Here is a 112958-nt window from a genome sequence, read left to right on the forward strand (position 1 = left end):
TGCAGGGCGTCCCGGCCGCCGACTCGGCCCGGGCGGGGCACTCCCTGGGCGAGGCCTACGAGGTCGCGGCGCGGCTCGGCGGTTCGGCCGGGGAGACCCTGCGCCGCACCGCGCGGGACTGCTTCGTGCACGGTCTGCATGTGACGCTGCTGGTCAGCGCGGGTCTGCTGCTGCTCGGCGCGGTGATGGCGCTGCGGCTGCCGCGGGCCATGAGCTGCGAGCCGATGACGGTCGAGGTGCCCGCGCCCCGGGAAGTCGCGGAGTCCCGGGTCTCCGCCTGAGCCGGCGCCCGGGGTACTGGACGTGCGCGACACTGCACCCGTAACGTCGGCCGGAGAGTCGTGACTAGCGCTGCTAGTTTTCAGTTGCCGGAGGGTGCCCCATGTCCGCGTCCGCGAAGCTGCCCCCGTTCGATCCGGCCGATCCGCTCGGCATCGACGACCTGCTGGACCCGGAGGACCTCGCCGTCCGGGACACCGTGCGGTCCTGGGCGGCCGACCGGGTCCTGCCGTACGTCGCCGAGTGGTACGAGAGCGGCGAGCTGCCCGGCATCCGGGAACTCGCCCGGGAGCTCGGCGCGATCGGGGCGCTCGGGATGTCGCTCGACGGATACGGGTGCGCCGGGGCCAGCGCCGTGCAGTACGGGCTCGCCTGTCTGGAGCTGGAGGCCGCCGACTCCGGGATCCGGTCCCTCGTCTCCGTGCAGGGCTCCCTCGCCATGTACGCCATCCACCGCTTCGGCTCCGAGGAGCAGAAGCAGAACTGGCTGCCGCGCATGGCGGCCGGTGAGGTCATCGGGTGCTTCGGGCTGACCGAGCCCGACCACGGGTCCGACCCCGCCTCCATGCGGACGTACGCCAAGAAGGACGGCACCGACTGGGTCCTCAATGGGCGCAAGATGTGGATCACCAACGGGTCCGTCGCCGGGGTCGCCGTGGTGTGGGCGCAGACCGACGACGGCATCCGCGGGTTCGTCGTACCGACCGACGCGGCCGGGTTCTCGGCACCGGAGATCAAGCACAAGTGGTCGCTGCGTGCCTCGGTGACGAGCGAACTCGTCCTGGACGACGTGCGGTTGCCGGCGGACGCGGTGCTGCCGGAGGTCGTCGGGCTCAAGGGTCCGCTGAGCTGTCTGTCGCACGCCCGGTACGGGATCGTCTGGGGGGCGATGGGGGCGGCGCGGTCCTGTCTGGAGGCGGCCGTGGACTACGCGAAGTCCCGGGAGCAGTTCGGGCGGCCCATCGGCGGCTTCCAGCTCACCCAGGCCAAGCTCGCCGACATGGCGGTCGAACTGCACAAGGGGATCCTGCTCGCCCACCACCTCGGGCGGCGGATGGACGCCGGGCGGCTGCGTCCGGAGCAGGTCAGCTTCGGCAAGCTGAACAACGTACGGGAGGCGATCGAGATCTGCCGGACCTCGCGCACCATCCTCGGTGCCAACGGGATCTCCCTGGAGTACCCCGTCATGCGGCACGCGACGAATCTCGAGTCGGTGCTCACCTACGAGGGCACCGTCGAGATGCATCAACTGGTCCTGGGCAAGGCGCTCACCGGACTCGACGCGTTCCGGTAAAGCCTCTCGGTGAACCCTGCGCGGGGGCAGGGCCGGTGAGCGGCCCTGCCTCAGCTCTGGTTGAAGAAGCCGTCCGTGCGGTGCGCGGCGGGTGCGCCGTTCACGATCTCGGTGTGGGCGGGGGTCAGCAGGAAGACGCGTGTGGACACGCGCTCGATGGAACCGCGCAGGCCGAAGATCAGGCCGGCTGCGAAGTCGACGACGCGCTTGGCGTCGGTCGCCTCCATCGCGGTCAGGTTCATGATGACGGGGACCCCGTCCCGGAAGAGCTCGCCGATGGCGCGCGCGTCCCGGAAGCTGTCGGGGGTGACCGTGCCGATGCGACGGCCCTTCTCCTCGGCGACGTCCGAGGCCACCTTGACCCGCGGGTCGGTGACCCAGGCATCCCCGGGCTCGGTTCCTTCGGAGTAGCCGTCGTCGTCGTAGTAACGCTCGTCATCGTTGTCGTCAACGAGGCCCAGCCAGGCACTCGCCTTGCGCACCGATCCCATGGACGCCTCCTCTCACAGCGGTCTTTCTCTCTTTACGTATCCCTATCGTCATCCATGATGCGGATGACGCGCCATGTGGATAGACGCCGCGCGGGGGGTTTGTGACGGTACTGGTGCACAGCGCATACGTCGAGAGCCCGCGTTTCACAAGGGCCGTTTCCCGAACGGCTGCTGACTGTGAGTGAAATATGATTCTTCACGGCGTATGGGTGACGGTCGGGGCGTACGGGTGAACGGCGGACCGATACGATGCCGCCGCTCAACGTCGTACTGACCACGGGGGATCGTCATGTTCGGAATCGTCAGGCCCTGCCGGCATCGGCTCGGGGAAAGTCTCAAGACCCAGTGGATGGCGCATTTGTGCGGGCTGTGTCTCGCGCTGCGCAAGGACCACGGGCAATTCGCGCGGATCGTCACCAACTATGACGGCCTGCTCATATCGGTTCTGACGGAGGCTCAGGCCCCGCGGGACGGGGGCGGACGGCGTACGGCGGGCCCGTGCCCGTTGCGCGGGATGCGCACCGCCTCCGTCGCGGACGGCGAGGGCGCGCGTCTGTCGGCCGCCGTCTCGCTGGTGCTCGCCTCCGCCAAGGTCCGCGACCATGTCGCCGACGGCGACGGGCTGCTGGCCCGCAAGCCGGTGGCGCTCGCGGCCCGCCGGGTCGCATCGAGCTGGGGTGCCGCGGGGGCCCGCGGTGGTCGCGCCGTCGGGTTCGACACCGCCGTGCTCGTGGACGCCGTGGACCGGCAGCTCGGCCTCGAGACGCTCGCCGGACCCGGCACCCCGATCCTGACGGTCACCGAACCCACCGAGACGGCCACCGCCGCCGCCTTCGCGCACACCGCGATCCTCGCCGGGCGGCCGGACAACGCCGCGCCGCTCGCCGAGGCCGGGCGCCTGTTCGGACGGCTCGCGCATCTGCTGGACGCCGTGGAGGACCAGGAGTCCGACGCCGCGGCGGGGGCGTGGAACCCGCTGACCGCGACGGGGACCTCCCTGGCGGAGGCCCGGCGGCTCGCCGACGACGCCGTGCACGGGATCCGGCTCGCGCTGCGGGAGGCCGAGTTCGGCGACCCGAAGCTGGCGCACGTGCTGCTGGTGCACGAGCTGCGGACGTCCGTGGACCGGGCCTTCGGCACCGCCTCCTGCGGACACGGCGGCGAGCTGTCGCACCCCTACGCGCCTCCCGGCCCGGGCGGTCCGGGCTTTCCGCCGCCCCCGGAGCCGCCCCGCCGGGACCGGCGCGGGCTGCTCGCGGGGTGTGCGGTGTGGCTGGGCCTGGCCTGCACGTGCCAGATGTGCTGCGGCGAGTTCGAGGACCCGTGGACCCGGCAGCGCAGGGAAGGGCTGTGCAACCAGAGCGACTGCGGCGACTGCTGCGATTGCTGTGACTGCTGCTCGTGCTGCGGTGACGGGTGCGACTGCTGCGACTGCGGGTGCGACTGCTGATCCGCCCGTGGGGGCGCGGCTGTTCGGGGGCCGCGGGGTCGCCGTGGCCCGGTCGTGCGGCTTGTTCCGGGGCGCGGGTTCGCTGCGGCCCGGTCGCGTTCGGGGGCGCGGGTTCGCTGTGGCCGGGCGCGCGGCTTGTTGAGGGCCGCGGGTTCGCCGTGGCCGTCCCGCGGCTGGTCCTGTTCGGCGGCCTCTAGGAGTCCTTCAGCTCCGGCGGTGAGATCTCGGACCTGGTGATCGCCGAGCCCGTCGTCCCCCACTTCTTCAGGATCTCGGCGTACGTCCCGTCCGCGATCAGCCGGTTCACCGCGGCCTGGAAGGCGGGCGCGAGTTTCGTGCCCTTGTCGAAGGCGAAGCCCACGTCCAGACGGTGGAACTCGCCCAGGAACTTCGCGCCCTCCTGGTGGGCGACCGCGTAGCGCAGGCCGTTGATGGTGGACATCACCACGTCGCTGCGGCCCTGCTGGAGCGAGGACCAGATCGCGCCCTGCTCGCTGTACGTCTGCACCTGGTACGCCTTCTCGCCGGCGTCGGCGCAGACGTGCTTGTTCTCCTCCAGCGTGGCCTCGAAGGTGGTGCCCGCGCTGGTCGCGACGTTCAGGCCGCACAACTGCCGCAGGTCGGTGACCTTCTTCAGGTCGCTGTCCTCACGGGTGGCGAAGCCCTGGCCGTCGTTGATGTAGGTGACGAAGTCGATCGTCCTGCGGCGCTCGTCGGTGACGCCGAAATTGCCGACGCCGAGGTCGTACTTGCCGCTGTCCAGGGCCGGCAGGATCGCCTCGAAGCTCGCCTGACGGGTCTTCAGCTCGACGCCGAGGACCTTCGCGACCGCCTGGGCGAAGTCGACGTCCTGGCCGGCCAGCGTCTTGCCGTCGTCCAGGATCGACGTGCCGGGCGGCTGGCCGGAGATGCTGACGGCCAGGGTGAGGCTCCGCACGCCCGAGGGCAGCAGCTTGGCGGCCGCCGGGTCCTTGCGGATCGCGGAGACGACGTCGGCGGTGGGGATCTCGTCGGACCGGGCCGCGGCGTTCACCGTGTCGTCGGTACCGGAGCCGCACGCCGTGAGGAACAACGTCCCGGCGGTGATGAGGATGAACGGTGCTATGAGGGCATTTCGGGCACGCAGAGGTGTGCGCATGGCAGGAGGGTCTCCTGGGAGCGAGAAGCGCTGAGTGAGGGGAGGGCGCGTGTGAAGGCGAAGAAGAAAAAGGCAGCGAAAGGGGGTCGGCTCAACAGGAAGAGGACCACACACGACCGAAGTCGATGTGGGAGCGCGTGACCAGCCACTGCTGCGAATGCATGGGGTAAGTGGAACAGGCATCCGGTTGTGCGTCAACCGACTTGAGACGTACGGCTCACAGTACGGACAGCCTTGACAGCGAGGGGAAACGGACCCGTAGTCTCACAAGGCGGCCCTGCTGAGGGGCTCGGCCGCATCCGTGTGAAGGCATCCATCCGAGTTCGTCACCGACTCGACTTCCCGGAGCCTTCGCATGTCCTCCGACACCCTCGCCAAAGCACCCGCACCGGAGATACCCGAGAACGCGGCCTCCCTGCGCATCGTCCCGCAGCGCCGCCTCGGCCAGTGGACGGCCGCCGTCGCCGTCCTCGTCCTGCTCGCCCTCGCGCTCCTCTCGGTCCTGCGCAACGACGCGTTCCAGTGGGACGTCGTCGCCGAGTACTTCACCACCGCCGCCGTGCTGCGCGGACTGTGGCTCACCCTGTGGCTGACCGCGGTCGTGATGGTGCTCGGCTTCGTGCTGGGCGCGCTGCTCGCGTCGGCCCGGCTGTCGGCCAACCCGGTCCTCAGAAGCGTCAGTTGGGGATACGTCTGGCTGTTCCGGTCGATCCCGATCCTGGTGCAGCTGCTGCTGTGGTTCAACATCGGGGCGCTGTACCCGCGGGTGTTCGGGGTGCGGACCGTCGACCTGCTCGGGCCGGTCACCGTCGCCGTCATCGGACTGACCCTGCACGAGGCCGCGTACGCCGCCGAGGTGGTGCGCGGTGGCATCCTCTCCGTCGACCGCGGCCAGATCGAGGCCGCGCAGGCGCTCGGACTGAGCCGATGGCGGCGCTGGTGGCGCATCGTGCTGCCGCAGGCGATGCGCTCGATCGTGCCGCCCGCCGGGAACATGCTGATCGGCACCCTCAAGGGCACCTCCATCGTCAGCGTGATCGCCGTGCAGGACCTGCTCTACTCGGTGCAGCTCGTCTACCACCGCACCTACCAGGTCATCCAGCTGCTGATCGTGGCCACCGTCTGGTACACCCTCGTCACCTCGGTGCTCGGCGTCGGGCAGTACTACGTGGAGCGGTACTACGCGCGCGGTTCGGAGCGGGCGCGATGACGCGGCACTCGCTGGTGATCGTGGGCGCCGGGCCGAGGGGGACCGGCCTGATCGAGCGGATCGCCGCCAACGCGCCCGAGCTGTACGACGGTTCGGGCCTCGACATCCATCTCGTGGACCCGCACCCGCCGGGCGCCGGACGGATCTGGCGGGCCGACCAGTCCCCGCTGCTGTGGATGAACTCCCACGCCGAGGACATCACCATGTTCACCGACGAGACGGTGGCCATGGCGGGACCCGTCCGCCCCGGCCCCACCCTGCACGAGTGGGCCGGCATCGAAGGCGCCGCCTTCGCCGACCGGCAGCTCCAGGGCGCCTATCTGCGTTGGGTCCACGAGCAGGCGGTGGCCGCGCTGCCCGACGGGGTCCGCGTCCACCACCACCCCCGGCGGGCCCTGCGGGTCGGCGGCCCCCGCGAAGGACGCCAGCAGGTGTGGCTGGAGGGCCGCCCCCGGCCCCTGCTCGCCGACCTCGTGGTCCTCACCCTCGGCCACCTGGACGCCGAACTGGACGAGGAGCAACGCACGTTGGCGACCTATGCCGACGAGCACGGCCTGGTCCACCTGCCGCCCGACTTCACCGCCGACAGCGACCTGTCCGCGCTCGAGCCCGGGCGGCCCGTCCTCGTCCGCGGGTTCGGGCTGGCCTTCGTCGACCTGATGGTGCTGCTCACCGAGGGGCGCGGCGGACGGTACGAGGGGGACGTCTACGTGCCCTCGGGGCGGGAGCCGGTGCTGTACGTCGGCTCGCGGCGCGGAGTGCCGTACCACTCGAAGATCGGCTACGAGTGGACCGGTGAACGGCCGCCGCTGCCGCGGTTCTTCGGGCCCGCCGAGGTCGACGCGCTGCTGGCCCGGCCGTCCGGTTTCGACTTCCGGCGGGACGTGTGGCCTTTGATCGAGAAGGAGCTGGGCTTCGCCCACTACCACCGGCTCTTCCACGCCCACCCCGAACGGACGGCCATGGCCTGGGCGGACTTCGAGGAGAGGTACGCGGCCGGTACGGGCGTCGGGGAGCTGGTCGCGTTCGCCGTGCCCGACCCCGCCGACCGGCTGGACCTGGCCGCGCTCGACCGTCCGCTGGAAGGGGTGCGGTACGGCTCGGAAGAGGAGTTCCAGGCCGGGCTGCGCGAGTACGTCGAGCGAGACCTGACCCGGCGTCACAGTCCCGCGCACAGCCCGGACCTGGCGGTGTTCCTCGGGCTGCTCTCGGTGTACGGGCAGCTGGTGCGGCTCGGCGACCCCGGGCCGTGGTGGCACGGCTTCTTCAGCTACCTGGCCTCCGGACCGCCCGGGCCGCGGCTGCGGCAGCTCCTGGCCCTGTCGCGGGCCGGAGTGGTGAGGTTCGTCGGCGCCGACATGAACGTCCATGCCGAGGACGGGGTGTTCCGGGCGACGAGCGCCACCGTGCCGGGCGCCTTCGTGGAGGCGCGGGCGCTGGTGGAGGCGCGGCTTCCCGAGCCGACCGTCGGCAGGGCCCGCGACAGCCTGCTGCGCGCGCTGCACGCCGACGGCGCCGACGAGACGCCCGACGGACTGCTCCGGGTCGATCCCGTCGACGGGCGGATCGTCGACCGGGACGGCCGCCCGCACCCCCGGCGCTTCGCGCTCGGCCCCTTCACCGAGGGCCGTACCTCCGGAGCCTTCACCCGGCCGCGCACCGGCGGCCCCGCGTTCCGGCAGAACGACGCGACGGCACGGGCGGCCCTGTCGTTCCTGAGCGCCCTCGTCGCCCGTGCGGCCGCCTGAGACGTGCGGCTGCCTGAGACCTCTACCGCGTCGCCCGGCCCGAGACCCCCCTACCGCGTCGCCCGGCCCGACACCCCCTACCGCAAGGACCCCCCAACCATGAGCGTGATGGTCGACATCAGATCCGTCCACAAGAGCTTCGGCTCCCTGGAGGTGCTGAAAGGCATCGACCTCGCCGTGCGCACCGGCGAGGTCACCGTGATCCTCGGCCCGTCCGGCTCCGGCAAGTCGACGCTGCTGCGCACCATCAACCACCTGGAGAAGGTGGACGGCGGCGCGATCAGCGTCGACGGCGCGCTGATCGGCTACCGGCGCTCCGGCGACAAGCTGTACGAGCTGCCCGAGCGCGAGGTGCTCCGACAGCGCACCCGGATCGGCTTCGTCTTCCAGAACTTCCACCTCTTCCCGCACCTCACCGTGGTCGACAACATCGTCGAGGCCCCCGTCTCCGCGCTGAAGCGCCCGCGTCGGCAGGCCGTCGAGGACGCGCTCCGGCTGCTCGACCGGGTGGGGCTCGCCGACAAGGCCGACGCCTACCCCCGGCAGCTGTCCGGCGGGCAGCAGCAGCGGGTCGCCATCGCCCGGGCGCTCGCGCTGGAACCCCGGCTGCTGCTGTTCGACGAACCGACCTCCGCGCTCGACCCCGAGCTGGTCGGTGAGGTCCTCGACGTCCTCAGGGACCTGGCCCACCAGGGCACCACCATGATCGTCGTCACCCATGAGATCGGCTTCGCCCGCGAGGCCGCCGACACGGTCGTGTTCATGGACGACGGCCGGATCGTCGAACAGGGCCCGCCGGCCGACGTCCTGGACCACCCGCGGCACGAGCGCACGCGGGCCTTCCTCTCGAAGGTGCTGTGATGCTGCATCTCGCCGCGTCCGTGGACCGGCCGGCGACCTCCGAGGCCGCCCCCTATGTCGAACTGGCCCGGCTCGCCGAACACGGAGTGCTCGACTTCGTGACGCTCGACGACACCTTCGCCCGCCCCGGTCCGGACGCGCTCGACGTGCTGTCCCGGGTGGCGCCGGCCACCAGCCGGATCGGTCTCGTCCCCACGGTCACGACCACCCGCACCGAGCCGTTCCACGTCCAGGCGGCCGTCACCGCCCTCGACCGGGTCAGCCGCGGCCGGGCCGGCTGGCGGCCGGCGGTGACGGCGACCGAGGGCGAGGCCCGCCCCCTCGGCGGCAGGACCGCCGAGGCGCTCCGGCGTACGGCGGGTGAAGTCACCGATGCGGAAGCCGAGTTGTGGGGCAGCCGGGACATGCTCGTCGACGGGGACACCCCGGGCCGAGACGGTCGGGCCCTCGACGTCGACGTGGTGCGGCCCCGGCCTCCGCAAGGGTGTCCGGTGCGGGTCCTCGACGCCACGGAAGGGCCTGCGCGGCGGACGGCCGCCCGGTACGCCGATGTGGCGCTGGTCCGGGTCGCCAGCGCGGACCAGGCTTTCACCGTGCGCGCCGAACTCCGGTCGGCCGCGGAGCGGTTCGGCCGTGCCCCCGGGGAGCTGCGGGTCCTCGCGAGCCTTCTCGTGGACCTCGGCGACGGCGAGCGCGCGGCCGAGCCCGGTCATGGCGGAGGCGGACCCCGGAGCACCGCGCGGGGCCCGCTGTACCGGGGCGGCCCCGTCGACCTCGCCGAGCTGATCGGCGCCTGGCACGGGCAGGGCGCCGTCGACGGTTTCCATCTCACGCCCGCCGAGTCGGCCCGCGACCTGGAGCGGCTCGTCAACGGCACCGTGCCGCTGCTCCAACACCGGGGGTTGTTCCGCACGTTCTACCCGGGCAGCACGCTCCGGGACCACCTGGGCCTGGCCCGTCCCGCCCACCGGTACGCGGGGGAGCTGTCTTGAGCCGGCGGCCGTCTCACCGACCCGGTACGGGAAGGCAGGCGTCTCAAGTGACCGCTGGGACGGGTGGCTTGACGTAGGCGGTTTTCGGCGATGTCGCGAGCGGGCCCGGGCAGGCACCGCTTCCGCTTCGCGCGGTCCGCCGCGCACGGCGCCGAGGGGCGCACGGCGGTCGGCCTCGACCGGGGGCCGCTCGCGGTGGGCGCCGTCGCCGACCACGTCATCCGCCGTGTCCCCGCCGCCCCGGACGACACCGGACGCCGCTGCGGCGGCGGGGGAGCGCACCCCGCTCTACGAGAGGGGCCCTGCCGTGTCACCCCATGGGTGGTTCAAAGATTGACGGCCGAAAGGCGCCCTTGCGGCTACCGGTCGTTCGGCCGAATACTCCCCCTCAGCGCTTGTCAGGGGCACGGCGTGTTCGTAATCCGAACATTTCCGCTTCTGGCTGCGCCTCACGGGCCCCGACCCCACGCGGGCCCCCGACCTCCCTGGGAGGGAACGACAAGTGAGGATCAAGCGCACCACCCCCCGCAGCGGCATCACGAGACGGACCCGGCTGATCGCCGTGTCCTCCGGACTCGTGGCCGCCGCCGCGATCGCGATCCCCAACGCGAACGCCTCGGACGTGTCCACCTTCAGCGCGAACGAGCTGAAGAGCGCCAACAGTTCGGTGCTCAAGGCCGATGTCCCGGGCACCGCCTGGGCGGTCGACAGCAAGACCAACCGTGTGGTCGTCACCGTCGACAGCACGGTCTCCAAGGCGGAGATCGCCAAGATCAAGCGGCAGGCCGGCGCCAACGCCGACGCGCTGACGATCAAGCGCACCAACGGCAAGTTCACCAAGTTCATCCAGGGCGGCGACGCCATCTATGCGAGTAGCTGGCGCTGCTCGCTCGGCTTCAACGTCCAGGACAGCAGCGGCAACCAGTACTTCCTGACCGCCGGTCACTGCACCGACGGCGCGGGCACCTGGTACTCCAACTCGGGCCGCACCACGGTCATCGGCTCGACCGCCGGCTCCAGCTTCCCGGGCAACGACTACGGCATCGTCCGCTACACCGGGTCCGTCAGCCGGCCCGGCACCGCGAACGGCGTCGACATCACCCGCGCGGCCACCCCGTCCGTGGGCACCACCGTCATCCGTGACGGCTCGACCACCGGTACGCACAGCGGCCGGGTCACCGCCCTGAACGCCACGGTCAACTACGGCGGCGGCGACGTCGTCGGCGGTCTGATCCAGACCACCGTCTGCGCGGAGCCCGGCGACTCCGGCGGCTCCCTGTACGGCAGCAACGGCACCGCGTACGGTCTCACCTCCGGCGGCAGCGGCAACTGCACCTCCGGTGGCACGACCTTCTTCCAGCCGGTCACCGAGGCCCTGAGCGCCTACGGCGTCAGCGTCTACTAGACCCGGCCGGACCTCGGCGTCCCGACGCCCCGCAGCACAGCCGGTCCCCGGTGGGCCCCCGCACGCGCCTGGCGTGCGGGGGCCCACCGCCGTGATGAGCACGGGCTCACGGGGCCGGGCACAGCCAGTCCAGTACGGCGGGCAGGGCCTCGATCGCCCCGAAGTGACCGGTGTCCGGGGCGAGGACGGGGCGGACGCGGGGCACCCGGTCCAGGAGCCGGTGGAAGTGACCCACCGGGGAGAGCCGGTCCAGGGCCCCGTGCCACAGCAGGACCGGCCGGGTGATGGCCGCCGGGTCGAAGCCCCAGTTGCTCAGCAGGGCGAGGGAGTCGTCGAGCCAGCCGTACGCGGAGACGCGCAGCGCCTCCCGGTAGGCGCGCAGCAGCATGTCGCCGACGGCCGGGTCGAAGACGATCCGCCGGTCGGCCTCGGTGAGCCCGTCGCGGAGGGTCACCAGCAGCTGGGCGGGGTCCCGGCGGACGTCGGCGGCGCGGGCGGCGAGCCGTTCGGCGTGGGCGAGCGGGTCGGTGAGCGCCAGCGTGCAGTCCTCGACCTGGGACGGTGCCATGCCCTCGAACCAGCTCGGCCCGGCCGCGTCCGGCGGTGCGGGACAGGACAGTGCCGCCGCCCGCCGGACCCGCCCGGGCAGCAGCGCGGCGCAGGCCAGGGCGTGCGGGGCGCCGCCCGAGTGGCCGAGGACCGTGAACCGCTCCAGGCCGAGGGCGTCGGCCAGATCCGCCACGTCCCGGGCGGCGTCGGCGACCCGGCGCCCGGTCTGCCGGTCGGAGTCCGCGTAGCCGGGACGGTCGTAGGCGAGGAACCGCACCCAGGGGCGGCTCTTCACCACCGCCTCGGGTACCACTCCGAAGCGGCAGCCCGGGGTCGCGTGCAGCAGCACCACCGGCGTGCCGTGCGGGTCGCCGTACTCCTCGACCGTCAGCCACCGGCCGTCCCTGGTCCGTATGCCGTCGAGCACCTGCGTCCTCCGTCTCCCTTTGTGTACAGCGCGGAGTTACCGTCGAAGTACACACCTTGAGCGCCTGATTCGGACCCTGGGGGCCGTCATGGTCGAGGAGCTGGTGGTGGCGGGAGTGACGCTCGCGTCCGCCGGAGCGGTGTACGTGATGGCGGCGGCGCGGGTCGTCAAACAGTACGAGCGGGGCGTGGTGTTCCGACTCGGCAGGCTCCGGCCGGACGTGCGCGGACCGGGGTTCACGATGATCGTTCCGGGCGTCGACAAGCTCCGGAAGGTCAACATGCAGATCGTGACCATGCCGGTGCCCGCGCAGGAGGGCATCACCCGGGACAACGTCACCGTGCGGGTGGACGCCGTCGTGTACTTCAGGGTGACCGCGCCGGCCGAGGCGGTCGTGCGGGTGGAGGACTACCGGTTCGCGGTCTCGCAGATGGCGCAGACCTCGCTGCGGTCCATCATCGGCAAGAGCGAGCTGGACGATCTGCTGTCGGACCGGGAGAAGCTCAACCAGGGGCTGGAGTTGATGATCGACAGCCCCGCCGTGGAGTGGGGCGTGACCATCGACCGGGTGGAGATCAAGGACGTCTCGCTGCCCGAGACCATGAAGCGGTCCATGGCCCGGCAGGCCGAGGCCGACCGGGAGCGCCGGGCCCGGGTCATCAACGCCGACGCCGAGCTCCAGGCGTCCAAGAAGCTCGCCGAGGCCGCCAAGGAGATGTCCGAGCAGCCCGCCGCGCTGCAACTGAGGCTGCTCCAGACGGTGGTGGCGGTCGCCGCCGAGAAGAACTCCACGCTGGTGCTGCCGTTCCCGGTGGAGCTGCTGCGGTTCCTGGAGAAGGCGCAGCAGGGATATCCGGGGCCGCAGCAGCCGCCGGTCCCGGGGGCCGGGCAGTCGGCGCCTCCGGTCGGGCAGCAACCGGTGCAGGAGCAACTCCCGCCTCCCGCGCCCCGCCTGGAGGCCGGCTCGGAGGGGTCGGATTCAAGACAGGACTAGACCTCACAGGCTGGTCATCGGTTACTCGCACGTAGTGTTTGCGCTGCGAACACACCTGGTGTGACTGTGCATGGTCAATCCCGATGGGGCGTGCGTCCCGCGCTCTCCGCGCGTCCTGAACTCAACCTTGTGCGCCCCCTGGGGGGTTCGACAGAGTAAGGGCTCGTCAACCAGCCTTTCGGCCCGCCAGGTCCCCACAACCGACCGGGCCGACCCCCCACAGGAGGACCCGAGTTGAAGCACCGACGCATACCCAGGCGGCGGGCGGCCCTGGCAGGCGCGGGAATCGCCGCGCTGGTCGCCGCGGGCGTCACTTTGCAGACTGCGAACGCCAGCGAGCCCGAGAAGAGCCCCGAACCCAAGGTCCTGTCGGCACTGGCGGCCGGAAACCTCGCCTCCACGCTCGACAAGGAGCTCGGCGCCGACGCGGCGGGAACGTACTACGACGCGAAGAGCAAGGCTCTCGTCGTCAACGTCCTCGACGAGGCCGCGGCCTCGGTCGTCGAGGAGGCCGGCGCCAGGGCCCGGGTGGTGGAGAACTCCCTCGCCGAGCTCAGAGGCGCCCGTACGACGCTCAAGGACGACGCGGCCATCCCGGGCACGTCCTGGGTGACCGACCCGACGAGCAACAAGGTGGTCGTCACCGCCGACCGCACGGTCTCCGACGCCGAGTGGGCCAGGCTCGCCAAGGTCGTCGACGGGCTCGGTGGCACGGCCGAACTCCAGCGCACCAAGGGGAAGTTCAAGCCCTTCGTCGCGGGCGGTGACGCGATCACCGGCGGCAGCGGCCGCTGCTCGCTCGGCTTCAACGTGGTCAAGGGCGGCGAGCCGTACTTCCTGACCGCCGGGCACTGCACCGAGTCGATCTCCACCTGGTCGGACTCGAGCGGGACCCGGATCGGCACGAACGAGGTCTCCAGCTTCCCGGGCGACGACTACGGGCTGGTGAAGTACACCGCCGAGGTCGACCACCCGAGCGAGGTGAACCTCTACAACGGGTCCGCGCAGGCGATCTCGGGGGCGGCGCAGGCGACGGTCGGCATGTCCGTCACCCGCAGCGGCTCCACCACCCAGGTGCACTCCGGGAAGGTCACCGGACTCGACGCCACGGTGAACTACGGCAACGGCGACATCGTCAATGGCCTGATCCAGACGGACGTGTGCGCCGAGCCCGGTGACAGCGGCGGCTCGCTGTTCTCCGGGAGCAGCGCGGTCGGGCTCACCTCGGGCGGCAGCGGTGACTGCACCTCGGGCGGGCAGACGTTCTTCCAGCCGGTGACGGAGGCGCTGTCGGCGACGGGTACGTCGATCGGCTGACCGGCGCGGATCGTGCGAGGTCCCGCCCCTTCGACAGGGGCGGGACCTTCCGTCTGCCTCAGGCCGCCCGAGCGGGCAGCGGCTCGCCGTCGTGCTTCGCGCGCAGGACCGCCGCCCCGAGCGTGATCGCGATCCCGACCGCCGCCCAGGCCGACAGCACCAGCAGGGCGCCGGTGGTGTCGTTGCCGTCGAAGTAGGCGATCGAGCGGGCCACCCAGGTGCCCGCGCCCGGCGGCAGCGCCGGGCCGATCGCCTCCCAGAACGGCGGCAGCATCGGCAGCGGGAAGGCGCCGCCCGCGCTGGGGTTGCCCGCGATCACCACGAGCAGGATCGCCAGCCCGATGCCGACGGTCCCGAACAGGGCCTGGAGGGCGAGGGTCGCCGCCCCGACGGCGAAGGTGATCAGGGCGCCGAGCCCCCAGAAGGCCAGGACGCTCCCCGGCAGCGCGTCCAGGATCGGCCCCACGATGACCGCGCCGCCGAGCCCGCCGACGATCGACACCAGGGCCGTCACCGCCAGCCGGATCACCGCGCGGCGCGGGTCGGCGGGGCGGGCGCCGCTGCTGATCGCGAGGATCGAGGCGGTCAGATAGCCGCCGACGCACCAGCCCACGACGACGTAGAAGGACGACAGCCCGTCGAAGTCCGTCGAGGAGGCCGGGGCCACGTCCACCGTCCGGACGGTCCTCTTCTGGGAGGTCTCCAGGGCGGTCAGGTACGACTCCAGGGTGGTCGCGAGGACCGTGCCGCCGCCGCTGGCCACCAGGAGCCGGTCGGTCGTGCCGGACGGGTCGATGACCAGAGCGCCGTCGATGTCCCGGTTCATGATCTGCTTCCGGGCCGTCGCCTCGTCGGACAGGGTCCGCGGGTCCAGCGGTGCGCCGGGCAGCTTCTCCAGCCGGGCCACCGCCTGCTCGGCCGCGGCCCGCGGCGCGACCACCGCGAAGGGCACGTCCCTGGGCTTCGGGTTGTGCAGCGCGCCCACGTAGGAGGCGATGAACAGCAGCTGGAGGGCGAGCACCCCGAGGACGAGCAGCGTCGCGCGCGGGGTGACCGCGTCCTTCACCTCGGCGAGAAGGCCGTTCCGGGTGCCGTTGTGTGTCATGTCCCCACAGTCCGAGGTGGGGGGCGTTTCCGCAGGTGGGGGAGGGCCGAACGGTTGTCGTACAGATGTTCGGGAATTGGTCTATGGTGGGGGTGAGGCAGTCGGGAACTGATGTTCGATTTACGGGAGGCGTGGATGCCAGGGTTCACGCATCTGCACACCGTCTCCGGGTTCTCCCTGCGCTACGGCGCCTCCCACCCGGAGCGGCTGGCCGAGCGCGCCGCCGAGCGGGGCATGGACGCCCTCGCCCTCACCGACCGCGACACCCTCGCCGGCACGGTCCGCTTCGCCAAGGCCTGCGCGAAGGCGGGGGTGCGGCCGCTCTTCGGCGTCGAACTGGCGGTGGAGGAGCACACGCCGGAGCCCGTACGGCGGGAGAAGCGCCGCGCGCCGGTCCGCGGAGGCGCCTTCATCGACGAGTCGACCCCCCGCGTCACCTTCCTCGCCCGGGACGGCGCCCACGGCTGGGCCGACCTGTGCCGCCTGGTCACGGCGGCCCACACGAGCGAGGGCACCCCCCTGCTGCGCCGGGCGGACAACGCGGGCGACGGCCTGACCGTCCTGCTCGGACCCGCCTCCGACGTCGGCCGCGCCCTCGCCGCCGGACGCCCCGACCGGGCGGCCCGGCTCCTCGTCCCCTGGCGCGAGACCTACGGCGACGCCCTCAGGCTGGAGGCCGTCTGGCACGGCCGCGAGGGCACCGGGCCCGGCTCCCTGCGCCTCGCCGCCCGCACCGTCGGCTTCGCCGCCGAGCAACGGGTGCGCCCCGTGCTCAGCAACGCCGTCCGGTACGCCGACCCCGGTCAGGGCCCGGTCGCCGACGTGCTGGACTCCGCCCGCCGGCTGGTCCCCGTCGACCCGACGAAGGAGCTGGACTCCGGCGAGGCCTGGCTCAAGGACGCGTCCGCCATGCTGGCGGCGGCCGAGCGGGTCGTGGAGGCCGCGGGCTTCCGGCGCGACACCGCCCACCGGCTGCTGGAGCAGACCCGGGCCACCGCCGCCGAGTGCCTGGTCGACCCCGAGGACGACCTCGGCATCGGCACGGTCCACTTCCCCGAGCCGCATCTCGTCGGCGCGGGCCGCCGCACCGCCCAGCGCGTGCTCGCCTCACGGGCGGCGGCGGGGATGGTGCTGAAGGGCTATGCCGGCCGGCGCGCCTACTGGGAGCGGATGCACCAGGAGCTGGACATCATCGCCCACCACGGCTTCGCCTCCTACTTCCTGACGGTCGCTCAGGTCGTGGACGACGTACGGGACATGGGTATCCGGGTGGCCGCCCGCGGTTCCGGCGCCGGCTCCCTCGTCAACCACCTCCTCGGCATCGCCCACGCCGACCCGGTCGAGCACGGGCTGCTGATGGAACGGTTCCTGTCCAAGCGTCGGCTCGTGCTGCCCGACATCGACATCGACGTGGAGTCCGCGCGCCGACTGGAGGTCTACCGCGCGATCATCGACCGGTTCGGCACCGAGCGGGTGGCGACCGTCGCGATGCCGGAGACGTACCGGGTGCGGCACGCGATCCGCGATGTCGGCGCCGCCCTGTCCATGGACCCCGCCGACATCGACCGCATCGCCAAGTCCTTCCCGCACATCCGCGCCCGGGACGCCCGCGCGGCCCTGGCGGAGTTGCCCGAACTGAGGGAGCTGGCCGGGGAGAAGGAGAAGTACGGCAGGCTCTGGGAGCTGACCGAGGCGCTCGACGCCCTGCCGCGCGGAGTCGCCATGCACCCCTGCGGGGTCCTGCTCTCCGACGCCTCCCTGCTGTCCCGTACGCCGGTCGTGCCGACCAGCGGCGAGGGCTTTCCCATGGCGCAGTTCGACAAGGACGACGTCGAGGACCTCGGGCTGCTGAAGCTGGACGTGCTCGGGGTGCGGATGCAGTCGGCGATGGCGCACGCGGTCGCGGAGGTGGAGCGGGCGTCGGGGGAGCGGGTCGACCTGGACGCGATCGCGCCGGGCGCCCCGGCGACGTACCAACTCATCCGTTCCACCGAGACGTTGGGCTGCTTCCAGATCGAGTCGCCGGGCCAGCGGGACCTGGTCGGGCGGCTCCAGCCGGCCACCTTCCACGACCTGGTCGTCGACATCTCGCTCTTCCGGCCCGGCCCGGTCGCCGCGGACATGGTGCGGCCGTTCATCGAGGCGCGGCACGGGCGGGCACCGGTGCGCTATCCGCACCCGGACCTGGCGGAGCCGTTGAAGGGGACGTACGGGGTCGTCGTCTTCCACGAGCAGATCATCGACATCGTCGACATCATGACCGGCTGCGGACGCGGCGAGGCGGACCGGGTGCGGCGCGGGCTGTCCGACCCGGAGTCGCAGGGGCGGATCCGGTTCTGGTTCGCGCAGCACGCGGCGGCGAAGGGGTATACCGCGGAAACGATTCAGCGGACCTGGGAGATCATCGAGGCCTTCGGCTCCTACGGCTTCTGCAAGGCGCACGCGGTCGCCTTCGCCGTACCGACCTACCAGTCGGCGTGGCTGAAGGCGCATCACCCGGCGGCCTTCTACGCCGGGCTGCTCACCCATGACCCCGGGATGTACCCGAAGCGGCTGCTGCTGGCGGACGCGCGGCGGCGCGGGGTGCCGATCCTGCCGTTGGACGTGAACCGGTCGGCGGTCACCCACCGTATCGAACTGGTGTCTGAATCGCCCTCGGTGTGGGGGCTGCGGCTCGCCCTCTCCGACGTGCACGGCATCAGCGAGGCCGAGGCGGCTCGCATCGCGGACGGGCAGCCGTACGCCTCGCTCCTGGACTTCTGGGAACGGGCCCGGCCGAGCCGGCCGCTCGCCCAAAGGCTGGCCCAGGTGGGCGCGTTGGACTCCTTCGGCGCCAACCGGCGTGACCTGCAACTGCATCTGACGGAGCTGCACCGGGGCGCGCGCGGCGCCGGTGGCGGTCAACTGCCCCTGACGGGCGGGCGGAAGACCGCGCCCGCGGGACTCCCGGACCTCTCCTCCGCCGAACGGCTCAGCGCCGAACTGGGCGTGCTGTCGATGGACGCCTCGCGCAACCTGATGGACGACCACCGGGAGTTCCTGGGGGAGTTGGGCGTGGTCGACGCACGCCGGCTGCGCGAGGCGCGGCACGGCGAGACCGTGCTGGTCGCGGGCGCCAAGGCGGCCACCCAGACACCGCCGATCCGGTCCGGCAAGCGGGTCATCTTCAGCACCCTGGACGACGGCACCGGCCTGGTCGACCTCGCCTTCTTCGACGACTCCCACGACGCCTGCGCCCACACCGTCTTCCACTCCTGGCTGCTGCTGGTGCGCGGGGTGGTGCAGCGGCGCGGGCCGCGCAGCCTCAGTGTGGTGGGCGCCGCCGCCTGGAACCTCGCCGACCTGGTCGAACTGCGGGTGGAGAAGGGCCTCGACGCGGTGGCGGCCCGGCTGGCGGAGCCGGTGCCCGGGGGATCCGGTGACGCGCCTGGCGACCCGACCGGCGGCCGGCGCGTCCGGATGCCGACGGGATACGAAATGCATCCGTGGGCCGATCTGCGACCTGCGGGTCAAGAGCCCTCACAGGCAAGGAAGTTGTGGCACCAGAGTCCGGGGAGTGCGGGATGACCATCCTCTGCGTACGTTTCCAGCTGCCGCCCACGGGTGAGGCGGCCCTGTCGGGTCTGCTCGGGTTGCTGGAGGAGTTCACGCCGGTCGTCGAGGCGTTGCCGCCGGACGGGGCGCTGGCCGATCTGCGGGGCGCCGAACGCTACTTCGGGCGGGACGCCGTCGAACTGGCCTCGGTGATCCGGGTCCGCGCCCTCGCCCTGCACGGCGTCGACTGCGTGATCGGCGCCGGACCGGGGCCGATGCTGGCCCGGATGGCGATGCGGGACGCGCGGCCCGGGGTGACCCGCGCGGTGTCCGAGGAGACGGTCAGGGACTTCCTGGCCGAGCGGCCCGTCGCCGCGCTCCCCGGCGTCGGTACCGCCACCGCCCGCACCCTGTGCGAGTACGGCCTGGACACCCTCGGCCGGGTCGCCGCCGCCCCCCTGTCCACGCTCCAGCGCCTGGTGGGCGCGCGGGCCGGCCGCGAACTGCACGAGAAGGCGAACGGGATCGACCGCGGCCGGGTCGTCCCCAACGCCGTCTCCCGCTCCCTGGCCACCGAACGCCCCTTCACCCGCGATGAGGTGGACCCCGACCGGCACCGCCGCGCGCTGCTCTCCGCCGCCGACGAACTGGGCGCCCGGCTGCGCGCCCTCGACAAGGTCTGCGGCGCCCTCACCCTCACGGTCCGCTACGCCGACCGCTCCTCGACCACCCGCACCCGGACCTTGACGGAACCCACCGCCCACTCGGTCGCGCTGACCAGGACGGCGTACGAGATGTACGAGGCGCTCGGCCTCCAGCGCGCCCGGGTCCGCTCGACGGCCCTGCGCGCCGAGTCCCTCGGTCCCGCCGAACAGGCCTCCCACCAGCTCAGCTTCGACCCCGTCGACGAAAGGCTCCGCCGTATCGAGGAGGTCGCGGACCGGGTGCGGGCGAGGTTCGGGCCGCATGCGGTGATGCCGGGGTCGCTGGCGGCCTGACCCGGGGCGTCCGCGGGTCAGTTGGCCCAGGCCGGGGTGATGACCGTGCCGTCGGCCAGGGTCGCCTGGAGGCCGACGGACGTGGTCACCCAGGAGACGGCGGTGTGGTCCGTCGGGTTCTCGACGCTCAGGGTCGCGCCGCGGTTGATGATCACGGTGTCGCCGGCCGTGATGCGGTGGACCTGCTCGTCCAGGGTGATCAGCAGTTCCCCGTCGAGGAGATGGAAGATCTCCTCACGGTTCACCGTGTGGGCGGGGGCCTTGGTGCCCGCCGGGATCTCGCCGCGCCAGGCGCACAGCTCCTTGCTGCCGCTGAGCGGGGTGGCGTACGAGACGAAGCGGGCGCCGTGGATCTCGTGGGTGACGGCCTCTGAGGAGTGGATGACGGGCATGGGCGGGCCTCCGTGACGATAAGTGGTCAAGCTGCTTGACTATATGACCCTATGGTCAAGCAGCTTGACCAATCCGTCAAGGGTGTTTCAATGCACCCGTGCAGAACTCCGAAGCCCTGGCCCTGTCCGCCGCCCTGCTCGCCGCCGCGGGCGACCTGACCCAGCGCATCAACGACGGCGTCGTCGCGCGCGGGTTCTCCGGGGTGCGCCCCATGCACGGCTTCGCGTTCGCCCGGCTCGCCCCCGACGGGGCCACGGTCACCGAGCTCGCCGCCCATCTCGGGGTGACCAAACAGGCCGCCAGTCAGCTCGTCGACGAACTCGTGCGCAAGGGGTACGTCGAGCGGCGGCCGCATCCTGTCGACGCGCGGGCCCGGCTCGTGGTTCTGACCGAGCAGGGGTGGGCGTGCACCCGGGCCGCGGAGGAGGCCGCCGCGGAGGCGGTTCGGGCGTGGGTCGACGTCATCGGCGAGGGGGAAGTGCGGGGGTTGCGCGACCGGTTGACGCGCCTTGCCCCCTATGGCCCTCTCCGCCCCTCCTGGTGACGGTTCGTCGGTCCATGTGCTCCCGTCCCGCTCGTGCGCGGTTAGCACTGGAAGTTTTTACTGCCGCGTAACTTCACAGTTGCACTACTCGTTCGTAACTTGACGAATGAACAGCATCCTCGTGATCCGGATCACAGGGCGTAAGGCCGTCGCACCTCCCCTGAGCCGCAAGGAGATCACCCGATGCTGCCCTGGAAACGACTGCTCAGACCCCTGACCGCGCTCCTGCTGACCGCCACGGTCACCGTCCTGCCCGCCGCCACCGCCCAAGCCGCCGACGCCGCCGCAGCCCCGAGCAGCGGCTGGAACGACTTCTCCTGCAAGCCGTCCGCCGCCCACCCCCGCCCCGTCGTCCTCGTCCACGGCACCTTCGCCAACTCCGTCGACAACTGGCTGGGCCTCGCGCCCTACCTGAAGAACCGCGGTTACTGCGTCTACTCCTTCGACTACGGCCAACTGCCCGGCGTTCCCGTCTTCCACGGCCTCGGGCCCATCGACAGGTCCGCCGAGCAGCTGTCCGCCTTCGTCGACACGGTGCTCGGCGCCACCGGCGCCGCCGAGACCGACCTCGTCGGCCACTCGCAGGGCGGCATGATGCCCCGCTACTACCTCAGGTTCCTCGGCGGAGCCGCGAAGGTGAACGCCCTCGTCGGCATCGCGCCCAGCAACCACGGCACCACCTTGAACGGCCTCACCCGACTGCTGGCCTACTTCCCCGGCGCCGGCGACCTGCTCTCCCAGAACACCCCGGCCCTCGCCGACCAGGTCGCCGGCTCCGCCTTCCTCACCAAGCTCAACGAGGGCGGCGACACCGTCCCCGGCGTGCGGTACACCGTCCTCGCCACCCGGTACGACGAGGTCGTCACGCCGTACCGGAGTCAGTTCCTCGACGGACCCGGCGTCCGCAACGTGGTGATCCAGGACCTGTGCCCGCTCGACCTCTCCGAGCACGCGGCGATCGGGCTGCTCGACCTGGTCGCCTTCCACGAGGTGACCAACGCGCTCGACCCCGCGCACGCCACCCCGACCACCTGCGCGTCGGTCCTGGGCTGACACCCGGGCGGGGGCTGCCCGGCCTGAGCCGCCGGACAGCCCCCGCCCCCCGCGGCGGACCTACCGGCCGTGCCGGCCGCCGCTCACCGCGCGCCGCCGCACCGACCCGAACAGCAGCGCCGCGCCGAGCGCGAGGACGGCGGCGCCGCCCATGGCGAGGTACGCGGTGCTGCTGTCGCCGCCGGTCTCGGCGAGGTCCCGCGGGGCACCGGCCGCCCGCACGTCGTGCGCCGGAGCGGCGGCGGTCGTCCCCGACCCGGGCGCGGCCGACTCGGTGGCGGCGGACTCCGACGCGGCCGGCTCCGCCGACGTACCGGCGTCCTGGTCGCCGTGGCCGTGGTGCTCGACCGTCGACTCGTCCCGGCCCTCCTCGATCTGCTCCTCGGAGGGCGCCGACGCGCTCGGCGCCGGGGACGAGCCGCCCGGCGCGGCGCCGTCGCCGCCGAAGGTGACGTCGGAGCAGGAGTAGAACGCCTCCGGGCTGTCCGAGCGCTGCCAGATCCCGTACAGCAGCTGCGTGCCGGTGCGCCGGGGGAGCGTGCCGGAGAACGTGTAGTAGCCGCCCGTCGCGGTCAGGTCGGTGGCCGTCGCCACCGGGTGCTCCAGGTCCAGGTCGTCCCAGCCGAGCGGCTGCGCCGGGTCGTAGCCCGCCTTGGTGATGTACACCGTGAAAGTGCCCCTGTGCGGCGCGGTCACGCGGTACTTGAAGGTGTACGAGCCGCTGCTCACGCTCGTCGCCGGCCAGTCCGCGCGGGCCAGGTCCAGGCCCTTGAACTCGTCGTTGTTCGCGCTGCACAGCCGGCCGTCCGGGATCAGCGCCTGGTGCCGCCCGTTCGCGTCGCCGATGCGGACACCGTTCCAGTCGTACAGCGCCTGCGTGCCGCCGGCCGCGACCGCCGCCTCGCACGCATCGGACGTCGGGCTCTCGGCACCCTCCGCGTAGCACTGGGCCACCCGGCTGACCGGGTCGCCCATCGTGCCGTGCGCCGACGCCGGCGCGGCGGCCAGCGCGGTCAGGGCGAGCGGGGCCAGGCCGAGGGTGGCGACGGCGGCGACCTTGCGGCGTGCAGGCATGCGTAAGACTCCTCGCAGACGTTCTTCGGGGATCCCGTGGGGGGCGATCAGCAAGCTAGCCCCAAGGAACCCCGAAATCGCCTGCTGGGAGTGGCCGGGAGAGATCCTTATGGTCCCTTTAAGGGAGTGTTCGGACTGCGATCAGGTAGCTACCGTCGCGGGTATGAGCGACGAGGAGATCCGGCCGGCCGACGCCGCCGACGTGGCGGCCGTGAGAGCCGTGACCGACGCGGCGTACCACCCCTACATCGCGCGCATCGGCGTGGTGCCGCAGCCCATGGATGCGGACCACGCGGCGAACGTGGCCGCGGGGCGGGTGTTCGTCACGGGCGACCCCGTGCACGGACTGGTGGTGGTCGAGGAGCACCCCGGCCACCTGTTCCTGGACAGCATCGCCGTCCACCCCGACGCCCACGGCAAGGGCGTGGGGGGACGGCTGCTGCGGTTCGTGGACGCACGCGCGCGTGAACGGGGGCTGACCGAGGTCAGGCTCTACACGAACGCCATGATGTGGGAGAACCAGAAGCTCTATCCGAGGTTCGGCTACGAGGTCCTGGAACGGCGAGTGGACGGGCCCTATGACCGCGTCCACTACCGCAAGCGACTCGTCTGAGGGGACGGCCCGCGCCGTCAGCCGTCCGGCCACCAGGTGCGTGCGATGTCCTTCCGCACCTCCTGGCGCCCGGAGGGGCGCTCTTCGGCCTCCTCGCGGATACGGCGGGAGTCCGACTTCTTCAGGGGCTTCTGCACAGTTGCGCGGCGCATGGCTGCCTCCTTCAGTGCCTACCGAGTTCCGCGTTCTCGCGGAGGTAGACGCTTTTGGGGAGAGTTCCTCATCGGAGCGGATCTGTCAGTGGTGACCGTCACGATTTCGACTGGCTTTCGAGCGAGGCTCCGGCGCCGTCTGATTGTCAGTGCCGGATGCCACCCTGTGGACCATGGTGAAACACAGGGAATCTGATGCCCACGCGGACATGGATTGGAACGCGGCGGCCCGATCTTTCGACGAAGAGCCTGATCACGGCCTGCACGACCCCGAGGTGCGCGCCGCCTGGTCCGAGCGGCTGCGCTCCTGGCTGCCCGGCCGGGCGGGCGACATCCTCGACCTCGGCTGCGGCACCGGCAGCCTGTCGCTCCTCGCGTCCGAACAGGGACACCACGTCACCGGCGTGGACAGCTCCCCGGCCATGGTGGACCTCGCCCGCGCCAAGCTCGCCGGCCGTGACGCGGCGTTCCTCGTCGGTGACGCGGCGGCACCCCCGGTGGGGGAGCAGCGCTTCGACGTCGTCCTCGTACGGCACGTGCTGTGGACGCTGCCCGACCCCGGCCGCGCCCTGCGGCACTGGTGCGAGCTGCTCAGACCCGGCGGCCGGCTCGTGCTGGTCGAGGGCGTCTGGGGCGCGGTGAGCCCGGTCGGCATACCGGCGGACCGCCTCACCGCCCTCCTGGAACCGCTCGCCGGGCACCTGCGGGTGGAGCCGCTGTCCGGCGAACCGGCGCTGTGGGGGAGGGCGGTGGACGACGAGCGGTACGCGGTGGTGGCCACGGTCTAGGGCCGCGGGGCACTAGACCAGCAGCGACTCCAGGCCCCCCTCGACGGAGGCGAGCGCCTCCAGTTCGTCGAGCGCGGTGACGGCTGCTGCCGCCGCCTCGGGGTCCCGCTGTGCCAGACCGCTCGCGGCGAACTCGTCCTCGTCCAGGCGCAGTACGTCCGTCCCGTCCGCGGAGCGCCACAGGTCCAGGTCGAGATCCTCCACGACGAGTTCGGCGCCGGAGCGGACGGCGGGGCGCGTGACGTCGCAGTACCAGCCCTTGAGGGTGCCGTCGGCGGCGCGGACCTCCTTCACCGCGTACCAGCGGTCCCGCCAGTAGTGCTCCGTGAAGACGTCCCCCGGCTCGAAGCGGACGAAGCCGAAGTCGCGCACGCCCTCGCCCGCCCAGGCGGCGCGGACCGTGACGTGGTTGCCGTCGTCGCCGAGCAGCTCGGCCGGGTAACGGATCTTCGTGCGGCCCGCCTTGACCAGCACCACCTCCAACTGCTCCCTCGTCTCAGCCGAGTTCGCGGACATACCGAACCTCCGTGGCGCAGATCTCGTAGCCGAACCATTTGTTGATCGCGATCATCGGGCCGTTCCCGGTGTCGTTGCCGGTGAACGCCTGGGTGAACCCGGCGGCGCGGGCGCGGTGCAGGGAGTCGTTCTTGGCCAGCTTGGCCAGCCCTTTGCCGCGGTGGGCGCGGGCGGTGCCGGTCATGGCAGTGCCGTAGCGGGTGCCGCCGTCGGTCCGCGCCAGGCTGAAGGCGGCGGGGCGCCCGTCCACGACGGCGACCGTGGTCAGCTCAGGGCTCGTCAGGGGGTGCTGCCAGGTCTCCCGCAGCCATGCCTCGTAGTCCGTGAACTCCTGGCCCACGTCGCTCGGTTCGTCCGCCATCGTCTCCGCGTCCAGCTCGAACACCGGGCGTGGATCGTCCGCGAAGTCGGCGCCGGTGCGCAGCTCGACACCGGGCGGCGTGGCCTGGAGCGGGGGCAGCGCGCCTCCCGTGAGGTCGAGGCGGAGGAAGTGCGCGGAGCGGCTGGCCCGGTAACCGTGGCGCTCCGCGAAGGCGCGGTGCTCCGGCTCGTCCAGGACCCAGGCGTACAGCTTCCTCGCGCCGCGGGCGGCCAGATGCTCCTCCGCGGCGCGCGCCAGCATCGTGCCGGCGCCGTGCCCGGTCCGCTCCGGGTGGACGTACAGGTTGACATAGCCCTGGCCGGGCTCCGGGCTGTCGTACACCAGGCCGACCTGGGCCGTGCCGATCACCTCGCCGTCCTCCTCGGCGAGCAGCGGGCGGTAGTGGGCGTCGGGGTGCGAGCGCGCGATGTCGTAGGCGACGGAGTCCGGGGTGTACAGCATGAACGGCAGGGCGCGGTCCATGACGCGGACGAAGCTCTCCAGGTCGGCTCGTACGTCGGGGCGCAGGTCGCGCACGATCACAGTCATGTGGCCGGACGCTACGGGGCGGCCGCGCCCGGCTGCCTCTCATTTTCCGGTGGGCCGAACGCGGCGGGTCCGGCCGGGCGCAGCGCGTACGGGTCGGGCACCCTCGGGGTGCGGGACAATCGTGCCCGTGACCTTGAAGATCCACATCGACGACAGCGCGCCGTCGTACGAGCAGGTACGGGCGCAGATCTCCGAGCAGGCGCGGACGGGGGTGCTGCCGGTCGGGTACCGGCTGCCGACCGTGCGCGGGCTGGCCGAGTCGCTGGGGCTCGCGCCGAACACGGTGGCCAAGGCCTACCGGGCGCTGGAGAGCGACGGGGTGATCGAGACACGGGGGCGCAACGGCACGGTCGTCGCCGCCGCGGGGGCCGCCGCGGAACGGGAGCTGGCGTCGGCGGCGCAGGCCTACGTGGAGCGGGCCCGGCGGCTGGGCGTGGACGAGGACGCGGCGCTGGCCGCCGTGAGCGACGCGGTGCGGGCGGTGTACGGGGCGGGGTGAGGGCGCAGGGCGGGGCGCACTATCGGGCGGGCGCCGGGGTTCAGCCGAGGAGCCGCTCGAAGACCGCGGCGTCCCGCACCGCCGCCCCGTTCGGGTCGTTGTTGAAGTACGCGTACACGTCCTCGCCCTCGGTCCAGGTGTCCGTCACCCGCCCCGCCCACGTCTGGAGCGACCGCCTGCCGTACCGCGGCCACTCCCGCGCGCGGCCCTCGTGGAAGCGGACGTACCCCCAGTCCGCGGTGCGCCACAGCGGGGTCACCGCGCGGGCGCGGCGGTCCGCCCAGCACAGGGCGGCGCCCCGGGCCTCCAGGACCTCGCGCACCCGGGGTGTCCACCACGACTCGTGCCGCGGCTCGACCGCGACGCGCACCCCGGAGGGAAAGCAGGCCAGGCAGGCGTCCAGCAGCCCGGGGTCGGCCCGCAGCGTCGGCGGGAGCTGGAGCAGCACCGGGCCCAGGCGGTCGCCCAGGCCCGCCGCGTGCCGCATCAGCCGGGCGACCGGCTCCTCGGGGTCCTTGAGACGCTTGATGTGGGTCAGATAGCGGCTCGCCTTGACCGCGACCACGAAGTCCGCGGGCACCCGGTCCCGCCAGGCCTCGAAGGTCTCCCGCGACGGCAGCCGGTAGAACGCGTTGTTGATCTCGACGGTCGGGAAGCGCGCCGCGTACTCCTCCAGCCAGAGCCGCATCGGGCAGCCCTCCGGATAGAGCACGCCCCGCCAGTCCTTGTACTGCCAGCCGGATGTGCCGACGAACCGGGTCATACGTCCATCAAAGCATCGGTCACGGATGACCGGCTCGTCCGTCCCCCGACACGTCGGTCACGGAGAACCGGGTCGTCCGTCCCGCGACGCACCGGTCACGGAAAACCGGGTCGTCCGTCCCTCGACGCATCGGTCACAGATAGAGGCCCGCGTCCACCCCGCCGCGCGGCTCCGGCAGTGCCGTCGGAGAGACGCCCCGGCGCAGCGCGTACAGCTCCGCCAGGGTGGCGCCGTCGCGGCCCACGCCCTCCTCCGTGCCCAGCCAGTCCACGGCCTCCCGGCGGGTCAGCCGGCCCACCTCGATGCGGGCCAGACAGCGGCCGGGACGCACGACCGCGGGGTGCAGGCGCTCCAGGTCCTCGTTGGTCGTCACGCCGACCAGGACGTTGCGGCCCTGGCCGAGCAGACCGTCGGTCAGGTTCAGCAGCCGCGACAGCGCCTGGCCCGCCGTGTGCTTGGCCTCGCCGCGGATCAGCTCGTCGCAGTCCTCCAGGAGCAGCAGCCGCCAGCGGCCCTTGCCCGTCGAGTCGTCCTCCCCGATGGCGATGTCCATCAGATACCCGACGTCGGAGAAGAGCCGCTCGGGGTCCAGGACGCAGTCCACCTGGCACCAGTCCCGCCAGGACCGGGCCAGGGTGCGCAGCGCCGAGGTCTTGCCCGTGCCCGGCGGGCCGTGCAGGAGCAGCAGCCGGCCCGCGATGTCCTCGGGCACGGTGTTCATCAGGCCGCTCATCGCCTCGGCCACCGGCGCGGTGTAGTTCTCGCGCACCTCGTCCCAGGTGCCGGCGGCGATCTGCCGGGTGGTGCGGTGCGGGCCGCGACGCGGGGAGTAGTACCAGAACCCCATGGTCACGTTCTCCGGCTGCGGCTCGGGCTCGTCCGAGGCGCCCTCGGTGGCCTGGTCGAGGACCTTGCGCGCCAGCTCGGCGCTGGTCGCCGTGACCGTGACGTCCGCGCCGCGGTTCCAGCGGGAGACCAGCAGGGTCCAGCCGTCGCCCTCGGCGAGGGTGGCGCTGCGGTCGTCGTCGCGGGCGACGCGCAGGATGCGGGCGTCGTCCGGGAGCAGCGTCGCGCCGGACCGCACCCGGTCGATGTTCGCCGCGTGCGAGTACGGCTGCTCGCCCGTCGCGAAGCGGCCGAGGAACAGCGCGTCGACGACGTCGGACGGCGAGTCGCTGTCGTCGACGTTGAGCCGGATCGGCAGAGCGTCGTGTGGGTTCGCAGACATGCCGCCATGATCCGGCACGGGCGCGTCCCATGCATCCGGTTTCCGCAGTGCGCCCGGTGTGCCGGATGAGCCCGTTTGCGGAGCCTGTGTCCGGTGAGGCGGCTGTCTGTCCCGAACCTCTGCCGCCGGGGCCGATCCCCCGATTAGTGTGGCCCTCGATGGGACGTCATGGGTGGGACTCGGGGGCACGGCGGTGGCGGCTCACCGCACTGCTCGGCGTGGGTGCGGCGGCTCTGGCGCTGGTCGTGACCCTCCTCAACACGCTTCCGGGCGACGGCGCGAGCACCGACGGCACCTCACGCGACGGCGACAAGGTGCACGGCACCCCCACCAGCACCCCGGACGCGCGGACCCCCGAGGTCGGCTGGGGCTTCACCCACACCCAGTTCAGCGCCGACGAGGGCAGCGCGGCCGCCGTCGAGCGCGTCGGGAGACGGCTGGCGGACATCGGCGGGCTGCCGCAGAACCAGCACCTCATGGGCTGGGGCGCCGACAACCCCGAGCCGGTGAAGGGGCGTTACGCCTTCGAGGACCTGGACCGCCGGATCGACTTCGTCCGCGCCTCCGGCTCCACTCCCGTCGTCACCCTGTGCTGCGCCCCGGACTGGATGAAGGGCGGGGAGCCCGGCGTCGGCAACACCGACTGGAGCCAGACCGCGCTGGAGACCGCGCCGGAGCCCGCCCACTTCGAGGACTTCGCCGCGCTCGCCGCGACGGTGGCCAAACGCTACCCGGACGTACGGCACTTCATCGTCTGGAACGAGTTCAAGGGCTTCTGGAACGACGCCGAGGCCCGCTGGGACCACGAGGGCTACACCCGGCTCTACAACCTCGTCTACCGGGCGTTGAAGAAGGTCAACCCCGAGATCATGGTCGGCGGACCGTATCTCGTGATGGACAGCGTCGACCCCCGCTCGCCGGACGCCTCCGCCGGCTTCAAGGGCCCCTGGGGCGCCATGGACCAGCGGGTCCTCGACGCCTTCGCCTACTGGAACGCGCACAAGGCCGGCGCCGACTTCGTGGTCGTCGACGGCTCCAGCTACACCAACGACGACGAACTCCTGCCCGACGAGTTCGCGGCGACCGACAAGTTCACCGCGGTCAGCCGGTGGGTGCGTGAGCAGACCGGCGACCTGCCCCTGTGGTGGGCGGAGTACTACGTCGAACCCTCCGACAGCAGGGACGAACGCGAGGGCTGGTCCGAGAGCCGCCGGGTCGCCGTGCAGGCCGCCGGGATGATCGCGCTGGCCAAGGGCGGCACCACCTCCGCCTTCTACTGGAACCCGGAGAACGAGAAGGGCACCGACTGCGCGGGCTGCCTGTGGACGCCGACCAGCGGCAGCGACGGCGGGCAGAAGCTGCCGATGTTCGATCTGGTGAGCCGGTTCAGTACGGCGTTCGCGCCGGGCACCGACCACCGGACGGTGTCCGTCGCCGCCGACGACCTGCCCCATCTGCGCGTCCTCGCCACCGACGACACGATCCTGGTGGTCAACACCCGCGACCGGAGCATCAGCACCGAGGTGGACGGCCGGAAGGTCGGCATGCAGGCCTACGAGGTCAGGTGGCTCACCCGGTAGGACGGGCGAGCCACCCGGCGCCTACTTCATCGTCAGGAACCGCTGCACCAGCGAGGCCAGCAGCACCGCCAGCAGCGGCAGCGAGAACCAGAAGCTGCTCTGCAACCACTGCAGTTGCCGCACGCCCGGCCGGACCGCGACCCGGACCACCTCGCGTGCCGTGAGCAGCACGACCAGGGCGAGGGCCGCGAGACCACCGACCACCGACCAGGGCGTCCAGGTCACCTGCGGCCCGATCGGGCCCGGATCGGCCTTCGGCGCCCCGCCCGCGGGCTGCTCGGCCAGCGCGTACATGGTCACGTCCGGGTTGACGAAGACCTTCCTCAACTCCGCCCGCTTGTCCAGGTTCCGGATCAGCCGCGGCTCCCAGCTCGCGGAGTAGCCGACGTCCAGCTCCAGATAGGTCACCTGGCTGCGGTTGACCATCAGATACGAGTTCGGCCCCGCGTCCCTGAGCGCCTTGACCAGGCTCGACACCAGGACCGGATCGGCCGGTGCCGCCGTCGGCAGATACTCGACCCTCTCCATGTCCCGCGCGCCCCACGGCATGGCCGGCGTGACGTTCTCGACCGGGTCGTTGCTGAGCCACAGCAACCGGACCGTCGGGTCGTCGTGGGCGTACACGTACTCCATGGCGGCGACCTCGCCGGGCCGGATCCGCTCGAACGGCTCGTTGCCCCAACGGGCGATCAGGAAACCGCCCATCAGGAGCAGCCCCGCCATGAGCGCGGCCAGCGGGGCCAGGCTCACCCGGTCCTTGTCGCGTTCCTTCGCCGTGATCCCGGTGCGCGGGAACAGCGCGAGGCCCATCAGCAGGGCCGCGCCGGGCAGGGCGAACATGAACACGCGCAGCGCCATCTCACCGCCGTAGGACTGCATGCCGAAGCCCAGGAACGGGACGAAGGTCAGGGCGAGCAGGGAGCGCTCCCGGTAGTGGTGGTCGCGGCGGCGCCACCAGCCCCAGCAGGCGAACGCCATCACCCCGCCGGCGAGCAGCACGCGCGTGTAGAGGACGAGCTTGTGGGTCGAACTGCCGCCCTCGATCCGGCCGCCCACCGAGGACTGCACGTTGCCGCCGACGCCGCCGACGCCGCCGAAGAGGTCGTCGAAGTGCCCCGACCAGTACGGCTCGGCCATGAAGCCGACCCAGACGGCCACCATCACGGCGAACAGGATGGGCAGGCCGCGCAGTTCGCACTTGCCGATCAGCACGAGGGCGGTGAGCAGGCCGAGCATCACGAACGGGGTGAGCTGGTGGGCCGGGACGCTCGCCGCGAACAGTCCGGTGACGACCAGCAGCAGGACCGCGCGCTGGCGCCGGTTCGTCGGCTCGACCTCCGCCTCGCCGGGCCGCCGCTTCGTCCAGAGCACGCGCGGGGCGCGGAAGTAGACCAGCAGGAGCGCCGCGAACACCAGGTAGAGGAGGTAGGTGAAGCCCTGCGGGGAGAAGTAGTCCTGGCCGACCCAGCCGGACAGCACGAAGACCCACAGGCCCGTCCACTTGGCCCGCCAGCTCGCCCGCATCGAGCGGACCAGCAGGAACATCGGGGCCAGATAGAGGAGTTGGATGGCCAGCGGCCACCAGCGGATCACCTCGGTGAAGTCGTCGACCCCGCCGGCCTGCGCGACGAACGCGGCCGCCGCGAAGAAGCCCGGCCAGCTCCAGCGGGCGTCCAGGTCGGGCACGGCCGTCCCGGTCCGGTCGATGAAGTCGAGGAAGCCCAGATGCTGCCAGGCGGTCGCGAACCGGGGTTCGGTCTCGATCACCGCGGGCAGCGCGTGCAGCGACACCACCGTCGCCAGCAGGGTGACGAGCAGCAGCGCCTTGTGCTCACGGCCCAGCCAGAGCAGCGAGGCGAAGGCCACGGCCAGCAGTCCGGCGCCGACCAGGGTGGGCAGCGGCAGCACGGAGACCAGCCCGAGCCCGCCCATCTCGTCCAGGTCGGCCTCGCCCAGGCCCAGCACCGGCACCCAGTACAGCAGCAGCGCGGCGGTCAGCAGGCAGCCGAGCACGATCCCGGCCCGGCCGGGCCGAAGCCGCTCCCGCCACGACCCGGGCGGCGGCGCCACGGCTCCCGGCCCCTCGTCCGGCACGGGCGGCTCCTCCCGCGCGACCGGACGGGCGGACTCCTCCCGCGCCATCGGACACGCGGGCCCGAACGGCGCGTCCACCTCGGCCCCCGCCGAGAGCCCGGCCGAGGTCTGCACCGGGCCCAGCGACGCCTCCGAGCCCGGTTCGCGCTCCTCGACCGGCAGTCCCACCTCGGGCGGCTTCGCCCAGGTCGGCCGGTGCGGCGGTTCCGCGTGCGGCCGGGGGCGCGCCACCACCGGCGTGCCGGTGGGCGGGGTGCCCGGGCCGGGCCGGACGTCCGGGCGGCGTTCCAGGTGGTCGAAGTCGACGTGGATGCCGAGGCCGAGGGTGTCCTGGTCGAGCGCCCAGGCGGGCCCGCGCCCGCGGACGCCCAGCGGGACGGTCGCCTCGCGCGCCCCGAGGTCGGCGAGGTCCCCGTCGGGCGCCGTGTCCTCCGGGACCGCCGACGAGCCCTTGAGGATCCGGTACAGCCTGGGGGCGGCGAGCGCCACGATCACCGCGAGCGCGCAGATCTCCGCGACACCGGCGCCGATCAGCCCCATCCGGGGCAGCAGCACCAGCGTCAGCCCGAGCACCAGCGCGCACAACAGGCCCTGCAACCAGGCCAGTCCGGCGGTGCGGCTCTGGGCGCGCAGCACCGCGAAGTACGTCTCCATCACGACCCGCAGCATCGCCCCGACCGCGAACCAGCGCAGCAGCCCGGTCGCCGCGTCGGCGTAGCCCGCGCCGAACACGCCGAGGATCCAGGGCGCGCCGAAGAACAGCACGGCGCACACCGGCAGCATGATCCGCGCCATGCGCTTCAGCGCCGCCCGGGTGTTGGCGGCGAGCCGGCCCGGCTCGTGGGAGCCCTCCACCGTGAGGGAGGCGCCCATGTTGATGGCGAGCAGGTTGACCGTGCCGCCGATCGTCGTCGTGATGTAGAAGTACGCGTTGTCCTCGGAGCTGACCCGGGCGGCCACGATCACCGGGACCAGGTAGACGACGGCGAGCGAGAACAGGGAGCCGGTGTAGTCGCCCGCGAGGAAGCGCCCGATCTCCCGCATCGACGGCGGTCGCGCGTGGCCCTCGGTCGCCTTCACGTGCCGGGCCACCAGCCGCCGGAACACCAGCCAGCCCAGCGGCAGCACCGACACCGCGATGGCCGCGACCCAGGACACGAAGACGCCCATGGTGGGGATCGCGGTGGCGAAGGCGACCAGCAGCACCAGCTTCACCGCGGAGAACACGGTGTTGCCGACCGGTACCCACAGCGCGCTGCGCAGCCCGGTCAGCACCCCGTCCTGGAGGGTCAGCACCGACCAGGCGACCACCGCGAGCACGAAGAACAGGGCGTGCGCGGGATCGTCGAGGAAGCCGTACGACGGCCCCCACAACCCCAGCGTGAGCAGGAAGACACCCGCGGCCAGCGCCACGACCACCGAACTGCCCGCGTAGGTACGGGCGATCAGCCGCCCGGTGGCGCGGCCCGCGACCGGGATGAAGCGGGCCAGGGCGCCGGTCAGGGTCACCGCGGTCAGGCCCGCGAGGAGCTTCATCGCGGCGATCGCGGCGGAGCCCTGGCCGACCGCGGACTCGGAGTAGTAGCGGGCCGCGGCCAGCCAGAAGCCCAGGCCGAGCACGGCGGAGATCCCCGTGTTCAGCATCAGGGCGTAGGCGTTGCGGAACAGCTGGCTGCCGCCCGCCGACCGGTTGAGGCCGGGCAGCCTGAGGCGGCGCCCCGACCGCTCGGGCGCCTCGGCGGCGGGCTCGGTGGCCTCGGGGGTGGTCGTCGTGTCAGACACGGGAACGGATGGCCTTCCGGCGGACCTGTCGTGCTCTGCGGACCATGGCGTACCCCTTGGTGAACGCGCGGTCCCGGGCGAAGTTGCGGGCGATGGCCCGGCCTTCGATCAGCCGACGGAACTCCTCGGCGTCCGTGGCGCGGCGCACGGTGACCCGCAGCAGGGCGTACGGCCCCTGACGGCGGCGGGCGAGTCCGTTGCCGACGGCGAGGGCCTGGTCGTACCCCGTCTCGCGGACCTTCTGCCGTACCCGGCGGCTGGAGTAGCCGTAGGGGTAGGCGAACGAGACGGGGACGGTGCCGAGTTGGTCCGACACGATCTCCTTGCAGAGGATCAGCTCGTCGCGCAGGCGGTCGTCGTCGAGCTGGTCGAGCTGCGGGTGGGTGTGGCTGTGCGCGCCGATCTCGACGCCGTGCGCGGCGAGTTCGCGCACCTGCGGCCAGTCCAGCATGGTGTCCAGGGCCCGGCCGTTGTCGTGCGGGCCGCGCAGCCACCCGGTGGAGACGAACAGGGTGGCGGGGAAGCCGTGCTTGGCGAGCGCGGGCAGGGCGTGCCGGTGCACCCCCTCGTAGCCGTCGTCGAAGGTGATCAGCACCGGACGGTCGGGCAGCGGCTTGCCCGAACGCCAACTCGCCGCCAGCCGGGCCGTGGTGAGGGGGGTGTGCCCCGACTCGGTGATGATCTCCATCTGCCGGGCGAACGCCTCCGGGGTCACCGACAGCTCGCGGGTCGCCTCGCCGGGGTCGGTGGAGATCGCGTGGTACATGAGGATCGGCACAGGTGCGTCAGCCATCCGAGCCCTCCTCGATCCGCGCCACCTGGAACGTGGCCCCGCCCCTGCGTGCCCTGACGCTCCCCACCACGTACCCACCGGCGGCCGTCAGCACCCCCGCGACGATCGCGCCCGCCCGCCCCGCGCCGCCCGGCCGGGCCAGCGCGGCGTCCCGCAGCCCGCGGGCGACTCCGGCGGGCAGCACCCGGGTGGCGTACCGGCGCTCCGACTCAAGTCCCTTCTGAGCGCCGACACTTCGCGCCACGAGCGCCTTCGACAACCCCTCGGCGTAGGCGCGGGTGCGGAAGTACCCGAAGTGCTCGCGCGCCGCGGGCACCCGGTGGTGGATCACCGCGCGGTCGTCGATCAGCAGGACGGCGTCGGGCCGGGCGCGGGTGAGCCGGATGCACAGCTCCGTCTCCTCGCAGCCCAGCGGCCGCTTGTCGCCGTCCCGCCCGATGCCGGTGGCGAACCCGCCGGCCGCGTCGAAGGCGGTGCGCCGGAACGAGGCGTTGCCGCCGAGGACGTTGCGGACGCGGACCAGACCCGGTGGCAGGCCCCGGTAGGTGCAGCCCACCACCCAGTCGAACTCCTCGGGGAACCAGGCGGGCCGCCGCCCGGACGCCCAGATCGGCACCGTACGGCCTCCGACGGCCATCACCCGTGGATCGGCGTAGCCCGCGGCGAAGTGGCGCAGCCAGTCCCGTTCGGCGACGGCGTCGTCGTCGAGGAAGGCGATCACCTCGCCGCGCGCGGCGGCGATCCCGGTGTTGCGGCCCGCGGACAGCCCGCGGGGGCCCGCGTTGGCGAGCACCCGCACGGACCGGACCTCCTGGTACTCCTTGGCCAGCCGGTCCAGGAGTGTCGGGTGGTGGTCGACGACCAGCAGCGTCTCCCGCGCCGGGTACGACTGCGCGGCGACCGAGGAGACCGCCGCGAGGATGTCCTCCCAGCGGTCCTCGGTGTAGACGCAGATCACGACGGAGACGTCGGGACCGCTCAAGACACCTCTCCCCGGACCGAGTCGAGCATCGGGGAGTGATGGGCCTGGCGGCGCAGCTCACGCCGGTTGGAGCGCTCGCCGAGGATCACCTTCAGCACCCGGAACCCGTCCCGCACGGCGCGCAGATTGCTGGCCCCGTGGATGCGGAGGTACTCGTAGCTGGGTATCTCCTGCACTCTCAGGCCCGCCTTGACCACCCTGATGTTGATCAGGGTCTCGATCTCGAAGCCCGTGCAGTCGAGGTCGATCTTGTCGAGGCAGTGCCGCCAGAACGCGTTGTACCCGTAGCAGAGATCCGTGTAGCGGGCGCCGAACTTGCGGTTGACGATCGTGCACAGCGCCCAGTTGCCGAGCTTGCGGATGAACGTCATGTCGTCCGTGCCGCCGCCGTTGGCGAACCGGGACCCCTTGGCGAAGTCGGCGCCCGAGAGCAGGGCGGAGACATAGCTGAGGATCTCGTTGCCGTCGGCCGAGCCGTCCGCGTCGACCATCACGATGATGTCGCCGGTGCACGCCTCGAACCCGGTGATCAGCGCGTCGCCCTTGCCCTTCCCGCGCTGCTTGACGACCTTGACCTCCGGCCACAGCCCGCGGGCCACTTCGACGGTGTCGTCCGTGGAGTTGCCGTCCACCAGGACGACTTCGTGGATCCAGTCGGGCAGGGTTTTGAAGACGTACGGAAGATTCTCCGCCTCGTTCATGGCGGGAATCACCACACTCACCGGAGGCGCGATCGCCAGGTGGGTGGAGACGGGCCGGTACTTCGCGGCCGTGGACAGATGCTGGCCCGTGGTCGCCGAGCGCAGAACAGAGCTCATGAGTCTGGTTCCCTCTCGTCCGGCTGGACCGCCCGCCCCTGGGCGGCCCGGCTGTTGTCCGGTTCGAAAGGGGGGTTGTTTGCACCTACGGCATGCCGAAAGAGATCTCCGAACACGCCCGGTGAGCTGGCAAAGCCGGCCGACGGCCCCGACAGGGCCCCCGGTCGCGCGGCACGACCCGGTCACCACACCGTCGGTGCGGTCACCGAGCACGGCACCCCCCTACCGCGCCCCGCCCCGGTCCGTCGCGGTCCTGAGCCCTCCCCTGGTACCGCTGGGTGACGTTCCGTCGCGGGTGAGATGTATGACGGTATTGACGATTGAACCCCTATGGCAAGACCTGGAACCAGGCCTCACGTTTTTGTTGGTTTGACCGTTACGGAACCTATGTGTTCCGCGCTCGGATGCTCCCCATCCGCTTCAGGATCCGGTCCGCCGGCTCGAAGAGCTCCGGCCGCGACTGGACCGTGTTGCGCAGCGCCCGGACCGGGGCGCGGCGCGCCCTGTGCCCGAGTGCGACCGGGTGACGCCGGGTCACCCACCCCTCCGACACGAAGATCTCCCGTGTCTTGAGGGAGTCCTTGTACTCCTTGTGGCCCCGCCCGAGATCGAGATGGGCGATGCCGTCGGCGGCGGCCGCCTCGGCCATCCGCAAGTGCAGCACCAGCCCCGGCGAGTACTTCGAGAACGCCGGGTCGTACGCCGGGAACCAGCAGGCCAGCACCCGCTCGCTGCGCAGTCCGAAGTGCGCCGCGATCGGCCTGCCACCCGCGTACAGCACCGACAGCACGCCCGCGAACGGCTCGGAACGGGTGTGGAAGAGCCGCTCCACGAGCCCGGTGATCCAGGCGTGGGCGAAGCGGTCGCTGCGCCCGGTCCTGCGGTACTGCGCGGACTTCCAGCCCATCAGGGTGCGCAGTGCGGCGGGGTCGCGCTCGTCGTGGACGTAGCGCACCTCGCCGGCGTCCCGGCCGAGCCTGCGCTCCTTGGCGAGCGTGGTCCTGGTGAACTTCGGTGCCTGGGCGCGCAGATGGGCCAGATAGGCGGCGTAGCCCTGGTCGACGTCCATGACCGGGGACGGGAAGCTGGCGGTGGCGCCGCTCGCGAACGGCTGGCGGCCCTCCACCAGGTGGTCGAACTCCCAGACGGCGAGCCCGCAGGCGCGCAGCAGCTCCTGTGCGTCGAAGGCGAATCCGGGCCGGTGCACCAGGCCCTGGGCGTCGGAGACGCCGAGTCCGACGGCCCGGCCGACCCCGGTGGCGCTGCGCTGGAACGGGAAGAACGCGGCGGGCTCCCCGTCCTCGCGCGCCACCGCGATCCGCACGCCCCGGCGGTGGTGCCCCACGGCGAGCGCGAACTCGGGGGACAGGAACGGGTTCGCCAGCTCGGGCGACCCCTGGAGGTGGGCCTTGGACTGCAACGACGTCCACGCCGCCCGGTCGGCCGCGCTCAGCTCGCCGGGACGGTACACGCTGATGTCCACGTCAGGCAGTCCGTCCCGTCGTCGTGCGGTCGCCTCGGCGGCGTACCCGGACCAGCAGGAGAAGGAGGGCGCTGATCGCGGTCACCGCCGTGATCCCGCCTCGCCACGACCAGTGGTGGGTGGCCAGCATGCCCTGCGCGACCAGCATGTTGACCACGATCGAGCCCGCCAGCGCGGTGATCACCCGGGCGAGCGGGGCCAGACCGCGCACGGCCGCGCCGATGGCCACGGCCGGCGCCGCGAGCAGGAAGAACAGCGTGAACGGGCCCCGCAGCGGTGAGTCCGAGCCGGCCAGCGCGAGGACCGCGCCGCATCCGCCGACGGCCGTGGCGGCGCCCGCGAGCAGCGCCGACAGGTCCCTGTGCGGTCCGGTCCGCGCGCGGTCGGCGCCGTCCTTTGAGGATGTCCTGATACGTATGGTCTGCATTGGCGACTTTGCCCCCCGAAGCGCCGGATGCGAGGCTTCAATGTCGCGCAGGGCGACCGGGGCCGTCAAGGGCGTGAGGGCGCCCGCGGCTCGCGCCGGTCCACGCCCGGACGGCTGTGCCCCGCAAGCGCTCGGCGCCTGCGGGGCACGGTCGGCCGGGAGTTACTGCACGAGCTTCAGGAGACGGTTCGGCGAGCCGCTGCCGGGGCTGGTGACCGCGTTGGTGGTGGCGCCGGCGATCAGGGCGGAGGCGACCTGGGCCGGGCTGGACGAGGTGTGGCCGGCCAGGTAGACGGCGGCGGCGCCCGCGACGTGCGGGGTGGCCATCGAGGTGCCGGAGATGGTGTTCGTGGCGGTGTCGCTGGTGTACCAGCCCGCCGTGATCGAGGAGCCCGGCGCGAAGATGTCCAGGACCGAGCCGTAGTTGGAGTAGCTGGCCCGGGCGTCGGTGCTGGTGGTGGCGCCGACGGTGAGGGCCTCGGTGACCCGGGCCGGGGAGGACGAGGAGGCGTTGGTGTTGCTGTTGCCCGCGGCCACCGCGTAGGTCACGCCGCTGGCGATGGAGTTGCGGACAGCGGTGTCCAGGCTGGTGGACGCGCCGCCGCCGAGCGAGAGGTTGGCGACCGAGGGGCCGGAGTGGTTCTTGGTCACCCAGTCGATGCCCGCGATGACGCCCGCGGTGGTGCCGGAGCCGGCGTTGTCGAGCACCCGGACCGCCACGATCTTCGCCTTCTTGGCGACGCCGTAGGTGGTTCCCGCGATCGTGGTGGCCACATGGGTGCCGTGGCCGTTGCCGTCGGAGGCGATGGTGTCGCCGTCGACCGCGTCGTAGCCGTACGAGGCACGGCCGCTGATCTGCGCGTGGGTGATGCGCACACCGGTGTCGATGACGTAGGCCGTCACGCCGGCGCCCGCGGTGTCCGGGTAGGTGTAGGTGCCCGAGAGCGGCAGCGCGGCCTGGTCGATGCGGTCCAGGCCCCAGGGGGCGCTGGTCTGGGTGGCGTCCACGTGGACGCGCTGGTTCTGCTCGACGGAGGCCACCGCGGGGTCCGCCGCGAGTCTCTTCGCCTCGGCCGCGGAGAGGGTGGCGGAGTAGCCGTTGAGCGCGGCGCCGAAGGTCTTTCCGACCGTGCCGCCGTACTCCTTGACCAGGCTCTTTCCGGCGGCCGAGGTCGACTTGAAGCCGGTGGGGCCCTTCTTCAGGGTCACGATGTAGCTGTCCTTGACCGCTGTGGGGGAGCCGGCGGCGAGGACGGTGCCCTCGGCCGGGGCGGCCTCGGCGGGAAGGGAGGTGAGCCCGCCGACGAGGGTGGCGGTCGCCAGGCTGGTTATCGCGGCGAGCCGGAACTTACGCAGTGGTGCCATGCGAGGGAGTCCTCCTCTGGGCGACGCGCGGCGGTGTGGGGCGCGCGTCCGTGGGGGGTGCGCGCGTGATCGCGCACACGACCCGGAACGTCGCGTTCCCGTCCCGGGCTGAGTAAAGCGTGGGTGATCTACGGGCACGGGCCAAGGGAGTTGAGGAGCTGTCAACAAACCTGTCATGTACGCGCAATCAAAGGCGCCATGAACATATGCCGCCGGATGGGTAGGGACGGAAAAGTCTTGGCATGAACACTTCCCGTCAACACGCGTAGTTGCTACGACGGTTGTGGCAGAGATCCTGCTAAAGGGAGGTTCCATGAGACGTTCCCGACTTACCGCTTACGTCACCTCACTCCTCCTCGCCGTCGGCGCCGCCCTCGCCGGGGCGACCCCCGCGCAGGCCGCGACAGGCCCGTACGTGGCCCTCGGCGACTCCTACTCCTCCGGGGTGGGCGCCGGCAGCTACCTGTCCTCCAGCGGTGACTGCAAGCGCAGCACGAAGGCGTACCCCTACCTCTGGGCCGCCGCCAACTCACCCTCGTCGTTCGCCTTCACGGCTTGTTCCGGCGCTCGAACGGGTGATGTTCTGGCGAACCAGCTGGCCCCGCTGAACAGCGCCACCGCCCTGGTCACCATCAGCATCGGCGGCAACGACGCCGGCTTCGCCGACGTCATGACCACCTGCGTGCTCCAGTCCGACAGCTCCTGCCTGTCCCGCATCAGCACCGCCAAGGCGTACGTCGACTCGACGCTGCCCGGTCAACTGGACAAGGTCTACTCGGCGATCAGCACCCGGGCCCCCAACGCCGAGGTCGTCGTGCTCGGCTACCCGCGCTTCTACAAGCTCGGCACCAGCTGCGTGGGCCTGTCCGAGACCAAGCGGAAGGCGATCAACGACGCCGCCGACCACCTGGCCGCCGCCCTCGCCAAGCGCGCCGCCGACCACGGCTTCACCTGGGCGGACGTGCGTCCGACCTTCACCGGCCACGAGATCTGCTCCGGCAGCTCCTGGCTGCACAGCCTGAACTGGCTCAACGTCGGCGACTCGTACCACCCCACCGCCGCCGGCCAGTCGGGCGGCTACCTGCCCGCACTGAACAGCGCGACCTGACCGCTCACCCGCTCGGCGAAAGAACTCACCCGCTCGGCGAAAGAGAGGGGGAGACCCCGTCCGTCGGGGTCTCCGTCTCACAGCTCACCGAGAACGGCACCGAGTTGGACGTCACGTGCTCCGGGTCCCGCACCTCGACGCTGATGTCGCTCTCGAACGTCCCGCTGTCGTTGCTCGTCGTCGCGACCACCGTGTCCTGCCGGGACGTGCCGCCGCCCGCCGGGAACGACAGCGTCTTCCAGCCGCTGTCCATCACGTCGCCGTCCGACGACACCCAGCGGTAGCGCACCTCGGCCGGGACCCGGCTCACCGTGATCGTCGCCGTGAACGAGGGCGCCTCGGCCTGCGGCGGCGGACAGGCCCCCGCGTACTCCGTGCGCGAGCCCGTGAGCGTGGCCTTGACGGTCACCGGCGCCGGCGCGCTCGTCGTGCTCTTCTCCGGGGTGGAGGCGGGCGGCGGCTCCTCGCTCTCCTCCTCGGACGGCGTCGGCGTGGTCTCACCCGCCGTACGGCTCGTCTCGGGGCTCCCCTCATTGCCCCCGTCGTCATCGCCGTTCAGCAGGGCGTACGTCAGCCCGGCGATCGCCAGCGCCAGCGCGGCGAGGCCCGCGACCAGGACCGCCGCGGCCCGGCGGCTGCGGCCCGGGGGCTCTTGGGCTGTCCGGGCGGTCGCGGCCGGGGCGGGCGTCGCGGGCGCCGTCGGGTAGGAGGTCGTCGGCGGTTCCGCGGGATAGGCGGCTGTCACCGGCGGGTACGCGCCCGGCGGCGGGGCGTCCGCGCGCACGGTGCCCCCGGCGCCGATGATCCGCAGATCCTGCTCGGCACGGTCGGCCGGCAGCCGCTCCGCGGGGTCCTTGCGCAGCAGGCCCTCGATGACGGGCGTGAGCGGACCGGCCCGGTGCGGGGGCGGCAGCTCCTCGTCCACGATCGCGCGCAGGGTGCTCAGCGGGGTGTTCTGGCGGAACGGGGAGTTGCCCTCGACCGCCGCGTACAGCAGCACCCCCAGCGACCACAGATCGGACTCGGGGCCCGGGGTGCGGCCCAGCGCCCGCTCCGGGGCCAGGAACTCGGGCGAGCCGATGACCTCGCCGGTCATCGTGAGCGCCGAGCTGCCCTCGACCATCGCGATCCCGAAGTCGGTGAGCACCACCCGGCCGTCGTTCGACAGCAGCACGTTGGCGGGCTTCACGTCCCGGTGCAGCACCCCCGCCTCGTGCGCGGCGCGCAGCGCGGCCAGGACCTCGGCGCCGATGTGGGCGGCGCGCTGCGGGGACAGCGGGCCCTCCGCGTCCAGGACGTCGGCCAGGGAGACCCCGCGCACCAGCTCCATCACGATCCACGGGCGCCCGTCCTGCGTGGCCACGTCGTACACCGTCACCACGTTGCGGTTCGCGACCCGGGCCGCGGCCCACGCCTCGCGCTCCAGCCGGGCGTACATCCGCTCGACGTCCGCCCCGGCCAGTCCCGAGGGGGCGCGCACCTCCTTCACCGCCACCTCGCGGTGCAGCACCTCGTCGCGGGCACGCCACACGGTCCCCATGCCGCCCTCGCCGAGCGGGGACAGCAGGCGGTAGCGGCCCGCGATCAGACGTTCACTGCCCGGCTCTTCGGACACGGGCGTCCCCCATTCGCAGCTCCGCGTGACTTCGTGTCATTTCTCCCCAAAAGTAACTCAGCCAAGTGCGGATGCCGCCCCCTTGAGCACCAATCCGACACCGAGCGCCACCACGAGGAACGCGGACATCAGCGGCGCGGACCTGCGGACGAGCACCGTGGCCGGGTGAGTGGTCCAGCGGGGGCGCCGGTCCAGCAGCCGGTTCATTCCGGTACCCAGCCTCACGACGGCGAACCCCGCGGTGGTGAGGGTGAGCGCGAGGCCGACGCCGTACGCCACGACTAGCAGGAAGCCGAACCAGGCCTGCCCCAGCGCCATGGCCCCGACCAGCACGACGACCGCCGAGGGGCTCGGGACGAGACCACCGGCGAACCCGAGCAGGATCGTGCCGCGCAGGGTGGGGGCGGTGGAGTGGGTGTGGGTGAAACCGCCGTGCGTGTGCTCGACGGTGTGCGGGTGGGGCGCGCGGGCGCGGGGGCCGGGATGGTCGTGGCTGTGCGGGGCGGGGGTGTGCGCGGAGGGCCCGGGGGTCGCGTGACTGTGCGCGGAGACCAGCACGCGTTCGGGCGCCTCGGCGGGCTCTTGGTCGTGCGGGTGACCGTGGCCGCCGTCGTCTCCGTGGTCGTGCGGGTGACCGTGGCCCCCGACGTCCCCGTGGTCGTGCGGGTGGACGTGGTCATGGGTGTGCGGGTGGTCATGGGTGTGCGCGTGGTCGTGGTCGTGGTGTCCGTGGGTGTGCCCGTGGCCCTCACCCCGCGCGTGCCTCCGCTGGTGCCAGGCCCGGCGTACGAGGGTCAGACCCGCCCCGGTCACCAGCGCCCCGCTCGCGACGCCCAGCCAGGTGATCACCGAGGGCGCCGCGCCCGAGCCCGCCGTGACCAGCAGGCCCAGGGCGACCACGCCCAGGGTGTGGGTGACCGTGACCGACGCGGCGAGCGGCATGACGTCCTTCAGCCGGGCCCTGCCGCCGCGCGCCGTCGCCACCGCCGCCATCAGGGTCTTGCCGTGGCCGGGGGCGAGCGCGTGCAGCGCGCCGAGGGCCACCGCGATGAACAGGGCCAGCGCCGCGAAGCCGACGGTGAGGTCGTGGCGGGCCACCAGGGAGTCCAGCGCCCGGGTCCAGCGGTCGGCGCCGCGCGGGAGCACGGAGGCCGCCGGCGCGTCCGCACGCTCCTCGGCGAGAGCGGGGCCACCGGGCCGCACCCGCAGCCTTGCCGAAGTGCTGTCGGCGGGGGAGGAGAGCAACTCCTGCGGATACGTGCTCAGTTCACCGGACACGGACGTCCTCGGTACGTCCGAGGCGGTGAGCGTCATGCGGTCGCCGCGCGCGGTGATCTCCCGCCAGCCGGGCCCGGAGTCCGCACCGGCGCTGCGGAAGCCCAGGTCGACGGTGGCGCCCTCGGGGAGCGGCGCCGTCAGTTCGCACTCCACGCGCAGGGTGTCGAGCCCCGCCTGCCCGGGCCGCACCCGCGCCACGCCGCTGCGGACCGTCAGGGACACGCCGCGGCCGTCCACGGTGACCTCGCTGTCCCGGGCGGCCGTCGCGCACCGGTCGGCGGCCCAGCCCGTCAGGCCCTGCCGCTCGATGTCCGGCTTCGCCTGGGTCGCCGGGATCTCGGCGAGGTCCTCGACGTGGTCGACGCGGAGCCGGCCCGGCGCGGCGACGAGACCGTCGTAGCGGTTGACGGTGAAGTTGCCCAGCGGGTGCGCGCTCGCGTCCTGGGAGGGGAGCAGCACGAGCGCGCAGGCGGCCGTGAGAGCGGCCGCGCCGGAGGCGAACAGTCGACGGGACCTCACGCGGCCGCCTCCAGGTCCTTGAGCGCCTCGCGGGCCTCGGCCGCGCCGAGGGACGAGAAGCCGGGGTTGAGTTCCAGGGCCGCCGCCAGATGGGTGCGGGCGTCCTTGTCATGGCCGGTGGCGCGTTCGATGACGCCCCGGTGGTAGAGGAACGCGGCGTTGCGGTAGCCGGTCGCGGTGGCCCGGCGGGCGTAGGGCAGGGCCTCGTCGTCCTGGCCGTTGACGTGCAGGGCCCAGGCGAGGGCGTCCGCCGTGTGCACGGTGTGCCGGCGGTCCCACTCGGCGCGGGCCGCGCGCAGCGCCGCCTTCCTGTCGCCGTGGTCGGCGGCGGCGAGCGCGGTGTCCAGGTCGGCGTTGACGCCGTTGGCCCGCGCGAGCGCCGTCCAGGCGTCGACGAGGGCGTACTGGTCCTCGGCCTTCGCCCGGTCGCCGCGCTGGTCGTACAGCTCGCCGAGCGCCACGAGCGGGCCCGGCAGCGGGAAGCGGGCGACGACGTCCTCCAGGCCGCGGACCGCCGCCTTCTCGTCGCCGCTCGCGGCCTGGGCGCGGGCCCGGCCCTCGAGAGCGGGGAGGTAGGCGTCGTCGGCGGCCAGAGCCCGCGCATAGTAGGTGAGCGCGTCGGTGTACTCGCCCTGGTTCCAGGCCAGTTGGCCGAGCTGGGAGGCGACGTACGCGATGTCCCCGGGAGTCGAGGCGGACCGCAGTGCCTGCTTCAGCACCCGCTCGGCCGTGGTCACGTCGCCGCGCAGTTCGTGGACGTACGCGTACCGCGTGAACACCGGGATGCCCGGCCTGCGGGAGTCGGCGGTGTCGGCGGCCTTCGCCGCGTCGGCGTAGCGGCCGAGCTCGACGAGGGCGTCGATGCGCAAGGACAGGGCGCGTTCGTCGTAGGGGTTCTGCTCCAGTGTCCGGTCCGCGTAGGTCAGGGCGCCGTCGAAGTCGTGCCGGGCGGCGGCGAGGGCGGCCCGACCGGCGAGGGCCTGCTCGTTGCCGGGCCTGATGTCCAGCGACCGCTTCAGCGCCTGCTCGGCCCGCGGGTAGCGGGAGGGGTCGCCCTGGGTGCGGGCCTGCTCGACGTAGGCGAGCCCGAGGGTGGCCCAGCCGCCGAAGTCCCGCGGCTGGGACCGGAGATGGGCCTGCAAGGAGGAGACGCTCGCGTCGAGGTCCCCGCTGGAGAGGATCGCCGGCGAGACGGCGCTCGGCGCGGCCGCGACGGACGTGCCGCCCTCGTCGCGCAGAGCGCCGACCGCGATCGAGCCGGCCGTGAGGGCGATGGCCAGCAGAACGGCGGAGCCGCCGAGTCGCACGGCGTGCGCCCGTCGTCCGGCGGTGGCCGTCTCGTCGTCGTTCGTACCCGGGGCCATGGCCCTCTCCTGGAGATCGGTCGGCTGGAGGTGAAGGCGCGGCCCGCGCCGTGGGGGGATGAGTACGCGGGCCGCGCCGGTTCGGGGTGGCCTGGGCCGGGTCGTCTAGTACGGCCGGGTCCGCATGCGGCGCCACCACATCAGCGCGGCGCCGATCAGCGCGATACCGGCCGCGCCCGCCCCGGCGGAGGCGGCGACCAGCGTGGTGTCGTCCATGCCGGTCGAGGAGCCCGCGGGCTGGAGCGCGTCGCCGAGCTGGTTGCGGACGTCGTTGCCGCCGCTCGTCCCCTTGGCCAGCGCGCCACGGGACCCCGCGGTCGGGTTGGCGAGGTACGGGAAGGACTTGCCGAACTTCTTGTCGTTCTTGTCGACCGCGTCGCCCAAGTCGTTCTTGGCGCCGACCAGTTCACCCTCGACGACCTGGAGGGCGGCGTCGAGCACGTCGTCGGAGAGCCGGCGTCCGTTCGGGAAGCCCGCGTTGTCGCCGTCGAGCACACCGAGCCGCTTGGGGTCGTGGGTGGGCTTGATCGAGGTGTTCAGACGCAGTTCCTCCGCCGGCTTGACGTGGGGCGGCTGGTTGAGGCCCTCGACGCCCTTCAGGAAGACGTCGACCAGGTCGTTGCGCGGCTCGTCAGGCGCCTTGATCTTGTAGATCGCCTCGATGAGCTTCGGCAGCTCGGGGTTGGTCACGTTCTGAAGGAACTGGGCGTCCTCCCCGGGGGTGGACGCGTTGAACTTGTCCTTGTCCTTGAGGGGGTTGACGACCTCGTTCACCAGCGGCATGCCCAGCCGCGAGACCTGGCTGTAGTAGCCCTGCGCGTTCTTGCGCTGGGTCGTCGACCAGATGCCCACGACCGGCTGCTCGTGCGACTCGGCGATCATGTCGGTGGGGACCTGGAGGGCGATGGAGTTGACGTTGTAGCCCTTGAGGGTGTCCCGGCCGACCTCGGAGAGGTTCCCGCCGTACAGCAGGTCGAAGACCCGCAGGTCCAGGAAGAACGGGTCGTCGGCCTGGCCGGCGAAGGTCGTCGAGCCGCCCGGCAGCTCGTGGACCGCCTCCTTGCGCAGCTTGTTGTAGTCCGGCATCGACGCCTTGCCGACGTTCGACGGCGCCACGGGCACGTCGTCGGCGACCTTCGTCCTCGACACCTCGTGCTGGTTCTTCAGCTTGACGAGGTCGATGTCGTAGGTCTGCGTGATGTTCAGGTCCGGGTCGTCGAGGCTCTCCACCGGCCCGGTGTTGTACAGGAAGGTCTTGTCGTTCTTGACGTGCGTCTTGAACGTGTAGCGGTAGAGCAGATCGCCCTGCGCGTCACCGTTGTTGTCGATGTGGAGGTCGTACTGGGCGTCCTCGGCGAACGTGAAGAAGTTCGGTCCGCCGGCCGGCTCCTCGAACGGGATCCAGTTCGCGATGATCGTCGTCGTGTCCGGCTTGTCCGGGCTGACGAACGCGTACACGTCGGTGTTGTCGTACTGCGGGTCCCCGGAGATGAGCGGGGCCTCCCGGTGACTGGAGGCGTTGGCCGCCCCCGGTTCCAGCGCGGCCACGCCGGCTGCTGCGAGGCCCCCGGCGGCCAGCGAAGCGCATATGAGGGTCGCGACGCTCCTGCGCCCCGCACCGCTCCTGGAGTTAGGTGTCATGCCGTCCGTCCTCAGTCCCAACTTGTCTGACGAACGCTCATTCGGAGCGGCCGGCAGGGTGGATTGGTCGAATCCCAAACGTTCTTACGGAGGAACGCGGATCATGTTTCATCGGTCGGCGACCCGCGTTTTCGGGGATGGGATCCGTAACCCCCTGCGGAGGTGTGTGCGTTGCGAATGCCTCGCGGGGCGGGACGGCCCAGATGCGGATTGGCGGGAGGGGGAGACGAGGTGGAGGCGGACGAGCTTCTGGTGCTCGTGGCGGGCGGTGACCAGAATGCATTCGAGGAGCTGTACGGGCTGGTCTCCGGCCCGGTGTTCGGGCTGGTGCGCCGGGTGGTGCGGGACCCGGCCCAGTCCGAGGAGGTGGCCCAGGAGGTGCTCCTCGAACTCTGGCGGTCCGCCGCGCGGTTCGACCCCGGCCGGGGCAGCGCCCTGTCCTGGGTCCTCACCCTGGCGCACCGCCGCGCGGTGGACCGGGTGCGCAGTGCCCGCGCGGCCGGTGAACGCGAGCTGCGGGAGGCCAGGCGGTCCGACGGCCCCGCCTTCGACCAGGTCACCGAGGCGGTCGAGGCGGGCCTCGAACGCGAGTGGGTGCGCCGGTGCCTGGACCGGCTCACCGAACTCCAGCGCCAGTCCGTCACCCTCGCCTACTACGACGGCTACACGTACCGTGAGGTGGCCGAGCGGCTCTCGCTGCCGCTGGGCACCGTCAAGACCCGTATGCGCGACGGGCTCACCCGGATGCGCGAGTGCCTGGGAGGTGTGGCATGAGCGTCCTCGCCCGGCTGCTCGGCCGCGACGACCCGCACTCGCTGGCCGCGCCCTACGCCCTCGACGCGCTGGAACCCGCCGAACGGGTCCGCTTCGAGAAGCACCTGAAGACCTGTCCGCTCTGCGCCGCCGAGGTCCGCGCCCTGTCCGAGGACGCCGCGCGCCTCGCCTGGTCGACGGTCGCCCCGGCGCCGCCGGCCATGCGCGACCGGGTGCTGGCCGCCGTGCGCACCACCGCGCAGGAACCGGTGCGCGCCCACGAGCCGCAACTGCCGCCGCACGTCTGGGGCGCCCAGGCGCCGCGCTCACGGGCCCGTGCGCCCCGGGCGCGCCGCCCGCTGTTCGTGCCGTTCGCCACCGCCACGGCGGCCGCCGCTCTCGTGGTCGCCTCCCTGTTCGCGGTACAGGCGAACGACGCCCGGGACCAGTTGAACGCCGAGCGGGCCCAGGCGCGTGAGATCGCCCACGTTCTCGCGGCTCCCGACGCGCGGGCGAGCACCGGCAAGGACGCGAAGGGCCGCAGCATCGGTGTCGTCGCCTCGGCGTCCGAGGGCAGCGCGGTGGTCACGCTCAGCGGATACGACGACATCCCGGGCGACCGCGTCAACCAACTGTGGCTCATGCGCCCCGGCGCACAACCGCGCTCCCTGGGGCTCTTTGCTGCCGACACGCCCTTGGTCGCCACCGGTCTCGACCCGTCGGGGACGTCACTGGCTGTAACCGTCGAGCCGGACGGGGGCTCGGCGCAGCCCACTACGCAGCCGGTTGTCCAACTCGCCCTGAAATCGGTTGGATTCGGAGAGTGACGGAGGAGGGGTCGTCAACGCCCTTACGGGGAAGGTGAATCCTGTGACCGCGATACACGAGTGCCCCATGAGGGCGATAGGGTTACCCTGCCCGGGCCGGGTGGACTCGTACGGGTGGGGAGTGACATGGAACAGATAACAGTGCGCAGCAGGGCGCGGGTGCCTGCCATCACCTGCGGGAGCAGCGCGACCAGTTCGCGTCTCGACCGGCACCTCGCGGTGCTGGGGGGTCCTGCCGTCCCGCAGCGCGAGGCGGCGGAAGCGACCTCGCTGATGCGTGAGCTGACCGCCCGTGAGCCCGCGCAGAACCGCAGCGACAGGGGTGCGCGCGTCCGTCGCGTCTCGCTCTTCGCGCCGCTGCGTCGCCTGCGCCGATCGCTGTTCGGCGGGCACTAGCCCGCACGCTCAGGCGTTTTTGACCCGCGCCCGGTCGGCCGTGCCGCTCCGGCGTCACGCCGCGCCCTTGTCGTCCGCCATCCCCACGGCGTGCGGCAGCGCCAGGCACGTCCACCGTGCGCGGGTACACCACCACCCCACCCCGCTCCAACTGATCGGCAGGGCGCGGCAGTTGGGTCGCACGCGCCCCGACGTCACATCCGGCGAACAGTAGTTCAGCGCACGTCGGTTCACTCCAGGCCGGTCGCGCGGACCCCGCGCCCCCGGCGCCGCGGCAGGCAGGGTTCGCCCCGGCGTGACGCCCGGCCCTAGATGAGCCCCAGCTGGCCCTCCGGCCCCTCCTCGTGGTGGTCCAGTACCGAGGCGGGCCTTCGTGCCGTCTCCGGTACCGGGAACACCCCCGCCCCTCGCAGCTCCGCCGCCGTGATCCGCGAGGTCACCGTCAACTCGCTCCGGCGCTCGGCCACTTCCGCGGTCAGGGCCAGCACCGTGATCAGTTCCAGCAGCTCGGAGGTCCAGGTCTGGGGCCAGGTGGCCGGGCGGATCGCGGCCAGCGTGCCCGGTTCCGGCTCGGCGGTACGGGTCGTGAACCACTTCTCCAGGACCCGCACACCGCTCACCTCGAAGTCCCAGGCCTCCGGCGGCACCGGGGAGATACGGCCCTCGTCGAGGTGGAGGGTCTCCTCGTCGCGGTCGTAGTGCAGAGCCAGGGGGCGGGGCGGGAGCGGGGCGCGGACATAGGGGCGGCGGCCGCCCGGGAGCCGGGGACGGTCGCCGTCGCGGCGCATCAGCCACAGCAGGCGGTGGCCGAGTTCGGTGCCCCGCTCCCACAGCCCGGGGTCGTCGGTGAGGGGGACGGCGAGGTCCGGGCGGACGGCGGTGAGGGTCCACGCCAGGACGTCCGCCGGATCGACGGGCCGGTCGAGCCGCTCGCGGAGATGCTCCAGCAGGCCCGGCGCCAGGTTCGGTTCCTCGGCGTCCGGCCTCCGGTACAGCGGGCGGATCCGGCCGGGGCGGAGCAGAGGGAGCAGGGAGGTGGCGATCAGCACCGGGCCGGCGCCGCCGGCGGTCTCCGCCACGAAGATCTGGCGGTCGTCCGCGACCCGCCACAACTCGGGCCGGGCGGTGTCGATCAGCCGGTGGTCGGGGATCAGCCAGTGCTCGTCGAACGGGGCGTGCAGGACGCGCACCGGCTCGGGGCAGGGCCCGGCGGCGCGGGCGAGTCTCTCGGTGCCGCCCGGCTGCCCCGGCAACTGGCCGACCGCCGAGCGCAGGGTGCGTGCGCGCGTCGGCTCGAACAGGGCCTCCCGGTCGGGCCCCTCGGCCTTCAGCAGGGCGTCCCAGCGGGCCTTCAGGGATGCCGCGTCGGGGCCCGTCGGCCACCCCCGGCCGAGCCGCGGCGGTGCGACGGACCACGGCATGAGGTCCGCCAGCAGCGGAGCGTCGTCGTGCGTCACGCTGGGCATCGTACGACCTGTCGCCGGCCCGCGGGTCAGGTGGCGTCCAGCGTCACCGTGAAGGAGAAGCGGTCGCCGCGGTAGTGGATGACCGCCGCGTCCAGCACCCGCCCCGCCGTGTCGTAGGTGACGCCCGTGTAGCGCAGGATCGGGCTGAGCAGCGGGACTTCGAGGAGCCGGGCGGTCTCCGGGTCCGCGAGCCGCGCCTCCACGGTGTCCGTGATGCGGCTGATGTCCGCTCCGACGACGTCCCGCAGCACCTTGGTCATCGGCCAGCGGACCAGGTCCTCCGGGTCGATACGGGCGGCGAGTTCGGGGCGGACCCAGTTGCGGGCGTGGTTGGTCGGCTCGCCGGTCTTCTCCTCGCCGCGCAGCCGGTGGTACGTCGCCAGCTCCCTGATGTCCGGGAAGTACTCGGCGAGTTCCGCGGGGACCGGGCCGCGGCCGTGCTCCAGCAGTTCCGTGACCATCCCCGACTGCTGGGCCACGATCGCGTCCACCGAGCCGAGCAGCCGCACCGGCGCGGTCCGTAGCGCGTGCGGCTCGATGAAGGTGCCGCGCCGGCGGTGGCGGGTGATCAGCCCCTCGTCCTCCAGCTCCTTCAGCGCCTGCCTCATGGTCAGCACGCTCACCCCGTAGTGGCCCGCCAACTGCTCCTCGGTGGGCAGCCGCAGCGGTTCCTCGGGCGAGCGGCCGAGTATCGAGGCGCGCAGCGACTGCGAGACCTGATACCAGAGCGGCAGCTTGCGGTTCAGGACGATCGAGTCCGGGGCGAAGGAGGTCACGGGTCAATCCGTACCGGTCGTCGCCGATCAGTGCAACGGAGTGAGCCGAAGGGGCGCGCCGGCGTCGAGAGCGTGAGCGCGCGCCGAAGGGTCGCGCACGGTCGTGGCCTCGACACCGGCTCTGGCGCCCCGTGGGCGGACGACGTCATGACGGCGCGCGGAAGTGACGCTCCAGCCCCCGCCACACGTCGTCGTAGTGCCGTTGCAGGTGGTCCGCCTGGGCCGCGTGCGCGGTGAGCGTCACCGGCCAGCGGGTCTCGAACATGAACGCCAGCCCGTCGTCCACCTTCTGCGGCTTCAGCTCGGCCGCGCTCGCCCGGTCGAACGTCTCCCGGTCCGGACCGTGCGCCGACATCATGTTGTGCAGCGAGCCGCCGCCCGGGACGAAGCCCTCCGCCTTCGCGTCGTAGGCGCCCTCGATCAGGCCCATGTACTCGCTCATCACGTTCCGGTGGAAGTACGGCGGCCGGAAGGTGTCCTCGCCCACCAGCCAGCGCGGCGCGAAGACGACGAAGTCCACGCCCGCCAGACCCGGGGTGTCCGACGGGGACGTCAGCACCGTGAAGATCGACGGGTCCGGATGGTCGTAGGAGATGGACCCGATGACGTTGAAGCGGCGCAGGTCGTAGACGTACGGGACGTGGTTGCCGTGCCAGGCGACCACGTCGAGCGGGGAGTGGTCGTAGGTGGCCGTCCAGAGGTTGCCGCAGAACTTGTTGACCACCTCGACCGGGCCCTCGACGTCCTCGTACGCGGCGACCGGGGCCTTGAAGTCCCGTGCGTTGGCGAGGCCGTTGGCGCCGATCGGGCCGAGGTCGGGGAGTTGGAAGGGGGCGCCGTAGTTCTCGCAGACATAGCCGCGCGCGGAGGCGTCGAGGAGCTCCACGCGGAAGCGGACGCCGCGGGGGATCAGGGCGACATGGCCGGGCTCGGCGTGCAGCAGGCCGAACTCGGTGCGCAGCAGCAGGCCGCCCCGTTCGGGGACGATCAGCAGCTCGCCGTCGGCGTCGCTGAAGACGCGGTCCATGGAGTCGGTGGCGTGGTAGAGGTGCACGGCCATGCCGGTGCGCTGGGTCGTGTCGCCGTTGCCGCCGAGGGTCCACAGGCCGGCCAGGAAGTCGGTCCCCTCGACCGGCTCCGGCAGGGGGTTCCAGCGCAGCCGGTTCGGGTCGGGTACGGACTCGGTGAAGGGCGCCGAACGGATCCAGCCATTGTGCGTGTGCGTGAACGCCGGATGGGCGGCCGACGGGCGGATCCGGTACACCCAGGACCGGCGGTTGTGCGCGCGGGGCTCGGTGAACGCCGAGCCGCTGAGCTGTTCCGCGTAGAGGCCGAGAGGCGCGCGCTGCGGTGCGTTGCGGCCCTCGGGCAGTGCGCCGGGGACGGCCTCCGAGCTGTGCTCGTTGCCGAAACCGGAGAGGTAGAGCAGCCCTTCCGCGGTCTTCCGCGCTCCGCCACGCTCGGACCCGCTCGCGCGGGAGGTGCCCCCATCGCTCATGATCGCTCCCTTGCGACTCTGATTCCTATGCATCACCGTAGGATTGCGGTTTCGGTGGCGCAAGGGGGTTCCGGGAGCGGTTTGTGAGGGCGGGCCTCCTCATCAGGGAGGAGGAGAACCAGACTCCAGGTGGATTCGAGGTTCGGAACATTGTTCTAGTCTCCCGGGCATGTCGTGGACGCGGACGCTGCCGGCCGCGCTCGCGGTCTGTGTCCTGCTGCTGACCGGAACCGCGAGCTGTGGATTCGGTGATGCGCACAAGGAGCAGGAGGGGGCGGTGTCGCCGACCCCCGTGGGCAAGGTGCTGGACGACACCGACGAGGACGGCCGGCACTACCGGGAGGTCGGCGGCGAGGACGCCCCCGAGGTGGACATCGAGGTGCAGCCCGACACCGACGACGGCTGGGACGTCCGCCTGACCGTGCGCCACTTCCGCTTCTCCCCGCCGGGCGCGAAGCCGAAGGCGGTGGAGGGGCGCGGTCTGGTGTACCTCTTCGTGGACGGCAGGCTCGTCTCCCGGCTGCGCACCCCCGACTGCCACATCCCGGCCAGCCTCGTCCCGCGTGGCACGCACACCGTCACCGCACGGCTCCACGCCGACGACGGCACCGTCTGGGCCGTCGACGGCGAGCCCGTCGAGAGCGCGGCCGACGTCACCGCGTCCGGCGCGCAGGCCTCGCCGCAGGCCACGTCCGGGCCCTCCGCGCTGAGTGCGCCGGCCGGCCTCGCGCGTACCGGGGGGCGAGGTTCACCGGACCGCGGCGGACGGGCATCATGATGCCCGTGCCCCACGCGACATCGCTACGCCGAGCGCCCGTGCAGCGGCGCAGCGCCGAACGGCTGACCAGGATCCTCGACGCCTGCGCCGACCTCCTCGACGAGGTCGGCTACGACGACCTCAGCACCCGGGCCGTCGCCCAGCGCGCGGGCGTCCCCATCGGCTCCGTCTACCGCTTCTTCGGCAACAAGCGGCAGATGGCCGACGCCCTCGCCCAGCGCAACCTCGAACGCTTCACGGCCCGGGTCGCCGAACGCCTCCAGGAGACGCCGGACGGCGGCTGGCGCTCGGCCATGGACGCCGTGCTCGACGAGTACCTCGCCATGAAACGCACCGCCCCCGGCTTCTCCCTCGTCGACTTCGGCAACCAGATCCCGGTCGGCGCCCGCCACGCCGAACCCAACCACCGCGTCGCCGACCGCCTCACCGACCTCCTCTCCGGATACCTGCGCCGCGCGCCGGACGACGACCTGCGCCGCACCTTCCTGATCGCCGTGGAAACCGCCGACACCCTCGTCCACCTCGCCTTCCGGGTGGCCCCGGAGGGGGACGCGAGGATCATCGAGGAGGCCCGGGAGATGCTGCGGGCGTATCTGGCACGCGTGCTGGACTGACCGCGCCTCGCGGTTTCGCGACCTCACCCCCGGTCACCCCTCCCCAGCACACCTACCGGTCGGTATGCTCGCCCGCACAGGCATCGTCGCCCCGGGAGGACCCGTGCCCCGCACCGCTCTGCGTATCTGCCCGCTCTGCGAGGCCACCTGTGGTCTGACGCTGACGATCGAGGGGAGCGCGGTCACCGGCGCCCGCGGGGACCGCGACGACGTGTTCAGCAAGGGGTTCATCTGCCCCAAGGGCGCCTCCTTCGGGGCCGTCGACCAGGACCCCGACCGGCTGCGGGCCCCGCTCGTGCGCAAGGACGGGGAACTGCGGGAGGTCAGCTGGGAGGAGGCCTTCGACGCGGTCGCCGCCGGGATCCGGCCGGCCCTGGAGCGGTACGGGGCGCACTCCGTCGGCGTCGTGCTCGGCAACCCCAACGTGCACACCATGGCCGGCGCGCTGTACCCGCCCGTGCTGCTCGCCGGCCTCGGCACCCGCAGCGTCTTCACCGCCTCCACGGTCGACCAGATGCCCAAGCACGTCTCCAGCGGGCTCCTCTTCGGCGACGCCAACGCCATCCCGGTGCCCGACCTCGACCACACCGACCATCTGCTGCTGATCGGCGCCAACCCCCTGGAGTCCAACGGCAGTCTGTGCACCGCCCCCGACTTCCCCGGCAAGCTCAAGGCGCTCAAGGCCCGTGGCGGCACCCTCACCGTGATCGACCCGCGGCGCACCCGCACCGCCCGGCTCGCCGACCGCCACCTCGCCATCCGCCCCGGCACCGATGCCCTGCTCCTGGCAGCGATGACGTACACGCTCTTCGAGGAAGACCTCGTGGACACCGGGGAGTTGACCCCCCACCTCCAGGGAACCGACGAACTCCGGGAAGCCGTCCGGGACTTCGCCCCCGAGGCCGTCGCCGGAGCCTGTGACATCGACGCCGGCACCATCCGCACCCTGGCCCGCGAACTCGCCGCCGCCCCCACCGCCGCCGTCTACGCCCGCATCGGCAGCTGCACCGTCCCGCACGGCACCCTCGCCAGCTGGCTCGTCGACGTCCTCAACATCCTCACCGGCAACCTCGACCGCCCCGGCGGCGCCCTCTTCCCGCAGGCGGCCACCGACCGCACCCCCCGGCCCGCCGGACCCAGCCACGGCTTCGCGCTCGGGCGCTGGCACTCCCGGGTGAGCCGGCACCCCGAGGCCAAGGGCGAGCTGCCGATCTCCGCGCTCGCCGAGGAGATCGACACCCCGACCCCGGACGGCGAGCCGATCCGCGCCCTGATCGCCGTCGCCGCCAACCCCGTGCTCTCCGTGCCGGACGGCGACCGGCTCGACAAGGCGCTGGACGCGCTCGACTTCATGGTCAGCGTCGACCCCTACCTGAACGAGACCTCCCGCCACGCCGACGTCGTGCTGCCCCCGCCGCCGCCCTCGCAGAGCCCGCACCACGACTTCGCCTTCAACACCCTCGCCGTGCGCAACCAGGTCCGCTACACCCGCCCCGCCGTCCCCCTGGAGCCCGGCCGGATGGCCGAGACCGAGATCCTGGCCCGGCTGGTCCTCGCCGTGACCGGCATGCACGGCGCCGACCCCTCGGCCGTCGACGACCTCGTCATCGGCCAGACCCTCGGCAAGGCCGTCAAGGAGCCCTGGTCCCCGGTGCACGGCCGCGACCCGAAGGAACTCGCCGCGCTGCTCACCGGAGTCGGCGGCCCCGAGCGGCGCCTCGACATGATGCTGCGCCTGGGCCCCTACGGCGACGGGTTCGGCGCCCGGCCGGACGGGCTGAGCCTGGAGAAGCTGCTGGCCCATCCGCACGGCATCGACCTCGGGCCGCTCGCGTCCCGGCTGCCGCAACCGCTCAAGACACGCAGCGGCAAGGTCGAACTGCTGCCGGGGCCGATCGCCGACGACCTGCCACGCCTGCGGCGCGCCCTGGCCGAGCGGCCCGAGGGGCTCGTCCTCGTCGGCCGCCGCCATCTGCGCTCCAACAACAGCTGGATGCACAACGTCCCCGCCCTCACCGGCGGCACCAACCGCTGCACCCTGCACATCCACCCCGAGGACGCCGAGCGGCTCGGGGTGGCGGACGGGGCGGCCGTACGCGTGAAGGGGGCCGGGGGAGAGGTGATCGCCCCGGCCGAGGTCACCGACGGCGTACGCCCGGGCGTGGTGAGCCTGCCGCACGGCTGGGGCCACGACCGCCCCGGCACCCGGCTGACCCACGCGCTCAAGGAGCCCGGCGTCAACGTCAACCAGCTCCTCGACGGCAGCCTGCTCGACCCCCTGTCGGGCAACGCGGTCCTCAACGGCATACCCGTGCAACTGGCCACCACGGCAACCCTGTGAGCAGCGCAAAGCTGTGACCAGCAGTTTTGCGCTTATTGCTCGCATGTCAACGTCTTGTTAACGCCGCTTGACGGGACCTAACGTCAACGCACTGCCGACTCCGGTGGGAGTTCAAGGGCGAACGTTAGGTATCCACTCATGCTGACCATCCTCGGCTTCGCCATGATCGCGACCTTCCTGGTCCTGATCATGCTGAAGAAGATGTCGCCGATCGCGGCGCTCGTGCTGATCCCGGCATTGTTCTGCGTCTTCGTCGGGAAGGGCGCCCATCTCGGTGACTACGTCATCGACGGCGTCACCAGCCTCGCCCCCACGGCGGCGATGCTCATGTTCGCGATCGTCTACTTCGGTGTGATGATCGACGTCGGCCTCTTCGACCCGGTCGTCCGGGGGATCCTGAAGTTCGCCAAGGCCGACCCGATGCGGATCGTGGTCGGTACGGCGATCCTCGCCGCGATCGTCTCGCTCGACGGCGACGGCTCGACCACCTTCATGATCACGGTCTCGGCGATGTACCCGCTGTACAAGCGCCTGAAGATGAGCCTGGTCGTGATGACCGGTGTGGCCGCCATGGCCAACGGCGTCATGAACACCCTGCCGTGGGGCGGCCCGACCGCCCGCGCCGCCACCGCGCTCAAGCTCGACGCCAGCGACATCTTCGTCCCGATGATCCCGGCCCTGCTCGTCGGCCTGCTGGGCGTCTTCGTCCTCGCGTACTTCCTGGGCCTGCGGGAGCGCAAGCGGCTGGGTGTGCTGACGCTGGGCGAGATCCTGGTGGAGGAGAAGGTCGAGGAGAAGGAGTCCGAGACGGTTCTCGTGGGCGCCGGTGCCGGCTCCGGCGCGTCCGGCACCGAGAAGGTCACCGGCGGCTCCGGCTCCGGCACCGACGCCGAGGAGGGCGACGAGGAGCGCTTCGCGGTCCTCGACCCGCACCGCGCCACCCTGCGTCCCAAGCTCTACTGGTTCAACGCGCTGGTCACCGTCACCCTGCTGACCTCCATGATCATGGAGTGGCTGCCGATCCCGGTGCTGTTCATCCTCGGCGCCGCGCTCGTGCTCACCGTGAACTTCCCGCACATCCCCGACCAGAAGGCCCGGCTCGCCGCCCACGCCGACAACGTCCTGAACGTCTCCGGCATGGTCTTCGCGGCCGCCGTCTTCACCGGCGTCCTCCAGGGCACCGGCATGGTCGACCACATGGCCCGCTGGATGGTCGACGTCATCCCCGAGGGCATGGGCCCCCACATGGCCCTCGTCACCGGCCTGCTGAGCCTGCCGCTCACCTACTTCATGTCGAACGACGGCTTCTACTTCGGTGTCCTGCCGGTCCTCGCCGAGGCCGGCGCCGCCCACGGCGTCTCGCCGCTGGAGATGGCCCGCGCCTCCCTCGTCGGCCAGCCCCTGCACATGTCCAGCCCGCTCGTCCCGGCCGTCTACGTCCTGGTCGGCATGGCCAAGGTCGAGTTCGGCGACCACACCAGGTTCGTGGTCAAGTGGGCCGCGCTGACCTGCCTGGTCATCCTGGTGGCCGGGCTCGTGTTCGGGATCGTCTGACCGATCCGACGAAGGCCATCCGACCGACGACCCGATGAAGGACCCGACCATGGCGCCCGGCAAGAACCGCGGCTGGCTGCTCCGCCTCGTCATCGCCTTCGCCTTCGCGCAGGGGGCGGTGTCGATGGCCCGGCCCGCCGTCTCCTACCGGGCGCTGGCGCTGGGCGCGGACGAGCGGGCGATCGGTGTGATCGCGGGGGTCTACGCCCTGCTCCCGCTGTTCGCGGCGGTCCCCCTGGGGCGCCGTACCGACCACGGCCGGTGCGCGCCCCTGCTGCCGGCCGGCGTGGTGCTGATATCCGGCGGCTGTGCGCTTAGCGGTCTGGCGAACTCCCTCTGGGCGATGGCCGTCTGGAGCGGCGTGATGGGCCTCGGCCACCTCTGCTTCGTGATCGGCGCCCAGTCCCTCGTCGCCCGTCAGTCCGCCCCGCACGAACAGGACCGCAACTTCGGCCACTTCACCATCGGCGCCTCCCTCGGCCAACTGGCCGGCCCGGTCGCCGCTGGCGCGTTGATCGGTGGCCGGGACATGGCGGGCACGAGCGCTCTCGCGCTGATCGTCGCGGGGGCGGGCGGCGCGGTCGCGCTCACCTCGCTGTGGCGCGTCGAGCACCGCGACACCGCGGCCACGTCCCGTCCGGGGCACGGCGAGCGGGTTCCCGTCGGGCGCATCCTGCGCACCCGGGGAGTGCCCGCCGGCATCTTCGTCAGCCTCGCCGTGCTCTCGGCGACCGACATCCTCACCGCCTATCTGCCGGTCGTCGGCGAGCACCGCGGCATCGCGCCCTCCGTCATCGGACTGCTGCTCAGCCTGCGCGCGGCGGCGACCATCGCCTGCCGGCTGGTGCTGACCCCGCTGCTGCGACTGCTGGGCCGCAGCCTGCTGCTGACGGTCACCTGCCTGCTGGCCGCCGTGCTGTGCGCGGGTATCGCCCTGCCGGTCCCGGTGTGGGCGCTGGCCCTGATCCTCGCGCTCCTCGGTTTCTGCCTCGGCGTCGGACAGCCGCTGTCCATGACGACCGTGGTCCAGGCGGCCCCCGACGGCGCCCGCTCGACGGCCCTGGCGCTGCGTCTGACGGGCAACCGCCTGGGCCAGGTCGCCGCTCCGGCCACCGCGGGCCTGGTCGCGGGCGTCGCGGGGGTGGCGGCGCCGTTCGTGATGCTCGGCGCGCTGCTGCTGATCTCCTCGGGCGTGGCGCTGCGCTCCCCGGCGAGGACGGTCGCCGAGCCCGCTGGGTCCGCGGAGCCCGCTGGGTCCGCCGAGCCCGCGGAGCCCGTCGAGCCGGTCGAACCGCGTCGGCCCGGGACGGCGTTGGGCCGGAAGAGCGATGGCTGACGCGTCGTAGGGCGGGCCTCCCCCCTTTCGTCGCGGATATGTGACAGAGAGTCAGGTGAAGTGCGATTTGTACGAAAATCGTCTGACTCGGAGGCTTCGCATGTCCACCACGTCTCTTCCACGCCGCGCCGGTGCCCGCGCCGCCGCCCTCGCCGCCCTGACCCTCGCCGGCTCCGTCGCCGTCGGGGCGCCCGCCGCCCTCGCCGCGCCCGGCGACAACGGTGACGTCAAGGTCCACGAGGTGGGCACCCCCTTCAGCGACCAGCGCGACCAGCCCAAGGTCTGCGACTTCTACCTCTCCGCCTTCAAGTTCGACCCGAACGAGAAGGTCCACTGGATGATCGACGAGCACCCCATGGGCCAGGGCGCCCCGCACGACCTGGAAGGCGACTTCACCGCCGGCGCCGACGGCTCGGGGCAGACCATCCCGCTCGGACTGCCCAACGGCATGTACAAGCTCACCTGGACCACCGACAAGGGCCATGGGGCGGGCAAGTTCAAGGTCTTCAAGGTCGACTGCGCCACGCCCAAGCCCAGCCCGAGCGTGCCCGGTCCGAACGGCGGTCCGCCGGCCGGCGGTGGCGGGATCGCGCGCGACCAGGCGTTCGGGCCGGTCGCCGGCGCCGCGGCCGTAGGCCTGGCCGCGGTCGGCGGGACGGTGTGGTTCCGTCTCCGTCGCCGCCCGCATGGCGCGTAGACGCCGACGCAGGCCCTGGTACCGGACGCGCGCCTACCGCCTGGCGAGAACGGTCGTGGTGACCGTCTCGCTGGTGGTGGGCGGCGTCTGGTGGGCCCAGGGCGAGGAGTCCGGCCGGGCGGTCGAGGCCGCCCGGCCCGGCCCCCCGGCGGCCCCCGCCCGGGACGCGACCGACGCGCGCGGCACCGCCCAGCGGCGCCCCGCCGCGGCGCCGCCCACCCGGGCGGAACCCCCGCGCCGCCGGGCCGCGCCCCGGCGGCCCCCGACGCCGACACCGCCGAGGGCGGCCCCGCCCCCGCGGACCGCCCCCGCCCCGAGGGCCACCGCGCCCCGGGCTCCCGCGCCGCGGCCGCGTCCCCTGCCGCGCTCCCGCGCCATCCGCCTGGTCATCCCCTTCCTGAGCCTCGACGCCCCGGTCATGAGCCTCCGGCTCGACCGTGACCGGCGGCTGCCCGCGCCTCCCGACGACGACAAGAACCTGGTCGGCTGGTACGAGGGCGGCCCGTCCCCCGGACAGCAGGGCACCGCCGTCGCCGTCGGCCACCTCGACACCGACAGCGGTCCCGCCGTCTTCGCCGGCCTCGGCGAACTCCGGCGCGGCCGCCTGATCGAGGTGCGGCGCGCGGACGGGCGTACGGCCGTCTACGCGGTCGACGCCATCAAGACGTACGAGAAGGACCGGTTCCCCAACCGTGAGGTGTACGGCGCCCGGGGCCGTCCCGAACTGCGCCTGATCACCTGTGGCGGCACCTACCACCGCAGGACCGGATACTCGGGCAACGTCGTCGTCTTCGCGCACCTCGTCACGACCCGCGAGCCCCCGGCGCGGACCGCGCCCCGCAAGCCCCCGGCGAGGACGGCGCCCCGCAAGCCCCCGGCGGGAACCGTGAACCGCGAGCCCCCGGCGAGGACCGCGCCCCGCAAGCCCCCGGCGGGGACCGTGACCCACGGGCCCCCGGCGAGGGCCGCCCGGCGCTGAATGTGGCCGTCCGTTTTCTCACTTGCTGGACGGTGGCGTCCGATCTTGCCCGTTCCCTTCCCCCGACTGCGCACATTCCGTTAACTTCCGTGACCCACAGGCCCCGTTCGACCCGTTCGGGGCGTCAGGCCACGGAGCATTCAGCGCTCAGTCAGCCCCCGGGGGCACCTGTCATGACACGCGCCATCTCTCTGCACGACGTGAGCAAGAGCTACACCCGGGGCAACCGCGTGGTGGAGCGACTGTCCCTGGACATCGAGCCCGGCGAGTTCCTCGTCCTGCTCGGGCCCTCCGGCTGCGGCAAGTCCACCGTGCTGCGGATGATCGCCGGGCTCGAGGAGATCGACGAGGGCGAACTGCTGCTCGACGGCGAGTACGCCAACGAACTGCCGCCGGCGGGCCGGGACATGGCGATGGTCTTCCAGAACTTCGCCCTCTACCCGAGCATGACCAGCCGCGACAACATCGGCTTCCCGCTGCGCTTCGAGTCCCCCGGCGCCGACCCGCGCCCCCGCGTGGACGCCACCGCCCGCATGCTGGGCATCGAGGAACTTTTGGACCGCCTGCCCGCCCAGCTCTCCGGTGGCGAACGCCAGCGCGTCGCCATGGGCCGGGCCATCGCCCGCCACCCCTCCGCGTTCCTGATGGACGAGCCGCTGTCCAACCTCGACGCCAAGCTCCGCAACCACCTGCGGGCCGAGATCTCCGCCCTCACCCGGAAGCTGGGCGTCACCACGGTCTACGTCACCCACGACCAGGGCGAGGCCATGTCCCTCGGCGACCGGGTCGCCGTCCTGCGCGGGGGAGTCCTGCAACAGGTCGGCACCCCGCGCGCGGTCTACGCCCTGCCCCGCAACGTCTTCGTCGCCGCCTTCATCGGCACCCCGCGCATCAACCTCCTGCGCGGTCTGGTCCGCGCCCCGCTCGACGGCGCGATGACCATCAGCCTCGGCAAGCAGTTCCTCCGGCTGCCCGAACCCCTCTCCCTGGACCACCAGATGCTCCGCGTCCAGCAGGGCCGGGAGGTCATCGTGGGACTGCGCTCGGAGGCGGTGCGCATCGCCAAGCCCTCCGCCGCGCGCCCGGGCGAGATGGTGCTCACCGGTCTGGTGGAGCACGTGGAGTTCCAGGGGCACGAGGTCCTCGTCCACTTCGACACCGGCTCCAGCCCCGCCGTCGTCCCCGACCTGGAGGCCCCGCGCCCCGCCGTCCGCCCCGCCCGGCGCCGCCGTCGCGAGGGCGGCCCCGGTGTGCTGGACCGGCTCAGGAGCCGCGCGGACGCCCTGCGGGCGGGCCCGGTCGTGGTCCTCGACCACCCCACAGGCGGCGAGCCCCCTGCCCCGGCGCCCCCGGAGGGCCGCCTCCCCGGCGACCTCATCGTCCGCACCACCCCCGACATCGACCTCCGGCACGGCATGCAGGTCCCTCTCCTGGTCGACCTCGCCCACCTGTTCGTCTTCGACCAGCACGGCGAGCGGATCTGCCCGGCCCCGGCGCGGCTGCCCGATCTGGAACAGTGACCCCCGCCAGGGCGGGCGCGGACGGGTGCCCATGGCGCGGGCGGGAGGCCGTGGGGAGGGTGGACGGCAGGGTCCGGGCCGACGTCTGATGGCATGAGTCACGTACCGGGACGTCTGGCGCCCGAAAACTATCGTCGCTAGTTTATGAACCGGACTGCGCCGGACGGTCGCTGGTTGGGCACCGGGCCGCGCCGGACGTACGACACGGCCCCGCCGGGAGGAAAGCACGATGAAGGCACACGACGGCATGTACATCGACGGCGCGTGGCGGCCCGCCGCGGGCCGGGACGCGATCGACGTCGTCAACCCGGTCGACGAGCAGGTGATCGGCCGGGTCCCGGCCGGGACCGCCGAGGACGTCGACACCGCCGTACGGGCCGCCCGCGCCGCCCTTCCCGCCTGGGCCGCGACGCCGCCCGCGGAGCGCGCCGCCCGGCTGGCCGCCCTCCGGGACGTCCTGGTGGACCGCAAGGACGAGATCGCCGAGACGGTCACCGCCGAACTCGGCTCGCCCCTGAAGTTCTCCGAGAACGTCCACGCCGCCGTCCCCCTCGCGGTCGCGGGCTCCTACGCCGAGCTGGCGGCCACGTACGCCTTCGAGGAGCAGGTCGGCAACTCGATCGTCCGCCAGGAGCCGATCGGCGTGGTCGGCGCGATCACGCCCTGGAACTACCCGCTGCACCAGATCGTCGCCAAGGTCGCCCCGGCGCTCGCGGCGGGCTGCACGATCGTCCTGAAGCCCGCCGAGGACACCCCGCTGGTGGCCCAGCTCTTCGCCGAGGCGGTCCACGAGGCGGGCGTCCCGGCGGGCGTCTTCAACCTGGTCACGGGCCTCGGCCCGGTCGCGGGCCAGGCCCTCGCCGAGCACCCGGACGTCGACCTGGTCTCCTTCACCGGCTCCACGGCCGTCGGCCGGCAGATCGGCGCGACGGCCGGTGCCGCGATCAAGAAGGTGGCCCTGGAGCTCGGCGGCAAGTCCGCCAACGTCATCCTGCCGAGCGCCGACCTCGCCAAGGCCGTCAACGTCGGCGTCGCCAACGTGATGTCCAACTCCGGCCAGACATGCAGCGCCTGGACCCGGATGCTCGTCCACCAAGACCGGTACGAGGAGGCGGTCGAGCTCGCCGCCACTGCCGCCGCGAAGTACGGCGACCGCATCGGCCCGGTCGTCAACGCCAAGCAGCAGGCCCGGGTGCGGGGTTACATCGAGAAGGGGGTCGCCGAAGGGGCCCGGCTGGTCGCCGGTGGCCCCGAATCCCCGCGTGAGCGGGGCTGGTTCGTGGCTCCGACGGTCTTCGCCGACGTCACCCCCGACATGACCATCGCCCAGGAGGAGATCTTCGGCCCGGTCCTGTCGATCCTGCGCTACGAGGACGAGGAGGACGCCCTGCGCATCGCCAACGGCACGGTCTACGGCCTCGCGGGCGCCGTCTGGGCGGGCGAGGAGGCGGAGGCGGTGGCCTTCGCGCGCCGGATGGACACCGGCCAGGTCGACATCAACGGCGGACGCTTCAACCCCCTTGCCCCGTTCGGCGGTTACAAGCAGTCCGGCGTCGGCCGCGAGCTCGGCTCGCACGGTCTCGCCGAGTACCTCCAGACCAAGTCCCTCCAGTTCTAGGAGCGTTTTGTGGTTCGCGCAGCAGTCCTTCCCGCCGTGGGCGCTCCGTTGGAGGTCACCGACATCGAACTCCCGGACCCCGGCCCCGGCCAGGTCCGCGTCCGCCTCGCCGCCGCCGGCGTCTGCCACTCCGACCTGTCCCTGTCCAACGGCACCATGCGCCTGCCGGTGCCGGCCGTCCTGGGCCACGAGGGCGCCGGGACGGTCGTCGCCGTCGGCGAGGGCGTCGGCGGGGTCGCGCCCGGCGACGGTGTCGTCCTCAACTGGGCTCCCTCCTGCGGAAGCTGCCACGCCTGCTCGCTCGGCGAGGTCTGGCTGTGCGCCAACGCGCTGAACGGCGCCGCCGAGGTCCACGCCCGCACCGCCGACGGCACCGACCTGTACCCCGGCCTGAACGTCGCCGCGTTCGCCGAGGAGACGGTCGTGTCCGAGTCCTGCCTGCTGCCCCTGCCCGAGGGCATCCCGCTCACCGACGCGGCCCTGCTCGGCTGCGCCGTCCTCACCGGCTACGGCGCCGTCCACCACTCGGCGCGAGTCCGCGAGGGCGAGACGGTCGCGGTCTACGGCGTCGGGGGAGTCGGCCTCGCCGCCCTCCAGGCCGCCCGGATCGCGGGTGCCTCGAAGATCGTCGCGGTCGACGTCTCGCCGGCCAAGGAGGAACTGGCCCGTGAGGCCGGCGCCACCGACTACGTCGTCGCCTCGGAGAACACCGCCCGCGAGATCCGCGGCCTGACCGGCAAGCAGGGGGTCGACGTCGCCGTGGAGTGCGTGGGCCGCGCGACGACCATCCGCACCGCCTGGGACTCCACCCGCCGCGGCGGCCGTACGACGGTCGTCGGCATCGGCGGCAAGGACCAGCAGGTGTCCTTCAACGCCCTGGAGATCTTCCACTGGGGCCGCACCCTCTCGGGCTGCGTCTACGGCAACTCCAACCCGGCCGAGGACCTGCCGGTGCTCGCCGGGCACATCCGCGCGGGCCGCCTGGACCTGGGCTCCCTGGTGACGGAACGGATTGCCCTGGACGGCATCCCGGCGGCCTTCGAGAACATGCTCGCGGGCAAGGGCGGCCGGGCGCTGGTCGTCTTCTAGGACCTGCCGCGGCACGGGGAGGCCCCGGCCACCCGGTCGCGCCCTGTCCCCGGCCCCGCTGGAGGCCGGGGACACCGGCATGCCCCCGGCAACCTTGAACACTCAGGGCGACCTTCCCGTCCGGGGCGCACGGTCGCCGCGGGCCAGGCCGGTTCACGCCGAGGTCGTACGGTCGCCGCGGGCCAGGCCCGTTCACGCCTAGGTCGCACGGTCGCCGCGGGCAGCCCCGTTCACGCCGACCCGGTGACCTTCGCGGGCCGCCGTCCCCCGGCCGCGGCGGTCCGCGAGCGGGACACCGCGACACCGGCCAGACACAGCGCCCCGCCCGCCAGCGTCAGGGCCCCCGGCACCTCGTCGAGCGCCAGCCAGGACATCAGCACGACCAGCGCGGGCACGGCGTACGTGGTCGCGCCCATGCGTCCCGCCGTCGTACGGGCCAGGGCGTACGCCCACGTGGTGAAGGCCAGCGCGGTCGGGAAGACGCCGAGATAGACCATGTTGAGGGTCGCGGACACCGGTGCCCGCGCCGCCTCACCGGCCAACTGCCCGGCGAACGGCAGGCACAGCACCGCGCCGACGAGACAGCCGTACGTGGTCACCTGCAGCGCGCTCGCCGACGCCAGGGCCGGCTTCTGGGCCACGACCCCGCCGGCGTAGGCGACGGCCGCGAGCAGACACAGCGCGACGCCGAGCACGGACGACCCGCCCTCGCCCGACATCGACAGCCCCACGGTGACCGCTCCCGCGAACGACACGGCCATCCCCGCGAGCAGCCTCGGCGGCAGGGCGTCGCCGAGCAGCCGCGCGCCGAGCAGGGCGATGAGGATCGGGCCGATGTTCACCACGAGGGCCGCCGTCCCGGCGTCGACCTGCTGCTCGCCCCAGTTGAGGGCGACCATGTAGACGCCGAACCAGAGGACGCCGGAGGTCAGGATGCCGGGCCAGGCGGCCCTCGGGGGCGGCCTCTCGCCGCGCACGAGGCAGATCAGCCCCAGGGCGAGGGTTCCCGCCAGCAGCCGTCCCAGCGCCAGGGCGCCGGGCGAGTACGCGGCTCCCGCGCTGCGGATGGAGACGAAGGCGGAGGCCCACAGGACGACCGTGACGGTGGCGGCTGCGGCGGCCAGGACGCCGGGACGGCGGGGGTTCATCATGCTCCCGAGGCTAGGAAGGGCGGCGAGGAAGGACTCGCGGATTTCGGACGGTGTGTCCGCGGGCGAGGGGGTGCGGCTCGCGCCGCTGTACGGGGGCTCAGCGGACCGTGTGCGCATCGATGCCCAGCAGGTCGGCCAGGGCCCGCTCACCGGCCGCCGTCACCTTCACCGCCCGCTCGGACCCGATCCGTACGCACCAGCCCGAGTCCAGCGCGTGGCGGCACAGCGCGGCGCCCGCGACCCCCGCGAGGTGGGGCCGGCGCTCGGTCCAGTCGAGGCAGGCCCGGGCCAGCGGCCGCCGGCTCGTGCGGTCGAGGGCGACACCGGCGCCGTCGAACCACGCCAGGCCCGCCTCCGTCAGCGCGAACCCGGTGTCCTGGCGCAGCAGTTCACGGGAGGTCATCGCGTCCGTCACCGCGGTCCCGAGCCGTCCCGCGAGATGGTCGTAGCAGGTACGCCCCCGGGCCATCGCCGATCCGGCGCTCGACTCCCGCAGCGTGCGCGGCCGTACCGCGGAACCCGGCGCGAGATGAGAGGCCAGCTCCTCCACCAGCTGGGCGGCCCGCACATCCGCGAGCCGCACGTACCGGTGCCGTCCCTGCCGCTCCTCGGTCAGCAGACCGCCGGACACGAGCTTGCCCAGGTGCTCGCTCAGGGTCGACGCGGCCACCCCGGCATGGCGGGCCAGCTCGCTCGCGGTCCAGGCCCGCCCGTCGAGCAGGGCCAGCAGGCACGAGGCCCGGGTCTCGTCGGCGACGAGACCGGCGAGGCGGGCCAGCTCCGCCGCCCGGGGATTCCTTGAGGTCATGCCTCCCAGGATGGGCCCCGGACGGTTCGGCGCCCGCCGAAGCGTGTCAGGCCGTGCGCCGGACCCGCTCGTACTGCTGGACCAGCCCGTCCAGCAACGCGGTCAGGCCCGTCTCGAAGGCACGCTCGTCGATCTTCTCCTGCTGCTCGGCCAGCAGATGGGCCTGCCCGAGGTGGGGATAGTCGGCCGGGTCGTACGCGCTCTGGTCGTCGACGAAACCGCCGGCGAAGGAGCCGAGCGCGGAGCCCATGATGAAGTAGCGCATCAGCGCGCCGATCGAGGTGGCCTGGGCGGGGGGCCACCCGGCGGCGACCATCGCGCCGTAGACCGCGTCCGCGAGCCGCAGTCCGGCGGGCCGGCGTCCCGGACCCCGGGCGAGCACCGGGACGATGTTCGGGTGGTCCCGAAGGGCGGCCCGGTAGGAGACCGCCCAGTCGTGCAGCGCGGTCCGCCACTCCCGGCCGTCCTCGAACATCGACAGGTCGACCTGCGCGCTGACCGAGTCGGCGACCGCCTCCAGGATCTCGTCCTTGGTACGGAAGTGGTTGTACAGCGAGGGCCCGCTGACCCCCAGCTCCGCGGCGAGCCGGCGCGTGGAGACGGCCGCGAGGCCCTCCGCGTCCACGAGCGCGCGTGCCGTCTCGACGATCCGGTCGGTGCTGAGGAGGGGCTTGCGCGGTCGGGCCATGGCGCACATAGTAGGGCTGCGATCAGAAACTAGCAGTGCTAATTTAAAACGCTGCTTTCCTGGATGTGCGGCCTTCGAAGGGGTGTGGTCTCGTGGTGAACCTGGAGCTCAGTCAGGAGCAGGAGGCCGTACGGCAGCTCGCCCGGGACTTCGTGGCCCGCGAGATCGCCCCGCACGTCATCGACTGGGACCGTGCCGAGGAGGTGGACTGGGGGATCGTCAAGAAGCTCGGCGAGGTCGGCTTCCTGGGCCTGACGATCGACGAGGAGTACGGCGGCTCGGGCGGCGACCACCTCGCGTACTGCCTGGTCACGGAGGAACTCGGTCGCGGCGACTCCTCGGTCCGCGGCATCGTGTCGGTCTCCCTCGGCCTGGTCGCCAAGACCATCGCGGCCTGGGGGAGCGAGGGGCACAAGCGCCGGTGGCTCCCCGGCCTCACCTCCGGCGAGCAGGTCGGCTGCTTCGGCCTCACCGAACCGGGCACGGGCTCCGACGCGGGCAACCTCACCACCCGGGCGGTGCGCGACGGCGACGCCTACGTCATCAACGGCACCAAGATGTTCATCACCAACGGCACCTGGGCCGACGTGGTCCTCCTCTTCGCCCGCTCCACCGACGCCCCCGGCCACAAGGGGGTCTCCGCCTTCCTCGTCCCGACCGACACCCCCGGACTGACCCGCCGCGCGATCCACGGCAAGCTCGGCCTGCGCGGTCAGGCGACGGCGGAACTGGTCCTCGAGGACGTGCGCGTCCCCGCGTCGGCGATGCTGGCCCCCGAGGGCAAGGGGTTCTCGGTGGCGATGTCGGCCCTGGCCAAGGGGCGGATGTCGGTGGCGGCGGGCTGCGTGGGCATCGCCCAGGCCGCGCTGGACGTGGCGGTGCGATACGCGGGGGAGCGCGAGCAGTTCGGCCGGTCGATCGCCCATCACCAGCTGGTACAGGAACTGATCAGCGACATCGCCGTCGACGTGGACGCGGCCCGCCTGCTCACCTGGCGGGTCGCCGACCTGATCGACCGGGGCGAGCCCTTCGCCACCGAGTCCTCCAAGGCCAAGCTGTTCGCCTCCGAAGCCGCCGTGCGGGCCGCCAACAACGCCCTTCAGGTCTTCGGCGGCTACGGCTACATCGACGAGTACCCGGCGGGCAAACTCCTGCGGGACGCCCGCGTGATGACCCTCTACGAGGGCACCAGCCAGATCCAGAAACTGCTCATCGGCCGCGCCCTCACCGGGGTCTCCGCGTTCTGAGTACGGCACCTGAGTACCTCGGCGGATGTGGCACCGGCCGCACCCGCCGAGACTCGACCCCATGAGTGACACCACGGGCAAGCCCCAGAACACCGCCGCCTTCTACGGCCAGGCGGTCGCCTCCTTCGCCGTCGCCATGGCCGCGACCGCGATCGGCATCTTCAAGCTGCACGCCGACGCCTGGGTGCGCGGCTTCCTGGCGATCGCCGTCCTGTACCTGGTCACCTCCGCCTTCACCCTCGCCAAGGTCATCCGCGACCGCCAGGACGCGCAGACCCGCGCGTACAGCCCCTTCGAAAAGCTCTGAGCGGCCACGCTAAGCGCTCGCTCACCCTCGGCGGTATGGTGGTGCCTCTGTCAGTGGAGAGGGGCAAGCGATGGGTACGGCGGAGGAGACGGCCGGTGGCGAGACGTCGGCGTGGGGCGAGGTCACGCCCGACGCGGCACGGAGGCTGCTGGTCGCCGCGGTGGAGGCCTTCGCCGAGCGCGGCTACCACGCCACCACGACCCGCGACATCGCGGGCCGTGCCGGCATGAGTCCCGCGGCCCTCTACATCCACTACAAGACCAAGGAGGAGCTCCTCCACCGCATCAGCAGGATCGGCCACGCCAAGGCCCTGGAGATCCTGCGGACGGCGGCCCGCCGCGAGGGCACGGCGACCGAGCGCCTCGCGGACGCGGTCAGCTCCTTCGTCCGCTGGCACGCCGGGGGCCGCACCACCGCCCGGGTCGTGCAGTACGAACTCGACTCCCTCGGCCCGGACGCCCGCGCCGAGATCCTCGCCCTGCGCCGCCAGTGCGACGCCGAGGTGCGCGGTGTCATCGAGGACGGCGTGAACTCCGGCGAGTTCGACGTCCTGGACGTCAAGGGCACCACCCTCGCCGTGCTGTCCCTCTGCATCGACGTGGCCCGCTGGTTCAGCGTCGACGGCCCCTGGACGCCCGACCAGGTCGGCGCGCTCTATGCCGACCTGGTGCTGCGGATGGTGGGCGTCGACCGCTAGCGGACGGGGCCCGGTAGACCACGTGCGGGGGCGCACGCCTGCGCTCGACGGTCCCTACAGGTAGTACCGGGAACGACCGACACGTGCAGTGGCGCACCCCTGCGCTCGACGGGGTCCCTACAGGTAGTACCGGGCCACCGACTCCGCGACGCACACCGGCTTGTCGCCGCCCTCGCGCTCCACGCTGAAGGCGACGGTGACCTGCACGCCGCCCGGCACGTCGTCGACCCCCGTGATCACGGCCGTGGCCCGCAGGCGCGACCCGACCGGCACCGGGGCGGGGAACCGCACCTTGTTGGTGCCGTAGTTGACCCCCATCTTGACGTTCTCGACCTTGATCAGCTGCGGCCCGAACAGGGGCAGCAGCGACAGGGTCAGGTACCCGTGCGCGATGGTGGTCCCGAACGGTCCGGCGGCGGCCTTCTCGGAGTCGACGTGAATCCACTGGTGGTCGCCGGTGGCCTCCGCGAAGAGGTCGATCCGCTTCTGGTCGACCTCCAGCCAGTCGGTGTACCCCAGCTGCTCGCCCACCGCGGCCTTCAGTTCGTCGGCTCCCGCGAACACCCTCGGCTCCGCCATGTCCAGCCTCCCGCATCGCAACGTCATGTCTAAGCAACTGCTTAGCATGGTCGTCGGGGACCCCCCTGTCAACGGACCGCCCAGGTAGGGTCCGAGGGGTGCCCCAGATTTCTGAGAAGATCCACGAGCTCACGGTCGGCCAGCTCTCCGCGCGCAGTGGCGCGGCCGTCTCCGCCCTGCACTTCTATGAGTCCAAGGGCTTGATCAGCAGCCGCCGCACCACGGGCAACCAGCGCCGCTACCACCGGGACACCCTGCGCCGCGTGGCCTTCGTCCGAGCCGCCCAACGCGTCGGCATCCCGCTGGCCACCATCCGGGAGGCCCTGGCCCAACTCCCCGAGGAACGCACCCCCACCCGGGAGGACTGGGCCCGCCTCTCCGAGACGTGGCGCTCCGAACTGGACGAGCGCATCAAGCAGCTCAACCGCCTGCGGGACCACCTCACCGACTGCATCGGCTGCGGATGCCTCTCCCTGGACACCTGCGTCCTGTCCAACCCGGACGACGTCTTCGGCCAACGCCAGGCAGGCTCCCGCCTGTTGGTGGAGCGGGGCACCCCGAGACCACCGCAGCGCGAGGACGCAGGACGCTGCGGCTGACCCACCCCGGACACGGCCGGGCGGCATCCCGGGCACGCCCCCGCGGCACCCCGGATACGGCCCGGAGGCATCCCGGGCACGCCCCGGTGGCACCCCGGGCCCACCCCAGCGGCATCCCGGATGCGGCCCCTGCGGCACCCGGGTGCCCCCGGGCGCCCCAGCGCCGACACGAAGCCCTGGTCCTGACCGGGGAAGCCCTCGCCCCGCCCGGGAGGCCCTCACCCCGCCCCGGGAAGCCCTCCCCGCCCGGGGAAGCCCTCGCCCCGCCCTACGACGAGCGCCGCCCCCACCCGTACTGCACGACTGCCGCGGCCACCAACTCGGCGTTGGACGCGGCCGGTTCGCCGTCGGGGAGGAGCAGTGTGTCCTCCAGTCCCACCCGGGTGTCCAGCCGCAGCCGTCCGGCCAGGCGCAGCACCGGCCAGGCGCCGCCGTCCTCGCCGTGCAGGAGGACCGGGCGGCGGGCGTCGGCGACCCTGATCCCGGCCAGCAGCTCGCGCGCCGTGTTCTCGGCGGTGTCCGGGGAGGTGTCGGTCACCTCGGCCAGCACCCGCAGCACCCGGGGCGCGAGCGGCGACGCGGCGAACCGGGCGACCGCGTCGGTGCCGGACCACAGGCCGGCCTCCACGCCCACGCCCCGGTCGAGCAGGGCGGCGGCCAGCTCCTCGGCCCCCTCCTCGTGCCAGTTGACGGAGGCGTGGTCGGGGAGCACGGTCCACTCCCGCACCCGCTCCAGCCGCCGCGCGGGATCCGGCTCCGCCCACGCGCCCGTGGTCACGCCGACCGGCACGGAGACCCGGGCCCGTATCGCCCGAAGAGTCTCCGCCAGCACCCGAGGGGACAACGTGTCATCGCCGCAGGGCGACTTGGGGTGGACATGGATGTCCGTGGCACCGGCCGCCACCGCCGCTGCCGCGGACTCGGCCATGTCCTGCGGCGACAGCGGCACGCCCGCACCGTCGGAGGCCCCTCGGGAACCGTTGAGACACACTTGCATCATGTCTCGATGGTGCCAGCCACCACCGACAACGGCCCCGGCGCGAGAGGCTCCTGTGGACAACTCGGCCGGCCCGGCGGACACCCGCCCACGCGGCCGGGCTGTTCGAAACGGGGGTGCGGCATCCCCGGCGCACCCCCGGTCGCGCTGCTCAGGCGGACACCAGCAGCCGTCCCCGTCGGGAGGCCGCCAGCGCCTCGGGCGTCAGCACCGGACTGGGGACCAGGATCCCGCAGTCCGTGCAGACAGGGCCCGAGGAGGGCTCGTGGGCCAGGTCGTACGTATAGGTCAGCTGTTCCCCGCCGCACACCGGGCACTCCGAGCCCGGCTCGCGCTCCAACGCGGAGATCAGCCTGCGCAGCACCTCGGCCAGCGGTTCCCGGGGGTGGCGCCGCGGGTCGTCGCACCACGCGACACCGAAACCGCCCCAGGTCAGCCGGTGCCAGTCATCGACACTGCCCGGCCTGCGCAGCCCGTCGTGCTTCTCCTTCTTGCGCCGCTCGGCGAACTCGACCTCGTAGGCCAGCCAGACCGAACGCGCCTCCTCCAACTCCTCCAGCGCGGCCACGAGTCGCGCCGGATCGGGGGACCGGTCCTCGGGACCGAACCCGGCCCGGGAGCACAGATGGTCCCAGGTCGCCCTGTGCCCGTAGGGAGCGAATCGCTCCAGGCACTTACGCAGCGAGTAGCGTCGCAGCGCCAGATCGCACCGCGGATCGCGCACCTGTCTCGCCAGACTCCGGAAACCGGCCATCGCCCTGCACCTCCGTCACACCTGCACCTGTACTTCGGTCACTTCGGCGTCGTCGCTTCGGACGTCGCCGAATAGACGTATCGACACGCGATTCGGCTCCATCCGATTTCCGATGCCTCCCATCAGCCTCCGGACCGGCTACCAAAACTTGACGCATGTTCATCTTCAAACCCGGGGATACCGCCGGTAACGCCAGACCCCACTCCCGTCCGTAGGAGCCGCCATGTCACGGCGCACCTCACGCACCGCACCCGACAGCCTGAGAACTCCCGGCAGACTCACCGGGTTCCTGAAGACCGCATCGGTATGCGCCCTGATCGCCGGTCTTTTGTCCCCTCTTGGCCAAGCGGCCGCCGCGCCCGAGGCCACCGCCGCCGCCGACCACTGCGGCAGCCAGTGCTCCGACATCCTGCCGCCGGGTCAGAACGGCAACGCCACGCTCGCCCAGATCCTCCTCAACCAGGCCTTCGGCTCCCAGCCCGAGCACGCCGAGGACCAGCTCGGCCCGTACGCCAACCTGGCCAAGGGCTACCCCTCGCTCACCAACGCCACGATCAACACCTTCTTCAACGACGCCTCCTTCGGCGTCCCCTCCGACCAAGTCGCCTCCACGCTCAAGCCCGGTGGCCGCAGCGATGTGACGATCGTCCGCGACAAGAAGACAGGCGTTCCGCACATCACCGGTACCACCAGATACGGCACTGAATACGGAGCGGGCTATGCGGCGGCTCAGGACCGCCTGTGGTTGATGGACGTCTTCCGCCACGTCGGACGCGGCCAGTTGACCTCCTTCGCGGGCGGCGCCCCCTCGAACCAGGGCCTGGAGCAGCAGTTCTGGCGCAACGCCCCCTACACCGAGGCCGACCTCCAGGCGCAGATCGACAGCGCGGCGGCCAAGGCCGGAGCCCGCGGCAGGCAGGCCCTCGCCGACGTCGACGCCTACGTGGCCGGCATCAACGCCTACATCGACGCCTCCGACAGCGGCCGCTACTTCCCCGGCGAGTACGTCCTGACCGGCCACAAGGACTCCGTCACCAACGCCGGGACCATCGAGCACTTCAAGCCCACCGACCTGGTCGCCCTCGCCTCCGTGATCGGCGCGTTGTTCGGCTCGGGGGGCGGCGGCGAGGTCGACAACGCGCTCTCGCTGCTCGCCGCGCAGGAGAAGTACGGGGTGGCCCAGGGCACGGCGGTCTGGGAGTCCTTCCGTGAGCGCAACGACCCCGAGGCGGTCGTCACGGTCCACGACAAGAGCTTCCCGTACGCCACCAAGCCCGCCGACCCGCAGGGCGGGGCGCTCCCGGACGACGGCTCTGTGCGGACCGAGCCCCTCGTTTACGACGCCACCGGCACCGGCGCCGGCCAGAGTGCCTCCGCGGCCTCCGCGACGGCGACGGCGGCCGCCCTCGGTTCGGCCCGGCGCGGGATGTCCAACGCCCTCGTCGTCAGCGGCGAGCACACCGCCGGCGGCCACCCGGTCGCCGTCTTCGGCCCGCAGACCGGCTACTTCGCACCCCAGCTGCTCATGCTCCAGGAGATCCAGGGCCCGGGCCTGAGCGCGCGCGGCGCCTCCTTCGCGGGGCTGAGCATGTACGTCGAGCTCGGCCGCGGCCAGGACTACGCCTGGTCCGCCACCACCTCCGGCCAGGACATCATCGACACCTACGCCGTGGAGCTGTGCCAGGACGACCACCACTACCTCTACCGCGGCACCTGCACGGCGATGGAGAAGGTCGAGCAGAAGAACTCCTGGACCCCGACCACCGCCGACGGCACCGCCGCCGGCTCGTACACGATGCGCGTCTGGCGCACCGCGTACGGCCCCGTCGCGTACCGGGCGACCGTCGGCGGCAAGAAGGTCGCCTACACCACCCTGCGCTCGTCGTACCTGCACGAGGCCGACTCGATCATCGGCTTCCAGATGCTGAACGACCCCGACTACGTCAAGGGCCCGGAGACCTTCCAGAGCGCGGTGCAGCACATCAACTACACCTTCAACTGGTTCTACGCCGACTCCGAGCACACCGCGTACTACAACAGCGGCGACAACCCGGTGCGCGCGACCGGCGTCGACGCCGACTTCCCGGTCTGGGCGCGGCCGGCGTACGAGTGGAAGGGCTGGAACCCGACGACGAACGCCGCGGAGTACACCCCCGTCTCCGCCCACCCCCACTCCATCGACCAGGACTACTACATCTCCTGGAACAACAAGCAGGCCGCCGACTACTCGACCGCGCCCTGGGGCGACGGCTCGGTGCACCGCGGCAACCTGCTGGAGGACCGGGTCAAGAAGCTGGTCGCGGCCGGTGGCGTGACCCGGGCCTCGCTGGTGAAGGCCATGGCCGACGCGGGCCTGGCCGACCTGCGGGCCGAGGACGTGCTGCCGGACCTGCTGAAGGTGATCAACAGCGGCACGGTCACCGACTCCACGGCCGCGGCCGCCGTGGCCAAGCTCCAGACCTGGCTCACGGCGGGCGGCAGGCGCACCGAGACGTCGGCGGGCTCCAAGGCGTACGCCGACGCCGACGCGATCCGGATCATGGACGCCTGGTGGCCGCTGCTGGTGAAAGCCGAGTTCGAACCCGGCCTCGGCACCGAGCTGTACAGCGCCCTCACCCGCAACCTGCCCGTCGACGAGGCCCCGTCCGCGGCGCACGGCCCGACCGGCTCGCACGCGGGCAGCTCCTTCCAGTACGGCTGGTGGTCCTACGTCGACAAGGACATCCGGGCGGTGCTGGGGGAGACCGTGCGGGGCCCGCTGGCGCAGAAGTACTGCGGTGGCGGCAGCCTCAGCGCCTGCCGGGACGTCCTCATCAGCACGTTGAAGACGGCGGCCGGCAGGACCGCGGCCCAGGTCTACCCCGGTGACGACCTGTGCGCGGCGGGCAACCAGTGGTGCGCCGACTCGATCGTCCAGCGCACCCTGGGCGGCATCAAGCACTACAACATCAGCTGGCAGAACCGGCCGACCTACCAGCAGGTCGTGGAGTTCACGTCACACCGGTGACGCGTCAGCGGCGGCGGGTCACCCGATACGGCCCGCCGCCAGCACCACCCGCGCCAGCTCCCGGTGCACGATGTCGCTGTGCGCCCCGGCCGGCGCTCCACCCCGCCTGACCACCTCGGACGCGTCGATGTTCACGCACCCCGAGGTGGGCAGCGTCGTCCGCAGCGCCTCGGCGAGCGTCCACGCGCGCGTGCCCGGGACCGCCTGCACCCCGCCGAAGCCCATCGCACCCCACTTGGCGCCCAGCACCCGGCCCACGTCCGCGCCGGCCACCCCGCGCGCGTCCCCCGCCATGCGGGAGGCCAGCGGGTACAGGGTGCCGAGCGCGCAGTCGTGCCGGGAGAAGCAGCACACCAGGGGCCCGTCGACACGGTTCTGCTGGCCCTGCAGCACCCCGCCCGCGCGCGGGTCGTGCGGCAACCGGGTCGCGAACGCGTAGTGCGAGAAGGCGCCTTGGAGCAGCGTCACGGACTTCACCGTGCGCACCCCCTCGGGCAGCCCGCGCAACGCGAACGACACCAGCCGCCCGCCGAAGCTGTGCCCCACCAGATGCACCCGCACGCCGGGCGCCGCGGCGGCGAGCTGCCCGATCACCCGCCCGAGCCCGCGCTCCCCGACGGTCCCGGCGCGGCGCTTCATGGCGTAGTAGGTCGCCTGCCGCAGCAGTTCGTGGGCGCCGTCCCAGGGGTCGGGGATCGTGAAGCCCGCGGCCGTGTCCGGTGACTCGACGTGCGCCAGCGCCCGCGCGAAGTCCTCGCACACCTCCGCCACCGGCCCACGGAACATGTCCGGCTCGCTCTGCGGCACACCCTCCGCCAGCGTGTCCGCCCCGAACAGCGCCTGCGGTCCCGCCGGCACCAGCTCGACCAGCATTCGCACCAGCCGGCCGAACTCCTCCAACTCCGCTTCCTCGCGCGGCTGCTGGTCCAGCAGCCGGGTGATCTGCTCCACCACGGTCGTACGGCCCGGGAAGGTCTCCAGCAGGGCGTGCCGGGTGTCCTTGTCGAGCGCCGGCCGCCGGGCGGACTGGGCCGCGACCGATCGCGGGACGTCGGGGATCGGCTCGTCGGCGAACCGCATCGACGGCCACACCACCCCGGCGAACCCGAGACGGGCGCCCGGTGCGAGCTCCGGGATGGGCTCGAAGAAGCGGCTGTAGAGGCGGGTCGCGGTGGAACGGTCACTGTTCCAGCCGTGCGCGAAGACGATCAGATCCCGCACCCCGCGCTCCACGACACCCGCCAGCAGCCGGCCCTGCCGCCTGCCCTCCGGGTCGCCGTCCGCGTCGAACATCAGCTCCCAGTACGGCCTCACGCTCATCGCCGGTTCCGCCATGACGGGCCCCCTTGTCCCCCGTAGTGGTGCGATGCGGTCGCATCGTCCTGCCAAGGGGCGGGGTTGGCCATAGGTAACGGCTCAACCGCTTCGGGTTCACCGATAGACGAGATACTTCCGCCGGACCGCCCGGAACGCGGCCAGCTCCGCCCGCCAGCCGGCGACCACCTCGTCCGGGTCGGCCCCCGCGTCGATGGCGGTACGCACCTGGGTGGAGCCCGTCAGCTTGTCGATCCAGTTGTCGGGCCGCCAGGCGAAGCCGCTCCACACCCGTTTCGCGGTCACCAGCAGGGCGATCCCGGTGCGCACCGGGTCGTACGCCGCCCGGTCGTGCACATGGATCTGCACCCCGCCGACGGTTCTGCCCTGGAACTTGGAGAACGTGGGCGCGAAGTACGCCTCCCTGAAGTGCACGCCCGGCAGCCCGAGTTCGTTCGCGGCGGCGGCCCAGCGCCCGTCGATCCCCTCGGCGCCGAGCAGTTCGAAGGGCCGGGTCGTGCCCCGCCCCTCCGACAGGTTCGTGCCCTCGAAGAGACAGGTCCCCGAGTACACCAACGCGGTGTCCGCGGTGGGCATGTTGGGGCTCGGCGGCACCCAGGGCAGCCCGGAGGCGTCGTAGAACTGCGCACGCCGCCAGCCGGTCATCAGGACGGTGTCCAGGGTCACGGGGGCGGTCAGGAACTCCCCGTTGAACAGCCGCGCCAGCTCCGCGACGGTCATGCCGTGCGCCTGCGAGATCGGCTGCCGTCCCACGAAGGTGGCGAACTCCCGGTGCAGCACGGGCCCTTCGGCGGAGCGTCCGGTGACCGGGTTCGGCCGGTCCAGCACCACGAACCGCTTGCCCGCCAGTCGGGCCGCCTCCATGCAGTCGTAGAGCGTCCAGATGTAGGTGTAGAAGCGCGCGCCCACGTCCTGGATGTCGAAGACGACCGTGTCGACGCCGGAGGCGGTGAAGACGTCCGCGAGCGCCTGGCCGCTCTTGAGGTAGGTGTCGTAGACGGGCAGGCCGGTCGCCGGGTCGTCGTAGCGGCCCTCGGAGCCGCCGGCCTGGGCGGTGCCGCGGAAGCCGTGCTCGGGGCCGAAGACGGCGACGAGGTCCACGCGGTCGTCGGCGTGCATGACGTCGACGATGTGGCGGGCGTCGCGGGTGATGCCGGTGGGGTTGGTGACGATGCCGACGCGCTGGTCGCGCAGGGGGGCGTAGCCGGTCGCGGAGAGGTTCTCGAAGCCGGTGCGCAGGCGGGGGGCCGCGGAGGCCGGGGGCGCGCCGGCGAGTGCGCTTGCCGTCGTTGCTGCCGTGGTCGCCGCGAGGAGAGCTCGTCTGGATAGGCGCATGGGGGGCACGGTATTGCTCCCGAGGGTCGCGGGGAAGGTGCGGGCCACCCGCGGCCTGCCGCGCCCCGCGGCGGAGCCACAGGAGACTGTCACGCGCCCCCCGCGGCGGGACCGCAGGAGACGGTCACGCGCCCCCCGTGGCGGAGCCGCAGCAGGCGGTCACGCCCCCCGCGGCGGGGCCGCACAGGGAAGCGGTCACGCGCCCCCAGGCCGGGGGGTCCTGCCCTTCCTTTCCTACATACCGACTGGTTAGTCTGGCCGTCTTCGCAGAGCCGCAGTCGAAGGAGACCGATGGTGGAAGCCGTTCAGGGTGCTGGTGTCGTCGTCACGGGGGCCGGAGGGGGCATCGGCGCCGCCCTCGCGCGGCGGTTCGCCGCCGAGGGGGCCCGGGTGGTCGTGAACGACCTGGACGGCGACCGTGCCACGGCCGTCGCCGAGGAGATCGGCGGGATCGCGCTGCCCGGTGACGCCTCCGCCGTCGTCGACGACGCCCGCGACGCCCTCGGCGGGACCGTCGACGTCTACTGCGCCAACGCCGGTGTCGCCTTCGGCGGGGAACTCGACGAGCAGCTCGACGAGACGGGCTGGGCGACGTCCTGGGACGTCAACGTGATGGCCCACGTGCGGGCCGCCCACGCGCTGCTGCCCGGCTGGCTGGAGCGGGGGAGCGGACGGTTCGTGTCCACCGTCTCCGCGGCCGGGCTGCTGACCATGATCGGCGCCGCGCCCTACAGCGTCACCAAGCACGGGGCGTACGCCTTCGCCGAGTACCTGTCGCTGACGTACCGGCACCGTGGGGTCAAGGTCCACGCCATCTGCCCGCAGGGCGTGCGCACGGACATGCTGGACGCGACCGGCAGCGCCGGTGACCTGGTGCTCAAGCCGACGGCCGTGGAACCGGACGACGTCGCGGAGGCTCTCTTCAAGGGCATCGCCGAGGACCGGTTCCTGATCCTGCCGCACCCCGAGGTCGCCGGGTACTACCAGGCCCGGGCAGCCGAACCGGACCGCTGGCTGGGCAACATGAACCACCTTCAGCGCAAGTGGGAGGAGACGCGGTGACCGAGTCCGCCTACGCGGCCAAGCCCTGGGTGGCGCTGCTCGACGACGCCCAGCGCGCCCCGATCGAGCCCGCCGACTCCCTGGTCCACGCCCTGCGCCGGTCCGCCGCCGAGGCGCCGGACCGCCCCTTCCTCGCCTACTTCGACGGCCGCCTCACCTACCGTGAGGTCGACGCGCTGAGCGACTCCGTCGCCGGGCACCTCGCCGCCCGCGGTCTGGAGCGCGGCGACCGGGTGGCGATCCTGCTGCAGAACTCCCCGCACTTCGTGCTCGCCCTGCTGGGCGCGTGGAAGGCGGGCGCGGTCGTGGTGCCCGTCAACCCCATGTACAAGTCCGGGGAGGTCGGCCACGTCCTGCGGGACGGCGAGGTGGCCGCGCTGATCTGCTCCGACCGGGCCTGGGAGTCGTACCTGCGCGAGACGGCCGCCGGCTCGCCGGTGCGGATCGTGCTCACCGGCTGCGAGCTGGACTTCCAGACCCGCGACGACGCGCGCGTGCTGACCTTCGAGCGGCTGCCGATGGCCGCCGACGCCGACGACCTGGCCGCGGTGGCCCGCGCGGGCCACCCCGCGCCGGAGGGCCGCGACCCGGCACCGTCCGACATCGCGCTCATCAGCTACACCTCGGGCACCAGCGGCACCCCCAAGGGCGCCACCAACACGCACGGCAACATCATGTACAACGCCGAGCGGCAGCGGACCGGGCTGCCCCTGCCCGAGGGGCCTGTCTACTACGCGCTGGCGCCGCTGTTCCACATCACCGGGATGGTCTGCCAGCTCGGCGCGTGCCTCAACAGCGCGGGCACCCTGGTGCTGACGTACCGCTTCGAGACCGGGGTCGTCCTGGAGGCGTTCGCCGAGCACCGGCCGCACTACACGGTCGGCCCCTCCACCGCGTTCATGGCGCTGGCCGCCCACCCGGACGCCACCCCGGACCACTTCTCCTCCTTCGTCGTCATCTCCTCCGGCGGCGCCCCCCTGCCGCCCGCCCTGGTGGAGAAGTTCCGTGCCGGGTTCGGGCCGTACATCCGCAACGGCTACGGCCTGACCGAGTGCACCGCGCCCTGCGCCTCCGTGCCACCCCATCTGGAGGCGCCCGTCGACCCGGTCTCCGGGACGCTCGCCGTGGGCCTGCCGGGCCCGGAGACGGTCGTACGGATCGTCGACGACCAGGGCGCCGAGGTGCCCTTCGGGGAGCAGGGCGAGATCGTGGTGCGCGGACCGCAGGTCGTGCCCGGCTACTGGCGCCGCCCGGACGCCACCGCCGAGACCTTCCCGGACGGCGAGCTGCGCACCGGCGACATCGGCTTCATGGACGCCCAGGGCTGGCTGTACGTCGTGGACCGCAAGAAGGACATGATCAACGCGTCCGGCTTCAAGGTCTGGCCCCGCGAGGTCGAGGACGTGCTGTACACCCACCCGGCGGTACGCGAGGCGGCCGTCGTCGGGGTGCCCGACGGGTACCGCGGGGAGACCGTGAAGGCCTACATCAGCCTGCGCCCGGGCGCCGCCACCGACCCGGATGAACTCGCGGTGTACTGCAAGGAGAGACTGGCCGCCTACAAGTACCCCAGGCAGGTGGAGATCCTGCCCGACCTGCCGAAGACGGCGAGTGGGAAGATCCTCCGGCGGGAACTGCGTTCTCGCAGGCAGGACGAGCAGTAACGCACAACGAGCGGTATGAACGGAAAGGCAGGAGGCGGCACAGTGCCCAGGACGACCGACGGGGACGGCACGCCCGTCCCGCAGCGGCTGCTGGCCGCCGCCACCCGGCTCTTCGCGGAGCAGGGCTACGACCGCACCTCCGTGCAGGAGATCGTCGAGGCGGCCGGCGTCACCAAGGGGGCGCTGTACCACTACTTCGGTTCCAAGGACGACCTCCTGCACGAGGTGTACGCGCGCGTGCTGCGCGTCCAGCAGGAGCGCCTCGACTCCTTCGCCGACGCGGACGAGCCCATCGAGAAGCGTCTGCGGGGCGCCGCCGCGGACGTCGTCGTCACGACGATCGAGAACCTCGACGACGCGTCGATCTTCTTCCGCTCCATGCACCACCTGAGCCCGGAGAAGAACAAGCAGGTGCGCGCCGCCCGCCGGCACTACCACGAGCGCTTCCGCGCGCTGGTCGAGGAGGGCCAGCAGGCGGGCGTCTTCTCCACGGCGACGCCCGCCGACCTGGTGGTGGACTACCACTTCGGTTCCGTCCACCACCTGTCCACCTGGTACCGCCCGGACGGCCCGATGAGCCCCCAGGAGGTCGCCGACCACCTGGCCGACCTGCTGCTGAGGGCCCTGCGCCCGTAACCGCGCGACGACATGTGCAAGGGGCGGTCGCCCATGGAGACCGCCCCTTACCGCTTCACCTACAGGTACTTCTTCAGCTCCCGCCGCGCCAGCGACCGCTGGTGCACCTCGTCCGGACCGTCGGCGATCATCAGCGTCCGCGCCCCGGCGTACAGCTCGGCCAGCGGGAAGTCCTGGCTGACCCCGCCCGCGCCGTGCAGCTGGATCGCCCGGTCGATGATGTCGACGACGGCGCGCGGCGTGGCGATCTTGATGGACTGGATCTCGGTGTGGGCGCCCCGGTTGCCGACGGTGTCCATCAGCCAGGCCGTCTTCAGCACCAGCAGCCGCAGTTGCTCGACCGTCACGCGCGCGTCGGCGATCCAGTTGTGCACCACGCCCTGCTGGGCCAGCGCCTTGCCGAAGGCCGCACGCGACACCGCCCGGCGGCACATCAGCTCGATCGCCCGCTCGGCCATGCCGATCAGCCGCATGCAGTGGTGGATCCGGCCCGGCCCGAGACGTGCCTGGGCGATGGCGAACCCGCCGCCCTCCTCGCCGATCAGGTTCGACACCGGCACGCGCGCGTGGTCGAAGACCACCTCGGCGTGGCCGCCGTGGGAGTGGTCCTCGTACCCGAAGACCTGCATCGCCCGCTTGACGGTGACGCCGGGGGTGTCGCGGGGGACCAGCACCATGGACTGCTGGCGGCGGATGTCGTCGCCGTCCGGGTCCGTCTTGCCCATCACGATGAAGATCTTGCAGTCCGGGTTCATCGCCCCGGAGATGTACCACTTGCGGCCGGTGATGACGTACTCGTCGCCGTCGCGCTCGATGTACGTGGTGATGTTCGTGGCGTCCGAGGAGGCCACCTCCGGCTCGGTCATCGCGAACGCCGAGCGGATCTCACCGGCGAGGAGCGGTTCCAGCCACTGCTTCTTCTGCTGCTCGTCCCCGAACTGGGTGAGCACCTCCATGTTGCCGGTGTCCGGCGCCGCGCAGTTCAGCGCGGTGGGCGCGAGCTGCGGGGAACGGCCGGTGATCTCGGCCAGCGGCGCGTACTGGAGGTTGGTCAGCCCGGCCCCGTACGCGTGGTCCGGCAGGAAGAGGTTCCACAACCCCCGCCTGCGGGCCTCGGCCTTCAACTCCTCCACCACGGCCGGTGTGTCCCACGGCGAGGCCAGCCGGGCGCGCTGCTCCTCGGCGACGGCCTCGGCGGGATAGACGTGCTCGTCCATGAAGGCGAGCAGCTGGGCGCGCAGTTCCTCGGTGCGCGCGTCGAACGCGAAGTCCATGGCGGGTCAGCCTTCCTGAAGGGTGGTCAGGCCGTGCGAGATGAAGACGGGGACGAGGTCGCCGATGCGGTCGAAGCCGGCGCCGACCGTCTGGCCCAGGGTGTAGCGGTAGTGGATGCCCTCCAGGATCACGGCGAGCTTGAACCACGCGAACGCCGTGTACCAGGAGACCGTCGAGACGTCGCGCCCCGAACGGGCCGCGTACCGCTCGACCAGCTCGGCCGGGTCGGGATGGCCCGGCGCGGTGGCGGTCGTGGAGACGGGGGAGTCGGGCAGGTCCAGCGGCATGCTGTACATGACCAGCAGGCCGAGGTCGGTGAGCGGGTCGCCGAGCGTCGACATCTCCCAGTCGAGGATCGCGTTGATCCGGTCGGCACCGGTGTCCGGGTCGGGCCCGATGAGCACGTTGTCGAGCCGGTAGTCACCGTGGATCACGGTCGCGGCCGGGGAGGTGGGCAACCGGCGGCCCAGCGTCGCGTGCAGCTCGTCGATGCCGGCAAGTTCGCGGTTGCGGGAGGCGTCCAGCTGCTTGCCCCAGCGGCGCAGCTGGCGGTCCAGGAAGCCCTCGGGGCGGCCGAAGTCGGCGAGGCCCACCTCGGCGGGGTCCACCGCGTGCAGTTCGACGAGGGTGTCCACCAGGGACAGCACCGCGGCCCGGGTGCGCTCCGGGCCGAGCGGGAGCAGCTGGTCGGCGGTGCGGTACGGGGTGCCCTCGACGAACTCCATGACGTAGAACGGCGCCCCGATGCCCGCGGTGTCCTCCTCGGACTCGCACAGCAGCAGTGGTTTCGGGACCGGTACGTCCGTCGGGTGCAGCGCGCTGATCACCCGGTGCTCGCGCTTCATGTCGTGCGCGGTGGCCAGGACATGGCCCAGCGGCGGACGGCGTACGACCCACCGCGCGGTGCCGTCGGACACCGTGTACGTGAGGTTCGACCGTCCGCCCTCGATCAGCCGGCCGGTCAGGGGGCCGTGGACCAGACCGGGCCGCTCGCGGTCGAGCAGGCCGCGCAGCCTGTCGAGATCCAGTCCGGGCGGATGGTCGGGGCTCATGCGTCGCTCCTACGGGCAGGTGAACGGTACCCGAGACATGATGCCGACCGGTCGGTATGCCGTCCAGTGCGTGGAGCGAACGTGATCTGAGCCACGACAGGCCGACAGCTCCCCGTCCGGTGCGACGGGGAGCTGCGGTGACGCCTCTTCGGTCAGGTGCTCAGTGGTCGTCCCAGTGCCCGTCGTGGCGGGCGTGCCGGTGGCCGTCGTGCAGATAGTCCACGTGGTCCCCGTGCAGCACGCTCTCGTGTCCGCAGGAGTCGCCGTGCGCGTGGTCGTGGCCGTCGTGGGTGGCGTGCCCGCCCGGCTCGCACTCGTCCCAGTGGTCGCCGTGCTCGCGGTGCAGATGCCCGCCGTGCGCGTAGTCGACGTGGTCCCCGTGCGGTACCTCGGTGTGCCCGCAGTCGGGTCCGTGGGCGTGGGAGTGGGAGGCGTGTTCCTGGTGGAGGGTGGTCATGGTGCTCGCCTTCGCAGATGTGCCGATGCCGTCGGACAGGCTGCCACGCGAACGCCGCGTACCGGGGCATCCCGGTTGCGTGGCGGCCCGCTACCCCGGAGGGTCGAAGCCATGAAGGGCATCAGCTACTCACGCTACGGCGGACCCGAGGTCCTCGCATACGGGGATCTGCGCGACCCCACGGTCGGGGTCGACGCGGTACTGGTCAAGGTCCGGGCGGCGGCGGTCAACCCGGTCGACTGGCACGCCCGCGAGGGGCACCTGGAGCAGATCCTGGACCCCGTCTTCCCGGTGGTCCCCGGCTGGGACGTCAGCGGTGTCGTGGTCCGACTCGGCGTCTCCGTCCCGGAGTTCGAGATCGGCGACGAGGTCATCGGCTACGTCCGCGAGGACTTCCTCTCCCGGGGCACCTTCGCCGAGTACGTGGCCGCTCCGGTCCGCACCCTCGCCCGCAAGCCCCGCAACCTCTCCTTCGAGGAGGCGGCGGGGCTGCCGCTGGCCGGACTCACCGCCTACCAGGTGCTGGTCAAGGCCCTCCAGGTCAAGCGCGGCGAGACGGTCCTGGTGCACGCGGCGGCGGGCGGCGTGGGCTCCCTCGCCGTACAGCTCGCCCACCACTTCGGCGCCCGGGTCATCGGTACGGCGAGCCCGGGCAACCACGACTTCGTACGGAGCCTCGGCGGTGAGCCCGTCGCGTACGGCGAGGGCCTGGCCGAACGGGTGCGCGGGCTGGCCCCCGAGGGCGTCGACGCGGCGTTCGACACCATCGGCGGCGAGACCCTCACCGCCTCGGCGAACCTCCTGGCCCCCGAGGGCCGCCTGGTCTCCATCGCGGACGGGAACGTCGTCACCCACGGCGGCCGCTACGTCTGGGTGCGCCCGGACGCCGAGGACCTCCGGCGCCTGTCCGCGCTGGCCGAACAGGGCGTGGTCTCGGTGCACGTGTCACACACCTTCCCGCTGGAGCGGGCGGCGGAGGCACAGCGACTGAGCCAGGAGGGGCGGACCCGGGGGAAGATCGTGGTGACGGTGGACGCGGACCCGGACCCGGAGCGGCCGGAGGAGCGGGTGGGCGACGACCGGGCCTAGTGTCGCGGCAGGCGGCTTCCGCCTGTCGAGGAGAGGTGTCCGGTGGGGTCCTCTGAGGGGTGCCGGAGGAGCGGGAAGGGCATCGACCGGGCCTAGCGCCGCGGCAGGCGGCTCCTGCCCGTCGAGCAGCGGTGTCCGGTGGGCCCTCTCCGGGGCGGCCGGAAGGCCTGAGAGGGCCGAGCCGAGGCGGAGTGTCTGCCGCCGGGCCTAGAACACCAGCGCGGCTCCGCAGACCGCCATGGCGACGGCGCACAGGGCGGCCGCCGTGGCAGGGCGCGGGGTGAGCGCGGAAGGGACCCCGGGGGCCGCGAGGGCGCGGATGCGGCGGTGTGCGACGAGCAGCAGGCCCAGCCACAGGGCGCAGACCAGCGCGCAGGCGACGACACCGGCGGCGGACGGACCCCCGTGCAGCGCGGCCTTCACCGCGAGCACGGCGCAGACGGTGCCGGACAGGGTCGTGCGCCGCCAGGCGAGGCGGGTGCGTTCGGGCTGGAGTCCGGGATCGCGTTCCTCGGCGGTGCCGGCAGACCGCGTCGCACTCACCCCTCCCACCCGACGAGCACGACCAGCACCATCGCGACGGCGACGACGGCCACGACGACACCCAGCAGCGCCGGGAACCGGGAGACGGGCAGATCCTCGCCCCGCCGCATGGCCCGCTCGCACCGCACCCAGTGGTTCACCGCGCGCAACGAGCACAGCACCCCGGCGGCGAGCAGCGCGAGCGCCAGCCCCGCCCGCCAGCCCCAGCGCAGATCCGGCAGGAACTGGTCCACGGCGAAACCGCCGCCGATGAGCGCGAGGGCGGTCCGCAACCAGGCCAGGAACGTGCGCTCGTTGGCGAGCGAGAACCGGTAGTCGGGCGTGGTGCCCTCCTCCCGGACCTGCTCGGGGGCGAACCACAGCCGGACGTTGCGCACGAAGCCGATCACGTCCCGACCCTACCGGGGCGCGGGTGTCCGCCCTGGTCGGGGCGGTGACGTGTCAGCCCGCCGCCCGGTGCGCGCGGAGCCGTTCGTACGCGTCCCGTCCGTCCGGCACCCACGGCCACTCGTCCAGCCGCCGCTCCACCTCCGCCTCGGGCAGGAAGTCGTACCAGGCGACCTCCTCGACCTGGGGGTTCACCGGCAGCTCGCAGCGGACCTCGTACACCGACGACCACCAGGTCCGCCCGGCCCCGTCGTCGTACAGGAACTTGAAGAGGAACTCGGGTGCGGGCAGCCCGGACACCCCCAGCTCCTCCTCGGCCTCCCGCAGAGCCGCCTCGTCGTAGGACTCGCCCGCGCCGACGACACCGCCGACCCACATGTCGTACAGGGAGGGGAAGACCAGCTTGGTCGCGGTCCGCCGGTGCACGAAGAGCCGCCCCGCGCGGTCCCGCGCCTGGATGAACACGCACCGGTGCCGCAGCCCCTTGGCGTACGCCTCACCGCGCGGCGACTGCCCGACGACCCGGTCGTCCTCGTCGACGATGTCGAGAATCTCGTCAGCAGAACTCATGCCCTCATCCAAGCAGGCCCCTCGGAGAGGCCGGGCGCCCCACCCACGACGTCCGTGCGTCGGTCCGTGCGGCGCTGTCCGGCCCGGCGGCCCGGCGCGGTCTCAGTGCGGCTGGAGATCCCGGGGCCGTGCCGTCCGCTCGGAGGTCCCGCAGGGCATCGCCGGGTGGAGGCCCAGCAGCACGATGCCCGCCACGACCGCGGCGAGGCCGGCCGCCTCCCAGGCCAGGGCGCCCGTGTCGGTGCGGAGGCGGTCGCCGAGGAAGCCCACGCCGCAGATGATGCCGGCGAGGGGCTGGGCGGCGGTGAGGGCCGGGAGGGACATGCGCAGGGAGGCGGTCTCGAAGGCGCTCTGGACCAGGACCAGGCCGGTGACGCCGAGGGCCAGCACGGCGTAGGGCTGCCAGCCGGTGAGCAGCTCCACCAGGCCGCCGGCGGAGAAGCGCTGGCCGCTCACCCGCGTCAGGGCGTCCTGGACGCCGTAGAGCAGGCCGGCGGCGACGGCGAGCAGCGCCGGGCCCGCGACGAGACGGGAGCGCTTGGCGTACGTCGTCAGCAGCAGCGCGAGGCCGATCATCGCGCCGATGATCAGCCAGTGCCGGAGGGGGTCGGTGACCGCCGTGCCGCCGCGCGGCTCGCCCGCGACGATGAACGCCGTCACCCCGCCCGCGAGCAGCACCAGACCCGCCCAGCCCTGGCGGCCCAGCGGCTGCTTGCTCTGGTGGCGGGACAGGGCCATCGCGAACAGCAGGTTCGTCGCCAGCAGGGGCTCCACCAGGGAGATCTCGCCCTGTCCCAGCGCGATCGCGCCCAGCGCCATGCCGACCACCATCAGCGCGATGCCGCCCAGCCAGCGGGGCATCCTCATCAGGTCCAGCAGCAGCCGGGGCGAGAGGAAGTCGTTCAGGGGTGCCCGCTGGGCCGCGTCCTGCTGGAGGACGAAACCGAGGCCCAGGCAGCAGGCGGCGCTCACGGCGAGAACCAGGACAAGAACCGACACGCTGCGTACCTCGATCACTGGGCCGGGCTGCGGGGCGGGGTAAGGGCCGACTCTAATGCCCCGGGACGCGGCCTGCTTCCGGGAGTACCCGGAACCGGGCGGTTGACGCGGTCGCCCGTACGACCGTCCCGCCATGCTCCGACGCCCGGCCTCGCGGCGCCATGGCGTACGCCACATCCACGGCCACGCGGGTGCCCCGGGTCCGCCGAAAGTGATCACAACTGCCCCATGCGTCACGCTAGTTGAACCGTGTAACAACCGTTCCGGCCTTGACGGGAAGCCTTGGCTGCGGGTTTGCTGTCCGTGACCAGCTGCCCACACAACCGAACTACGACGTCGAGCAACGTCGCGTGAGGAAGTCTCCGCGGTGTCTCCACCCCCGCCCCCACTGGGTCGCAGCCGCAGACGCGCGGCCCAGGCCTTCGACGCCGCCCTCGACGACGCCGAACTCGGCGCAGCCCGCGCCGCGTTGGCCCAGGGCCGTTGGCAGGCCGCCCGCTCCCTGCTCGCGCACTCCGGCGACGACTGGGACCTGCGAGGTCACCGGGTGACCGTCCTCGCCCTGGAGCCCTACAGCGCCGCCTGGACCCGCGACTGGCTGCTCGCCGAGCCCGAGTCCGCCGACGCCGCCGTCCTGCTCGCCCTCGCCCAGGTCCAGCGCGCCCTGCGTGGCAAGGAGAAGCCGGACCGCGCCCGCGATGCCTGCCGCGCCGCCGCCGAGCGGGCCCCCGCCGACCCCACCCCGTGGCTCGGGATGCTCATGCTGGAGAAGGGCACGGTCGGCGCCCAGACCGCCGTCCGGATCTTCGAGGAGGTCCGCCGGCGGCACGCCGACCACCACCACGCCCACCATCTGATGGTCGCCCGCCTGGCCGAGCACCGCGCCGAGACCGGCCCGGACCCCCTGCACGAGGTCTACGACTTCGCCAACTGGGCCGCCGAACAGGCCCCCGCCGACTCACCCCTCGCCATCCTCCCGGTCATCGCGCACGCCGAGCGCTACCGCGTCCTCGCCGCCGCCGGCCACGAGCCCCCCGACCCGGCCGCCTCCGGCCACTGGGTCGGCCGCCGGGCCCGCCAGGTGATGAAGGCCGCCTTCGACTGGTGGCTGGAATGGGAGCACGAGGGCCATCCCCGGCGCCTGGTCGACCTCAACTTCCTCGCCCACGCCAAGGTGTGCGAGGGCCGGGGCGCCGAGGCCGCCGCCCTGTTCCACCGCATCGGCGAGCACGCCACCCCCGCCCCCTGGTCGTACCCCGACCGGGACCCCTCCGCCGCCTTCCGCGCCGCCCGCGACAGCGCCCTCGGCACGACGTAAGGCCCCCCGGCACCTCCTGACGGCCCCCGACCCCCGCCAGCCCTTCCCCCGAAAAGGACGGTCTCCCCCGTGACAACGGACAGTTCGAGCCCGAGCAGAACCGACGGCATCAGCACCTTCAAGGGTCAGGAGCGGGCCCTGCGCGCCGACCGCCTCGGCACCGGTGGCCTGCTGCTCTCGGTGCTCGCGGCGACCGCCCCCCTCATGGTGGTCGCGGGTGTCATGCCCACCACATTCGCGGTGATGGGCATCGTCGGACAGCCCCTGCTCTTCGTCCTCCTCGGCGTGATCCTCGTCCTGTTCGGCATCGGCTACGCCGAGATGAGCCGGCACGTCCACAACGCCGGCGCCTTCTACGCCTACATCTCCCGAGGCCTCGGCGGCACCGCCGGCGCGGGCGCGGCGATGGTCGCCCTCGTCGCCTACAACGCCCTCCAGGTCGGCATCTACGGCATCTTCGGCTTCGAGGTCTCCGGCCTGTTCGCCACCTACGCCGAGACGGAGGTCGCCTGGTGGATACCCGCCCTGGTGGCCGCGCTCGTCGTCGGCGCGCTGGGCTGGCTGAAGATCGACGTCAACGCGAAGGTGCTCGGCGTCCTGCTGGTCATCGAGGTGGCCCTGGTCGTCGTCTTCGACATCGCCGCCGTCGCCGACCCGGGCAAGGAGGGCCTGTCCCTGCACGCCTTCAACCCCGACACCCTCACCGGCGCGGGCGTCGGCACCGCCCTGTGCTTCTGCATCGCCGCCTTCCTCGGCTTCGAGCAGGCGCCCGTCTACGCCGAGGAGACCAGCCGCCCGCACGTCCTGGTGCCCCGGGTCATGTTCCTCGCCGTCGGCGGCGTCGCCGTCTTCTTCGCGCTCAGCAGCTGGGCCCTGACCGTCGCCACCGGCCCGTCGGCGATCGTGGGGGAGGCGCAGAAGCAGAGCGCCGGGCTGCTCTTCGGCCTCACCGAGTCCCGCCTCGGCGGCACCTTCACCGACGCGCTGCACATCCTCTTCGTGACCGGCATGTTCGCCGCGATGCTCAGCTTCCACAACGTCGTCGCCCGCTACGCCTTCGCCATGGGCCGTGAGGGCCTGCTCCCCGCCGCCTTCGGCCGCACCACCGGCGCCAGCGGCGCCCCCGGCACCGGGTCGCTGCTCCAGACGGCCGTCTCGGTGGTGGTCGTGGCCGCCTTCGCGGTCGCCGACGACAAGCCGACCGGCGACCCGACCGTCCCCGTCCTGCACCTGTTCACCTGGTTCGGCAACATCGGCGCCCTCGGAGTGATCGTCCTGATGGCGGCGGCCTCCTTCTCGGTGGTCGTCTTCTTCGCCCGCCGCGGGGCCGCCGGCGCCCAGGCCTGGCGCCTGGTCACCTCCGCACTCGCCGGCCTCGCCCTGCTGGTGATCGCCGGGTACACGGTGAAGGACTTCGACGTCCTGGTCGGCTCGGGGCCGGACTCGTCGCTGAACTGGCTGCTGCCCGGCATCATCGTCCTGGCGCTGCTCGTCGGCGTGGTCCAGGGCCTGCTCCTCCGCGCCCGCTCGCCCGAGGCGCACGCCCGCATCGGCCTGGGCAACGAGGCCTTCCAGCTGGACAAGGCGGCCTCCTCGTAGAGAGTGGTTACGGAAGTCTGACGGGCACCCGCGAACCCTGGTCCGCCAGGGCCCGCGGGTGTTCGAATGGTCAGGTGAACTCCGGACAGCCCGAGGAACAGGGCAGGCCCGTCGGCCGCCGTGTCCTCCTCGGCACCCTCGGCCTCGGCGCCCTCGGCGTGGTCGCCGCGCCCACCCTCCAGCGCGGCCTGGAGTCCTTCCTCGGCGGCGCCGCCGACAAGGACCCCACCGGCCTCGCGGGCCTGCTCCCCAACGGCGGCGGCTTCCGCTACTACTCGGTCGCCTCCTCCGTCCCCCACAAGAACGCCGCCACCTACCGCCTCAAGATCGACGGCCTCGTCGACCGCCCGGCCACCTACACCCTGAACGACCTGCGGGCGATGCCCCAGACCCGGATGGTCAAGGACGTCCAGTGCGTCACCGGCTGGCGCGTCCCGGGCACCCCCTTCGAGGGCGTCCGCCTGTCCCGGCTGCTCGACGCCGCCGGGGTCCGCTCCACCGCCACGGCGATCCGGTTCAGCTGCTTCGACGGCACGTACACCGAGAGCCTCACCCTCGACCAGGCCCGCCGCGCGGACGTCCTCGTGGCCCTGCGCATGCGGGACGAGGACCTCGCCCACAGCCACGGCGGCCCGGTCCGCCTCTACGTGGCGCCGATGTACTTCTACAAGTCCGCCAAGTGGCTCTCCGGCATCACCGTCACCGAGGACGTGGAACCGGGCTACTGGGAACGGCGCGGCTACGACGTCGACGCCTGGGTCGGCAGGTCGAACGGGCGGGACGATGAGCCTACGAACTGACGCCCCCGCCCCCGAGTCGTCCCGCGTCCGGCGCTTCGGCCGCAGCCAGCGCCGGGTGCACCGCGCGACGGCCGCCCTGATGGGCGTGTGCGTGCTCAGCGCCGCCTGTCTCTACCTCCCCCAGCTCGCCGAACTCGTCGGCCGCCGCGAGCTGGTGGTCCGCGTCCACGAGTGGTCCGGCCTCGCCCTGCCCCTTCCCGTCCTCGCCGGCCTGGCCTCCCGGCACCTGCGCGCCGACCTCGGCCTCCTGAACCGCTTCGGCCCCCACGACCGGACCTGGCTGCGCGCCGCCCTGCGCCGCGACAAGCGGCCCTCGGCACGCCCGGCGGGGAAGTTCAACGCCGGCCAGAAGGTCTACGCCGCCTGGATCGCGGGCGCCACGCTGGTGATGCTCGGCACCGGCCTGCTGATGTGGTTCACCCACCTCACCCCGATCCGGTGGCGCACCAGCGCGACCTTCGTCCACGACTGGCTGGCGCTGACCATCGGCATCGTCCTCGCCGGCCACATCGGCATGGCGCTGGCCGACCCGGAGTCCCGCCGCGGCCTCAGAACCGGAACGGTGAGCCGGGAATGGGCCGAGCGGGAACACTCCCTGTGGCGCCGCTGAGCGGTTGGCCGCGACCGGGGGCGGCCCGGGTTGGCGGGGGTGAGGCCGGTCGCCCCCGACGCCTGCCTCGCGGCCGTGGCGCTGGTCGTCGTGCCCTCGCGTCACGTCCCTGGCTCGGGCGCCATTGACCGGTTGGCCGTGACACCGGCCGCCGGGCGGTCCGGCCTGATTCAGCCCCCGAAGTCCAGCAGTACCTTGCAGGACATGCGCGCCTCGGCCAGGCCCCGGGCCAGGGTGAGGCCGATGCCCCGGCTGGACCCGGTGACCAGGGCCCTCCGGCCGCTGATGTCGAACAGCGGGTGACTCATCCCCGTACCCCTAGATGATCAGCGAGAGGAGCAGGACCAGGCCGCCCGCGACCACCGAGATGATCGTCTCCATGACGGACCAGGTCTTGATCGTCTGGCCGACGCTCAGGCCGAAGTACTCCTTGACCAGCCAGAACCCGGCGTCGTTGACATGGCTGAAGAAGAGCGAGCCGGCGCCGATGGCGAGGACGAGCAGGGCCGCGTGGGTCGTCGACATGTCGGCGGCCAGCGGGGCGACCAGCCCGGCCGCGGAGACCGTCGCCACGGTGGCGGAACCGGTCGCGAGGCGGATGGCCACCGCGATCAGCCAGGCCAGCAGCAGGGCCGGGATGGACCAGTCCTTGGAGATGTCCAGGATCATCGCGCCCACGCCGGTGTCGATCAGCGTCTGCTTGAAGCCGCCGCCCGCGCCGACGATCAGCAGGATGCCCGCGATCGGCGCGAGGCCCTTCTCCACCAGACCGGAGACCCGCTCCTTGCCGAAGCCCGCGGGCCGCAGCAGCGTGAAGATGCCGAGCAGCACGGAGGCGAGCAGGGCGATCAGCGGCGAGCCGATGACGTCGAAGACGCGCTGCGTGGTGTTCTCCGGGTCGTCGATGACGATGTCGACGAGCGCCTTGGAGAGCATGAGGATCACCGGCAGCATGATGGTGATCAGCGTGGCGCCGAAGCCGGGACGCCTCTCCAGTTCCTCCGAGGCCCGCTGCGGGATCATCTTCTCCGGCGCCGGGACGTCCACCCAGCGGGCCGCGTACCGGGAGAACAGCGGACCGGCGATGATCACGGTCGGGATCGCGACGAGCACGCCGAGGGCCAGGGTGACCCCCAGGTCGGCCTTGACCGCGTCGATCGCGACCAGCGGGCCGGGGTGCGGCGGGACCAGGCCGTGCATCACGGACAGACCGGCGAGCGCCGGGATACCGATCCGCATGAGCGAGTAGTTGCCGCGCTTGGCGACCATCAGCACGACCGGGATCAGCAGCACGACGCCCACCTCGAAGAACAGCGGCAGACCGATCACCGAGGCGATCAGCACCATGGCCCACGGCAACGAACGGCCGCCCGCCCTGGCGAGGATCGTGTCGACGATCTGGTCGGCGCCGCCGGAGTCGGCGAGCATCTTGCCCAGGATGGCGCCGAGGGCGATGAGCACGCCCACACCGGCGACTGTGGTGCCGAGGCCGGTGGTGAAGCTGGTGATGGCCTTGTCCAGCGGCGCCCCGGCGAACGCGCCCAGCGCGAGCGAACCGATGGTCAGCGACAGGAACGCGTGGAGCTTGAACCGGGTGATGAGCAGGACGATGACGGCGATGCCCGCCAGGACGGCTATGCCCAGCTGAGCGTGCCCGGCCGAGGTGATCGGCTCGACCGGATCCGCTGCCAGCATCTCGACGCTGAGTCTGGTCACGGGGGTTTCCCTTGCAGGTACGGGGACGGGGAGGGGAGGTGCGGGGGTGTTACGCGAGTGCGGCCAGGGCCTCGGCGGCCCGGCCGGCGATCTCCTCGGGGCTGCCGGTGACGTCCACCGCGACGCCCGCCTCGTCCTCCTGGAGCGGCTGGAGGGTCGCGAACTGGGAGTCGAGCAGCGCCGTCGGCATGAAGTGCCCCTGCCGATGGGACATCCGGTCCTCGATGAGGGCGCGCTCGCCCGCGAGGTGGACGAAGACGAGCTCGGGGGCGACGGCGCGGAGCCGGTCGCGGTACGACCGCTTCAGCGCCGAGCAGCTGACCACCCCGCCCAGTCCCGCCCGCCCGCGTGCCCAGTCGCCGATGGCGTCCAGCCAGGGCCACCGGTCCTCGTCGGCGAGCGGGGTGCCGGCCGACATCTTGGCGATGTTGGCCGGCGGGTGGAAGTCGTCGCCCTCGGCGTACGGGACGCCGAGCCGGGCGGCGAGCAGGGGACCGATCGTGGTCTTGCCGGTGCCCGCGACGCCCATCACCGCGACGACATGAGGGGTGTTCATCGCTGCCTCCCTGTCTTCGTCGACCTGATGTCGACGCAACTGAAACCCATTAGGTACGACGAATTCAAGAGCCTGTGATGAATAAGTCTGACTTTTTGGCTCCGTGATCTGCCGCGTACGCTGAGTGCATGAGCACATCCGGCCGGGGGCTGCACGGCCATGTACTGGAAACCCTCGGCCCCGCGATCACCGCGGGCGAGTACCCGCCGGGCAGCGTTCTGCGCACGGACGAACTCGCCCAGCAGTTCGACGTGTCCCGCTCGGTGATGCGCGAGGCGGTCCGCGTCCTGGAGTCCATGCACCTGGTCGAGTCCCGCCGCCGCGTGGGCGTGACGGTCCGCCCCAAGTGCGACTGGAACGTCTACGACCCCCAGGTGATCCGCTGGCGCCTGGCCGGCGCCGACCGCCCGCACCAGCTGCGCTCCCTGACGGTCCTGCGCTCGGCCGTCGAGCCGGTCGCCGCGGGCCTCGCGGCCAGGAACGCCACGGCGCGGCAGTGCGCCGAGCTCACCGAGTGCGCGCTGGGCATGGTCGCCCACTCACGCGGCCACCAGCTGGAGGGCTACCTGGTCCACGACACGGCCTTCCACCGCGTCATCCTCGCGGCCTCCGGCAACGAGATGTTCGCCCGCCTCGCCGACGTGGTCGCCGAGGTCCTCGCCGGCCGCACCCATCACGAGGTCATGTTCGAGGACCCCGACCCGGCCGCGGTGACCCTGCACGTCCAGGTCGCCGAGGCGGTCCGCGCCCGCGACGCGGTCCGCGCCGAGACCCTCACCCGCGAGATCACCATGGGCGCGCTCCAGGAACTGGACATCCTCGCGCCGTGACCGACGAGGCGCGGCGCGCGCACACCGCCCGCCCCCGCCGCCGCGAGGGTCACTCCAGGAAGTCCCCGTCCACATAGACCCAGGCCCCGTCCACCCGCTCGAACCGGCTGCGCTCATGCAGCGACCCGCCCCGGTAGGACGCCCGGAACGTCACCGTCCCCACGGAGTGGAACGCCGAGCCGTCAGTGGTGTCGAGGATCTCCAGACCGGTCCATCGCATGCGCCCGTCGAGGTCGAGGCTCGCCGGCCGGGTCCGCGGATGCCAGGTCCGCAGCAGATAGGCGGCGTCCTGCTGGACGAAGGCGCAGTACCGGGACCGCATCAGCGCCTCGGCGGTGGGCGCCGCGGCGGCCCCCGAGTGATAGCGGCCGCAGCACCGCTCGTAGGGCTCGGGCAGACCGCAGGGACAGGAACGCGTGCTCATGGCGCCATTCTCCCGGACTGGCGTACTCGGGCTCTCGGGCGGTGCGGCGAGAGTGCGTGCCGGGCGTCGCGCGGCAGAGGCCACTTTCACTACAGGCCCTGGCCGGCCGCCCGCGTCCGCGGCACCGGCAGCGGCGGCAGCGCCGTCCCGTGCACCCACGCCTGGAACACCTCGTCCAGCGGCTCGGCCGAGAAGCGCGAGGCGTGCGCGGTGAAGGTCGACGTCGTCACCGCCCCGCCCCGGTGCAGTCCCGCCCACTCCCGCAGCATGCGGAAGAAGGCCACGTCGCCCATCGCGCAGCGCACCGCGTGCACGGTCAGCCCGCCGCGCTCGTAGAGCCGGTCGTCGAACATCGATTTGCGGCCCGGGTCGGCGAGCTTGAGGTCCTGCGGCAGCGAGGACAGCAACCGGTGCGCGGCGGCGGCCAGTTGCTGCGCCGTCCGTCCGCCCGAGCGCTCCGACCACAGCCACTCCGCGTACTTGGCGAACCCCTCGTTCAGCCAGATGTGCCGCCAGTCGGCGATGGACACGCTGTTGCCGAACCACTGGTGCGCCAGCTCGTGCGCCACCAGCCGCTCCGAACCCCGCGCCCCGTCCACGTGGTTGGAGCCGAAGAGGGACAACCCCTGTGCCTCCACCGGCACATCGAGCTCCTCCTCCGTCACCACGACCGCGTACTCGTCGAACGGGTACGGGCCGAACAGCTCCTGGAAGAGGTCCATCATCTGCGGCTGGCGCGCGAAGTCCCGGGAGAACTGCGGCAGAAGACGCGCCGGGATGTGCCCGTGCTGCGGCACCCCGCCCGGCCCCGGATCGCCCAGCAGCACCGTCTGGTACGTGCCGATCGACAGTCCCACCAGATAGCTGGACGTCGGCGCCGACTGCTCGTACACCCACGTCGTCGTGGACGCCTTCGTGGTCCGGGTCAGCAGGCGCCCGCCCGCCACCACCGCGTACGCCGACGGCGTGGTGATCGAGATCTGGTAGGAGGCCTTGTCCGCGGGCCGGTCGTTGCACGGGTACCACGACGGCGCCCCGACCGGCTGGCTGGCCACCAGCGCCCCGTCCTCCAGCTCCTCCCACCCGAGCCCGCCCCACGGGCTGTGCACCGGCTTGGGGTTGCCCGCCCACTGCACCTCGACCGTGAACGCGGCCCCCGGCCGGACCGGTTTCGCGGGGCGGATGCGCAACTTGCCGCCGCGATGCGTGTAGTGCGGCTGCCGGCCGTCCACCCGGACCCGCCCGACCTTGAAGTCGGCGAGATTCAGGAAGAAGTCGCCCAGCGGCGACCGTCCCGCTATGGCGTTGATCCGGGCCGTGCCGGACAGCCGGTTCGGGCCCGGACGGTAGTCCAGCGCGAGTTCGTACCGGTGCACCCGGTACCGCGCGTCACCGTTCTCCGGGAAGTACGGGTCCGAACCCGCCGACTGCTGAACCGCCACCGCTGTGCCCGCTCCCTGCGCCATGTCGCCACTCCGCTCCGGTGCACCGCCCTCCCGTGCCGAGTGGCCCGCGCTCAGTGACGCCATGCCTCGATCGGGTTGCCGAGCCAACGGGTGCCGTCCGGAACGGACTCCGCGGCCATGACGAGCGACGCGGGACCCAGGGTCGTACGGGCCCCGACCGTGCTGCCGGGCAGCACGATCCCGCCAGGACCCAGCGTCGCGCCCTCACGGAGGACCACAGTATCCGTCCGCAAGATCCGGTCGTGGAAGAGGTGCGTCTGGAGCACACAGCCCCGGTTCACCGTGACCGCGTCCTCCAGGGTCACCAGATCCGTCTCCGGCAGCCAGTAGCTCTCCACCCAGACCCCCTTGCCGATGCGCGCGCCGAGTCCCCGCAGCCACGCGGTCATCAGCGGCGTACCCGGCACGGCCCCGGCCAGCCACGGCACGGCGACGACCTCGACGAAGGTGTCCGCCAGCTCGTTGCGCCACACGAAGGAGCTCCACAGCGGGTGCTCCCCGCCGCGGTGCCGCCCGACGAGCAGCCACTTCGCGACGATCGACACCAGCGCGGCCACCCCGCCCGCCGCGAGCAGCACCAGGCCCGACAGCGCCCACGCCCACCCGCCGAGCGCACACAGCGCCGCCACCGTCAGCACGCCGATCGCCGCCGAGCAGAACACCGGCACGATCCGGCACAGCTCCACCAGAGCGCGCGCCCACAGCAGCCGCGCCGGCGGGTCGTACGTCCGGCTCTGGTCGCCGCCGGCCGCCGCCCGGGGGAGCTTCACCGGCGGCAGTCCCAGGTACGAGCTGCCCTTCTTCGCCTTCTTCGGCGTCGCCGACAGCACCCCGACCAGCCCGCCGTCCGGCACGGACCGCCCCGGCGCGGTCATCCCCGAGTTCCCGAGGAACGCCCGCCGCCCGATCTCGGCCCGCCCGATCCGCATCCAGCCGCCACCCAGCTCGTACGGCGCGGTCAGCGTGTCGTCGGCCAGGAACGCGCCCTCGCCGACCGTCGTCAGGCTCGGCAGCGCGAGCACCGTCGACACCTCCGCGCCCCGCCCGATCCGCATCCCGAGCAACCGCAGCCACACCGGCGTGGCCAGCCCGGCGTACAGCGGGAACAGCGTCTCGCGCGAACGGTCCATCAGCTGGGTGACCGTCCAGGCCTGCCAGCCCACCCGGCTGTGGGTCGGATGCGTGCCCTCCCGCAACCCCAGGCTCAGCAGCCGTACGGCGACCAGGAGCAGCAGCGCGTACGCCAGACCGAACGCCAGCGTCGCCGGGACCAGCGCGAGCGCGGCCCCGAGGAGAGGCTGCCCCGGCGCGAAGAACACCCGGCCCACCAGGAACGCGGCCAGGCCCGCGAGCACCGGCAGCGCACTGAGCGCCACACCGGTCACGCCGTACATCACACGCCAGTACGTGCCCTTGCGCGGCCGCTCCTTGGGCCAGTTCCGCTTGGCCTTGCCCAGCTTGACCGCGGGCGCGCCCGCCCAGCGCTGCCCGGTGGGGACCTGCCCGGTGACCGCCGAACCCGGCGCCACCTCGGCCCGCTTGCCGACGCGAGCGCCCGGGAAGAGGATGCTGCGCGTCCCGACCACCGCGTGCGCGCCGACCCTGACCGCCCCGAGCTCCAGCCGGTCGCCGTCCAGCCACCAGCCGCTCAGGTCCACCTCGGACTCGACGGCCGCGCCCCGGCCCAGCTTGAGCATGCCGGTCACCGGCGGCAGCGAGTGCAGGTCCACGTCCGGACCGACCCTGGCGCCCAGTGCCCGCGCGTACCGCTCCAGCCACACCCCGGTCAGCCCCGTCGCCCCGCTGAACTCGGCCAGCCGCTCCGCGGCCCACAGCCGCAGATGCACGCTCCCGCCGCGCGGGTACCGGCCGGGCCGCACCCCCCTGAGCAGGAGCCGCGCCCCGCCCGCCGCGATCGCCAGCCGCCCGGGCGGACTGAACAGCACCAGCGCCGCCGCACCGACGAGCCACCAGGAGGCGGTCGGCAGCCAGGCGTACGACAGGACGTTGCCCAGCGCGGCCAACGCCACCGTCCAGCGCAGCCCCAGCAGGGTGAACAGGGGGACCATCGCGAGGAGTTGGATCACCTGGGCCCGCACCGGCACCGGGGCGACGACCCGCGCGGCACCGTCGTCCTGCGCCGACTCCGTCAGGTGCCGGGCCAACTTCCGCAGGACCGGCTGCTGGTAGATGTCGAGGACGGCCGCGCTCGGGTAGCGGGTGCGCAGCCGGGTGGTCAGCTGGGCGGCGGCGAGGCTGCTGCCGCCGATGGCGAAGAAGTCGTCGCGCGCGCTCGACACGGGGATGCCGAGCACCTCGCTCCACTGCTCGGCGAGCCACGCCTCCGTGCCGTACAACTGCTCGACGGGACCGCCGGTTTCGAGGTCCTTCAGCGGCCAGGGCAGGGCGTCGCGGTCGACCTTGCCGCTGGTCCGGGTGGGCAGTTCGCCGACCGGCGCGAGCAACGGCACCAGGGCGGCGGGAAGTTCGGCGCGCAGCCTCTCGACCGCCGTCGCGTGGTCCCAGCCCTCCTGCGTCACGACGTAGCCGACCAGGAGCTGGTTGCCGCCGCGGGCGGTGCGCACGGCGGCGGCGCCACCGGCGACACCGGGCAACGCCTGCAACGCGGCATCCACCTCACCCAGTTCGATCCGCCGCCCGCCCAGCTTGATCTGCTCGTCGGCCCGCCCGAGGAAGACCAGCCCCTCCGGCTCCGCCCTGACGAGGTCACCGCTGCGGTACGCCCGCTCCCAGCCCAGCGACTCCAGCGGCGCGTACTTCTCCGCGTCCTTCCCGGCGTCCAGGTACCGCGCGAGACCGACCCCGCCGATCACCAACTGCCCGCTGGCGCCCATGGGTACGGGCGCCCCGGCCTCGTCCACGACGGCCAGCTCCCAGCCGTCCAGCGGCAGCCCGATCCGGATCGGCTCCGCACCGGACATGAGCGAGGCACAGGCCACCACGGTCGCCTCGGTCGGCCCGTACGTGTTCCAGACCTCACGCCCCTCGGTCACCAGCCGCTGCGCCAGCTCGGGCGGACAGGCCTCCCCACCGAAGATCAGCAGCCGTACGTCGGTGAGGGTCTCCGGCTCCCACAGCGCGGCCAGCGTCGGCACCGTGGAGACGACGGTGATCTCCTGCTCCACCAGCCAGGGCCCGAGATCGGCACCGCTCCTGACCTGCGCCCGCGGCACCGGCACCAGACAGGCGCCGTACCGCCACGCCAGCCACATCTCCTCGCAGGACGCGTCGAAGGCGACCGACAGACCCGCCATGACCCGGTCCCCGGGACCGATGGGCTCCTCGGCGAGGAACAGCGCGGCCTCGGCGTCCACGAACGCGGCGGCGCTGCGGTGACTGACGGCGACACCCTTGGGCTTCCCGGTGGAGCCGGAGGTGAAGATAACCCACGCGTCGTGCCCGACGCCGGGCCGCGCGGCGGGCACCTCGCCGGGCCGCGCGGCGGGCACCTCGCCGCGCCCGGTCAGGGTCAGCTCGTGCCCGGCCGCCACGACGGCCCGTACGTCCGCCTCGCCGAACACCAGCTCGGCGCGCTCGTCGGGGTCCTCGGCGTCCACCGGCACATAGGCGGCACCGGCGGCGAGCACGGCGAGGATCGCCACATAGAGGTCGTTGGTGCCGGAGGGGACGCGGACGCCCACCCGGTCGCCCAGACCGACCCCGGCCTGCGCGAGCGCGCGCCGCAGCCGCTCCACCTCGACGGCCAGCGCGCGGTAGGTCAGCGACGTCGTGCCGTCGTCCAGAGCGGGCTCGTCCGGGTACGACCGCACGGACGCGTCGAAGATGTCCACCAGGGTGCGCGGAGAGGCCGCCGGGCCCCCGGAGAAACGTGCCGTATCACCGAACCGCTCGCGGATCTCGTCCTCGAGCAGGCCGAGAGCATCGCTCTCGTGTATGGCTGCCATCGGCCCTCGCGTCTCGATCCCGGAGGCCTCCGGGGTGCTGGTGGGGCCGCAGGTCTGCCTGGGGTTGTCCGGCTCCAGCTCGTAACAAGCCGGAAATTTTAGTACGACGCTAGGTTCGGGCCCCTGGAACAGCCAGCGGACGGGCCCGTCCGGGTGGCGTCCCGAACGGGCCTCGTACCGCCTGACCTGCGGATCCTCAACGAGGGCGAGACATGCCCCACATCGCCCAAGAACCCGGAGAGTGGCCGGTGTTGGGCGCTTCGTTCATGCTGCGTAGGTCTCGAGTTCAGCTGTCCGTGGCGTCCGGTTCGCCCCGGTGACCTTCTTCGTCAGCGAGGTCGGAGCGAAGGTGATCGTCCTCGCCCCGATGCTGAGATTGGTGCCGGTGGTGGTCCGTACCGTCGCCCCACCCGCGCCGCCGGTGGTCCTGCGGGGAAAAGCAAAAAACCCCTGATCGACAGGGGTTTCAGCTGGTGTCCGAGGGGGGACTTGAACCCCCACGCCCGATAAAGGGCACTAGCACCTCAAGCTAGCGCGTCTGCCATTCCGCCACCCGGACAAGGTGTCTGTCGCGCGGGTTTCCCTCGCGGCGACAGAGGAAACATTACCAGGCTTTCGAGGTGCCCCGATCACCCCCTCACCTCGGCGTGAACGCCGTGTGACGGGCCGGGTCCGGTCTTGGGCGCGGCCCGCCGGAGAGAGAGGATGAGGGCGACCACCAGCAGTGACAGCGGGAGGAACCACCGTGAGCGGGACGGACACGACCAGGCACGTCACCGGCGAGGACGAGGTCGTGGACCTCTGCCGCGAGCTGATCCGGATCGACACCAGCAACTACGGCGACCACTCGGGCCCGGGCGAGCGCAAGGCGGCCGAGTACGTCGCCGAGAAGCTCGCCGAGGTGGGCCTCGAACCGCGGATCATCGAATCGCACCCGGGCCGCGCCTCCACCGTCGCCCGCATCGAGGGCGAGGACCCCTCCAAGCCGGCGCTCCTCATCCACGGGCACACCGACGTCGTACCGGCCAACGCGGCGGACTGGACCCACCACCCCTTCTCCGGCGAGGTCGCCGACGGATGCGTGTGGGGGCGGGGCGCCGTCGACATGAAGGACATGGACGCGATGACCCTGGCGGTCGTCCGCGACCGGCTGCGCAGCGGCCGCAAGCCTCCGCGGGACATCGTGCTGGCCTTCCTCGCCGACGAGGAGGCGGGCGGCACGTACGGCGCCCGGTACCTCGTCGACAAGCACCCCGACCTCTTCGAGGGCGTCAGCGAGGCGATCGGCGAGGTCGGCGGGTTCTCCTTCACCGTCAACGAGAACCTGCGCCTGTACCTGGTCGAGACGGCCCAGAAGGGCATGCACTGGATGCGGCTCACCGTGGACGGCACCGCCGGGCACGGCTCGATGACCAACGACGACAACGCCATCACCGAGCTGTGCGAGGCCGTCGGCCGGCTCGGGCGGCACACCTGGCCGGTGCGGGTCACCAAGACCGTGCGGTCCTTCCTCGACGAGCTGTCCGATGCCCTCGGCACCGAGCTCGACCCCGAGAACATGGACGAGACCCTCGCCAAGCTCGGCGGCATCGCGAAGATGGTCGGCGCCACGCTGCGGAACTCGGCGGCGCCCACCATGCTCGGCGCCGGCTACAAGGTCAACGTCATCCCCGGTCAGGCCACGGCCCACGTCGACGGCCGTTTCCTGCCCGGCTACGAGGAGGAGTTCCTCGCCGACCTCGACCGCATCCTCGGCCCGCGCGTGCGCCGCGAGGACGTGCACGGCGACAAGGCGCTGGAGACCGACTTCGACGGAAAGCTCGTCGACGCCATGCAGAGCGCGCTGAGCGCCGAGGACCCGATCGCGAAGGCGGTGCCCTACATGCTCTCGGGCGGCACCGACGCCAAGTCCTTCGACGACCTCGGCATCCGCTGCTTCGGCTTCGCGCCGCTCCAGCTGCCGCCGGAGCTCGACTTCGCGGGCATGTTCCACGGAATCGACGAGCGGGTGCCGGTGGACGGGCTGAAGTTCGGGGTGCGCGTGCTGGACCGGTTCATCGACGCGTCCTGAAGGGACGCGCCGATTCGACCGGGCGTGCGGAAGTGACTGAGAAGGGTGAATGCACTCATAGGCTCGTAGCTTCATTACTCCCTCCTCGTTACAGGTGATGCGATCGGCAACACGAGATCGCTTTTGCCAACTAGGAGGAATAATGATCAAGAAGGTCGTCGCCGCTGCGGCTGCCACTGGTGGCCTCGTTCTCGCGGGTGCGGGTCTCGCCGTCGCCGACGCCGGTGCCCAGGGTGCCGCCGTGCACTCCCCGGGTGTCCTGTCCGGCAACGTCGTTCAGGTCCCGGTCCACATCCCGGTGAACGTCTGCGGCAACACGGTCTCTGTGATCGGCCTGCTGAACCCCGCCTTCGGCAACACCTGCATCAACAAGTGACGCCGACCCCCGGAGGTGCACTCCTCCGAGGGGCGTTTATCTGACCGTCGGCCTCGGAGCGCGCGCCATGCGCCCCGGGGCCGACCGGCCTTTTCCGAGGATCGCAGGTCGAAATCCACAAGGCAGGGGGAATTCAGGAATGCGAGAGGTGACCCGCAAGGGCCTGATGACAGTGGCGGCCGCGACCGGGGTGATCGCCGCCGCGGGAGGCGCCGCGCACGCCGACGCCGGGGCGAGCGGATCGAGCTCGAACTCGCCGGGCGTGCTGTCGGGCAACACGGTGCAGGCGCCGGTGCACGCGCCGGTGAACGTGTGCGGCAACACGGTCGACGTGGTCGGCGTGCTCAACCCGGCCATGGGCAACAAGTGCGCCCATCCCGGCGGATCGTCCGGGGGGTACGGCGACTCCGGTGGCGGTGCGTCCTCCGGCGGTCACGCGAGCGACTCCCCGGGCGTCGGCTCCGGCAACCATGTCGAGGCCCCGGTGCACGTCCCGGTGAACGTCTGCGGCAACAGCGTCGACGTGGTCGGGGTGCTCAACCCGACCACGGGCAACGACTGCGGCAACGGTGGCGGGCCCGGTGGCGGAACCCCCGGTACGCCTCCCGGCGGCGGTCAGACGCCTCCGGGCGGACCGGGTCAGCCGGGCCACCCCGGGGGACCGGGTGCTCCCGGGACGCCGGGCACGCCAGGCAGTGGGATCCCGGGTACCCCGGGCAGTCCTGGCACCCCGGGAACTCCGGGCGGCGGGACGCCGGGAGCGCCGGGCTCGTGGGGCGACCACCACCCCGGTGCCCGGGCCGTGACCCAGCCGCATGGCGACGCCGAGCTCGCCAGCACCGGCAGTGACCTGCCCCTGGGCCTCGCCCTCCCGGCCGGAGCGGGCGCGCTGCTCGCGGGCGCAGTGCTCTACCGCAAGGCGCGGGCCTCGGCGTAGTCGGCGCCCCGGGGGCCGGCAGAGCCGGCGCCAGGCAGAACGGAGCGGGCCCCGCCTCGGCGGGGCCCGCTCCGTCTCGCATGCCTCACCTCACCACGTGGCGCGCACCTGGCGGATGATCCTGCGGCGCAGCCGCACCTTGCGGCTTCCGTCACGCAGCAGGCTCAGGCGGTCCAGCTCCCAGTGTCCGTACTCGGCATGGTCGGTCAGCAGACGTGTGGTGTCCTTGCGGGAGACCCCGCGCGGCACGTACACGTCGACAAATTCGTATTCCGGCATCGCATCTATTGTGCGGGCTGGGGCCCGGTACGGATAGCGTCTGCACTATGTCTGATGCTGTGCAGCCCACCGCTGCCGAGGTACGCGCCGCCGCCGAGGCGGTCAAGACCGCGCTCGACCGTCACCTGGCCGCGGTCGAACACCGGTCGGGGGAGGACGACCCGGCCGTGTACGAAGCGTTCAACGAACTCGCCGCGGCCGCCGAGGTGTACGACGAGCTGCTCTACGACCGCTACGACGAGGTCACGCCCTTCGAGATCCCCGGCACGGAGGAGCTGCCCCCGTACGCGGGTCCCGAGGAACCGCACGCCGTGAGTGTGCTGATCCGCCGCGACTACGCGGTGGTCGAGCCGCAGCGGCTGCTCGCCCAGGCCCAGCGGGTCGAGGCGGCCGACTACGAAGAGGGCGCGGAGACCTCCGGCACCGTGCACGGAGCGCTGGGCCTGCTGTTCGGGGAGTTCGAACCGGACGAGATCGCCTCGCGGCACAAGGAGTTCGGGCTGGAGGAGGGCGACTCCACGCTCTGGGTGACCGCGGCGGACGAGCAGACCGAACCGGGGGAGTGGCTGGCGGCACCGTTCGAGCAGGTGGACCCGCAGCGGGTGGTCTGCCGCTTCGACGTCAGCGCGGTCTTCGACGACGACCTCGCCGGCGCGGACGACGCCGACGAGGACGAGCTGGACGACATCGACCCGGAGCTGGACGAGGACGAGGATCTGGAGCCCCTGGACGCGGAACGCTAGCGCTGGGCTTGGGCGGGCGGCGGCGGTCACGGAGGTTCTCCGGGCCGCCGCCGTCGGCGTGTGCGGGGGCGGTGGGCGAGCGTGGGTGGTGGGTGGCTGCGGGTTGGTGGGCGGCTGCGGGGCGGTGGGGGCTTGTCGCGCAGTTCCCCGCGCCCCTGGGTGGGTCACGGTGCGCGGAGTCCACAGCGCGCGCCCGGGGTGGGTAGTCGGGCAGGCGGCCCCCGCGCGACCCGTGGGTGGTCACCGGGCGCGGAGTCCGCAGCGGGCCCGGGGTGGGTAGTCGGGCAGGCTGCCCCCGTACGCCCCTGGGTGGGACACCGCGCGCGGTCCGCAGCAGGCCCCGGATGGGGCAGTGGGGAAGGCAGTCCCCGTATGCGCCCTGGGCGGGGCACCGCGCGCGTAGTTCGCAGCGGGCCCCGGGTGGGCGGTCGGGCTGGCGGCCCCCCCCCCGCACGACCCGTGGGTGGGTCATCGTGTGCGGGGTCCGCAGCGGGCCCCGGGTGGGTCCGCCGCGGGCAGGCTGCCCCCGCATGCCCCCTGGGCTGGTCAGCTGGGTGTCGGGAGTTGGGTGGTGAGGAGGACGGGGAGGCGTGTCGTGCGGGGCTTTGCCGGGGTCTCCGCGACCGCCCTGGGGAGGGCCTGGTCCGCGCCGTGGACCACGGACAGGTGGCGGGCGGCTCGGCCGAAGGCCGTGTAGACCCAAGGTCGGCTGAGGGCCTGGGTGGCGTCACCGGGGAGGACCACGACTACCGCCGGCCAGCGGCCGCCCACCGCCTGGTGCGCGGTGAGGGCCCAGCCGTGCCGCACGCATTGCTCGACCCGCTCCTTCGGTACGACGACGTCCTCCCCGGCGCACGTCAGGTGCAGACCCTCCGCGTCCGCCTTCACGACGTGGCCCGGCATGCTGCGGCCGGGGACGGGGGAGTAGGCGACACGGTCGCCGGGGTCGAAGCCGCCGAAGCGACCGGGTCCGGGGTTGAGGCGGTCCTTGAGGGCCGCGTTGAGGACCCGGGTGCCCGCCGCGCCGCCGTGCCCCGGCGTGATCACCTGGGTCTGCTCGGCGGGTACGCCGATCGCCCGCGGCACCGAGTCGGCGACCAGCTGCACGGTCCGGTGCACCGCCTCGCCCGCGTCCCGCACCGGCACGATCACGACCTCCTTGCCCGGCGCCTCGACCTGGTTCAGCTCGCCGACGCCGATCCCCGAGACCAGCTCACCGAGGGGTCCGGGATCCGGGCGCCGGGAGGCGATCTGGGGGCAGACCCTCGCGGCCAGCAGGTCGCCGAAGACCCTGCCCGGCCCCGCCGACCACAGCACCCCCGGATCCCCGGCCAGCACCAGCCGCGCCCCGTCCGGCAACGACTCCGTCAGCAGCGCGGCCGTCTCCACGTCCAACTGGGGCGCGTCGACGACGACGAGCAGGTCGAGGTCGAGGGCCCCTTCGGCGTCCCGCCCCGGACCTTCGGCGCCCGAGAGGAGGCCGGTGACGGTGACCGCGGTGGCCGACGTGGCGAGGCGGTCCCGGCCCAGCGGACCGGGGGCCGCCGTCCAGGCGCGCAGGCCCAGTTCGCGGGCCGCGTCCAGGAGCGCCGCCGGTTCGGCGAGGGACGCCTCGCCGCCGGTGTGGAGGACCAGCCCATGGCCCGCCACCGCGCGGATCAGCTCACCGGCGGAACCCTGTGCCGCGTCGGCGGCGCGCTCCCAGTCCTCGGCCGAACCGTCCTGCTTGGGCACCGAGTTGATCAGCCGCGCCAGTCCGTCGGCGAGGCTCTCCTCCGCGAGCGCGTACCGCTCCAGGCCGACCAGGACGCGCACCGGGCGCTCCTCACCCTCCTCGGGCTCCGGGGCCCGCGGGTCGAGGGCGTCCTGGAAGACCAGGGCCTCGGCCTCCGCGAGGGTGTTCTGGACGGCCGCGTCGGCGTCCGGCACGCCCTGCTTGCCCAGCGCGGCGATGAGCGTGGGCAGTTCGAGCGCCGTGTGCCCGGCCACGGCCGCCTGCTCCAGCAGCCAGACGGTCACCGCCCGCCCCCGCCGCTCGTCGTCCGGACCGCACTCCGCGCCGAGCAGCGCCCGCGCGAACCCGTCGGCCTGCTCCGGCCGAACCCCGGCGACCCGCAGCAACTGCCAGGGGTCCTCGCGCAGTTGCCCGGCGGCGCCTTCTCCCAGGGCCGCCGCGACCTGCGGGACGAGCGCCTCCGGCGCACCGCCTTCGGCCAGCACCTCGCGCACGGACTCCAGGGTCCCCGGCGCCGGGGCCGCGGGGACCTCGGCCGCCACCGGGCGCGGGCGCCGCGCGGATTCCGGCGCGGGTCGGCGGGGCGCCTCCGGCTCGGCGAAGACGGCGCTCACGGGCTTCTCCCCGCTCTCCACGGCCCGTACGGCGGCCAGCAGATCGGCGGCCTTCCCGCTGAGCTTCGCGCCGGCCTCGACGGGCCCCTGCTTCTCGGCCTTGCGCCGGGCGATCCGCTCCCGCTCGAGCTTCTGCGCCGCGAGTTCGGCCTGGGCCTCGGACAACTTGGCCGCGGCCTCCCCGTCGGCCCCGGCCGCAGCGACGTCCTCGCCGGTCGCGGAAGGCCCGCCCTGAGTCGCAGTGCCGTCGTCGGCACCGGCCGTGGAAGGCCCGTCCTCGGCCGCAGCCCTGCCCTCGCCGCCGGTCGCGGAAGCGTCACCGCCGGCCGCGGCGGACTGCTCGTCCCGGGCCGCGGCGCTGTCCTCGTCACCGGTCACCACAGGTCCGCCGTCAACCGCGACGGACTCCTCGCCCTCGGCCGCAGCCCGCGCCTCGCCGCCGGTCGTGGAGGCCCCGCCGTCGGCCGCACCGAGGCCGGATCCGGTGCCGTCGGCCACCCCAGCGCCCGGTCCGGCGCCATCCGTCGCCCCGGCCCCGCGCGTCTCCCCCGCCGCATCGGCGGTGCCGGTCTCCGCGCCCGGGGTGCCCTCGGCCACCTCGGCCACCTCGGCCTGCCCGGCCGACCCGGCCTCCGGCTCGGTCTCCTCCGTGGGCTCCGGCTCCGTGCTCACAGCGTGCTCCAGTCGTGATCGGGATAGCGGTGCACGGGCGCCGACACGTCGTCGAGAGCCCGGCAGATCTCGTCAGGAAGACTAAGGGCCTCCACTGACAATGCCGCCGTGAGCTGCTGCGCGTTGCGCGCGCCGACGATGGGCGCGGTCACCCCGGGCCGGTCGCGGACCCAGGCGAGGGCCACCTGGAGCGGGGACACCGCCAGTCCGTCGGCGGCGGTCCGCACCGCGTCCACGATGCGGCTCGCCGTGTCGTCGAGGTACGGCGCGACGAACGGGGCGAGATGGTCGGAGGCGCCGCGCGAGTCGGCCGGTATGGCGTCCCGGTACTTGCCCGTCAGCACCCCGCGGCCCAGCGGGGAGGAGGGCAGCAGTCCGATGCCCAGGTCCAGCGCGGCGGGCAGCACCTCGCGCTCGACGCCGCGCTGGAGCAGGGAGTACTCCAGCTGGGTCGCGGCCAGCCGGGTCCGGGTGCCGGGGGCCGCCAACTGCCAGGTCGCGGCCTTGGCGAGCTGCCAGCCGCAGAAGTTGGAGACACCGGCGTACCGCGCGCGACCGCTGCTGACGGCGAGGTCGAGCGCCTGGAGGGTCTCCTCCAGCGGGGTGTCCGGGTCGTAGGCGTGGACCTGCCAGATGTCGACGTGGTCCGTGCCGAGCCGGGCGAGCGAGGCGTCCAGCGCGGAGAGCAGATGGCCGCGCGAGCCGTCGAACCGCCGGTACGGGTCGGGCACGCTGCCCGCCTTGGTGGAGATGACGAGGTCCCGGCGCGGGACCAGCCCTTCCATGAGGCGGCCGAGCAGATACTCGGACTCCCCGTCGCCGTACACGTCGGCCGTGTCGACGAGGGTCCCGCCCGCCTCCCAGAACGTCTTCAAGAGGTCCGCGGCGTCGTGCTCGTCGGTGTCCCTGCCCCAGGTCAGGGTGCCTAGTCCGACGCGGGACACGCGCAGGCCGGTGCGGCCGAGATGCCTCTGCTCCATGAACGCCGACATTACTGGCCGGAACCAGCGGTGTGGGGGCCTGTGGACAACCAGTTTCCCGCAGCGACAGGGGCGTTGATGTGGGCGGAAGAACACGAGCGCGAACTGCCCCGATCCCCGTGGCCCGCGCTAAGGTCGGGAACCCAGGGACGTTACTGATGGGTAAGGGGAATCGGCCATGCAGCTCGGCATCAACCTCGGCTACTGGGGCGCCGGAATGGACGCGGACAATCTCGCCGTCGCCCAGGAGGCCGACCGACTCGGGTACGCCGTGTGCTGGGCCGCCGAGGCCTACGGCTCCGACGCGGCGACCGTGCTCAGCTGGGTCGCCGCGCAGACCGACCGCATCGACGTCGGCTCGGCCATCTTCCAGATCCCGGCCCGTCAGCCGGCCATGACCGCGATGACCGCCGCCACCCTCGACTCGCTCTCCGGCGGCCGCTTCCGGCTCGGCCTCGGTGTCTCCGGACCGCAGGTCTCCGAGGGCTGGTACGGCGTCAAGTTCGACAAGCCGCTGGCACGCACGCGTGAGTACGTCGAGATCGTCCGCAAGGCGATGACCCGCGAGCGCCTGTCGTACGAGGGGCAGCACTGGACGCTGCCGCTGCCCGGCGGCCCCGGCAAGCCGCTGAAGCTGACCGTGCACCCGGAGCGCGAGCACATCCCGCTCTACATCGCCGCGATCGGACCGAAGAACCTGGAGCAGACCGGCGAGATCGCCGACGGCGCCCTGCTCATCTTCCCGTCCGCCGAGCACCTGGAGGAGACGACGCTCAGGCATGTGCGCGCGGGCCGCGAGAAGGCCGGCAAGACCCTCGACGGGTTCGACGTCCACCCAACCCTCCCGCTCGCCCTCGGCGAGGACAAGGACGTGGCCACGCTCGCCGACACCTTCCGCCCCTACACGGCGCTGTACGTCGGCGGCATGGGCAGTGCCAAGCAGAACTTCTACAACCAGCTCGCCCAGCGCATGGGGTACGAGGAGGCGGCCGCCGAGGTGCAGGAGAAGTACCTGTCCGGCGACAAGCAGGGCGCCGCGGCCGCCATCCCGCACGACCTGATCGACAAGACGACACTGCTGGGCTCCGTGGACCGCATCGCGGACCGGATGAAGGAGTACGCGGCGGCCGGTGTCACCACGCTGAGCCTGGCTCCCGCGGGCTTCACGCTCGACGAGCGGATCGCCGCCCTGCGCGCCGGGTCCGAGGCGCTGGAGCGGGCCGGACTGGCGTAGCGCGCCGGGAACCGCCGGAAAGTTTCTGCGGCCGTGGTGGGGGCTCGGGGGTCTTCCCCGCCACGGCCGTCACGCAGAACAACGCGCCCGCGCCCGTGCGGTTACGCCCCCGTCGTGACGCCCGGCGTCCTCCGTTCGGCGGAGTTGTCCGACACAGCTGTTGCAGCACCTCTCGCGCCGCATTTGACTCGTTCTTTGCGGAATGCCGCGGAGTCCCGCAGAGAGGTGCCCACGATGCTTTCGGCCAGGAGTCTGTTCCAGGAGATCCTCGACAACGACGAATCCTTCCGCCTGTTCTGCTCCATCGCGGCGAGCGGGGAGTCGCAGGGCGGCTGGGAGAACGCCCGCATCGCCGCGCTCGTCCCCGACAGCGAGCGCGCCCTCGCCCCCAAGATCTCCCGGCACGGCGCGGACGAGGACAAGCACGGGCGGATCTTCAACGCCCTCATGAGGAAGCGCGGCCTCGAACCCGTCCCCGTACCGCCCGACACCGACTACACGATGCTCCTGGAACGCGACGGGATCGGTCTCGCCCACGACAGGCTCAAGGCCGGCCGGCCGCTGACCGTGCGGGACATCGTGACCTACCTCGCCCACAGCCGGGTCACCGAGCAGCGCGCCTCCGAGCAGATGGAACTGCTGCGCAGGCACTTCGCCGACCACCCCGAGCTCGGTCGCGCGGTGAAGATGATCTCGGGCGACGAGGACAACCACCTCGCCTACTGCCACGAGGAGTTGCTGCGGTTCGCCCGTGCCGGACACGGCCGGGACATCCAGCGGACCCTGCGGGAGTGCGCGCTCGCCGAGATCCGCGTCTACCGGGACGTCAGCCTCGCGGTCATGGCCCACATGGGCCGCATCCTGGGCTGGCCCGCGGCGAAGTCGGCCGTCCTCGCGGCGGGCATCCACGCGGTGTACGCGTACGAACGCGTCCTGGGCTGGCGCCGGATGGTCTCCCTGCGGATGCCCGAGCGGCGCGACGCGCTCGGCGGACCGGCCACCCCGGCCCCCGAGTTCGCCTGACCCGTACCCCTACAGCCAGCCCCGGTTCTTGAACATCCGGAACAGCAGGACCTCCAGGGCGGCCATGACCACGATCACGGCCGGGTAGGACCACACCCAGCGCAGCTCCGGCATGTGCTCGAAATTCATGCCGTAGACCCCCGCGATCATCGTGGGGACCGCGGCCATGGCCGCCCACGCGGAGATCTTCCGCATGTCGTCGTTCTGCCGGACGCTCATCTGCGCCAGATGCGCCGACAGGATGTCCGACACCAGCCGGTCCAGGCCCTCCACGGACTCGTTCACGCGCGTGAGGTGGTCGCTGACGTCCCGGAAGAAGGGCCGCGCCTTCTCGTTGACGAACGGCACCCCCGAGCCGAACTGGCCGACGGCCGCCAGCCGGGTCAGCGGCAGCG

The 112958-nt window shown here is 72.6% G+C and carries 102 protein-coding genes, 1 tRNA gene and 1 pseudogene (2 of these 104 running past the window's edge); 53 read left to right on the forward strand and 51 right to left on the reverse strand.

Annotated features, from left to right (window positions below; genetic code table 11):
- Both ACH41F_RS24275 and ACH41F_RS24280 read left to right on the forward strand, forming a co-directional pair.
- Positions 1 to 281, forward strand: the final stretch of a protein-coding gene (locus tag ACH41F_RS24275) for an MFS transporter (protein ID WP_391240560.1). It extends 1315 nt beyond the left edge of the window; only the last 281 of its 1596 coding nucleotides appear in the window; the start codon falls outside the window, past its left edge; it ends in the stop codon at positions 279 to 281.
- A 101-nt stretch (positions 282 to 382) separates the two neighbouring features.
- Positions 383 to 1573, forward strand: coding sequence for an acyl-CoA dehydrogenase family protein (locus ACH41F_RS24280; protein ID WP_398837492.1), 1191 nt, complete (start codon positions 383 to 385; stop codon positions 1571 to 1573).
- Between the two features lie 50 nt (positions 1574 to 1623).
- On the opposite strand, the gene ACH41F_RS24285 is transcribed toward ACH41F_RS24280, so the two are convergent.
- On the reverse strand, positions 1624 to 2064 hold the full coding sequence (locus ACH41F_RS24285; RefSeq protein ID WP_391240554.1) for a cell division protein SepF: 441 nt from the start codon (positions 2062 to 2064) through the stop codon (positions 1624 to 1626).
- Positions 2065 to 2353: 289 nt separating this feature from the next.
- Here ACH41F_RS24285 and ACH41F_RS24290 point away from each other — a divergent pair, with 289 nt between their 5' ends.
- Positions 2354 to 3514 (forward strand): DUF5685 family protein, encoded by a 1161-nt coding sequence (locus ACH41F_RS24290; protein ID WP_398837494.1) that lies wholly within the window; start codon positions 2354 to 2356, stop codon positions 3512 to 3514.
- Positions 3515 to 3707: 193 nt separating this feature from the next.
- Here ACH41F_RS24290 and ACH41F_RS24295 read toward each other — a convergent pair whose 3' ends face one another.
- Positions 3708 to 4652, reverse strand: coding sequence for an ABC transporter substrate-binding protein (locus ACH41F_RS24295; protein ID WP_398837495.1), 945 nt, complete (start codon positions 4650 to 4652; stop codon positions 3708 to 3710).
- A gap of 355 nt (positions 4653 to 5007) precedes the next feature.
- Between ACH41F_RS24295 and ACH41F_RS24300 the strand changes: the two genes are divergently transcribed.
- From ACH41F_RS24300 to ACH41F_RS24320, 5 genes are all read left to right on the forward strand, one after another.
- The gene (locus ACH41F_RS24300) at positions 5008 to 5862 is read left to right on the forward strand and encodes an amino acid ABC transporter permease (RefSeq protein WP_398837496.1); all 855 of its coding nucleotides are present in this window, start codon (positions 5008 to 5010) and stop codon (positions 5860 to 5862) included.
- Complete coding sequence (locus ACH41F_RS24305; protein ID WP_391240541.1) at positions 5859 to 7610, forward strand: FAD/NAD(P)-binding protein; 1752 nt, start codon at positions 5859 to 5861, stop codon at positions 7608 to 7610. The genes ACH41F_RS24300 and ACH41F_RS24305 overlap by 4 nt, the downstream gene beginning before the upstream one ends.
- 99 nt (positions 7611 to 7709) lie before the next feature.
- Complete coding sequence (locus ACH41F_RS24310) at positions 7710 to 8471, forward strand: ATP-binding cassette domain-containing protein (protein ID WP_391240538.1); 762 nt, start codon at positions 7710 to 7712, stop codon at positions 8469 to 8471.
- A complete protein-coding gene (locus ACH41F_RS24315; RefSeq protein ID WP_391240535.1) occupies positions 8471 to 9463 on the forward strand; it encodes an LLM class flavin-dependent oxidoreductase in 993 nt (330 codons plus the stop codon). The genes ACH41F_RS24310 and ACH41F_RS24315 overlap by 1 nt, the downstream gene beginning before the upstream one ends.
- 502 nt (positions 9464 to 9965) lie before the next feature.
- A complete protein-coding gene (locus ACH41F_RS24320) occupies positions 9966 to 10868 on the forward strand; it encodes an alpha-lytic protease prodomain-containing protein (RefSeq protein ID WP_391240532.1) in 903 nt (300 codons plus the stop codon).
- Positions 10869 to 10974: 106 nt separating this feature from the next.
- On the opposite strand, the gene ACH41F_RS24325 is transcribed toward ACH41F_RS24320, so the two are convergent.
- Positions 10975 to 11844, reverse strand: a complete 870-nt coding sequence (locus ACH41F_RS24325; protein WP_391240529.1) for an alpha/beta fold hydrolase — start codon at positions 11842 to 11844, stop codon at positions 10975 to 10977.
- Between the two features lie 88 nt (positions 11845 to 11932).
- Between ACH41F_RS24325 and ACH41F_RS24330 the strand changes: the two genes are divergently transcribed.
- Positions 11933 to 12838 carry an SPFH domain-containing protein gene (locus ACH41F_RS24330; protein WP_391240526.1) on the forward strand — a complete coding sequence of 302 codons (906 nt, stop codon included), beginning with the start codon at positions 11933 to 11935 and terminating at the stop codon, positions 12836 to 12838.
- Positions 12839 to 13072: 234 nt separating this feature from the next.
- Positions 13073 to 14155 (forward strand): alpha-lytic protease prodomain-containing protein, encoded by a 1083-nt coding sequence (locus ACH41F_RS24335; RefSeq protein WP_391240523.1) that lies wholly within the window; start codon positions 13073 to 13075, stop codon positions 14153 to 14155.
- Positions 14156 to 14213: 58 nt separating this feature from the next.
- Here ACH41F_RS24335 and ACH41F_RS24340 read toward each other — a convergent pair whose 3' ends face one another.
- Positions 14214 to 15260 (reverse strand): DUF3533 domain-containing protein, encoded by a 1047-nt coding sequence (locus ACH41F_RS24340; protein ID WP_398837498.1) that lies wholly within the window; start codon positions 15258 to 15260, stop codon positions 14214 to 14216.
- Between the two features lie 135 nt (positions 15261 to 15395).
- On the opposite strand from ACH41F_RS24340, the gene ACH41F_RS24345 reads away from it, so the two are divergent.
- Together ACH41F_RS24345 and ACH41F_RS24350 are read left to right on the forward strand one after the other, a co-directional pair.
- Positions 15396 to 18827 carry a DNA polymerase III subunit alpha gene (locus tag ACH41F_RS24345; protein ID WP_398837500.1) on the forward strand — a complete coding sequence of 1144 codons (3432 nt, stop codon included), beginning with the start codon at positions 15396 to 15398 and terminating at the stop codon, positions 18825 to 18827.
- Positions 18824 to 19792, forward strand: a complete 969-nt coding sequence (locus ACH41F_RS24350; RefSeq protein ID WP_398837501.1) for a DNA polymerase thumb domain-containing protein — start codon at positions 18824 to 18826, stop codon at positions 19790 to 19792. Before ACH41F_RS24345 ends, ACH41F_RS24350 begins: the two co-directional genes overlap by 4 nt.
- A gap of 17 nt (positions 19793 to 19809) precedes the next feature.
- Here ACH41F_RS24350 and ACH41F_RS24355 read toward each other — a convergent pair whose 3' ends face one another.
- A complete protein-coding gene (locus ACH41F_RS24355) occupies positions 19810 to 20184 on the reverse strand; it encodes a cupin domain-containing protein (RefSeq protein ID WP_398837503.1) in 375 nt (124 codons plus the stop codon).
- Positions 20185 to 20282: 98 nt separating this feature from the next.
- On the opposite strand from ACH41F_RS24355, the gene ACH41F_RS24360 reads away from it, so the two are divergent.
- Entirely contained in the window at positions 20283 to 20729 is a 447-nt protein-coding gene (locus ACH41F_RS24360) for a MarR family winged helix-turn-helix transcriptional regulator (RefSeq protein WP_398837505.1), read from the forward strand.
- Between the two features lie 183 nt (positions 20730 to 20912).
- Positions 20913 to 21782, forward strand: a complete 870-nt coding sequence (locus ACH41F_RS24365) for an esterase/lipase family protein (RefSeq protein WP_398837507.1) — start codon at positions 20913 to 20915, stop codon at positions 21780 to 21782.
- Between the two features lie 60 nt (positions 21783 to 21842).
- On the opposite strand, the gene ACH41F_RS24370 is transcribed toward ACH41F_RS24365, so the two are convergent.
- Positions 21843 to 22856, reverse strand: coding sequence for a lytic polysaccharide monooxygenase (locus tag ACH41F_RS24370; protein ID WP_398837508.1), 1014 nt, complete (start codon positions 22854 to 22856; stop codon positions 21843 to 21845).
- A 163-nt stretch (positions 22857 to 23019) separates the two neighbouring features.
- Between ACH41F_RS24370 and ACH41F_RS24375 the strand changes: the two genes are divergently transcribed.
- A complete protein-coding gene (locus ACH41F_RS24375; protein WP_398837510.1) occupies positions 23020 to 23469 on the forward strand; it encodes a GNAT family N-acetyltransferase in 450 nt (149 codons plus the stop codon).
- A 17-nt stretch (positions 23470 to 23486) separates the two neighbouring features.
- On the opposite strand, the gene ACH41F_RS24380 is transcribed toward ACH41F_RS24375, so the two are convergent.
- A complete protein-coding gene (locus ACH41F_RS24380) occupies positions 23487 to 23621 on the reverse strand; it encodes a hypothetical protein (protein ID WP_391240498.1) in 135 nt (44 codons plus the stop codon).
- Between the two features lie 173 nt (positions 23622 to 23794).
- Between ACH41F_RS24380 and ACH41F_RS24385 the strand changes: the two genes are divergently transcribed.
- Entirely contained in the window at positions 23795 to 24409 is a 615-nt protein-coding gene (locus ACH41F_RS24385) for a methyltransferase domain-containing protein (RefSeq protein WP_391240495.1), read from the forward strand.
- Positions 24410 to 24421: 12 nt separating this feature from the next.
- On the opposite strand, the gene ACH41F_RS24390 is transcribed toward ACH41F_RS24385, so the two are convergent.
- Positions 24422 to 24925: a DUF402 domain-containing protein gene (locus ACH41F_RS24390; protein ID WP_391240492.1), complete on the reverse strand. Its 504-nt coding sequence runs from the start codon at positions 24923 to 24925 to the stop codon at positions 24422 to 24424.
- The gene (locus ACH41F_RS24395; RefSeq protein WP_391240490.1) at positions 24906 to 25835 is read right to left on the reverse strand and encodes a GNAT family N-acetyltransferase; all 930 of its coding nucleotides are present in this window, start codon (positions 25833 to 25835) and stop codon (positions 24906 to 24908) included. Before ACH41F_RS24395 ends, ACH41F_RS24390 begins: the two co-directional genes overlap by 20 nt.
- Positions 25836 to 25962: 127 nt before the next feature.
- Between ACH41F_RS24395 and ACH41F_RS24400 the strand changes: the two genes are divergently transcribed.
- Positions 25963 to 26334, forward strand: coding sequence for a GntR family transcriptional regulator (locus ACH41F_RS24400; protein ID WP_398837513.1), 372 nt, complete (start codon positions 25963 to 25965; stop codon positions 26332 to 26334).
- Positions 26335 to 26374: 40 nt separating this feature from the next.
- On the opposite strand, the gene ACH41F_RS24405 is transcribed toward ACH41F_RS24400, so the two are convergent.
- Both ACH41F_RS24405 and ACH41F_RS24410 read right to left on the reverse strand, forming a co-directional pair.
- A complete protein-coding gene (locus ACH41F_RS24405) occupies positions 26375 to 27097 on the reverse strand; it encodes a DUF72 domain-containing protein (protein WP_391240485.1) in 723 nt (240 codons plus the stop codon).
- 133 nt (positions 27098 to 27230) lie between these two features.
- Positions 27231 to 28325, reverse strand: coding sequence for a DUF5925 domain-containing protein (locus tag ACH41F_RS24410; RefSeq protein ID WP_398837515.1), 1095 nt, complete (start codon positions 28323 to 28325; stop codon positions 27231 to 27233).
- A 158-nt stretch (positions 28326 to 28483) separates the two neighbouring features.
- Between ACH41F_RS24410 and ACH41F_RS24415 the strand changes: the two genes are divergently transcribed.
- A complete protein-coding gene (locus ACH41F_RS24415) occupies positions 28484 to 29905 on the forward strand; it encodes a xylan 1,4-beta-xylosidase (RefSeq protein WP_391240479.1) in 1422 nt (473 codons plus the stop codon).
- 21 nt (positions 29906 to 29926) lie between these two features.
- On the opposite strand, the gene ACH41F_RS24420 is transcribed toward ACH41F_RS24415, so the two are convergent.
- The 7 genes from ACH41F_RS24420 to ACH41F_RS24450 all read right to left on the reverse strand — a co-directional run bounded on the left by ACH41F_RS24420 (position 29927) and on the right by ACH41F_RS24450 (position 39649).
- Positions 29927 to 33781: a lipopolysaccharide biosynthesis protein gene (locus ACH41F_RS24420; protein ID WP_398837517.1), complete on the reverse strand. Its 3855-nt coding sequence runs from the start codon at positions 33779 to 33781 to the stop codon at positions 29927 to 29929.
- Complete coding sequence (locus tag ACH41F_RS24425; protein ID WP_398837519.1) at positions 33774 to 34574, reverse strand: polysaccharide deacetylase family protein; 801 nt, start codon at positions 34572 to 34574, stop codon at positions 33774 to 33776. Before ACH41F_RS24425 ends, ACH41F_RS24420 begins: the two co-directional genes overlap by 8 nt.
- Complete coding sequence (locus tag ACH41F_RS24430; RefSeq protein ID WP_391240471.1) at positions 34567 to 35556, reverse strand: glycosyltransferase; 990 nt, start codon at positions 35554 to 35556, stop codon at positions 34567 to 34569. The genes ACH41F_RS24425 and ACH41F_RS24430 overlap by 8 nt, the downstream gene beginning before the upstream one ends.
- Entirely contained in the window at positions 35553 to 36374 is an 822-nt protein-coding gene (locus ACH41F_RS24435) for a glycosyltransferase family 2 protein (RefSeq protein WP_398837521.1), read from the reverse strand. Before ACH41F_RS24435 ends, ACH41F_RS24430 begins: the two co-directional genes overlap by 4 nt.
- 385 nt (positions 36375 to 36759) lie before the next feature.
- Positions 36760 to 37857 (reverse strand): GNAT family N-acetyltransferase, encoded by a 1098-nt coding sequence (locus ACH41F_RS24440; protein WP_398837523.1) that lies wholly within the window; start codon positions 37855 to 37857, stop codon positions 36760 to 36762.
- Between the two features lies 1 nt (position 37858).
- On the reverse strand, positions 37859 to 38284 hold the full coding sequence (locus tag ACH41F_RS24445; protein ID WP_398837524.1) for a hypothetical protein: 426 nt from the start codon (positions 38282 to 38284) through the stop codon (positions 37859 to 37861).
- A gap of 162 nt (positions 38285 to 38446) precedes the next feature.
- Positions 38447 to 39649, reverse strand: coding sequence for a S8 family peptidase (locus ACH41F_RS24450; protein ID WP_398837525.1), 1203 nt, complete (start codon positions 39647 to 39649; stop codon positions 38447 to 38449).
- A 313-nt stretch (positions 39650 to 39962) separates the two neighbouring features.
- Between ACH41F_RS24450 and ACH41F_RS24455 the strand changes: the two genes are divergently transcribed.
- On the forward strand, positions 39963 to 40757 hold the full coding sequence (locus ACH41F_RS24455) for an SGNH/GDSL hydrolase family protein (RefSeq protein ID WP_398837527.1): 795 nt from the start codon (positions 39963 to 39965) through the stop codon (positions 40755 to 40757).
- Between the two features lie 25 nt (positions 40758 to 40782).
- Here the strand turns inward: ACH41F_RS24455 and ACH41F_RS24460 are convergent, their stop codons facing one another.
- The 4 genes from ACH41F_RS24460 to ACH41F_RS24475 all read right to left on the reverse strand — a co-directional run bounded on the left by ACH41F_RS24460 (position 40783) and on the right by ACH41F_RS24475 (position 47174).
- Complete coding sequence (locus tag ACH41F_RS24460; protein ID WP_398837529.1) at positions 40783 to 42372, reverse strand: serine/threonine-protein kinase; 1590 nt, start codon at positions 42370 to 42372, stop codon at positions 40783 to 40785.
- Between the two features lie 57 nt (positions 42373 to 42429).
- Positions 42430 to 44169, reverse strand: coding sequence for a nickel/cobalt transporter (locus ACH41F_RS24465; protein WP_398837530.1), 1740 nt, complete (start codon positions 44167 to 44169; stop codon positions 42430 to 42432).
- Positions 44166 to 45533, reverse strand: a complete 1368-nt coding sequence (locus tag ACH41F_RS24470; RefSeq protein ID WP_398837532.1) for a tetratricopeptide repeat protein — start codon at positions 45531 to 45533, stop codon at positions 44166 to 44168. The genes ACH41F_RS24465 and ACH41F_RS24470 overlap by 4 nt, the downstream gene beginning before the upstream one ends.
- A 105-nt stretch (positions 45534 to 45638) precedes the next feature.
- A complete protein-coding gene (locus ACH41F_RS24475) occupies positions 45639 to 47174 on the reverse strand; it encodes a DUF4331 family protein (protein WP_391240447.1) in 1536 nt (511 codons plus the stop codon).
- A gap of 231 nt (positions 47175 to 47405) precedes the next feature.
- Between ACH41F_RS24475 and ACH41F_RS24480 the strand changes: the two genes are divergently transcribed.
- The 3 genes from ACH41F_RS24480 to ACH41F_RS24490 all read left to right on the forward strand — a co-directional run bounded on the left by ACH41F_RS24480 (position 47406) and on the right by ACH41F_RS24490 (position 49150).
- Complete coding sequence (locus tag ACH41F_RS24480; protein WP_398837534.1) at positions 47406 to 47948, forward strand: sigma-70 family RNA polymerase sigma factor; 543 nt, start codon at positions 47406 to 47408, stop codon at positions 47946 to 47948.
- Positions 47945 to 48754, forward strand: coding sequence for an anti-sigma factor domain-containing protein (locus ACH41F_RS24485; protein WP_391240441.1), 810 nt, complete (start codon positions 47945 to 47947; stop codon positions 48752 to 48754). Before ACH41F_RS24480 ends, ACH41F_RS24485 begins: the two co-directional genes overlap by 4 nt.
- A gap of 126 nt (positions 48755 to 48880) precedes the next feature.
- Positions 48881 to 49150 (forward strand): hypothetical protein, encoded by a 270-nt coding sequence (locus ACH41F_RS24490; RefSeq protein ID WP_391240438.1) that lies wholly within the window; start codon positions 48881 to 48883, stop codon positions 49148 to 49150.
- A 308-nt stretch (positions 49151 to 49458) separates the two neighbouring features.
- Here ACH41F_RS24490 and ACH41F_RS24495 read toward each other — a convergent pair whose 3' ends face one another.
- The 3 genes from ACH41F_RS24495 to hmgA form a co-directional block, all read right to left on the reverse strand.
- Positions 49459 to 50616, reverse strand: a complete 1158-nt coding sequence (locus ACH41F_RS24495; protein ID WP_398837537.1) for a type ISP restriction/modification enzyme — start codon at positions 50614 to 50616, stop codon at positions 49459 to 49461.
- 26 nt (positions 50617 to 50642) lie between these two features.
- Positions 50643 to 51392, reverse strand: coding sequence for a GntR family transcriptional regulator (locus tag ACH41F_RS24500; RefSeq protein WP_398837539.1), 750 nt, complete (start codon positions 51390 to 51392; stop codon positions 50643 to 50645).
- A 145-nt stretch (positions 51393 to 51537) separates the two neighbouring features.
- A complete protein-coding gene (hmgA, locus tag ACH41F_RS24505) occupies positions 51538 to 52890 on the reverse strand; it encodes a homogentisate 1,2-dioxygenase (protein WP_391240430.1) in 1353 nt (450 codons plus the stop codon).
- 169 nt (positions 52891 to 53059) lie between these two features.
- Here hmgA and ACH41F_RS24510 point away from each other — a divergent pair, with 169 nt between their 5' ends.
- The 10 genes from ACH41F_RS24510 to ACH41F_RS24555 all read left to right on the forward strand — a co-directional run bounded on the left by ACH41F_RS24510 (position 53060) and on the right by ACH41F_RS24555 (position 65416).
- The gene (locus ACH41F_RS24510) at positions 53060 to 53668 is read left to right on the forward strand and encodes a hypothetical protein (RefSeq protein WP_391240427.1); all 609 of its coding nucleotides are present in this window, start codon (positions 53060 to 53062) and stop codon (positions 53666 to 53668) included.
- Positions 53665 to 54282, forward strand: coding sequence for a TetR family transcriptional regulator (locus tag ACH41F_RS24515; protein ID WP_391240425.1), 618 nt, complete (start codon positions 53665 to 53667; stop codon positions 54280 to 54282). The genes ACH41F_RS24510 and ACH41F_RS24515 overlap by 4 nt, the downstream gene beginning before the upstream one ends.
- Before the next feature lie 103 nt (positions 54283 to 54385).
- Positions 54386 to 56623 carry a molybdopterin oxidoreductase family protein gene (locus ACH41F_RS24520; RefSeq protein ID WP_398837540.1) on the forward strand — a complete coding sequence of 746 codons (2238 nt, stop codon included), beginning with the start codon at positions 54386 to 54388 and terminating at the stop codon, positions 56621 to 56623.
- A gap of 138 nt (positions 56624 to 56761) precedes the next feature.
- Complete coding sequence (locus ACH41F_RS24525) at positions 56762 to 58177, forward strand: citrate:proton symporter (protein WP_391240421.1); 1416 nt, start codon at positions 56762 to 56764, stop codon at positions 58175 to 58177.
- 49 nt (positions 58178 to 58226) lie between these two features.
- Positions 58227 to 59513: an MFS transporter gene (locus tag ACH41F_RS24530; RefSeq protein WP_398837709.1), complete on the forward strand. Its 1287-nt coding sequence runs from the start codon at positions 58227 to 58229 to the stop codon at positions 59511 to 59513.
- A 100-nt stretch (positions 59514 to 59613) separates the two neighbouring features.
- On the forward strand, positions 59614 to 60210 hold the full coding sequence (locus ACH41F_RS24535; protein WP_391240419.1) for a hypothetical protein: 597 nt from the start codon (positions 59614 to 59616) through the stop codon (positions 60208 to 60210).
- Positions 60200 to 61189, forward strand: coding sequence for a class F sortase (locus ACH41F_RS24540; protein ID WP_398837542.1), 990 nt, complete (start codon positions 60200 to 60202; stop codon positions 61187 to 61189). Before ACH41F_RS24535 ends, ACH41F_RS24540 begins: the two co-directional genes overlap by 11 nt.
- Positions 61190 to 61362: 173 nt before the next feature.
- Positions 61363 to 62709: an ABC transporter ATP-binding protein gene (locus ACH41F_RS24545; RefSeq protein ID WP_398837544.1), complete on the forward strand. Its 1347-nt coding sequence runs from the start codon at positions 61363 to 61365 to the stop codon at positions 62707 to 62709.
- A 229-nt stretch (positions 62710 to 62938) separates the two neighbouring features.
- Complete coding sequence (locus ACH41F_RS24550; RefSeq protein ID WP_391240411.1) at positions 62939 to 64327, forward strand: aldehyde dehydrogenase family protein; 1389 nt, start codon at positions 62939 to 62941, stop codon at positions 64325 to 64327.
- A 9-nt stretch (positions 64328 to 64336) separates the two neighbouring features.
- A complete protein-coding gene (locus ACH41F_RS24555) occupies positions 64337 to 65416 on the forward strand; it encodes a zinc-binding dehydrogenase (RefSeq protein ID WP_398837545.1) in 1080 nt (359 codons plus the stop codon).
- A 230-nt stretch (positions 65417 to 65646) separates the two neighbouring features.
- Here the strand turns inward: ACH41F_RS24555 and ACH41F_RS24560 are convergent, their stop codons facing one another.
- The 3 genes from ACH41F_RS24560 to ACH41F_RS24570 form a co-directional block, all read right to left on the reverse strand.
- Positions 65647 to 66564 (reverse strand): DMT family transporter, encoded by a 918-nt coding sequence (locus ACH41F_RS24560; protein WP_398837710.1) that lies wholly within the window; start codon positions 66562 to 66564, stop codon positions 65647 to 65649.
- A gap of 100 nt (positions 66565 to 66664) precedes the next feature.
- On the reverse strand, positions 66665 to 67375 hold the full coding sequence (locus ACH41F_RS24565; protein WP_398837547.1) for an ArsR/SmtB family transcription factor: 711 nt from the start codon (positions 67373 to 67375) through the stop codon (positions 66665 to 66667).
- Positions 67376 to 67421: 46 nt separating this feature from the next.
- On the reverse strand, positions 67422 to 68063 hold the full coding sequence (locus ACH41F_RS24570) for a TetR/AcrR family transcriptional regulator C-terminal domain-containing protein (RefSeq protein ID WP_391240402.1): 642 nt from the start codon (positions 68061 to 68063) through the stop codon (positions 67422 to 67424).
- A gap of 95 nt (positions 68064 to 68158) precedes the next feature.
- Here ACH41F_RS24570 and ACH41F_RS24575 point away from each other — a divergent pair, with 95 nt between their 5' ends.
- The 3 genes from ACH41F_RS24575 to ACH41F_RS24585 all read left to right on the forward strand — a co-directional run bounded on the left by ACH41F_RS24575 (position 68159) and on the right by ACH41F_RS24585 (position 70314).
- On the forward strand, positions 68159 to 69310 hold the full coding sequence (locus tag ACH41F_RS24575; RefSeq protein WP_398837712.1) for an acyl-CoA dehydrogenase family protein: 1152 nt from the start codon (positions 68159 to 68161) through the stop codon (positions 69308 to 69310).
- A gap of 61 nt (positions 69311 to 69371) precedes the next feature.
- A complete protein-coding gene (locus ACH41F_RS24580) occupies positions 69372 to 69617 on the forward strand; it encodes a YiaA/YiaB family inner membrane protein (protein WP_391240397.1) in 246 nt (81 codons plus the stop codon).
- 70 nt (positions 69618 to 69687) lie between these two features.
- A complete protein-coding gene (locus ACH41F_RS24585; protein WP_391240394.1) occupies positions 69688 to 70314 on the forward strand; it encodes a TetR family transcriptional regulator in 627 nt (208 codons plus the stop codon).
- 117 nt (positions 70315 to 70431) lie between these two features.
- On the opposite strand, the gene ACH41F_RS24590 is transcribed toward ACH41F_RS24585, so the two are convergent.
- On the reverse strand, positions 70432 to 70893 hold the full coding sequence (locus tag ACH41F_RS24590; RefSeq protein ID WP_391240391.1) for a MaoC/PaaZ C-terminal domain-containing protein: 462 nt from the start codon (positions 70891 to 70893) through the stop codon (positions 70432 to 70434).
- A 98-nt stretch (positions 70894 to 70991) separates the two neighbouring features.
- Here ACH41F_RS24590 and soxR point away from each other — a divergent pair, with 98 nt between their 5' ends.
- Positions 70992 to 71492, forward strand: a complete 501-nt coding sequence (gene soxR / locus ACH41F_RS24595) for a redox-sensitive transcriptional activator SoxR (protein ID WP_391240388.1) — start codon at positions 70992 to 70994, stop codon at positions 71490 to 71492.
- A 268-nt stretch (positions 71493 to 71760) separates the two neighbouring features.
- Here the strand turns inward: soxR and ACH41F_RS24600 are convergent, their stop codons facing one another.
- Positions 71761 to 72492: a 3-keto-5-aminohexanoate cleavage protein gene (locus tag ACH41F_RS24600; protein ID WP_398837550.1), complete on the reverse strand. Its 732-nt coding sequence runs from the start codon at positions 72490 to 72492 to the stop codon at positions 71761 to 71763.
- Positions 72493 to 72640: 148 nt separating this feature from the next.
- A complete protein-coding gene (locus ACH41F_RS24605) occupies positions 72641 to 73243 on the reverse strand; it encodes a hypothetical protein (protein WP_391240382.1) in 603 nt (200 codons plus the stop codon).
- A 223-nt stretch (positions 73244 to 73466) separates the two neighbouring features.
- Here ACH41F_RS24605 and ACH41F_RS24610 point away from each other — a divergent pair, with 223 nt between their 5' ends.
- Positions 73467 to 76250: a penicillin acylase family protein gene (locus ACH41F_RS24610; RefSeq protein WP_398837551.1), complete on the forward strand. Its 2784-nt coding sequence runs from the start codon at positions 73467 to 73469 to the stop codon at positions 76248 to 76250.
- An 18-nt stretch (positions 76251 to 76268) separates the two neighbouring features.
- Here the strand turns inward: ACH41F_RS24610 and ACH41F_RS24615 are convergent, their stop codons facing one another.
- Both ACH41F_RS24615 and ACH41F_RS24620 read right to left on the reverse strand, forming a co-directional pair.
- Positions 76269 to 77585 (reverse strand): serine-threonine protein kinase, encoded by a 1317-nt coding sequence (locus ACH41F_RS24615; protein WP_398837553.1) that lies wholly within the window; start codon positions 77583 to 77585, stop codon positions 76269 to 76271.
- 96 nt (positions 77586 to 77681) lie between these two features.
- A complete protein-coding gene (locus ACH41F_RS24620) occupies positions 77682 to 78920 on the reverse strand; it encodes an exo-beta-N-acetylmuramidase NamZ domain-containing protein (RefSeq protein ID WP_391240373.1) in 1239 nt (412 codons plus the stop codon).
- 291 nt (positions 78921 to 79211) lie between these two features.
- On the opposite strand from ACH41F_RS24620, the gene ACH41F_RS24625 reads away from it, so the two are divergent.
- From ACH41F_RS24625 to ACH41F_RS24635, 3 genes are read left to right on the forward strand one after another with little or no spacing between them, the layout of a single operon-like run.
- Positions 79212 to 79982 carry an SDR family NAD(P)-dependent oxidoreductase gene (locus ACH41F_RS24625; protein WP_391240370.1) on the forward strand — a complete coding sequence of 257 codons (771 nt, stop codon included), beginning with the start codon at positions 79212 to 79214 and terminating at the stop codon, positions 79980 to 79982.
- Positions 79979 to 81646 carry a class I adenylate-forming enzyme family protein gene (locus ACH41F_RS24630; RefSeq protein WP_398837554.1) on the forward strand — a complete coding sequence of 556 codons (1668 nt, stop codon included), beginning with the start codon at positions 79979 to 79981 and terminating at the stop codon, positions 81644 to 81646. The genes ACH41F_RS24625 and ACH41F_RS24630 overlap by 4 nt, the downstream gene beginning before the upstream one ends.
- A 42-nt stretch (positions 81647 to 81688) precedes the next feature.
- On the forward strand, positions 81689 to 82282 hold the full coding sequence (locus ACH41F_RS24635) for a TetR family transcriptional regulator (protein ID WP_391240364.1): 594 nt from the start codon (positions 81689 to 81691) through the stop codon (positions 82280 to 82282).
- Between the two features lie 59 nt (positions 82283 to 82341).
- On the opposite strand, the gene ACH41F_RS24640 is transcribed toward ACH41F_RS24635, so the two are convergent.
- The 3 genes from ACH41F_RS24640 to ACH41F_RS24650 form a co-directional block, all read right to left on the reverse strand.
- The gene (locus ACH41F_RS24640; RefSeq protein WP_398837556.1) at positions 82342 to 83556 is read right to left on the reverse strand and encodes an acyl-CoA dehydrogenase; all 1215 of its coding nucleotides are present in this window, start codon (positions 83554 to 83556) and stop codon (positions 82342 to 82344) included.
- A gap of 6 nt (positions 83557 to 83562) precedes the next feature.
- Entirely contained in the window at positions 83563 to 84609 is a 1047-nt protein-coding gene (locus ACH41F_RS24645; RefSeq protein ID WP_398837557.1) for a phosphotransferase family protein, read from the reverse strand.
- A 160-nt stretch (positions 84610 to 84769) separates the two neighbouring features.
- Positions 84770 to 85066, reverse strand: coding sequence for a hypothetical protein (locus ACH41F_RS24650; protein WP_398837559.1), 297 nt, complete (start codon positions 85064 to 85066; stop codon positions 84770 to 84772).
- Positions 85067 to 85177: 111 nt separating this feature from the next.
- Between ACH41F_RS24650 and ACH41F_RS24655 the strand changes: the two genes are divergently transcribed.
- Positions 85178 to 86155 (forward strand): NADP-dependent oxidoreductase, encoded by a 978-nt coding sequence (locus ACH41F_RS24655; RefSeq protein ID WP_398837560.1) that lies wholly within the window; start codon positions 85178 to 85180, stop codon positions 86153 to 86155.
- A 207-nt stretch (positions 86156 to 86362) separates the two neighbouring features.
- On the opposite strand, the gene ACH41F_RS24660 is transcribed toward ACH41F_RS24655, so the two are convergent.
- The 4 genes from ACH41F_RS24660 to ACH41F_RS24675 form a co-directional block, all read right to left on the reverse strand.
- Positions 86363 to 86698, reverse strand: coding sequence for a DUF202 domain-containing protein (locus ACH41F_RS24660; protein ID WP_398837561.1), 336 nt, complete (start codon positions 86696 to 86698; stop codon positions 86363 to 86365).
- Entirely contained in the window at positions 86695 to 87087 is a 393-nt protein-coding gene (locus ACH41F_RS24665; protein WP_391240348.1) for a DUF202 domain-containing protein, read from the reverse strand. Before ACH41F_RS24665 ends, ACH41F_RS24660 begins: the two co-directional genes overlap by 4 nt.
- A 52-nt stretch (positions 87088 to 87139) precedes the next feature.
- Complete coding sequence (locus ACH41F_RS24670; protein ID WP_391240345.1) at positions 87140 to 87655, reverse strand: NUDIX domain-containing protein; 516 nt, start codon at positions 87653 to 87655, stop codon at positions 87140 to 87142.
- A gap of 102 nt (positions 87656 to 87757) precedes the next feature.
- On the reverse strand, positions 87758 to 88654 hold the full coding sequence (locus ACH41F_RS24675) for a DMT family transporter (protein ID WP_391240342.1): 897 nt from the start codon (positions 88652 to 88654) through the stop codon (positions 87758 to 87760).
- 367 nt (positions 88655 to 89021) lie between these two features.
- On the opposite strand from ACH41F_RS24675, the gene ACH41F_RS24680 reads away from it, so the two are divergent.
- The 4 genes from ACH41F_RS24680 (at position 89022) to ACH41F_RS24695 (ending at position 92981) form a co-directional block, all read left to right on the forward strand.
- Positions 89022 to 89972 carry a hypothetical protein gene (locus ACH41F_RS24680; RefSeq protein WP_398837562.1) on the forward strand — a complete coding sequence of 317 codons (951 nt, stop codon included), beginning with the start codon at positions 89022 to 89024 and terminating at the stop codon, positions 89970 to 89972.
- A 69-nt stretch (positions 89973 to 90041) separates the two neighbouring features.
- Positions 90042 to 91571: an APC family permease gene (locus ACH41F_RS24685; RefSeq protein ID WP_391240335.1), complete on the forward strand. Its 1530-nt coding sequence runs from the start codon at positions 90042 to 90044 to the stop codon at positions 91569 to 91571.
- A gap of 74 nt (positions 91572 to 91645) precedes the next feature.
- Positions 91646 to 92371 carry a molybdopterin-dependent oxidoreductase gene (locus ACH41F_RS24690; protein ID WP_391240332.1) on the forward strand — a complete coding sequence of 242 codons (726 nt, stop codon included), beginning with the start codon at positions 91646 to 91648 and terminating at the stop codon, positions 92369 to 92371.
- Positions 92355 to 92981 carry a cytochrome b/b6 domain-containing protein gene (locus ACH41F_RS24695; protein WP_398837564.1) on the forward strand — a complete coding sequence of 209 codons (627 nt, stop codon included), beginning with the start codon at positions 92355 to 92357 and terminating at the stop codon, positions 92979 to 92981. The genes ACH41F_RS24690 and ACH41F_RS24695 overlap by 17 nt, the downstream gene beginning before the upstream one ends.
- A gap of 182 nt (positions 92982 to 93163) precedes the next feature.
- On the opposite strand, the pseudogene ACH41F_RS24700 reads toward ACH41F_RS24695, so the two are convergent.
- The 3 genes and pseudogenes from ACH41F_RS24700 to ACH41F_RS24710 all read right to left on the reverse strand — a co-directional run.
- Positions 93164 to 93289, reverse strand: a pseudogene (locus ACH41F_RS24700) (gluconate 5-dehydrogenase); the annotation flags it as partial.
- A 10-nt stretch (positions 93290 to 93299) separates the two neighbouring features.
- A complete protein-coding gene (locus ACH41F_RS24705) occupies positions 93300 to 94697 on the reverse strand; it encodes a gluconate:H+ symporter (RefSeq protein ID WP_391240326.1) in 1398 nt (465 codons plus the stop codon).
- Between the two features lie 49 nt (positions 94698 to 94746).
- Complete coding sequence (locus ACH41F_RS24710) at positions 94747 to 95253, reverse strand: gluconokinase, GntK/IdnK-type (protein ID WP_391240323.1); 507 nt, start codon at positions 95251 to 95253, stop codon at positions 94747 to 94749.
- Between the two features lie 128 nt (positions 95254 to 95381).
- Here ACH41F_RS24710 and ACH41F_RS24715 point away from each other — a divergent pair, with 128 nt between their 5' ends.
- On the forward strand, positions 95382 to 96083 hold the full coding sequence (locus ACH41F_RS24715) for an FCD domain-containing protein (protein WP_391240321.1): 702 nt from the start codon (positions 95382 to 95384) through the stop codon (positions 96081 to 96083).
- 49 nt (positions 96084 to 96132) lie between these two features.
- On the opposite strand, the gene ACH41F_RS24720 is transcribed toward ACH41F_RS24715, so the two are convergent.
- The 3 genes from ACH41F_RS24720 to ACH41F_RS24730 form a co-directional block, all read right to left on the reverse strand.
- Complete coding sequence (locus ACH41F_RS24720) at positions 96133 to 96507, reverse strand: YchJ family protein (RefSeq protein ID WP_398837566.1); 375 nt, start codon at positions 96505 to 96507, stop codon at positions 96133 to 96135.
- Positions 96508 to 96596: 89 nt separating this feature from the next.
- A complete protein-coding gene (locus tag ACH41F_RS24725; RefSeq protein ID WP_391240690.1) occupies positions 96597 to 97949 on the reverse strand; it encodes a M1 family aminopeptidase in 1353 nt (450 codons plus the stop codon).
- A 74-nt stretch (positions 97950 to 98023) separates the two neighbouring features.
- On the reverse strand, positions 98024 to 101899 hold the full coding sequence (locus ACH41F_RS24730; protein WP_398837568.1) for a Pls/PosA family non-ribosomal peptide synthetase: 3876 nt from the start codon (positions 101897 to 101899) through the stop codon (positions 98024 to 98026).
- Positions 101900 to 102215: 316 nt separating this feature from the next.
- Between ACH41F_RS24730 and ACH41F_RS24735 the strand changes: the two genes are divergently transcribed.
- Positions 102216 to 102353 (forward strand): hypothetical protein, encoded by a 138-nt coding sequence (locus ACH41F_RS24735; protein WP_398837570.1) that lies wholly within the window; start codon positions 102216 to 102218, stop codon positions 102351 to 102353.
- Positions 102354 to 102370: 17 nt separating this feature from the next.
- Here the strand turns inward: ACH41F_RS24735 and ACH41F_RS24740 are convergent.
- Positions 102371 to 102458 (reverse strand) — tRNA-Leu (locus ACH41F_RS24740).
- Between the two features lie 186 nt (positions 102459 to 102644).
- On the opposite strand from ACH41F_RS24740, the gene ACH41F_RS24745 reads away from it, so the two are divergent.
- The 3 genes from ACH41F_RS24745 to ACH41F_RS24755 all read left to right on the forward strand — a co-directional run bounded on the left by ACH41F_RS24745 (position 102645) and on the right by ACH41F_RS24755 (position 105283).
- Positions 102645 to 103970, forward strand: a complete 1326-nt coding sequence (locus ACH41F_RS24745) for a M20/M25/M40 family metallo-hydrolase (RefSeq protein WP_391240311.1) — start codon at positions 102645 to 102647, stop codon at positions 103968 to 103970.
- A gap of 142 nt (positions 103971 to 104112) precedes the next feature.
- Positions 104113 to 104346 (forward strand): chaplin ChpH, encoded by a 234-nt coding sequence (gene chpH, locus ACH41F_RS24750; protein ID WP_391240308.1) that lies wholly within the window; start codon positions 104113 to 104115, stop codon positions 104344 to 104346.
- Positions 104347 to 104485: 139 nt separating this feature from the next.
- Positions 104486 to 105283, forward strand: a complete 798-nt coding sequence (locus tag ACH41F_RS24755; protein ID WP_398837571.1) for a chaplin — start codon at positions 104486 to 104488, stop codon at positions 105281 to 105283.
- A 90-nt stretch (positions 105284 to 105373) separates the two neighbouring features.
- On the opposite strand, the gene ACH41F_RS24760 is transcribed toward ACH41F_RS24755, so the two are convergent.
- A complete protein-coding gene (locus ACH41F_RS24760) occupies positions 105374 to 105562 on the reverse strand; it encodes a DUF5703 family protein (RefSeq protein ID WP_079308592.1) in 189 nt (62 codons plus the stop codon).
- A gap of 47 nt (positions 105563 to 105609) precedes the next feature.
- Between ACH41F_RS24760 and ACH41F_RS24765 the strand changes: the two genes are divergently transcribed.
- Entirely contained in the window at positions 105610 to 106305 is a 696-nt protein-coding gene (locus ACH41F_RS24765) for a hypothetical protein (RefSeq protein ID WP_391240301.1), read from the forward strand.
- Between the two features lie 546 nt (positions 106306 to 106851).
- Here ACH41F_RS24765 and ACH41F_RS24770 read toward each other — a convergent pair.
- Entirely contained in the window at positions 106852 to 109326 is a 2475-nt protein-coding gene (locus tag ACH41F_RS24770; RefSeq protein ID WP_398837573.1) for a helix-hairpin-helix domain-containing protein, read from the reverse strand.
- Positions 109323 to 110306, reverse strand: coding sequence for an aldo/keto reductase (locus ACH41F_RS24775; protein WP_391240296.1), 984 nt, complete (start codon positions 110304 to 110306; stop codon positions 109323 to 109325). The genes ACH41F_RS24770 and ACH41F_RS24775 overlap by 4 nt, the downstream gene beginning before the upstream one ends.
- Before the next feature lie 178 nt (positions 110307 to 110484).
- Here ACH41F_RS24775 and ACH41F_RS24780 point away from each other — a divergent pair, with 178 nt between their 5' ends.
- Complete coding sequence (locus tag ACH41F_RS24780) at positions 110485 to 111540, forward strand: LLM class F420-dependent oxidoreductase (RefSeq protein ID WP_391240293.1); 1056 nt, start codon at positions 110485 to 110487, stop codon at positions 111538 to 111540.
- 234 nt (positions 111541 to 111774) lie between these two features.
- Positions 111775 to 112563, forward strand: coding sequence for a ferritin-like domain-containing protein (locus tag ACH41F_RS24785; protein WP_391240290.1), 789 nt, complete (start codon positions 111775 to 111777; stop codon positions 112561 to 112563).
- 9 nt (positions 112564 to 112572) lie between these two features.
- Here the strand turns inward: ACH41F_RS24785 and corA are convergent, their stop codons facing one another.
- Positions 112573 to 112958, reverse strand: partial view of a magnesium/cobalt transporter CorA gene (corA, locus tag ACH41F_RS24790; RefSeq protein ID WP_391240287.1) — the end only. Its footprint extends 610 nt past the window's final position; the window shows 386 of its 996 coding nt (coding positions 611-996); its start codon lies beyond the right edge, outside the window; it ends in the stop codon at positions 112573 to 112575.

This window comes from Streptomyces sp. NPDC020489 (genome assembly GCF_044386545.1).
Lineage (GTDB): Bacteria > Actinomycetota > Actinomycetes > Streptomycetales > Streptomycetaceae > Streptomyces.

Bases quoted from the DNA above. Each gene is read 5' to 3' on its own strand.
- ACH41F_RS24280 (WP_398837492.1), top strand. From the start codon at position 383: ATGTCCGCGTCCGCGAAGCTGCCCCCGTTCGATCCGGCCGATCCGCTC.
- ACH41F_RS24285 (WP_391240554.1), bottom strand. From the start codon at position 2,064: ATGGGATCGGTGCGCAAGGCGAGTGCCTGGCTGGGCCTCGTTGACGAC.
- ACH41F_RS24290 (WP_398837494.1), top strand. From the start codon at position 2,354: ATGTTCGGAATCGTCAGGCCCTGCCGGCATCGGCTCGGGGAAAGTCTC.
- ACH41F_RS24295 (WP_398837495.1), bottom strand. From the start codon at position 4,652: ATGCGCACACCTCTGCGTGCCCGAAATGCCCTCATAGCACCGTTCATC.
- ACH41F_RS24300 (WP_398837496.1), top strand. From the start codon at position 5,008: ATGTCCTCCGACACCCTCGCCAAAGCACCCGCACCGGAGATACCCGAG.
- ACH41F_RS24305 (WP_391240541.1), top strand. From the start codon at position 5,859: ATGACGCGGCACTCGCTGGTGATCGTGGGCGCCGGGCCGAGGGGGACC.
- ACH41F_RS24310 (WP_391240538.1), top strand. From the start codon at position 7,710: ATGAGCGTGATGGTCGACATCAGATCCGTCCACAAGAGCTTCGGCTCC.
- ACH41F_RS24315 (WP_391240535.1), top strand. From the start codon at position 8,471: ATGCTGCATCTCGCCGCGTCCGTGGACCGGCCGGCGACCTCCGAGGCC.
- ACH41F_RS24330 (WP_391240526.1), top strand. From the start codon at position 11,933: ATGGTCGAGGAGCTGGTGGTGGCGGGAGTGACGCTCGCGTCCGCCGGA.
- ACH41F_RS24340 (WP_398837498.1), bottom strand. From the start codon at position 15,260: ATGACACACAACGGCACCCGGAACGGCCTTCTCGCCGAGGTGAAGGAC.
- ACH41F_RS24345 (WP_398837500.1), top strand. From the start codon at position 15,396: ATGCCAGGGTTCACGCATCTGCACACCGTCTCCGGGTTCTCCCTGCGC.
- ACH41F_RS24350 (WP_398837501.1), top strand. From the start codon at position 18,824: ATGACCATCCTCTGCGTACGTTTCCAGCTGCCGCCCACGGGTGAGGCG.
- ACH41F_RS24355 (WP_398837503.1), bottom strand. From the start codon at position 20,184: ATGCCCGTCATCCACTCCTCAGAGGCCGTCACCCACGAGATCCACGGC.
- ACH41F_RS24365 (WP_398837507.1), top strand. From the start codon at position 20,913: ATGCTGCCCTGGAAACGACTGCTCAGACCCCTGACCGCGCTCCTGCTG.
- ACH41F_RS24370 (WP_398837508.1), bottom strand. From the start codon at position 22,856: ATGCCTGCACGCCGCAAGGTCGCCGCCGTCGCCACCCTCGGCCTGGCC.
- ACH41F_RS24375 (WP_398837510.1), top strand. From the start codon at position 23,020: ATGAGCGACGAGGAGATCCGGCCGGCCGACGCCGCCGACGTGGCGGCC.
- ACH41F_RS24380 (WP_391240498.1), bottom strand. From the start codon at position 23,621: ATGCGCCGCGCAACTGTGCAGAAGCCCCTGAAGAAGTCGGACTCCCGC.
- ACH41F_RS24385 (WP_391240495.1), top strand. From the start codon at position 23,795: ATGGTGAAACACAGGGAATCTGATGCCCACGCGGACATGGATTGGAAC.
- ACH41F_RS24390 (WP_391240492.1), bottom strand. From the start codon at position 24,925: ATGTCCGCGAACTCGGCTGAGACGAGGGAGCAGTTGGAGGTGGTGCTG.
- ACH41F_RS24395 (WP_391240490.1), bottom strand. From the start codon at position 25,835: ATGACTGTGATCGTGCGCGACCTGCGCCCCGACGTACGAGCCGACCTG.
- ACH41F_RS24405 (WP_391240485.1), bottom strand. From the start codon at position 27,097: ATGACCCGGTTCGTCGGCACATCCGGCTGGCAGTACAAGGACTGGCGG.
- ACH41F_RS24410 (WP_398837515.1), bottom strand. From the start codon at position 28,325: ATGTCTGCGAACCCACACGACGCTCTGCCGATCCGGCTCAACGTCGAC.
- ACH41F_RS24415 (WP_391240479.1), top strand. From the start codon at position 28,484: ATGGGACGTCATGGGTGGGACTCGGGGGCACGGCGGTGGCGGCTCACC.
- ACH41F_RS24425 (WP_398837519.1), bottom strand. From the start codon at position 34,574: ATGGCTGACGCACCTGTGCCGATCCTCATGTACCACGCGATCTCCACC.
- ACH41F_RS24435 (WP_398837521.1), bottom strand. From the start codon at position 36,374: ATGAGCTCTGTTCTGCGCTCGGCGACCACGGGCCAGCATCTGTCCACG.
- ACH41F_RS24445 (WP_398837524.1), bottom strand. From the start codon at position 38,284: ATGCAGACCATACGTATCAGGACATCCTCAAAGGACGGCGCCGACCGC.
- ACH41F_RS24450 (WP_398837525.1), bottom strand. From the start codon at position 39,649: ATGGCACCACTGCGTAAGTTCCGGCTCGCCGCGATAACCAGCCTGGCG.
- ACH41F_RS24455 (WP_398837527.1), top strand. From the start codon at position 39,963: ATGAGACGTTCCCGACTTACCGCTTACGTCACCTCACTCCTCCTCGCC.
- ACH41F_RS24470 (WP_398837532.1), bottom strand. From the start codon at position 45,533: ATGGCCCCGGGTACGAACGACGACGAGACGGCCACCGCCGGACGACGG.
- ACH41F_RS24475 (WP_391240447.1), bottom strand. From the start codon at position 47,174: ATGACACCTAACTCCAGGAGCGGTGCGGGGCGCAGGAGCGTCGCGACC.
- ACH41F_RS24485 (WP_391240441.1), top strand. From the start codon at position 47,945: ATGAGCGTCCTCGCCCGGCTGCTCGGCCGCGACGACCCGCACTCGCTG.
- ACH41F_RS24490 (WP_391240438.1), top strand. From the start codon at position 48,881: ATGGAACAGATAACAGTGCGCAGCAGGGCGCGGGTGCCTGCCATCACC.
- ACH41F_RS24495 (WP_398837537.1), bottom strand. From the start codon at position 50,616: ATGCCCAGCGTGACGCACGACGACGCTCCGCTGCTGGCGGACCTCATG.
- hmgA (WP_391240430.1), bottom strand. From the start codon at position 52,890: ATGAGCGATGGGGGCACCTCCCGCGCGAGCGGGTCCGAGCGTGGCGGA.
- ACH41F_RS24510 (WP_391240427.1), top strand. From the start codon at position 53,060: ATGTCGTGGACGCGGACGCTGCCGGCCGCGCTCGCGGTCTGTGTCCTG.
- ACH41F_RS24515 (WP_391240425.1), top strand. From the start codon at position 53,665: ATGATGCCCGTGCCCCACGCGACATCGCTACGCCGAGCGCCCGTGCAG.
- ACH41F_RS24525 (WP_391240421.1), top strand. From the start codon at position 56,762: ATGCTGACCATCCTCGGCTTCGCCATGATCGCGACCTTCCTGGTCCTG.
- ACH41F_RS24530 (WP_398837709.1), top strand. From the start codon at position 58,227: ATGGCGCCCGGCAAGAACCGCGGCTGGCTGCTCCGCCTCGTCATCGCC.
- ACH41F_RS24535 (WP_391240419.1), top strand. From the start codon at position 59,614: ATGTCCACCACGTCTCTTCCACGCCGCGCCGGTGCCCGCGCCGCCGCC.
- ACH41F_RS24540 (WP_398837542.1), top strand. From the start codon at position 60,200: ATGGCGCGTAGACGCCGACGCAGGCCCTGGTACCGGACGCGCGCCTAC.
- ACH41F_RS24545 (WP_398837544.1), top strand. From the start codon at position 61,363: ATGACACGCGCCATCTCTCTGCACGACGTGAGCAAGAGCTACACCCGG.
- ACH41F_RS24550 (WP_391240411.1), top strand. From the start codon at position 62,939: ATGAAGGCACACGACGGCATGTACATCGACGGCGCGTGGCGGCCCGCC.
- ACH41F_RS24560 (WP_398837710.1), bottom strand. From the start codon at position 66,564: ATGAACCCCCGCCGTCCCGGCGTCCTGGCCGCCGCAGCCGCCACCGTC.
- ACH41F_RS24565 (WP_398837547.1), bottom strand. From the start codon at position 67,375: ATGACCTCAAGGAATCCCCGGGCGGCGGAGCTGGCCCGCCTCGCCGGT.
- ACH41F_RS24570 (WP_391240402.1), bottom strand. From the start codon at position 68,063: ATGGCCCGACCGCGCAAGCCCCTCCTCAGCACCGACCGGATCGTCGAG.
- ACH41F_RS24580 (WP_391240397.1), top strand. From the start codon at position 69,372: ATGAGTGACACCACGGGCAAGCCCCAGAACACCGCCGCCTTCTACGGC.
- ACH41F_RS24585 (WP_391240394.1), top strand. From the start codon at position 69,688: ATGGGTACGGCGGAGGAGACGGCCGGTGGCGAGACGTCGGCGTGGGGC.
- ACH41F_RS24590 (WP_391240391.1), bottom strand. From the start codon at position 70,893: ATGGCGGAGCCGAGGGTGTTCGCGGGAGCCGACGAACTGAAGGCCGCG.
- ACH41F_RS24600 (WP_398837550.1), bottom strand. From the start codon at position 72,492: ATGATGCAAGTGTGTCTCAACGGTTCCCGAGGGGCCTCCGACGGTGCG.
- ACH41F_RS24605 (WP_391240382.1), bottom strand. From the start codon at position 73,243: ATGGCCGGTTTCCGGAGTCTGGCGAGACAGGTGCGCGATCCGCGGTGC.
- ACH41F_RS24610 (WP_398837551.1), top strand. From the start codon at position 73,467: ATGTCACGGCGCACCTCACGCACCGCACCCGACAGCCTGAGAACTCCC.
- ACH41F_RS24615 (WP_398837553.1), bottom strand. From the start codon at position 77,585: ATGGCGGAACCGGCGATGAGCGTGAGGCCGTACTGGGAGCTGATGTTC.
- ACH41F_RS24620 (WP_391240373.1), bottom strand. From the start codon at position 78,920: ATGCGCCTATCCAGACGAGCTCTCCTCGCGGCGACCACGGCAGCAACG.
- ACH41F_RS24625 (WP_391240370.1), top strand. From the start codon at position 79,212: ATGGTGGAAGCCGTTCAGGGTGCTGGTGTCGTCGTCACGGGGGCCGGA.
- ACH41F_RS24640 (WP_398837556.1), bottom strand. From the start codon at position 83,556: ATGGACTTCGCGTTCGACGCGCGCACCGAGGAACTGCGCGCCCAGCTG.
- ACH41F_RS24645 (WP_398837557.1), bottom strand. From the start codon at position 84,609: ATGAGCCCCGACCATCCGCCCGGACTGGATCTCGACAGGCTGCGCGGC.
- ACH41F_RS24650 (WP_398837559.1), bottom strand. From the start codon at position 85,066: ATGACCACCCTCCACCAGGAACACGCCTCCCACTCCCACGCCCACGGA.
- ACH41F_RS24655 (WP_398837560.1), top strand. From the start codon at position 85,178: ATGAAGGGCATCAGCTACTCACGCTACGGCGGACCCGAGGTCCTCGCA.
- ACH41F_RS24670 (WP_391240345.1), bottom strand. From the start codon at position 87,655: ATGAGTTCTGCTGACGAGATTCTCGACATCGTCGACGAGGACGACCGG.
- ACH41F_RS24695 (WP_398837564.1), top strand. From the start codon at position 92,355: ATGAGCCTACGAACTGACGCCCCCGCCCCCGAGTCGTCCCGCGTCCGG.
- ACH41F_RS24710 (WP_391240323.1), bottom strand. From the start codon at position 95,253: ATGAACACCCCTCATGTCGTCGCGGTGATGGGCGTCGCGGGCACCGGC.
- ACH41F_RS24715 (WP_391240321.1), top strand. From the start codon at position 95,382: ATGAGCACATCCGGCCGGGGGCTGCACGGCCATGTACTGGAAACCCTC.
- ACH41F_RS24720 (WP_398837566.1), bottom strand. From the start codon at position 96,507: ATGAGCACGCGTTCCTGTCCCTGCGGTCTGCCCGAGCCCTACGAGCGG.
- ACH41F_RS24730 (WP_398837568.1), bottom strand. From the start codon at position 101,899: ATGGCAGCCATACACGAGAGCGATGCTCTCGGCCTGCTCGAGGACGAG.
- chpH (WP_391240308.1), top strand. From the start codon at position 104,113: ATGATCAAGAAGGTCGTCGCCGCTGCGGCTGCCACTGGTGGCCTCGTT.
- ACH41F_RS24755 (WP_398837571.1), top strand. From the start codon at position 104,486: ATGCGAGAGGTGACCCGCAAGGGCCTGATGACAGTGGCGGCCGCGACC.
- ACH41F_RS24760 (WP_079308592.1), bottom strand. From the start codon at position 105,562: ATGCCGGAATACGAATTTGTCGACGTGTACGTGCCGCGCGGGGTCTCC.
- ACH41F_RS24765 (WP_391240301.1), top strand. From the start codon at position 105,610: ATGTCTGATGCTGTGCAGCCCACCGCTGCCGAGGTACGCGCCGCCGCC.
- ACH41F_RS24775 (WP_391240296.1), bottom strand. From the start codon at position 110,306: ATGGAGCAGAGGCATCTCGGCCGCACCGGCCTGCGCGTGTCCCGCGTC.
- ACH41F_RS24780 (WP_391240293.1), top strand. From the start codon at position 110,485: ATGCAGCTCGGCATCAACCTCGGCTACTGGGGCGCCGGAATGGACGCG.
- ACH41F_RS24785 (WP_391240290.1), top strand. From the start codon at position 111,775: ATGCTTTCGGCCAGGAGTCTGTTCCAGGAGATCCTCGACAACGACGAA.